General features: G+C 39.8%; 79 protein-coding genes and 1 tRNA gene (2 of these 80 only partly in view). 52 read left to right on the top strand and 28 right to left on the bottom strand.

All coding sequences use genetic code 11. From position 1 onward, the window contains the following. The 3 genes in view from BBI00_RS09160 to BBI00_RS09150 are tightly spaced (at most 2 nt apart) and all read left to right on the top strand, a layout consistent with a single transcriptional unit that may run on beyond the window. Positions 1 to 538, top strand: partial view of a hypothetical protein gene (locus BBI00_RS09160; protein ID WP_065398472.1) — the 3' portion only. The gene continues 302 nt to the left of window position 1, outside the view; only the last 538 of its 840 coding nucleotides appear in the window; the start codon falls outside the window, past its left edge; it ends in the stop codon at positions 536 to 538. 2 nt (positions 539 to 540) lie between these two features. Beyond that, the gene (locus BBI00_RS09155) at positions 541 to 1959 is read left to right on the top strand and encodes a phage tail protein (RefSeq protein ID WP_065398471.1); all 1419 of its coding nucleotides are present in this window, start codon (positions 541 to 543) and stop codon (positions 1957 to 1959) included. Between the two features lies 1 nt (position 1960). After that, the gene (locus BBI00_RS09150) at positions 1961 to 4789 is read left to right on the top strand and encodes a hypothetical protein (protein WP_065398470.1); all 2829 of its coding nucleotides are present in this window, start codon (positions 1961 to 1963) and stop codon (positions 4787 to 4789) included. A 137-nt stretch (positions 4790 to 4926) separates the two neighbouring features. Here BBI00_RS09150 and BBI00_RS09145 read toward each other — a convergent pair whose 3' ends face one another. Then, positions 4927 to 5379: a hypothetical protein gene (locus BBI00_RS09145; RefSeq protein ID WP_065398469.1), complete on the bottom strand. Its 453-nt coding sequence runs from the start codon at positions 5377 to 5379 to the stop codon at positions 4927 to 4929. A gap of 347 nt (positions 5380 to 5726) precedes the next feature. On the opposite strand from BBI00_RS09145, the gene BBI00_RS09140 reads away from it, so the two are divergent. Continuing rightward, positions 5727 to 6098, top strand: coding sequence for a helix-turn-helix domain-containing protein (locus BBI00_RS09140; protein WP_065398468.1), 372 nt, complete (start codon positions 5727 to 5729; stop codon positions 6096 to 6098). A 93-nt stretch (positions 6099 to 6191) separates the two neighbouring features. Here BBI00_RS09140 and BBI00_RS09135 read toward each other — a convergent pair whose 3' ends face one another. The 7 genes from BBI00_RS09135 to BBI00_RS09105 all read right to left on the bottom strand — a co-directional run bounded on the left by BBI00_RS09135 (position 6192) and on the right by BBI00_RS09105 (position 19945). Beyond that, positions 6192 to 6539, bottom strand: coding sequence for a helix-turn-helix domain-containing protein (locus tag BBI00_RS09135; RefSeq protein ID WP_228394743.1), 348 nt, complete (start codon positions 6537 to 6539; stop codon positions 6192 to 6194). After that, the gene (locus BBI00_RS09130) at positions 6536 to 6958 is read right to left on the bottom strand and encodes a transposase (RefSeq protein ID WP_065398466.1); all 423 of its coding nucleotides are present in this window, start codon (positions 6956 to 6958) and stop codon (positions 6536 to 6538) included. Before BBI00_RS09130 ends, BBI00_RS09135 begins: the two co-directional genes overlap by 4 nt. Before the next feature lie 319 nt (positions 6959 to 7277). After that, the gene (locus tag BBI00_RS09125) at positions 7278 to 15665 is read right to left on the bottom strand and encodes a thrombospondin type 3 repeat-containing protein (RefSeq protein ID WP_123902250.1); all 8388 of its coding nucleotides are present in this window, start codon (positions 15663 to 15665) and stop codon (positions 7278 to 7280) included. A 215-nt stretch (positions 15666 to 15880) separates the two neighbouring features. Continuing rightward, complete coding sequence (locus BBI00_RS09120) at positions 15881 to 16405, bottom strand: hypothetical protein (RefSeq protein ID WP_065398464.1); 525 nt, start codon at positions 16403 to 16405, stop codon at positions 15881 to 15883. A 145-nt stretch (positions 16406 to 16550) separates the two neighbouring features. Continuing rightward, positions 16551 to 17117 (bottom strand): hypothetical protein, encoded by a 567-nt coding sequence (locus BBI00_RS09115; protein WP_123902249.1) that lies wholly within the window; start codon positions 17115 to 17117, stop codon positions 16551 to 16553. Between the two features lie 76 nt (positions 17118 to 17193). Continuing rightward, a complete protein-coding gene (locus BBI00_RS09110; RefSeq protein ID WP_123902248.1) occupies positions 17194 to 19023 on the bottom strand; it encodes a fibrobacter succinogenes major paralogous domain-containing protein in 1830 nt (609 codons plus the stop codon). A gap of 316 nt (positions 19024 to 19339) precedes the next feature. Next, positions 19340 to 19945: a hypothetical protein gene (locus BBI00_RS09105; protein WP_065398461.1), complete on the bottom strand. Its 606-nt coding sequence runs from the start codon at positions 19943 to 19945 to the stop codon at positions 19340 to 19342. 610 nt (positions 19946 to 20555) lie between these two features. On the opposite strand from BBI00_RS09105, the gene BBI00_RS09100 reads away from it, so the two are divergent. Continuing rightward, positions 20556 to 22010 (top strand): helix-turn-helix domain-containing protein, encoded by a 1455-nt coding sequence (locus BBI00_RS09100; protein ID WP_165602508.1) that lies wholly within the window; start codon positions 20556 to 20558, stop codon positions 22008 to 22010. A 161-nt stretch (positions 22011 to 22171) separates the two neighbouring features. Here BBI00_RS09100 and BBI00_RS23665 read toward each other — a convergent pair whose 3' ends face one another. Continuing rightward, positions 22172 to 24502, bottom strand: coding sequence for a TonB-dependent receptor (locus tag BBI00_RS23665; protein WP_165602507.1), 2331 nt, complete (start codon positions 24500 to 24502; stop codon positions 22172 to 22174). 320 nt (positions 24503 to 24822) lie between these two features. Here BBI00_RS23665 and BBI00_RS09090 point away from each other — a divergent pair, with 320 nt between their 5' ends. Next, positions 24823 to 25857, top strand: coding sequence for a serine hydrolase domain-containing protein (locus tag BBI00_RS09090; protein ID WP_165602506.1), 1035 nt, complete (start codon positions 24823 to 24825; stop codon positions 25855 to 25857). Positions 25858 to 26120: 263 nt separating this feature from the next. Here the strand turns inward: BBI00_RS09090 and BBI00_RS09085 are convergent, their stop codons facing one another. The 5 genes from BBI00_RS09085 to BBI00_RS09065 form a co-directional block, all read right to left on the bottom strand. After that, positions 26121 to 26816, bottom strand: coding sequence for an ABC transporter ATP-binding protein (locus BBI00_RS09085; protein WP_065398457.1), 696 nt, complete (start codon positions 26814 to 26816; stop codon positions 26121 to 26123). Next, complete coding sequence (locus tag BBI00_RS09080; RefSeq protein WP_065398456.1) at positions 26810 to 28156, bottom strand: DUF3526 domain-containing protein; 1347 nt, start codon at positions 28154 to 28156, stop codon at positions 26810 to 26812. Before BBI00_RS09080 ends, BBI00_RS09085 begins: the two co-directional genes overlap by 7 nt. Further along, on the bottom strand, positions 28157 to 29602 hold the full coding sequence (locus BBI00_RS09075; RefSeq protein ID WP_065398455.1) for an ABC transporter permease: 1446 nt from the start codon (positions 29600 to 29602) through the stop codon (positions 28157 to 28159). It abuts the gene before it with no gap. 3 nt (positions 29603 to 29605) lie between these two features. After that, a complete protein-coding gene (locus BBI00_RS09070) occupies positions 29606 to 31915 on the bottom strand; it encodes a TonB-dependent siderophore receptor (protein WP_065398454.1) in 2310 nt (769 codons plus the stop codon). Positions 31916 to 32044: 129 nt separating this feature from the next. Next, positions 32045 to 32398: a hypothetical protein gene (locus BBI00_RS09065; RefSeq protein WP_065398453.1), complete on the bottom strand. Its 354-nt coding sequence runs from the start codon at positions 32396 to 32398 to the stop codon at positions 32045 to 32047. A 703-nt stretch (positions 32399 to 33101) separates the two neighbouring features. On the opposite strand from BBI00_RS09065, the gene BBI00_RS09060 reads away from it, so the two are divergent. From BBI00_RS09060 to BBI00_RS08940, 25 genes are all read left to right on the top strand, one after another. Further along, positions 33102 to 33827: an NUDIX hydrolase gene (locus tag BBI00_RS09060; protein ID WP_065398452.1), complete on the top strand. Its 726-nt coding sequence runs from the start codon at positions 33102 to 33104 to the stop codon at positions 33825 to 33827. A 15-nt stretch (positions 33828 to 33842) separates the two neighbouring features. Continuing rightward, a complete protein-coding gene (locus BBI00_RS09055; protein ID WP_065398451.1) occupies positions 33843 to 35327 on the top strand; it encodes a xylulokinase in 1485 nt (494 codons plus the stop codon). A gap of 106 nt (positions 35328 to 35433) precedes the next feature. After that, on the top strand, positions 35434 to 36762 hold the full coding sequence (gene xylA / locus BBI00_RS09050) for a xylose isomerase (RefSeq protein WP_065398450.1): 1329 nt from the start codon (positions 35434 to 35436) through the stop codon (positions 36760 to 36762). Between the two features lie 93 nt (positions 36763 to 36855). Continuing rightward, complete coding sequence (locus BBI00_RS09045) at positions 36856 to 39723, top strand: SusC/RagA family TonB-linked outer membrane protein (protein ID WP_065398449.1); 2868 nt, start codon at positions 36856 to 36858, stop codon at positions 39721 to 39723. Between the two features lie 12 nt (positions 39724 to 39735). Further along, positions 39736 to 41700, top strand: a complete 1965-nt coding sequence (locus BBI00_RS09040) for a RagB/SusD family nutrient uptake outer membrane protein (RefSeq protein WP_065398448.1) — start codon at positions 39736 to 39738, stop codon at positions 41698 to 41700. 78 nt (positions 41701 to 41778) lie between these two features. Beyond that, positions 41779 to 42954 carry a mannonate dehydratase gene (gene uxuA / locus BBI00_RS09035; protein WP_065398447.1) on the top strand — a complete coding sequence of 392 codons (1176 nt, stop codon included), beginning with the start codon at positions 41779 to 41781 and terminating at the stop codon, positions 42952 to 42954. Between the two features lie 30 nt (positions 42955 to 42984). Next, positions 42985 to 43800, top strand: a complete 816-nt coding sequence (locus BBI00_RS09030) for an SDR family oxidoreductase (protein ID WP_065398446.1) — start codon at positions 42985 to 42987, stop codon at positions 43798 to 43800. Positions 43801 to 44136: 336 nt separating this feature from the next. Then, the gene (gene uxaC / locus BBI00_RS09025) at positions 44137 to 45555 is read left to right on the top strand and encodes a glucuronate isomerase (protein ID WP_065398445.1); all 1419 of its coding nucleotides are present in this window, start codon (positions 44137 to 44139) and stop codon (positions 45553 to 45555) included. A 4-nt stretch (positions 45556 to 45559) separates the two neighbouring features. After that, positions 45560 to 46558, top strand: coding sequence for a sugar kinase (locus tag BBI00_RS09020; RefSeq protein WP_065399689.1), 999 nt, complete (start codon positions 45560 to 45562; stop codon positions 46556 to 46558). Beyond that, a complete protein-coding gene (locus BBI00_RS09015; RefSeq protein ID WP_065398444.1) occupies positions 46555 to 47190 on the top strand; it encodes a bifunctional 4-hydroxy-2-oxoglutarate aldolase/2-dehydro-3-deoxy-phosphogluconate aldolase in 636 nt (211 codons plus the stop codon). The genes BBI00_RS09020 and BBI00_RS09015 overlap by 4 nt, the downstream gene beginning before the upstream one ends. After that, positions 47191 to 48465 (top strand): MFS transporter, encoded by a 1275-nt coding sequence (locus BBI00_RS09010; protein ID WP_065398443.1) that lies wholly within the window; start codon positions 47191 to 47193, stop codon positions 48463 to 48465. 176 nt (positions 48466 to 48641) lie between these two features. After that, the gene (locus BBI00_RS09005) at positions 48642 to 50360 is read left to right on the top strand and encodes a glycoside hydrolase family 43 protein (protein ID WP_123902246.1); all 1719 of its coding nucleotides are present in this window, start codon (positions 48642 to 48644) and stop codon (positions 50358 to 50360) included. A gap of 86 nt (positions 50361 to 50446) precedes the next feature. Continuing rightward, the gene (locus BBI00_RS09000) at positions 50447 to 52054 is read left to right on the top strand and encodes a glycoside hydrolase family 43 protein (RefSeq protein WP_083988535.1); all 1608 of its coding nucleotides are present in this window, start codon (positions 50447 to 50449) and stop codon (positions 52052 to 52054) included. Positions 52055 to 52995: 941 nt separating this feature from the next. Continuing rightward, on the top strand, positions 52996 to 53868 hold the full coding sequence (locus tag BBI00_RS08995) for an alpha/beta hydrolase (protein WP_065398442.1): 873 nt from the start codon (positions 52996 to 52998) through the stop codon (positions 53866 to 53868). Positions 53869 to 53900: 32 nt separating this feature from the next. After that, a complete protein-coding gene (locus BBI00_RS08990) occupies positions 53901 to 55277 on the top strand; it encodes a glycoside hydrolase family 43 protein (RefSeq protein WP_065398441.1) in 1377 nt (458 codons plus the stop codon). Between the two features lie 2 nt (positions 55278 to 55279). Further along, complete coding sequence (locus BBI00_RS08985) at positions 55280 to 57217, top strand: glycoside hydrolase family 97 protein (RefSeq protein WP_065398440.1); 1938 nt, start codon at positions 55280 to 55282, stop codon at positions 57215 to 57217. Positions 57218 to 57453: 236 nt separating this feature from the next. Then, positions 57454 to 58674, top strand: coding sequence for an SGNH/GDSL hydrolase family protein (locus BBI00_RS08980; RefSeq protein WP_065399686.1), 1221 nt, complete (start codon positions 57454 to 57456; stop codon positions 58672 to 58674). Positions 58675 to 58691: 17 nt separating this feature from the next. Next, entirely contained in the window at positions 58692 to 61214 is a 2523-nt protein-coding gene (locus BBI00_RS08975) for a glycosyl hydrolase 115 family protein (protein ID WP_065398439.1), read from the top strand. Positions 61215 to 61482: 268 nt separating this feature from the next. Next, entirely contained in the window at positions 61483 to 64218 is a 2736-nt protein-coding gene (locus tag BBI00_RS08970) for a T9SS type A sorting domain-containing protein (RefSeq protein ID WP_065398438.1), read from the top strand. A gap of 63 nt (positions 64219 to 64281) precedes the next feature. Further along, positions 64282 to 66270 carry an alpha-L-arabinofuranosidase C-terminal domain-containing protein gene (locus BBI00_RS08965; protein ID WP_065398437.1) on the top strand — a complete coding sequence of 663 codons (1989 nt, stop codon included), beginning with the start codon at positions 64282 to 64284 and terminating at the stop codon, positions 66268 to 66270. 128 nt (positions 66271 to 66398) lie between these two features. Then, positions 66399 to 68099 carry a ribulokinase gene (locus tag BBI00_RS08960; RefSeq protein WP_065398436.1) on the top strand — a complete coding sequence of 567 codons (1701 nt, stop codon included), beginning with the start codon at positions 66399 to 66401 and terminating at the stop codon, positions 68097 to 68099. Between the two features lie 26 nt (positions 68100 to 68125). Then, positions 68126 to 68836: an L-ribulose-5-phosphate 4-epimerase gene (locus tag BBI00_RS08955; protein ID WP_065398435.1), complete on the top strand. Its 711-nt coding sequence runs from the start codon at positions 68126 to 68128 to the stop codon at positions 68834 to 68836. Positions 68837 to 68875: 39 nt separating this feature from the next. Then, complete coding sequence (gene araA / locus BBI00_RS08950) at positions 68876 to 70372, top strand: L-arabinose isomerase (protein ID WP_065398434.1); 1497 nt, start codon at positions 68876 to 68878, stop codon at positions 70370 to 70372. A gap of 27 nt (positions 70373 to 70399) precedes the next feature. Next, a complete protein-coding gene (locus tag BBI00_RS08945; RefSeq protein ID WP_065398433.1) occupies positions 70400 to 71557 on the top strand; it encodes an aldose epimerase family protein in 1158 nt (385 codons plus the stop codon). Between the two features lie 3 nt (positions 71558 to 71560). Continuing rightward, on the top strand, positions 71561 to 73288 hold the full coding sequence (locus BBI00_RS08940) for a sodium:solute symporter family transporter (RefSeq protein WP_065398432.1): 1728 nt from the start codon (positions 71561 to 71563) through the stop codon (positions 73286 to 73288). Between the two features lie 82 nt (positions 73289 to 73370). On the opposite strand, the gene BBI00_RS08935 is transcribed toward BBI00_RS08940, so the two are convergent. Then, positions 73371 to 75092 (bottom strand): RICIN domain-containing protein, encoded by a 1722-nt coding sequence (locus BBI00_RS08935; RefSeq protein WP_065398431.1) that lies wholly within the window; start codon positions 75090 to 75092, stop codon positions 73371 to 73373. 645 nt (positions 75093 to 75737) lie between these two features. After that, positions 75738 to 76424, bottom strand: coding sequence for an NUDIX hydrolase (locus tag BBI00_RS08930; protein WP_065398430.1), 687 nt, complete (start codon positions 76422 to 76424; stop codon positions 75738 to 75740). Between the two features lie 503 nt (positions 76425 to 76927). Between BBI00_RS08930 and BBI00_RS08920 the strand changes: the two genes are divergently transcribed. From BBI00_RS08920 to BBI00_RS08895, 6 genes are read left to right on the top strand one after another with little or no spacing between them, the layout of a single operon-like run. Continuing rightward, positions 76928 to 79303 (top strand): glycoside hydrolase family 127 protein, encoded by a 2376-nt coding sequence (locus BBI00_RS08920; RefSeq protein ID WP_065398428.1) that lies wholly within the window; start codon positions 76928 to 76930, stop codon positions 79301 to 79303. Positions 79304 to 79336: 33 nt separating this feature from the next. Further along, the gene (locus BBI00_RS08915) at positions 79337 to 81241 is read left to right on the top strand and encodes a sialate O-acetylesterase (RefSeq protein WP_083988464.1); all 1905 of its coding nucleotides are present in this window, start codon (positions 79337 to 79339) and stop codon (positions 81239 to 81241) included. A gap of 28 nt (positions 81242 to 81269) precedes the next feature. Next, positions 81270 to 82715, top strand: coding sequence for an MFS transporter (locus BBI00_RS08910; RefSeq protein WP_065398427.1), 1446 nt, complete (start codon positions 81270 to 81272; stop codon positions 82713 to 82715). An 11-nt stretch (positions 82716 to 82726) separates the two neighbouring features. Further along, positions 82727 to 83836: an endo-1,4-beta-xylanase gene (locus BBI00_RS08905; protein ID WP_065399684.1), complete on the top strand. Its 1110-nt coding sequence runs from the start codon at positions 82727 to 82729 to the stop codon at positions 83834 to 83836. A 21-nt stretch (positions 83837 to 83857) separates the two neighbouring features. Further along, entirely contained in the window at positions 83858 to 84832 is a 975-nt protein-coding gene (locus BBI00_RS08900; RefSeq protein ID WP_065398426.1) for a glycoside hydrolase family 43 protein, read from the top strand. 27 nt (positions 84833 to 84859) lie between these two features. Beyond that, complete coding sequence (locus BBI00_RS08895) at positions 84860 to 86893, top strand: alpha-glucuronidase (RefSeq protein ID WP_065398425.1); 2034 nt, start codon at positions 84860 to 84862, stop codon at positions 86891 to 86893. Positions 86894 to 87018: 125 nt separating this feature from the next. Here BBI00_RS08895 and BBI00_RS08890 read toward each other — a convergent pair whose 3' ends face one another. Beyond that, positions 87019 to 87615 (bottom strand): hypothetical protein, encoded by a 597-nt coding sequence (locus BBI00_RS08890; RefSeq protein WP_065398424.1) that lies wholly within the window; start codon positions 87613 to 87615, stop codon positions 87019 to 87021. 156 nt (positions 87616 to 87771) lie between these two features. Between BBI00_RS08890 and BBI00_RS08885 the strand changes: the two genes are divergently transcribed. From BBI00_RS08885 to BBI00_RS08845, 9 genes are all read left to right on the top strand, one after another. Then, entirely contained in the window at positions 87772 to 88644 is an 873-nt protein-coding gene (locus BBI00_RS08885) for an AraC family transcriptional regulator (RefSeq protein WP_065398423.1), read from the top strand. An 89-nt stretch (positions 88645 to 88733) separates the two neighbouring features. After that, the gene (gene fsa / locus BBI00_RS08880; protein WP_065398422.1) at positions 88734 to 89387 is read left to right on the top strand and encodes a fructose-6-phosphate aldolase; all 654 of its coding nucleotides are present in this window, start codon (positions 88734 to 88736) and stop codon (positions 89385 to 89387) included. Positions 89388 to 89477: 90 nt separating this feature from the next. Beyond that, on the top strand, positions 89478 to 90662 hold the full coding sequence (gene galK, locus BBI00_RS08875) for a galactokinase (RefSeq protein WP_065399683.1): 1185 nt from the start codon (positions 89478 to 89480) through the stop codon (positions 90660 to 90662). After that, complete coding sequence (locus tag BBI00_RS08870; RefSeq protein WP_065398421.1) at positions 90646 to 91695, top strand: UDP-glucose--hexose-1-phosphate uridylyltransferase; 1050 nt, start codon at positions 90646 to 90648, stop codon at positions 91693 to 91695. Before galK ends, BBI00_RS08870 begins: the two co-directional genes overlap by 17 nt. Positions 91696 to 91720: 25 nt before the next feature. Continuing rightward, positions 91721 to 92521 carry a Cof-type HAD-IIB family hydrolase gene (locus BBI00_RS08865; protein ID WP_065398420.1) on the top strand — a complete coding sequence of 267 codons (801 nt, stop codon included), beginning with the start codon at positions 91721 to 91723 and terminating at the stop codon, positions 92519 to 92521. A 33-nt stretch (positions 92522 to 92554) separates the two neighbouring features. Further along, the gene (locus tag BBI00_RS08860) at positions 92555 to 92761 is read left to right on the top strand and encodes an ArsR family transcriptional regulator (protein ID WP_065398419.1); all 207 of its coding nucleotides are present in this window, start codon (positions 92555 to 92557) and stop codon (positions 92759 to 92761) included. A 203-nt stretch (positions 92762 to 92964) separates the two neighbouring features. After that, positions 92965 to 93852, top strand: a complete 888-nt coding sequence (locus BBI00_RS08855; RefSeq protein WP_065398418.1) for a helix-turn-helix domain-containing protein — start codon at positions 92965 to 92967, stop codon at positions 93850 to 93852. Positions 93853 to 93918: 66 nt separating this feature from the next. After that, on the top strand, positions 93919 to 94377 hold the full coding sequence (locus tag BBI00_RS08850; RefSeq protein ID WP_065398417.1) for a hypothetical protein: 459 nt from the start codon (positions 93919 to 93921) through the stop codon (positions 94375 to 94377). A gap of 82 nt (positions 94378 to 94459) precedes the next feature. After that, entirely contained in the window at positions 94460 to 94690 is a 231-nt protein-coding gene (locus BBI00_RS08845) for a DUF2798 domain-containing protein (protein WP_065398416.1), read from the top strand. Between the two features lie 238 nt (positions 94691 to 94928). Here BBI00_RS08845 and BBI00_RS08840 read toward each other — a convergent pair whose 3' ends face one another. The 5 genes from BBI00_RS08840 to BBI00_RS08820 all read right to left on the bottom strand — a co-directional run bounded on the left by BBI00_RS08840 (position 94929) and on the right by BBI00_RS08820 (position 98465). Beyond that, positions 94929 to 95447: a hypothetical protein gene (locus BBI00_RS08840; protein WP_065398415.1), complete on the bottom strand. Its 519-nt coding sequence runs from the start codon at positions 95445 to 95447 to the stop codon at positions 94929 to 94931. Positions 95448 to 95470: 23 nt separating this feature from the next. Continuing rightward, a complete protein-coding gene (locus BBI00_RS08835; RefSeq protein WP_123902245.1) occupies positions 95471 to 95839 on the bottom strand; it encodes a hypothetical protein in 369 nt (122 codons plus the stop codon). A 421-nt stretch (positions 95840 to 96260) separates the two neighbouring features. Beyond that, positions 96261 to 97076 carry an SDR family NAD(P)-dependent oxidoreductase gene (locus tag BBI00_RS08830; protein WP_065398413.1) on the bottom strand — a complete coding sequence of 272 codons (816 nt, stop codon included), beginning with the start codon at positions 97074 to 97076 and terminating at the stop codon, positions 96261 to 96263. Between the two features lie 61 nt (positions 97077 to 97137). After that, entirely contained in the window at positions 97138 to 97728 is a 591-nt protein-coding gene (locus tag BBI00_RS08825; RefSeq protein WP_228394742.1) for a TetR/AcrR family transcriptional regulator, read from the bottom strand. A gap of 143 nt (positions 97729 to 97871) precedes the next feature. Then, positions 97872 to 98465, bottom strand: a complete 594-nt coding sequence (locus BBI00_RS08820; RefSeq protein ID WP_065398412.1) for an NAD(P)H oxidoreductase — start codon at positions 98463 to 98465, stop codon at positions 97872 to 97874. A gap of 175 nt (positions 98466 to 98640) precedes the next feature. On the opposite strand from BBI00_RS08820, the gene BBI00_RS08815 reads away from it, so the two are divergent. After that, positions 98641 to 99465, top strand: a complete 825-nt coding sequence (locus BBI00_RS08815; protein WP_083988463.1) for an AraC family transcriptional regulator — start codon at positions 98641 to 98643, stop codon at positions 99463 to 99465. 74 nt (positions 99466 to 99539) lie between these two features. On the opposite strand, the gene BBI00_RS08810 is transcribed toward BBI00_RS08815, so the two are convergent. Next, positions 99540 to 99613: transfer RNA gene (locus BBI00_RS08810), tRNA-Arg, on the bottom strand. 59 nt (positions 99614 to 99672) lie between these two features. On the opposite strand from BBI00_RS08810, the gene BBI00_RS08805 reads away from it, so the two are divergent. The 3 genes from BBI00_RS08805 to BBI00_RS08795 are packed head-to-tail and all read left to right on the top strand — an operon-like array spanning position 99673 to position 103454. Beyond that, the gene (locus tag BBI00_RS08805) at positions 99673 to 100719 is read left to right on the top strand and encodes an ABC transporter substrate-binding protein (RefSeq protein ID WP_065398410.1); all 1047 of its coding nucleotides are present in this window, start codon (positions 99673 to 99675) and stop codon (positions 100717 to 100719) included. A 43-nt stretch (positions 100720 to 100762) separates the two neighbouring features. After that, positions 100763 to 101407 (top strand): monofunctional biosynthetic peptidoglycan transglycosylase, encoded by a 645-nt coding sequence (gene mtgA, locus BBI00_RS08800; protein WP_065398409.1) that lies wholly within the window; start codon positions 100763 to 100765, stop codon positions 101405 to 101407. Positions 101408 to 101420: 13 nt separating this feature from the next. Continuing rightward, the gene (locus tag BBI00_RS08795) at positions 101421 to 103454 is read left to right on the top strand and encodes a recombinase (RefSeq protein WP_065398408.1); all 2034 of its coding nucleotides are present in this window, start codon (positions 101421 to 101423) and stop codon (positions 103452 to 103454) included. Positions 103455 to 103506: 52 nt separating this feature from the next. On the opposite strand, the gene BBI00_RS23285 is transcribed toward BBI00_RS08795, so the two are convergent. The 5 genes from BBI00_RS23285 to BBI00_RS08775 all read right to left on the bottom strand — a co-directional run bounded on the left by BBI00_RS23285 (position 103507) and on the right by BBI00_RS08775 (position 106595). Beyond that, complete coding sequence (locus BBI00_RS23285) at positions 103507 to 103674, bottom strand: hypothetical protein (RefSeq protein WP_165602505.1); 168 nt, start codon at positions 103672 to 103674, stop codon at positions 103507 to 103509. Positions 103675 to 103781: 107 nt separating this feature from the next. Further along, positions 103782 to 104075 carry a hypothetical protein gene (locus BBI00_RS08790; protein ID WP_065398407.1) on the bottom strand — a complete coding sequence of 98 codons (294 nt, stop codon included), beginning with the start codon at positions 104073 to 104075 and terminating at the stop codon, positions 103782 to 103784. Between the two features lies 1 nt (position 104076). Then, positions 104077 to 104760 (bottom strand): hypothetical protein, encoded by a 684-nt coding sequence (locus tag BBI00_RS08785; protein WP_065398406.1) that lies wholly within the window; start codon positions 104758 to 104760, stop codon positions 104077 to 104079. Then, the gene (gene recF, locus BBI00_RS08780; protein ID WP_065398405.1) at positions 104757 to 105836 is read right to left on the bottom strand and encodes a DNA replication/repair protein RecF; all 1080 of its coding nucleotides are present in this window, start codon (positions 105834 to 105836) and stop codon (positions 104757 to 104759) included. The genes BBI00_RS08785 and recF overlap by 4 nt, the downstream gene beginning before the upstream one ends. 3 nt (positions 105837 to 105839) lie before the next feature. Further along, positions 105840 to 106595, bottom strand: a complete 756-nt coding sequence (locus BBI00_RS08775; protein ID WP_065398404.1) for a UbiA prenyltransferase family protein — start codon at positions 106593 to 106595, stop codon at positions 105840 to 105842. 18 nt (positions 106596 to 106613) lie between these two features. Here BBI00_RS08775 and BBI00_RS08770 point away from each other — a divergent pair, with 18 nt between their 5' ends. Together BBI00_RS08770 and BBI00_RS08765 are read left to right on the top strand one after the other, a co-directional pair. Beyond that, complete coding sequence (locus BBI00_RS08770; protein WP_065398403.1) at positions 106614 to 112505, top strand: alpha-2-macroglobulin family protein; 5892 nt, start codon at positions 106614 to 106616, stop codon at positions 112503 to 112505. 10 nt (positions 112506 to 112515) lie between these two features. Further along, a protein-coding gene (locus tag BBI00_RS08765) for an alpha-2-macroglobulin family protein (protein ID WP_065398402.1) crosses the window boundary here: on the top strand, positions 112516 to 115343 show its 5' portion. Its footprint extends 3073 nt past the window's final position; only the first 2828 of its 5901 coding nucleotides appear in the window; it begins with the start codon at positions 112516 to 112518; the stop codon falls past the right edge of the window.

Here is a 115343-nt window from a genome sequence, read left to right as displayed (position 1 = left end):
GGCAGGAAATGTCTATACAAAAGAGCAGATCAGGGAGTTTGTGAATATGCTTCAGGCGAAGGATAATGAAATGCTTGAACATATTGCAGAAATCAATGCAATGCTTGCTTCTGATGACGTCAATCTTGATGACATTCAGAAAATCGTCAGCTACATCAAAGAGAACAGAACCCAGATAGAATGGCTTAAAGAGACCGTGATGCATGGAATCTTTGATGATAAGATCAAGCTGACAGGAAGCTATTCGAACTGGGGCGCTGTCACCTATCAGAATCAGCTTAATGACTTGATATATGATAAAATTAAAAATATTGAAGACGAAGCCGCTGCTGAAAAAATCAGACACGAAGAGAGAGTGAGGGGAGACTCCAGGATACAGCACAACCTTGATACATTCAGTTTTGTGATTGATGCCTATGACACCGTTACGATGTTTACAGTCCCCATTAAGGTAAGGCGGATAGATGCCAATACTATTGAAGTGTTATTCGATTCTTTACCTCCCAATATAATTCAGCTAACAATCAAAAAAATATAATTATGGACATTAAATACGCTTATTATCGAAGCTCTGTTGGATACAAAATCGAAGGAAAAACAGACAATGATATTTTAACTGCCGGAGGCGGCACAAGACCCATCAGTTCTTTCTGGCATGACGGAAATTTAAATCCCCTGGATTATGTGCCTAAAACACGAACTTTAACAATTAACGGGACATCTTATGATTTGTCAGCCAACAGGTCATTTACAACGCCAGACACCATTACCAGATTAAAAGGTGGCGCATCCGGTTCTCTGGTTTCCGGGGATATTACCCTTGCGGCAGGTGCTAATATGGCAGTGACCCAATCCGGAACTACCATCACATTAGCGTCTACAGATACCACTTACACGGCAGGGAATGGTCTTACATTGACAGGGACTACGTTTTCTTTACCGGTTACTACTTCCGGTTCAGGGAATGTGGTGACAGGAATTACCCAGACAACCAACGGAATAACGGTATCTCTGGGCTCTATGCCTACCTCGGCGGATCTGGCTAATTATATCCCGCTATCACAAAAAGGTACAGCGAATGGAGTGGCTTCACTGGATGCATCAGGGCAGGTGCCTGCATCTCAGCTGCCATCTTACGTGGATGATGTTTTGGAAGGATATTACAAAGTTGCTGACGGCAAGTTTTACAAAGAAGCCGCTTATACCAATCTGCTTGCCGGAGAAACAGGTAAAATTTATGTATCTCTTGACAATAACAAGACTTACCGATGGACCGGAACTACCTTCGTTTATATCACCTCCGGGGCTGTAGACTCTGTCAATGGATTAACAGGAGTTGTGGTCTTAAACAAGTCCCATGTAGGGTTAGGGAATGTAGATAACACAGCAGATGCAGCGAAAAATGTTCTTTCTGCTACAAAATGGACGGCACCGAGAACGATTACACTTTCCGGAGTTACCGCAACTGCACAGACTATTGACGGTTCGGGGAATGTGACGGTTCCTGTGACAGCTGTTCCTGCAACATTACTTACAGGCACTGCAGCAATCAATACAACCGGATCTGCTGCAAAACTGACCACACCAAGAACAATTTCTGCTACAGGTGATGCTTCATGGACAACAACCTTTGACGGTTCGGCCAATGTAACCGGAGCATTGACATTAGCGGCAACAGGAGTAGCTGCCGGTACCTACGATCAGGTTACAGTGGATGCCAAAGGTAGGGTGACTGCAGCAACCAATGTTGTAAGATCATACACCACTTCTATTTCCGGAACTGCAGCGGTGACCCACAACCTGGGCTCCAGAAATGTAGATGTTGTCATGTATGATACCGTAACTTTTTATCAAATAGATGGCAGGATAAAACTAACCGATCCGAATAAAATTGATATTGAATTTGATTCTGCCCTGCCTAATCCTGTATCTGTAACAGTAACCCGTAAAGATATTTAAAATGGACGTTAAATACTCATATTATAACACCTCTAAAGGCTATAGAGTAATGGGCGGTACAGCCGCCCAGTTTTTAAAGGCTGATGGTTCTTTAGATAATAAAGAGTACGTCACCACCAATACTACTCAAACAATAGATGCTACTAAAACTGTAGGTTTCCAAAATACGGTATATTCCGGATGGGATAGACTGTCAGTGGCTAATCCGCAGATGGGGCCGTTTTCTCTACTTAATCTTGCATTACAGGGAGCTTATCCTTTATACGGAGATGAAGAATTCAGGTATGGAACCAATAGTATAGGTATTTATAATAATTTGGGTAATGGTAATGTAACGATGACCCGGGAAGCTGCCCCTAATCTTCCGAATAAATCAGGAATGCAGTTAAGATTTAATTATAACGGCGGTGGAGCTACTCCGGGGCTAGGTGGGTTTATACTGGGATTTATTGCCAGAACCAACGCTATATTTATTCAAAAGTTTATGGCTAAACTTCCTGTAGGATACTCATTTAATAATGCTGAAAACTACATGGGAGATAATGCTTCAGTGAATTGGTTAACCCCCAGGGCAGGAACCGGTAAATGGGAAACTTATGTGAGAGCAGTGATATGTGGAACCGGAACCAATTTTGGGAACGGAGGCCATGTTTATGTTCATGGTCCGGATACTGCAATGGAATTTTGTCTGGCGTTTGCTGAAATTTATGAAATCAACAGCTCTGTATTTTCCAGGATAAAAGAAGCTTTTTATGCTAAGAATGAAACCATTCATTTCAATGGCGGCCTATCTGATTTAATTACTGTTGGAGATTCGTATAACCAGAAAAAATTACTCTCTACATCATGGGATGGAACTTATGGGGACCAGATTCTGTTTAGAGTTCCGGGAAGCCAGAACAATGGCGCTTACCTCAGGTATTCTCAGAATGGAACTTTAAATGGTAATATAGGATTATTGGGATCAGATAATTTAACCGGAGGTCAGGTGCTGAATTCTCAGGGAGATAATCTGTATCTGGGAAACCCTTCTTTACCCAATATGGTACTTCAATCTGCCACCAATACTCACTTTAATTATCCGGGAGTTGGCAGCATCTATACATTGAATGTAAATGGAATTTATTCGGATAGAAATATTAATTTCAATCAGGATAATTCTGGTGTCAATTTCTTTGGAGAAGGTAAGGTCTATAAAAAATCCGGCGGTGGAATCTATATTAACAGAGGAACTAACGGGCTGGATCCGAGGATAGAAAATGCAGATGGATCTCAGTCATGGGCGATATTTCATGAAGGAAATCATAATCCTTTTAAAAATTTAAGAAGCGGACTTGCTTTAGAGGATGTTACAGAATCAGGAATTTACAGACAGGAAAGCCCGACATCTGGATTTAATTATACAACTACTTTAAATCTGAACTCTTCCGATGGCAGGCAGCAACTTACTATTGAGAGAGGAGGAAAAGGAATGAAATTCCGGGGTTCTACAGCAGGATCAGGAAATTCAAACTGGTCAGGTTGGAGAGATGTTTACCATACGGGAAATTTTAATCCCGCCAGTTATATTACCCAATCTACTTTAAATACCCAATTAGCCAACTATGCCACACTGAATGGGGTTCAGACTTTTACCAATACCAATAGTTTTCTGCAAAGTCCGGTTATACCGAACGGAACGCTGGGAACCCATGCGGTAAACAAAAATCAGATTCAATTAAGCGCTACTCCGGAAAGTGAAAACGGTCAGCTACTAACGATCAGTGGAAATAATTCTGTCAATCTTACCAACTTTTTTGTAACCTCAAGAGACGGTTCAAGAAATCCGGATGATATTGCACCCAACTCTACACCCAAACGGGTTAGATTTGATTTTGCCAATGCTACAAGTGCCGGCCTGGAAGGCGCCGGAAATTACGCAGGGATAATGACTTTCTCTCCCTGGGATGGTACAGCAGCCTCTACAGGCGATTCGTCCTATCAGTTAGCATTTGCCAATCAGAGTGGCATTAATGGTTCAGGTATTCCGATGCTGAAAATCAGAAAAGGAATTGACGGAAGTTGGACGACACCCTGGTATAAATTCTGGACGCAGGCAGATTTTACCGCAGCAAATATTGAGCAATGGAAATATATGGCTCAGTATGGTTTACAGTTAAATTCAGACTTTACAGTTAATACAGGATCAGGCTTAGTAATTGCAGACAACCATACCGGTAGTGGTGAATCAGGTATTATAGATGCCAAGCTGAGAAAATTTGTAGCCGTAAAAAGAAAAGAATATTATTTTTATGGTTCTGATTATGGTACAGATAATGATTTTGAAGGTTTGAATTTTCATTGGAAATGGAAACATTTCGGAATGGGAAGAAAAGCTAATGAGACTGATAAGCTCACCGTAGAAGGATCTGTAAAAGCCGGTGGAAACTTTAAATCAGACGATGAAAATCCTAATACCGTATTTATTCCTAATGGTAAGGTAGCCAATCTGACAGATGAAATCATTAATGACGAATCTGATTATTCCATCAGATTGGATCCGCATGAATATGAATTCGGTTCTTCCAGCTATCTTGATATAGCTGATGATAGAAACAGACTTATCCATATTATTGGAAACTATATCAAGATGACTGTCAATTTCAAGGAAATTTTTCCCAAGCAGCAAATAGTTATTTATAACTTTAGCGAGGATGGTAATCCGATGGAAATCCGGTTATATGACCAAACCATCTATAAAGTGAATGCACACTGCTCGCTGAGGTTGTATGTGACAAGATCACTGAGAGTAATTGCAGAAAGGGAACAGCCTATTGAGATGATCTGGTAAACAGCTTTATAAATATTCCCGGGAAAGATAGAAATCAATAACTTTTCCCAAAGATTTAATTGAATATAAAACCCGCAGCCATAGGATAAAAGCCTTATGGCTGTGGGTTTTGTGTTATATTGTATCTGTGATAACAACTAGCGGACAAGGAACCAGATTAAAGCTCCGATTCCGGCGTAAGCAGTAACCGTAATGATATCTGCTATGGGTTGTGAAAAACGTTTTTCCGCAATTTTCTCGCTGTTGATCTGATTCTTGTGAAATTTCAGAACCTTTTTAGGATTACGAACGGGATGTACAACCAGACTGTCACTTTCCCATCGGTCAACAATTACTTTATAGGATTTGCCATCAACGTCAATTTTAACATTCTTATTAGGGGCCAGTCTCTCCTGGATATTAATTGGGGCAGGGGCAGGAGATTGGGCAGGAATGCTTTTCGCCTGCATAGAATTATTATCGGCCAATACAGCAGCTTTTGTAGGCTCCTGTTTCTGGTCAGTAGCTGTAGCGGTCTGTTTTTTTACCTGGTAAGTATAACATCCGGTAAAAGAAAATGATATGATGATGAGGTAAAGATACTTTTGCATTAGCCAAATTTAAGAATTAAACGGAAAAATCCGAATTTTCTTTTAAAAGATCCTGTATTTGTAAAAATTATAGCATCAGATGCAAAAGCAGGAAAGTAAAATACAACAGATCCATACAGTGGCACATCGAATCAACTTTTCATATCCCTAAAATATAAAATATTGAAAATCAAATCCCTTTGTTTGTAAAATATTACAGATGAAACCCTGTTTGTAGGTCATAATTCAGAAATCGTCATACATAATGTTTGCAGGGGTCGTATGCTCATATTAATATTGTAATCAATCATTTATTGATCAGTAACCAATACTGGTTTTTCTAAGATCATCTATGCGTAAAATACAACATGAGCGAAAGAAAAAAGAAAAGCAGAAGTAAAGAAATTTCAGAGCAATATCTCGGGTTTTTAGATCGTCATATAGAAGATGTGCTTTCTGCAAAAACAGCAGATTTTATGAGCCTGAATCAGATTGCTTCAGAATTGGCTGTTTCCCATAAACATCTTATAGATGTTATCCAGCACGAGTTCGGCCGTCATCCCAGCTATTTCTACGATGCAAGAATCATAAAAGTAATAAAGGAAATATTATTAAAAGAGGACGTGTCCATTGCTGAAGTGGCGAGAAAATTCACCTATGACCCTTCTAACTTTTCGAAGTTTTTCAAAAGGCGGACGGGTCAGACCCCGGGAAGCTTCCGTAAGCAGAACAAAGGATAAATTCCGGAAATAAATCATATCAATCCACAAAATAAGGAGCTCTGAAAGAACTCCTTATTGATTTCACCCCTGTGAACTAATGATGATTGTGTGCTATTGAAACATCCTTCGCCATTTGGTCATGGTATTCCTGCTCAGGCCAAAGTGCTCAGCGATCTGAATATTATTCATCTTGTGATTTTTTTGATAATTAAGGATGCGCAGAATATCTGCTTCATTGTAGGAACGGAGTTTTTGATTCATCTTTTTGATGTTTTTATCCCTGGTGCCAAAGATTCTGTTGTTCAGTTCCATAATATCCATGGCAGAAAGCATTTTCTTTCCCAATAATTTTTCGCATTCTGCTTTTTTATGGGGAAATTTCCGATCAATGATATCCGAATAGATTCGTTTATAGTTTGGTTGGCTCTTTTTTTTCATTTTCAGATGAGATGTTGTCATTTATTATTTTTTGCGATCCATTTGCATAAGGTAGTATACGGAATTCCATAGTCGTCTGTGATCTGCCGTCTGGTCTTTTCTTTTTTTTCTATCAGTTCCAAAATAAAATCTATCATTTCCTGAGTGTAAATATTCTTCCTGAAACGGGGAAGCTTTGATGCATCGGATTCCCGGATTGCTGCGGAAGGCGGGGCATATAAGATCAGATGTTGGGAATATATTCTGAAGAAATCATATTCAAGCAGCTTGCTCCATCTCAGCAGAATATCAGTAGGCAGGTCTTCCCGGAGGTACATTTCATTAATTTCAGTTTCCGTACATTTCATAAAGTTACAGATGCGGGGCATGTCAATATTGTTTTCTTTAACCCGTAGCTGTATGAATTTTCCAATATGAATATTTCTAAAATTTGACTTCATAAGCAGTGTTTCTTTAAAAGGGGAGAAGGATGATGCGTGTTACCAATAGTCAGATGATATTGATTTCACAAATCCCTTCAGTTAAAATAGTATTGATGCGGTATTACTACCTTTTTTATATCATTTTCATTACCTGAGTGTTCTTAAGTATTTTCAATGCTGTATTATTCATTCAAGGCATTGAATCATAGTGTTGATTAAGTTTTTTTTCATTCAGTTCATCATTCGATTTGCGTTACAATTCATTTAAAATTGACAGCCTTAGCTCCGTACATTACTTCCCGGAGCTAAGAAACTATCAATTACAACCTGCTTTTTATTAATCAGGGCAAGTCTGTGTAGTGATGCAGTGCCAGTTCATGGTTGCATCACCTTCTTTAAGAGTATAGATCTTCATACACTTATTGGTGGTATCATACACCACCATACCTTCTACAGGAGCTGTAATGACAGGAGTCACTCCATCAGCTGCAACAGGTTGATTGGATGCATTGAATTTCACCCTGTTCGGAACAAAACCTTTGGTTTTGGCCTCCAGGGCAAGCCATCCACCTTTTCTTACCATTGGCCAGTTGTCTGTACCGGCTCCGGCTCTGCCCAGTGCTGTGATACCGGCTTTGGTTTCCAATGCGGTACCTGCTGTAACACCAGGTTTGTAGCAGAATGGCGGTATACAGGCTGAAACAGATAAGTTTTGAGAACTTCCTATGGCCTGTCCGGCATTGGCAATGGTTGGAATTCCATTGGAATTGACAGTATTGCCAAGATTCTTGATCACCGGTCCGGCAGTTCCGTTGTAGTTGCTTCCCGTATTACCACCCGGCAATGAGGAGTCTGTAAGGTTGGCAGTTGTGAATCCTCCCGTTCCTTCAATTGCATCAGGGCATCCGTCTCCGTCAGAATCCAGATCAAGGTGGTTAGGAATTCCGTCACCATCGGTATCGCAGGACTTGTGCGCAAATAAGCCATAGGCCACTGCATCATTCGAACCAAAATTATTACTTGTAAGAGTAATGGAAGTCACAAGGTCATTTCCTACACCTCTCAGAAGGATCCACTGATCATTTACCGCCCCTGTTGAGGAAATGGCTCCCGTTACAGGATCATAGTTCATTACAGCAGAAGGAATGGCTGCCATATAGTTGGTCGTCATATCTTTTTCAAGTCTGCCATTTACATCCCCACCATTGATCTTTAAAGAATAGCTGGCAGAAGAAGAACCATTTGAAAGACCGTCCACATCCTCGATGTAGAAAGCAAGTTCGCTGGCAGGAACTCCTGTTGAGAAACTATAAGTTATACTCACGGAGCTATTGCTGTGGAACCTGACAAGTCTTTTGGTAGCCCCATTGCTGTCAACATAGAAATGATTCAGGTTATCATTGAAGCTGGAAGCAGTTTGCAGGGAAGTGTTAGGAGCTGTTACGGTCAGATTGGAAGCCGTATCTCCTTTCCATGGTCCGCTTTCATTATCAGAATAATATCCGCCACAATTTTCATTAAGGTCTGATATACCGTCATTATCATTATCCAGGTCACACATGTCCGGAACACCATCTCCATCAGTATCAGGGCCGTAGCAAGGAATTTTTGCAAATGTAACGTACTTGCCATCAGCGATATTCTGCTGGTATACCCATTTTGTTCCTGTATTGAGCGTAGCGTTCACTGTCGTTACATTGGTTGTGAAGGCCGCATCATCAGCAATCAGCATAGCCATCATACCAGATCCGGTGTTGAATGTACCGCTGTTATAAGCCGTAAGGTCCGCTTCAAAGAATACGTTTCCTGCATCGGCATTTTTCTCCTGTACCAGCCAGGCTCTTGGAATCCTCTTATAGGTATTGGTACCTACGGTAACATCTACAGGTGTTGTGGTTACATTGGCATTATCCCCCAAAAGGAAATAAGTCCTGTCATTGGCAAAGCCCGTACGTGCCGCATTTTGGTTCGGATTAACAAAATCATTGACCGTAGCCACTGTAAGGATTGTTCCCGCATTGACACTTTTTGACACCTTCTGTTCAAAAGCTTCTATGTCATCACGAGACATACCAAAGATGTTATTATTGAACGTGGTGTTGGCAGCACCATTCCAAACGGTGTTTCCATTCGTATCAAGATAGTGGTCAGTATTCACTTGTCCCAGTGTAAGACCATACTTGATGGCGAGATAGGAATCTACCTTTCTGCGTTCAGCAGTGGTAAGATTACCTGAACCGTAGATGATGGTTTCTCCTAAATTCCCTATGAACCCCTGGTTATCACTTCCATTACCTCCAAACTGTGAATTACCGAATAAATGTCCTCCGTTTAGATTTCGTACACCGGTACCAGAATGATTGGTCGTTGCGAAATTAGCACCTCCGTTAAGGGCCCTGGTGGTAGTAAGCGCTGTAAACGTATGGTACATGATGCTCGGAATTGTTGTGGAAAATGCTCCGGCAGGAGTTCCGTAATAATCGGTATTTCCACCGGTATTGGAGAGTCGTTCAATTCTGTTGTCCATTACGATTCCTAAACCATCCCATCTTCGTAAACCTCCGGTAAGGAACGCATTATCTACCAGGGATCTGAAGATGCTCGGATGATCTCCTCCGCTTGCCATCCCTTCTTTGGTCAATGTAAACATATCATAAGAATCTTCAGAGAATGTTCTTACATTGATATTACCAAGAGTCTGGCTTCCTGCGGTAAAGTTCACTCCCGGGTTGAAGTTGAAATAATTGGCAGCACCCAACCTGAATTTTGGCAGGGCATTGGTTCCCAGCTGTGCAGAAGTAGTTCCTGAGAACTGGTCTGTCCATGCTGTAACATCTGTTCCGTCTCCTGTATTGACGGCATCTTTATCAGCTCTGTACCAATAGGAAAGATTATTCACAACTCCACCTGGAGCCACTCCAAAACCTGCAAAAGTAAAGAACTGCCCGTTGTCCAGTGTTACATTGGCAGTCTGGTAAGTCACGCCATTGATAGTCACTTCCGTAGTCATTGGAGTGAAATTATCCGTCGTATCGAACGTTTCATCCGGAGACTGTACCAGATACAGATTTTTGATTCCTTTTGGCCAGGCAACCGTTACCTGTCCTACATTCCCTGTGTTCTGGGCCTTCCAGATCGCTTCGAAGCGGAAATTCACCTGACCATTGGAGCCTCCTGAATAGCTTAATGGAGTTTTCAGGCCCTGCTTCAGATTGTTGTCTCCAATCATTAAGTATTGCTGGTTAGAAGGAAGCCCAGTGGTATTGGCAACATTGTTGTCGGCCAGTCCTGTTGTGGAAATGATGAGCTTTTGACCAGTGTTGATACTTCCGGATTGTTTCTGGTTCAATACGGTTACCTCGTCCCTTGCAATACCGAAGATATTGTTGTTGTATCCGGTATTGCTGGTTCTGTCCCATACCACATTGCTGCTGGTGGAAAGATAATTCTCATTCAGGGTAACCCCATTCTTTACGGCAAGATAAGAATTCACTCTCGTCTGCTCATTGGCTGTCAGTGTACGCTTGTACCAGATGACCTCCATAATGTCTCCAGGGAATGCTCCCGAGGCATCCCATCCGGCATGTCCGACCCTCAGATTACGGCCATAAATCTGGAATTTATTGGTATTGTTGAAGGTCGTCGTTTCATAAGTACCATTCAGACCTAATCTTTTTTCACCTCCTGAGAATGTGGATGTTCCTCCATTCGCAACGGAATTATCCGCTATCGATGAGAATATATTGGATACACCGATATTGAAGGTTGAGGAAAAATCTGTTGATGTTACGGTATTGTAATACTCATAATGCCTTGGTTTTCCATTTGCGATTGAAGTTCCCGGTTCGGAAGCAAAGGTTGCATCATCATCAATACCTGTGATACGGCCGGTTCCTGAAGAGGTAGGTCGTACTGCTGAGAAGATGGAATGGGATACATCAGGCAATTCACCATTGGTTGGGTTCAGTGTTGATGCATTGTTATAGAATAACTTTGAAGCACTGTACCCTGTAGTAAACGGATGGAAGTTATGATCCTTGTCCGCTGGGGAAAGTGTCCATGTACCTACTGCAGGGATATCATTGGCGTTGATGGAATTATCCTTCCATGCTGCTGCAATGTCTCCGGCGTCATCAGACCTGATCCAGAAATCCGATCCGGCAACTCCTCCGGGAGCATACAGGTATCCTGCAAAAGTAAAGAACTGCCCATTGGCCAATGTCACATTTGCTGTGTTGTAAACTACACCATTTACGGTAGTTTCTGCCGTCATTGGAGTGAAAGTGGACGCAGCATCAAAGACAGGGTTGGCAGACTGTACCAGATACAGGTTCTTTATCCCTTTAGGCCATGCTACTGTCACGGTTCCTACACCATTGGTATTCTGAACCTTCCAGATGGCTTCAAAACGATGGTTGGTCTCTCCGTTTGCTCCCGAGGTATACACCAATGGAGTGTTCAGGATTTGTTTAAGACCGTTGTCACCAGTCATCAGGAATTGTCCTTCTGCCAGGGAATTGGTATTGTCAATATTGGTATTCGCCAATGAATTTCCTGCACCGATGATCAGTTTCTGACCGTCATTTATACTTTGTGATTGCTTTTGGTGCAGGGCTGAGGTATTATCTCTTGCAATACCCAGGATATTGTTATAATAACTGCTGGCTGAACCATCCCAAACCACTGTACCCGTAGAACTCAGATAATTTCTGTTTTGTTCTTTACTCAGGGTTTGCCCGTATTTTATAGCAAGATAAGATTCTACTTTATTTACTTCTTCATCTGTTAGCTTATCTGCAAAAACAATCATTTCATTTTGCTGTCCCACTAATTGTGCTCCTGCATCTGCTTTTCCTACCATCAGGGCATTACGGTTTATAGCAGTATTTACATTCGAAATATTGGTGTTGTATATTTGATGGAAACCATTTAATGTGATATTTACGGCATTATTTCCTCCTGTTCCTGCACCATTTTCCCAGGTACCTCCACCAATATAAGAACCGTTGATGGTATAAGTACTTTGAGGATCGTATTCACCTATTACAGGATAGAATAAAAATTTATTTCCCGTGAAACTGTACAACCCGGGATCATCCATTGCATTGGCGGATCCTGCAACTCCAAATCCAAATAATGAAGATGCTGCGCTTGTAGTATTTCCTGCAGAAAATAAAGCACCTTTACTTCTGTCGAGAATATATCCCTGTGCATCTGCCGGGGCATATTGCAGCCATTTTTGAGTTCCGTCATAAATGACGGTTGGGTTGAAGTTTGCTAATGTTGCAGTATTGGAGAACTTCGGACGATAAGTTGCTGTTGCCTGTAGAAGAGAGAACGGCTTGTTGTTGAATTCATTCCATTGCTGAACGGTAGCATTGTCTGTAGCTACGGTGGTTCCAGCATCTGAGAATAAATTTGAAACAGCATCTGCACGATACCAGGCAGCAGAAAATACACCACCAGGAGCATAAGCATAACCGGCTAAGGTAAAATACTGCCCGTCTGCTAATGTAACATTGGCTGTGTTGTATACCACTCCGTTTACGGTAACCTCGGTAGTCATTGGAGTAAAGCTGTCAGTAGCATCAATTACAGCATCCGAAGACTGAACCAAATACATGTTTTTTACGCCTTTAGGCCATGCGACAGTTACCTGTCCCACATTTCCGGTATTCTGTACTTTCCAGATGGATTCAAAGCGGGAGTTCACTGCTCCGTTGGTTCCGGCTGTATAGGTCAATAATGTTTTCAGCTCTTGTTTCAGGCCATTGTCTCCCGCAATCAGGAATTGCCCTTCTGTCAACGTATTGGTGTTTGCTGCATTAGAGTTTGCCAATGAATTTCCTGCTCCGATAACCAATTTTTGATCAGGATTTTCACTTCGTGACTGTTTCTGGTATAAAGAAGAAAGATTATCCCTTGCAATACCTAAAATATTATTTTGGTAGGCAGGATTAGAATTCCAGACAATATTATTGGCAGAGTTTACATAATCACCCGTAAGGGTTGTTCCCCATTTAACAGCCAGGTAAGAATCTACACGGTTTTTTTCCAGCGCTGTAAGTGGAGCTGCAAATACAATGGCTTCATTCATCTGACCATCATGGCTTCCCCAATTGGTATCACGACCTATTCTAAAAATACGGGCTGTATTTCCTGTATTTACGTTGCCGAGAGTATTGTTGTAAATGGATTCATTGCCATCCAGCCAGACTTTTGCCAATGGGTTTGATGCGGTAGCTCCGGCTGCATTCAGCCATGAAGAACCTGCTACAAAAGGCTTTTTGCCTGCAAATAAATTAGTGGATAAGGTGGTATAACCACTTCCTGCCGTATAAAACAATAATTTGTCTGTAGTGGCATTATTGGAAATGTGTAATCCCGGATAATCCATGCTCTGGTCAAAACCTGCCAGTCCGGCTGCACCCAGAGTGCTCATTTTACCGGCAATATAGATACTTCCTTTTGCACGGTCTATGATTTCCTTTCCACTTCCCGGATCAGCTGCCATGAAACCTCCTTGCGCCGTGCCATGCCCGGTTGAATTGAACGTTACCGTTGGGTTGAAATTAGCCAGGGTATTCTGATTGGAAAAAGTAGGTTGCAGGGTAGTGGTAGCCTGTACAAGGTTATATCCTGTTCCCATTTGATCATTCCATTGGTTCAGCAGGGTATTGTCTGCGGATGTAATAGCATCTGCTTTATACCAGACTGCTGCGGTAACTCCTCCTGGAGCTGGAGCGGAAACATTGACCGTTAAGTCACTGAAGCTGCTGCAGGTACCCGTGGTAATAGTCCATCTGAAAGTATATGTTCCTGAACTGGTAAGCCCTGTAACATTGGTATTATACAAAGATGGATTGACAATCACCGGATCCGAAGCTCCCGCTGGTTTTGAAACTAAAGTCCATAAACCCGTAGATGATACTCCCGGATTGTTCCCGTTGAGGGAAGTTTGTGATGCCCCTGCTGCCAAAGTTTGATTGGATCCTGCATTGGCATTTACCTGTGGAGATACAAATATGGAGAATGTACCCTCCGGAGAAGTTCCTGAGCAGGCATACTCTTTATCAATGAATCTGGGATCCACTCCTCCTGCGTCAGGTACAGCCTTTATCCTGAACACATACTCTCCCTGTTTATCCAGATTACTTATTGTGGTGGAGGTACTGGTAAATGTTCTGAGATTGTCAGATTCGTAAACGGGATTGGCTGCTCCGGCAGGTTTAGATATCAGGGTAAAGTCATATTTACCCGGAAACGTCTGAAGATAACTGGTATTGACCGCTCCTACGTATACAGCAGGCAGGGGAACCGTTGCCGTTACAATACCTGATCCCGTATAACATATTGTTGTGTTGGGAACTGTCACACCCGGACGGTTGCCGTCCGAAATATGAATGTAATAATCCTGGCTGTTACCACAGGTACCGCTTTTGGTTGATATATTCACAACGTAAGTTCCCACTTGCCAGCCTCCGGCAGGTGGTGTTACCACTACATTCCTGTTCATTGTTCCGGCTCCATTCAAAACCAGGGTAGGATTTCCACCTGGAGGAGCAATTCCTGAATTACCAGCTGTAGTGGTAATTGTTGCGGGATCAGAAGGATCGATCTTGAAATAGATGGTAATTGGCGTTGTTTTCCCCGCCATATTGCAATACACAGCACCTCCGCTTCCGGCAGCACGGTAAGATTGCATCTGTTCAGGGTATGAAGCATCAATAAAACTGACTGGCTTTGGATCTGTACCATTGTAGTTGTAGGTTATCTGCGGGGTGGTATAAGTTCCGTTCGCATTTGTAACAGTCATGGTGAATACATAGCTACCTGTAACATTTACACCATTGAAGTAAATCGAGCTGTTTCTTATCTGATAAAATGAAATATTTCCTCCTGCCGGCTGGCTGATGACATTCAATGTAACCGTTGTCCCGAATGCCGGATTTCCGGATGAGTTGGCCGTATTGCTTGCAAAGACCGGCGAGGTCCCGCTTAAACTGATGTACCGGTTCGGATCCGTCGATGGGTAACATCTGTTGTGGGTGGCAGAAAGACTGATTTGTGGATTTGGAATGAACCTTACGATGGCATCATCTTCATACCAACAGTTCGGATTGTTGATGGAGGTTATCCTCAATACTGCACGATAAGCCGGATCAATGTCATGATTGGCTTTCTTCGTAAGAGTAAGGGTAGGGGTTGCCGTTGTCGTATTGGACATGGTGGCATTCGTGGTAGTGGTCTGGTTATAAAATTCTTTATTGAAAATGTTATAATAGGTCCACGATGCGGTGTACCCTGCCGGTATTACGGCATTCAGGGTGGCCGTTCCGGTAAGGGCGGAAACGTTGGTGATGTCCGGTCCTGCAGTAAAGGATGAAACATCTCCCGGTGCCGTAATGGTTACCTGTGAGGTGGCCGTTCCTGTAGTACAGGTCTGTGCAATCTGGAATACATAATTTCCGGGATAGGTCATTCCGGTGACAGAGGTATTGTAGCCTGTGGGGGTCACAATCACCGGATCCGGTGCACCGGACGGTTTGGATACCAGGGTCCATAAAGGATTTCCTGATGTACTGCCGCCCGGGCTTCCCGATAGATTGGTCGAGGTGCCGCAAATGACGGCATTGGCTCCTGCATTGATGTTGCAGTTCTGTGCCAGCATCATCATATTGCCCATAATGAGGAATATGAGGAAAAAGACGGTTTGTTTTTTCATGACTTAATAGTTTTTAGCCGGAGTTCCGACATGTCGTTTTTGTAATGTGATTTTTATAAATATGACCATGGGTTTAGATACAGATATTGGTAGTTTTACCGGCAATATTTAATATCGCCTTTGGGAACCTGATAGTAATACCTACCTGCCAATGAGCGGTCATGTTTATAAATAACCGGATTAATAAAAGTGCATTTTTTCCATAGGGTGTTCATTTAAGGTTTCCAGAAAGTCCAGACTTTGCCGTTATATACAGCAAGTTGTCGTTTAACGGTATCATAGGCCATCATTCCGGGAGCGGGATCAATGATGTTGAGGTGCGGACTGGCCACTTTGGGTAATATCATCGCCTTGTTGGCATCAGATAAAACCAGTATTCCCGGTGTGGTGTCTGTAGCCGCTGCCGATCCGATGACCGATTTTGCGTTTGTGGATTCAGTTTTGCCGGTCTGGATTGAAATATTGGCAGTTCCTGTGTTGTCAACACTTAAGTCAGTCCATGTACCGGAATCCTTCAGGTATTTTACTTTGTGGTCGGTGGTATCATAGATAATGGTACCGTTGTCCGTAATTCCTGTCTTTGTTTCTACGTAGGGAAGTATCAATCCCCGGTTCTCCGTGTCTGCAAATTCAAGGGAAACCGATGTATTGGTGACGGCCGGTTTTCCTATGGCAACCTGAGACTTCACGGTACCCGTTGCGGCAAGTAGAATTGCCATGGGCAGAAGTTGTTTTTTCATGATTTTTAAATAAGTTTATTGATATGGATGAATGTTGTGTTTATTGATGTAGTTTCTTTTCAAAAAGCTTTACTGTATTCCTGAAGAACTAAAGGCCACAAACTCAGGTTCCTTTTTTTGATGGGAGTTGTGACCTTTATTATTTCTATGGATTTACGGGTAATGACAGTCCATTGCAGCTCTGTCCTCCTGCCGTGATGTTCACAGAAGTAGTTCCGGAAGTGAGGGGAGTGCCATTGATATTATAAACCACATTTCCGTTTCCCATACTGAAGTTTCCGGCCGTAAGCGTGAAGGTAAGTCCATTCTGTGTAAAACTTTGTGAAGGGTACGTTCCTCCGTTACCCCCCGTGTAAGGGATGGTGAGTGTACCTGTATAGACCGCTCCCTGGGTAGCCGTCGCAGGGCTGAAGGATGCAGAGGAGCAGGTAAGTCCGGAAACAGTCCCGGATACTGAACCCATGCAGCCGGACCATTTTGCCGGGGAATCCTGGTAAGCCTTTACACATTGTTCGGATACATCAAAGACCATCATACCTGGTTGTGGATCGTTGATGACGGATGTATCAGATACCCTGTTCAGATAAAGGGCTTTATTGGTGTCACCCAGGTCAAGGTCGGAGCTTGTATGGGGTGTAGAAGTGCCTATGCCAACCTGAGAGAAAACAACATTTCCCATGATGACGAGCATGAGCGTTATATATTTATTCATAGGATTAAAATTATTTAGGTTTGAATACGTTGAAATAAAACCATCTGCCTCTGAGACAGGTGGCTTTTGGAAATTATTATTCCTGGATGCAGCGTACAGAACCACCAATACCAGGACTATTATTACCTGTGCTGCTGGTGTAAACGATGCCTCCGTCCACATGAGAAGTACCACCGCCACCAGCAGTGGAATAACCATCTGCTACCATATAGTGGTCAGTTGTTGTATTGAATACACCCGTATTAATACTGTGAGCGCTACCTTCTCCACCATTGGTTAATTTCAGTTTTTTGTTGGTTGCATAGATACCTCCACTGCCGGAAGCAGTGATCACTGCCTGCCATTCTGTTCGTATAGGTACCTTGAAGCCTTGGGGGCATGGATTATTTGGAGATGATGCCAGCCATCGGTTTCCTGGTGGGGGTGTCGTAAGTGATGTCCATTCAAAGCTGCTTGCATAATTTATCCTGTTAGGTTGATTGGGAGACCATGTTGGTGCCTGTCCTGTTATCACTCCATATTTATAAGTCGGCTGGCTTGAGATACTAAGATTTCTTGTTATAAGCTCATGTCCATCAGCTTTTCTACCCCATTGAAAGAGGGATCCCATTGCATTGATATCGTTCTGGTTAGTTGCCTGTTGGGTAAGGTTAAATAAAGGATTGTCTATATCGGCATAATTAGCCCCTAAGTTGTTGTTCAGCCATATTTTGCCGTCTTCTGCCTGCACAGGAAGGTAAAGGAAATTATGTTCATATTTGCCGGCGTTGTCCACCTGCCCGAACATTCGGTCCGGTATACCTGGGATATCCCGTAACTGGTAAGTGGTGAGCGCTCCTGATGTGTTGTAAGGGTATTGGAAAGTTCCCAACAATAATCCCAGATAATTATTTCCTATCCCTGCATTGAGGTCCAGTTTCTTGGCAAGCAGATCATTTCCAACCGCTTTTATGGTAGCAACCAGAGAGGTATTGCTGGCTGTGAGGTTTTGTGTTGCCCAGGATAATGTTACCTGTGTGGCTACACCATTCTGTGTAAGGTTTGCCGGAATGGTAGCGGTGCTGCTCCATGCTGCCACGGTACCTCCGCTTCCTGTAACAGTAGCCGGGATATACACCGTGATGCCTGTAGTAGGAACGGTTCCCTGTACATCCACCAAGGTATCCGGGGTGCCATCTGCATTGATGACGGCAGTGGTGGCTGGGGTTGTGGGTTGGGTATAAGGCATATAGTCGTTGTCATATGCCGAAGCTACCCAATAGCGGCTGTTCTGTGCCAGTGTAACGGTTCCGGGCAATACGCCGCCGGGATTGCCTGTTGCCGGATTCACCGTAAGGGAGATCGCATTGGCTCCGGAACAGCTCTGTCCGCCAATGGTAATATTTACTGAAGTCGTTCCGGCAGTGGCCGGAGTTCCGGTGACAGTATAGACTACATTGCCATCTCCTGTGGCAAAAACTCCCATGGGAAGGTTGAAGGTAAGGCCGTTCACCGTAAAGGTTTGTGAAGGATATATCCCGCCGTTACCACCGCTGTAGGGTACGGTTAAGTTTCCGGTATAAGCCTGGCCCACGGTTGCAAAGCTTGGTGTAAAATAAGCACCGGCACAATTAAGGTTCATAACCGAGCCTGTAAGTCCGCTGCTTCCTGCAATACAGCCTGACCATCCTGCGGGACTTCCCTGGTATGCTTTTATGCACTTATCCGTGAGGTCATAGATGATCATTCCGGATTGTGGATTGTTGATCACCGTTGTACTGGCGACCCTGTTCAGATAGAGAGCCTTATTGGTAGAGGCCAGCTCCAATGAGGCGCTGGGATGCGGGTTGGCAGTATTAATGCCCACCTGTCCAAAGGCATTCACGCCAATAAGGAACATCGATAATAAAATTGTGTTTTTTTTCATTTTAAAAGGGTTTAAATTATATGACAGGACGATACCTGATGTGTTTTTTTAATTCAAATATTTTCTATGAGGCTTAGATTCATGGGGATTTTTATTGCTCCGTTATTTTCACCGAAGTTTTACCAATGAATATTCTATTGTAGCTGGTCTTGTTTTTCTGAATTTCAATCCAGGGTATTCTGTGAAACATACAGATGGATATTACCGGCGTTTCGCTCAAGTGAGGAAATGATGATTCCTGTTCGCATCGGATGAAACCGGCGAATGAGTATGAACCCTGTTGAATTTTTCGTTGAAATAAAGAATGGAAGCTATCCTAAGAACTGAAGGGAGCCTTTGGGATGAATGGTGGCGGGCGGTTGAAATTTCGGAACAAGCTCAGATTGGAAAACGACTGATCATGATGTGCTTTTTTCAGAAAAATATCCAATAGATGAATGAAAGCCGGTATTTTGTTTTCAGTATCCGGCAGAAGAAATTTCATTGTATGCTGATTGGGCATGACAATCTGCTTGTCACTGTCAGAAACAGACAGCAGGGAGGTATCTGACTGATTATTGCTGCTGAAAATCAATACATTCCTATTGCTGTTTCTGACAGGCTGAGAAAGGTTTTCATTCTTCTTTTGTTTTCCTTTGACGGATATGGAAGACTCTTTTCTTTTAGCCTTTTTTCTTGTTTTCTCTTTTTTGGGCTGAGGAATATATACTTTTTCCATTCCTGAAACCACGGTACCTTCTGATATGAATAGGGTGGCTGAAGGAGTAGAACTGTCTGATGAGGTGGTATCATCATGCCTGGAAACGGCCTGAGTGATCTGAAAGTTGATGAACAGCAGGAGCAATAAGAAAAATCTTCCCCCTCCAATGAAATGCAGAGAGAAGAGTTGGTTCATCATGTTATTTTCAGAATCGGTTTTCATTTTGATGCAATATTATAGCTACCACAACATCTACACAAGCCCGATACAGGAACAATTCGGAAAGTTTCACGTACTGTTTGAGCGGTTTTACAAATATTCTATACTGAAAATCAATGGTTTGAAAATTATTGCGGTTTTTGTTTTAAAACAGAAAAATCCCAAATAGGCATTCGTGTTTTTGGGAAATATATTTCATTAAATTTGCTCAAATGATAAATATTTAACAGCGAAAAATCAATCAGCTAAGAGCTCATGAAGCATTGAACTAAAGAAAGTAATGTTTAATATCAATATACTTATAGAGAATAGTTGACTAGCTTTATATGAATATTTTTACGAATGATTGTTTTTTTTTATATTGAATTAATACTATAAAAACTAATTTATGATGAAAAAATTTTTTTTATTTTTTTTCCTCTGTTTCATTCATTGTGTGAGAAAATCATTTTATCTTTTTATTCTACTTTACTCTTTTAATATTACCCTTGCTCAGAATAGACCATCTGGTACTACGCCGAAGGAAAAATCTATTGACAGACAACTGGATGAGAATAGTAAAGAAAGTAAAACTTATACTTCTCCTAAACAGGAAAAGTTATTACTCAAACTAATGTCAGAGTCAAAAAAGGTAGGATATGAATGGGGGGTACTCCGAAGTGGGTATGCTCTTACATCTGTTTATCTTGGACAAGGTGAATATAAAAAGACAATAGACCTGGCAAACGAATTAAAAATAGCAGCCAAAACCAAAAGAGATCTTTATGGATACATTTCCAGTATTTACCGTAGAAGTGCTTTAGCCTTAGGATATGTAGGCTTAAATGATGCCAGTTTAAAAGATTTCGAGGAAGCAATCAGATACGCAAAGCAAATTGAAAATGAAGATCGAAGAAAGCATCAATTAGCTTTTAGTTATGAGAATATTAATATATACTACGAAAATAAAGAAAAAGAGCCGGGGATAAGCGATACGATTTTATCTAATTATCTTAAAGGCTTTGAAGTAGCTAAAACGATAAGTGATAAAAATACGGAAGTATCTATTGATGATAAGTATGGATTGATTGCGTACTTATCGATGTCTGTAGGTTATTCTTATATAAAACGCAATGATCTTGAAACGGCAGAGAAGTACCTTTTAAATGCAAAAAATATTTATGAAAACAAGAAATACAAAACAGATCCTGTACAAAAAGCTGAAACTTTCAATGAGCTAAGTAAATTATATATTAAGAAAAAATTGTATCAAAAAGCAATTGAGTATGCCACAAATGCATTAAAATTTGAGAAGCAACATTCTTTTCCTCATGAAAGAAAACAAACCTATGAACATCTTCTTCAGGCATATCTGAAGATAGGTGATAATGAAAAGGCAGAATTCTACAGAGAAAAATTTACGGCTCTCAGTGACAGTCTAAATTACGAAGAGAAAAAGACTGCTAATTTGACCATGAAAAAGATGGTTACGGATGAGGTCAATGAACATAAGGCAATTTCAAAAAAACAACTGACTACTATTATAGTCCTGTTTCTTCTTGCTGCAATCGTTACAAGTCTGCTCTGGAGAAGAAAAAATATAAATCTTCACAGGAATTACGAAGAATTAATTGCTAAATTAAATAGTGAAAAGCAGTCAGATAAACACGAGTTACCACCGAAAGTGGACAGTGCACATGATAAGACCAGGCCGTCTATTACAATTACTGATGAGACCGCAAAAGTTCTGCTTCTTAAGCTTGAAAAATTTGAAACTTCAAAGAAATATCTGAGAACAGATTTAAACCTTACCTGGATGGCTAACAGCCTTTCAACCAACACAAAATACCTTTCAGAAGTTATAAAAAACTACAAGAACCATAATTTCACAAGTTATATCAACGAGCTTCGCATCAATTATATCATCAGGATGCTTTATGAAAACCCGGTGTACAGGGAGTATAAAATTGCATCCCTCGCCGAAGAGTGCGGATATGCCACACCAAGGGTTTTTGTGAATGCTTTTAAACAGCAGACGGGTTTTACGCCTTCTTATTTTATCAATCAGTTAAAAGAAGAAGCACAATAAAGATTCTGTCCGCATAAACAATAGGCACCCGCTGAGAAATGGGTGCCTATTGTTTTATAGAAGTTGAGTACCAAAATGATAATTCCCGGACTACAAATACTTTTGTCTGTTTTGCCAAAGAATTCAGTACTGATGATCAGTTGGTTCGTTTTTTAATAAGCTTAAAGATCGAATTGTATTCCCAGGCTGGCTACGGTTCCTGAGCCTTTGATATAGTAGCGGCCTTCATTGGTGGCTCCTCTTACTTCTGCATGTACGGGATAATAATCGGCATTGAGCAGATTATTGACAGAAAACATGAACGTGAAGTTCTGATACTTATATTTTGTCTGCAGATCTACAAGATTATATCCTGAAATAGGGTATTTTCCATAGTTATAGGCTTCAGCGGGAAACACATCCCTTCCGCCTAAATGCAGGTATTGCAGATAGACATTCCACTGTTCGGTTAACTTAAAATCAACATTCAGATTGATTTTGAAAGGTGAAATAATGGAATTGTCCAGCTTGTCCTTGAAATGTCCTTCATTTTTCAAATCCTGACGGCCATCCATATAACCAAGCACGGTACCCGCTGTCAGCCACCGGACAGGTTTAACGTTGGCAACAAATTCTACTCCGTAAATACGCTGGGGTACCTGGCTCAGCTCGTAATTACCCGGGACGGAAGTTTCAGCGAATGTAGTTCCTTTTTTGGAAGTACTGTAATAGCCTGTCAGCTGATAGTCCCATACATTCATCTTACCATTGATCCCGAATTCGAAATTATTGACGACAACAGGCTTAGGATCAATCTGGCTCAAAGGTACGCCATTCCGTAGAATAAGCCCGACATCACCAATTGAGTATCCTTGTGAAAAGGAAGCGAAAGGCTGTAAATAGCTGTATTTGTTATATCGTGTTGCCAGGTTAAATACAAAAGCATCCGAACGGTTATTTTCACCGGTGGTCAGCTTCCCGTTTTTGGTCAGGTCCCCGACGTTAAACCGGATGTTTTCATAACGAATTCCTCCTTTTAAAATCCAGTCAGGGCCTAAGTTTACCTTACTCTGAACGTATAGGGCGAGATTATTCATATTCATATCCGGAGTTACCAGCTCGTCTTTCAGCGTTTTCTGCACCGTATGGTCTTTCAGCAGGTCTATACCATAAATAAGGGAGATATTGGAAGTTGCACCAAGCTGGAAAGGAGTATTGAAATTCAGCCTGGCTCCCGTGTGGTCTGAATAGTTTTGATTATACGTTTCAAAAACCGTATTCATATCTTCGTAATATAAGCTCAGATTGGCAGCTGTTTTTCCGTATTGACCGTCATACTTCAGATGTAATGCTTTGTTATAAGGGGTACCGCCATTAGCCACCACATCGGAAGGAATGGCAACTGCCGGTGACTGTCCGAACTTACCAGTAGTGCCTGCATATTTGCTGTCCTGTAAGCTGCGGTAATAGTTCCCCATCAGTTCTATATGATGGTCAGGGGCAATCTGGTAACCGATTTTAGCCAGTGTATTATAAGACATAGTTTCACCCAGTCCGTAAAAAGGGCTTATAATTGTCGCATCTGAACTCCGGATGACACCGGTACGGCCCATTTTACCCTGTACTACGTAATCCCATTTTCCCACCTGTCCGGAAAAAACCTGTGCGATATTGTAGCCATAGGTTTTGGAAGGTCTTACAAGGCTCATTGAATTATTGAGATAAGTGGATGAACTCAGCTTTTTACCTTTTTTCGGTTTTTTGGTAATATAGTTGATCACGCCTCCTGCAGCTCCGTTTCCATACATTGCCGTGGCACCATTGATGACTTCAATGTGATCTATAGCACTGGCATCAATAGTACGCAGGTCACGTCCGCCGTTACGCAAAGGGGTAGACTGCGGGATACCGTCAATCAGTACCAAAAAGTTACGTCCACGGATTTTGGCAATGAAGTTATTCTGGCTCTCTTCGCTGGGGGATATGCTGGGTACCTTCTGCATCAGGATAGAAGGCAGGTTATCATTGATCTGTCTCTGCTGGTCAAGCGTCTTACCACCAATATAGGTTATTGATGACGGAACTTCATCAATGTGTTCTGCCAACCTGCTCGCCGTAACCACCACTTCATCCAGATTATGACTTTCAGTTTGTATTTGCATGACAAGCGGTTCAGTCAATTGGTAATGCTCTTCATACACTTCAACAGATCGGGTTGTGCTTTCAAAACCCTCTAAGCTGATTACCAGCTCATATTTTCCATACATTACCCCTTCAAATTTAAAATAACCTTCTTTATCAGACCGGGTATTTCCTATCCCGGTTAACTGAAGCTGTACGTTGGCCAAAGGTTTCCCCTGTGCATTGACGATACGACCGCTTACATTTCCTTTTTGCTGTACCTGAAACGAATATTTATTGAAGGAATTTTCCGAAATAAAGGGAACCTCTGCAGAAACTTTTGAGGATAACGAATAAGAAAAATATAAAAAAGCGGCTGTAATCTTAGCCATATTGGATGGGTTCATTTTCATTGCTGTGAATGCTACGGTACAAGGTTTTTAATTACATATTACTTAGAATATGACGGGTGCAAAGATATGTTATTTTTACTTATTCTAAATAATATATTATTTGGAATTATTAGTTTTATTAAAATGGATTTTGTCAGGAAAATGAAACAGGATTTATGTTTTAAATCGTAACTTTCGTCAGTTTCTTGAATAAAGCTGATAATTTAACCAGAATTACCATGAAAAATTTCGTGTTTGCTTTTCAGTTCCTTCACAAGCTGCAAAACATTGTACAAAACTCCATAAAAGAGAGAAAAAACATGACAAAATATGTATTATTAGTACTTATTTTAATAAGCCGGATCAGTTTTGGTCAGATTAAAACCTTTAATGGAAAGCAATTAAGTGATGCTGAATTTCAGGGAAAAATAAAAAAAGCAATGGATTCATTACAAGTTCAGGGAATGTCTATTGCCATTATCAATAATGGAAAAATTGTTTTTAATAAAGGATTGGGTGTAGCCAATACCCTTTCGAAGAAAAAGGTAACCCCATCAACCTTTTTTGAAGCAGCATCTTTATCAAAGCCTGTCTTTGCTTTATTCGTCCTTCAATTAGCTAAAGAGGGACGATTAGATCTAAACAGGCCTTTGTTTGAGTATTTACCGGCAGATAATATCGAAGATGAAAGGTATAAAAAAATCACAGCCAAAATGGTTTTAAGCCATACAACCGGGTTACCCAACTGGAGCGAAACCGGAAAAATGCAATTGCAATCTGAACCGGGAAAGCAGTTCTCCTATTCAGGTGAAGCTTATGTCTATCTTGGCAGAGTGATTGCGAAACTCAGCAATACTTCATTTAAAAATCTGGATGCTGTTTTTCAGAATAAAGTTGCAAAAGAATTAAAGCTGAATGATTTCCATTTTGTAATCACTCCGGAGGTGGAGAAAAACCTTGCAGACGGCTATCAAAAAAAACATTTTGTAAAAGACGAAAGAGACAGAAGCTCTTTTGACCCTGCTGGAGGTTTATTGGCAAATACCCGTAATTATTCAGAATTCCTGATTCATTTAATGAACAAGAAACTGAATTTCAGTGAAATGTTTGAACCTGTTGTTACCTTGGATCAAGACAGTCCGATAAGGGAATATTTTGGTGTTGATTCATGGACTTTGGGTATGGCTGTCATAAAGTTAAACGGTAAACTCAATTATTGGCACGGAGGAAATAATCTGGGATATACTTCTTCATTTATGATTGACCCTGATAAGAAATTTGGATATGTGTATTTTACCAATGAAGATCAATGCAATGGTATGAAAAAAGTCGTGGAAAATATCCTGTGGAAGTAATCAAAGATTACAAAATATCAGTTTTGTGATTTTGTTTTTATTTATATATAGCGGATTGGGTTATAATATATCACTGCTTAGTGTATTTTTATTGCATTTGTGATAGCCAAAATGTCCTCAGGGTTTCACAGGCAAAAGATTAAATGACTGGTTGTAATAAATAATACCTGCCTTCTCTGTCTCCATAAAGTTTGCAATATAATTATGAAAGCCAGATGATATGATCATCTGGCTTTTCTGTCATTGAAAGTGATAAAACAGGATCAGATTGTTTTCATATACAGCTCCTGTAATTCCTGGGCGGTAAATTCTTTGGAAGGCAAATTCTGTACAAGTTCTCCCTGCTTCATAATCCCGATGTCTGTAGCAACACTTACTGCATTGAAAATATCATGGGTTGCCATCAGAACAGTTCTTCCTTCTTGGCCCAGCTGACGTACAATTTCTGTAAATTCCGCAGTAGCTATCGGATCCAGTCCGCTCGTGGGCTCATCCAAAAGAAGTACCTTTGCATCTTTGGCCAGGGCAATGGCAATTCCTACTTTTTGCCGCATCCCTTTAGAGTATCCTCCCAATGGTTTATGGTGAGCTGTTTCCTGCAAACCGGTACGTTTCAGTAATGCAGACAGTTCATCTTTCTGATAATCAAAGCCAGCGATTTTGGAGAAAAAATCAAGGTTTTCAATCCCTGTAAGATATGGATATAAAAGAACAGTTTCGGGGATGTAAGCCAGATGTCTTTTTATTTTCTGAGGCTCATTTTTTACAGAAATGTCATTGATGAAAGCATCCCCGGACGTCGCTTTAATAAGTCCCAGGAGAATATTGATCGTTGTACTTTTACCCGCTCCGTTCTGTCCGAGAAGGGCAAAGATTTCTCCTTTTTTAACTTCAAGATTAAGGGAGTGAAGAGCTGTGAAATCGTTATATTTTTTATGTAGGTTGATTATTTTTAACATAGTTTCCTGTATTTATTTTGTGAAAGAATGATGAATAAAGCGATGAAAATGAGGTAAGGCAGAAATATCCGGATAATCCCGATGGAGGCAGCAAAGCTGTATACTTCTATAGTTTCCTGTGCCCAGTTGACAGACTCTGCATTTTTTCCTGAGAAAATAAGAGGGTAGAAGAACAGACGTTTTTTTTCATGGAATTTCCTGAGCGAGGAAGCATATTGCAAATGATTGCTCATATCCGTTTTGGCCAGATGGCTTGTTGTAAGCTGGGTGTGAAGATTGGGCAGGAGATACCCCAGATAAATTGCGGCCTGATTTCTTTTCTGCATTTTTTCGGTATACTTTTCTGAAGACTCTGCAGATTCCAGATCACCCATATGCTGCATGGCATAGTACCAGGTCCAGGTAAAAGTATCATTTTCCTCTACAGTAAAGTTTCTGTACTGGGGATATGCCCTATAAAATTTTTCCATAGTCGGTATTTTAGCCTCGTCCCATTTGTTGTGATAGCCTTCTCTCTGTTCCATCACAGCTTTTAGAGACTCATGAACCGGGTAGATCTTCTGAATCAGGATATTGCTGCTCATCGGAATAATAAAATTAATACCCACCCATATGATAAGAAGAATTAATGCATTCTGGGCCGACAGTTTACGGAAAGAAACAATCCATCTGCATAATGCAAACCAAAACAGGATATAAAGCCATCCGCAGCCAGCAAAAGCAATGTAATAAGAGTCTAAAGGTATTTTTATCCAGACAGATGCTATCATTATTAAAGCAAGATATACAGCAGTTATGGCCAGGAACCGGATGAACATCTTCTGGTCTAAAAGCTTCTGCAAATGAGAACTTTGCACCGATAAAAGTTTCCAGGTGCCTTTTTCTTCTTCCTCAGAGATGAGATTATAGCAAAAGGCCACAATCACCAGAGGAAAAAGAAAAACAATAACGAAACTGAAATCAAAATTTCCAGCTGCTGCATTGGCCGGATTATAAAAATCAGCATTGTAGCGCTGTTCTTCCAGATTTCGGATGGTTACTCCCTGGATCGAAGGATTCAAATCACGCATTCCGATATTGAGAGCAGCCAGTTTGGGCGTTTCATTCACCAGATTAAACTTAATATAATAAAGAGTCAGTCCCAGATCGTCCTTATGAAATTTTGTATTTCTTGCAATGCTTTCTTTCTGAAATGCTCCGCTTTTGGAGATAATATCTTCATTCCTGTCCAGAAATTTTTTCCCCGTATAAATAGCCGTCAATCCAGCTATGAATAAAAACAGCAATGCAGTGATGTATGCCTTGTTACGGTAAAATTGAATATATAAATAACGGTTCATTTAGATTAATTTTAATTTTCTTCCACTTATTTCGATGGCAGCAACGCAGATAATCAGCCATAATACTAATGCTGCCGCAGGTATTGGCTGTGCTTTCAGACTGTCAGTGACAGAAGTATATTGGTAATTAAAATCGGGAAACTTCTTCCAGTTATCTTTACCAATAATAGCCGGGGGACCGCCTTTTTCAGGTTTAATATTGCTGATATGTTTTATCTGAAGATCATTTAAATGCTGAGCCATCTCGTAACGATACTTTTCAGCCTGCTTTTGAAACTGAGTGTAGGAGAAAAAATCAGTACCCGTTGCAATCATGGAAAAGTTTTTGACGGCAATGGCAGGATTGATCAGCCCGGAAATATCAGTCAGGGTTTGCTGCCTGTTGTAAATGCTCTGCAATTCCTTTTGGTGGCTGATATAAATCTGTGAACTTATTTTTTCACCTTCTTTCATGACAAATCCGCCATAGTTGAACGGCAGCTCATCCGTTGTTTTCACTTTATAATGGGCCAGTAAAGAATCTTTGATTTTCCTGAAATACGGATCATCAGGATTGTGGCTGTCTCCTGACTTCAGAATATCTTTTTCCAGATTGGTTTCAAAAGCAATCCGGGAAGGAGCCGGAAATAAATTCTGAGCCGCAAACTGAACTCCCTTAGGCAGAACAATAATGAAAAGAAGCCAGAAACCGATAAGACAGATCAATGCTGAAGAAGTACTTTTACTGTTGGCAGAAACTATAATGATTAATGTGCTGATGAAAAAGTAATAGATCATGTAAGCCGGCATAATGAATGACAGTCTTATTAAAATATCACCCGGACCTGTAGTTTCTGACATCAATGCAGCTACAGAAACAACAGGAATTACCGGAACCAGAAAGCATAAGGAAAACAGCCAGAGCCCCAGAATTTTCCCCCAGATAATATCCCTTCCCGAAGCCCCCTGTACACTGATGATTTTTAATGTAGCACTTTCCCGTTCCTGTACAATTAATCCGAACCCCAGAAAAATAATGATAAGCGGCACGATGCTCTGCAGAATAAAAGCACTGCTGAAAGCTCCGAATCTGATTAATGTCCCTGAACTTCCCGCTTCTGAAAGATTAGCGGTATTCTGTTTGTGGGCTTCCAGGAATATTACATTTCCAAGATAATCATCCAATCCGCTGTCAAAAACATTCAACGGATGGCCGATCCTGAAAACCAGAAAGCCGTAATGGGCCATACGGTGCGGATGCTTGTCCGGCCTGTGTTCCCAGTGTTCCCGGACCTCTTCCCGGTATTCCTTTATTTTTGAAAAAGAACCGGTGTATTTTGTAAACCCTATGCCGATGCTCAGCATACAGAAGAGAAGTACAATGATCGTGATGATGAGGTTCTGTTTTCCTTTAAACAGATCCCGCCAGGTCTTTCCCACGATCAGCCGTAAGTTTGAAATAGCCATAATTTAAAATTTATAAGTAGCAGTTAATAAATAATTTCGTGGAGCTCCGGGAAAGAGCCTGAGGTAATTCTGAGCTCCGATCCAATAGACCTTATTGGTAATATTATTAAGGTTAAAAGAGAGTTGAACCGTTTTTGCAGGACTGTAGTATAAAGCCGCATCTATGGTAGTATAGGCGGGAAGCTCAAAACTTCTTGTAAACCATGGAACTTTTGAACTCTGGTAAAGCATTCCTGCACCAATTCCAAAGTCTTTGATCAGTTCTATATTTGAGAAATTGTAGCGGGTCCAGATGCTGACAGAATTTTTAGAAGTATTCTCTTTCCTTTTTCCTACAAGATCAAGGTTGGTATCATCCAGTATTTTAGCATCAATATAACTGTAGCCTCCGTAAATATGCCATTGAGGAAAGATGTGTCCCGAAAACTCAGCTTCAAATCCACGGCTTCTGTCCGCACCGCGCTGTATAAGTTCATCAGGTTCTGACAGGTTATTGGCATTGATGATGATATTTCTCTGGTTAACCTCATATACTGCCAGATTCAGTGAAATTCTGCTGAAAAGCTGTGCCTTGATTCCCAGTTCTTTGAGATCTGAAGTCAGAGGTTTGAATCTTGCCGCAGAACCGGTTAGGGCAGAGGTATTGGGCATCAGAGTGACCGTATTGGATTGAGGCTGATACCCCGTAAGGTAAGTTCCATAGAAATTGATATTATCAGTTATGCTGTAGGTAATCCCGAATCTGTACAGGAGTCTGTTGTTTTTAAAAGACGTTTCATTGGCTTCTTTAAAATTCGTGGTATCCTGAAACCATTCCTGGCGGATTCCCGATAATATCTTAAACTTTTTCCAGGTAAAAAGATGCTGAACGTAAGCTGCGTGTGTTGTGGTAAGAGCAGAAGGAAGAGGAGAGATCACATTAAGGGTATTAAAATCAGGGCCCTGATAATTTTCTGCTCCCGGATTCAGGTCAAAAGGAGTGACATTAGGTTTAGGAATCGTGATTCCGTTATAACTGGCTGTTTGATAATCAGATGCTTTTGCAGGATTGTAGGAGGCAACTACAGTTCCGTTCTTTAAAAGAAAACCTCTTGCTGCATTTTGTTGTCCACCTTTACGTTTTTCCCAGATCTGCCCGTCATAGCCTGTCAAAACCTGATGCTCAACAGTTCCGGTTTTAAATTTAAAATTGAAATAAGCATTTACATTATCCGTTGCCCAGTTTTGTCTTCTCTGGATAAACTGCATCATTGCAAGTCTGGAAACAGGTTTGTTATCCATATCAGGAACAAAAGAATTCGTTGTTCTGTGCTCCTGAAGATTTTCTCTCCAGTATTGTTTCATATAAGAAGCATTAAAGCTAATCGAGCGGTTAAAATGATGGGCAACACTTCCCATCAGGATAAGTTCCCTGGTTTTAAAAAAATCATCAGGAGCTCCCAGGTTCAATGTTCTTGGGGTGCTGTATAAATCTGTTTTTCCGGCAACTGCTCCGAAAATAGGCTGCCCCCGGTCCAGGTTTCCGTAAAGATCATTGAAAATCATTTCTACATTCACGGACGTTTTTTCATTGGGAATAAATGTCAGGGACGGAGAGATCAGAATACCGCTGTTTTTGACGTGATCCCTGAACGATTGGGCATTCTGATAAGCTCCGTTAAAGCGGTAGAGTAAGGTTTTGCTTTTATTCAGCGGACCTGTAAGATCTGTTGTGACACGGTAAGTATCAAAGCTGCCTCCTGATGAACTGATTTCATGCCGGGAAAAGGGCAACGGTTTTTTAGTCACCATATTAATTGTACCTCCGGGATCCACACTGGACATTGTAATGCTTGCCGGACCTTTGAAAATCTCAACACGTTCTATGTTGGAAGTCATGGGCTGTAAAAAATAATATTGCCTTGTCCGCATTCCGTTGATAATCTGGCCTTCTTCATTCTGGCTGATTCCCCGGATGTTATACTGATTATAATAGCTGGAAGGAGAGACCCCGTTCACGTTTTTCATAACATCACCAAGCTGAAAGGCCTGACGGTCAGTGATCAGTTCTTTGGTAATGGTATTAAGGGTTAAAGGAAGGTCTTTGTTTTTCATCGCAATCTTAGTGGCGGCAAAAGAGTAATCGGAAGTATAATCTTTAGACTTTCTTCCGATGATCTCAACCGTTTGTACTACTGTGGACAAAGAATCTTCAGGATGTGATTGTGCATAAAAAAGTGAAGAAGCGGTAATAAAGCTTACACTTAAAAGCTTCACCGGCTTGCAGGGAATACAGTGAATTGTTCCCGGGTAATAAAATTTACTGGTAATCATGAAACAAGGATGTTCGGGCAAGAAAATACCCATTAATAAAAGAATTTTTTAATTACGTGAAGACACAGGTATCCACGGAATAACAGTACAGACTACAGAATCTGTATAGAGAAAATAGGGCAGTATAGATTAAGCTGCTGCGAAAAATGTTGCCGGGGGAGCTCTGGAGCTGAAAAAGTCAAGAAGACAGCGATACGAAATGGCTTTTGGCTGTGGCATTTCATTATCATATGTAGTATCAATGGCAAAATCCATATTCAAAGGTTCGGGAAGAAGAATATTGTTCATGTCCATATGAAGGGCACACTGACATTCGTCGTCCTGGGAATAGGTAGGGATTTTCTCTTCTTTGGAGCCTTTTTTATAGATCACTTTACTTTTCGCATGTTTAGCATGATCAAGACACATGCTTACACCACTGACGTTTGAGACAAATATCAGAAGTAAAGAAAAAACAAAAAAGATCCTGAGAAATTTTTGCATAATAGAATGACAAAAGTACAATTTAATTTGATAAAAACTGAATCACGGATAAAAAGTAACAGAAATTTTTATATTCCTGCTAAAGAAATATTAACAGAAATTTCTGATAGATGGTCCTGTGATCTCGCCGAACGTATCTTCAAACACTTTTGCAGATGATTGGGTTTGGTCTTAGCCAGATTGAATAATACTTATTTTTTACCGGATATTTTTCCAAAATATTTGCAGTAAGCAATCTTACAATAATTGCGAATGAGCCTATCCTCTGTATTCTAAATTTTTCATGTTTACATTATGATATCATATTGCCATTTAGGTTGGTTGTTTCGTAATTATTGTAGTTAGAGTATGAAAAATGGTAATTAAAAATGACGATTTGCTTCTTTTTTAATAATGAAAAGTGTGTTTTTTACATTTTTTTATGCAGATAAAACAAAAAAATTACGATTCTTCTTATCATAAAAATTATTCAAAAAAAATTGCTCAATTTTTCAATATTGGGACATTGCAATTAATTGTGAATATATGTTTTATGAAAACAGTAAGTGTAAAAACAATGATAACCTTATCATATTTTTTATACAATTCATATCATAAAAATTCGATATGTAAGGTGTTGATAAGCAGTAGATAATGGTAGATTTATTTTTTTTATTCAGATGAATTTTTATATTTGTAATGTTACCAAAATGTTAACGAACTAATGAATCAGAACTTTATCCATACCTATGTCTCTGTAGATTGTGTTGTCTTTGGATTTGACCATGAAAACCGGTTGAATATATTATTAGTACAACGCCACGTTGATGATGTTCCGCTGGAAAAGCAGATCAAACTTCCGGGAAGTCTGATTTTCAGCGACGAGGATGTAGATGATGCGGCACAGAGAGTACTTCACGAACTTACGGGAATTAAAAAAATGGTTCTCAAACAGTTCAAATGTTTTGCAGATCCCATGAGAGCAAGCAATGTACATGATATCAAATGGATGGATCAGGAATACAAGCATCATATAGACAGGATCATTACCGTGGCCTATCTTTCCCTCTGCAAAATAGATCATAAGATCAACAGTACCAAATATGATACGGTAGACTGGTATCCTATTGATGAGGTTCCGGCATTGCCTTTTGACCATAACCAAATTATCAGTGAATCTTTCATGGAGATCAGAAAATGGATCGAATCTGATTTCTCCATTATCTTCGAGCTGCTGCCGAAAAGATTTACGATTAGACAGCTTTACCAGCTCTACAGCGCTTTAAGCGAAAAAAATATTGATATTAAGAATTTCCATAAAAAAATATCTTCATTTCCCTATATCGTTCCTTTGGATGAAATTCAGAAAGACGTATCACACCGTGCCGCAAGATATTACAGGTTTGATGCTAAAATTTACAGGAAAAACAATACAAAACTTATCAAATAACCTTTTTTAAAAATTATGTACTTACTAGGCTATGACATTGGCAGTTCTTCTGTGAAAGTTTGTCTCATCGAGGCATCCAGTGGAAAAGTGATTGCTTCTGAATTTTCTCCCAAAAAAGAAATGAAAATCACTGCTATAAATCCAGGATGGGCAGAGCAAAACCCGGTTGACTGGTGGACCAATCTGAAATTGGCACACGAAGCTGTCATGCACGAATCTGGGGTACATGCTGAAGATATCAAAGGAATCGGAATCACATGGCAGATGCATGGGCTGATCCTTGTAGACAAAGACCAGAAGCTTTTAAGGCCTTCCATTATCTGGTGTGACAGCCGTGCTGTGCCTTATGGTGAAAAAGCTTTCAAAACCATAGGCGAAGAAAAATGTCTTTCCCATCTATTGAACTCACCGGGAAATTTTACCGCATCAAAACTTGCGTGGGTAAAAGAAAATGAACCTGAGATCTTTGAAAAGATAGACAAAATAATGCTTCCGGGAGATTACATTGCCATGAGACTTTCCGGGCAGATAGGAATGACCATTGAAGGATTATCGGAAGGGATTTTCTGGGATTTTAAGAACAACTGCATCTCGGAAGATATCATTAACCATTATGGAATTCCTAAAAGTTTTTTTCCGGAAATTGTCCCTACATTTGGTATTCAGGCAACAGTTTCAAGCATTGCAGCGGAAGAATTAGGTTTAAAGGAAGGTACGCCTATCTCTTACAGAGCGGGAGACCAGCCCAACAATGCGCTTTCCCTGAATGTCTTTAATCCGGGCGAGATTGCCTCTACAGCAGGAACTTCGGGAGTTGTCTATGGAGTTCTTGACCAGCTGGAATATGATAAATTATCAAGGGTGAATACTTTTGCCCATGTCAATTATACACCGGAACAGATCAGGCTGGGAGTTTTGCTGTGTATCAACGGAACCGGAATTTTAAACTCCTGGTTAAAGCACAATTTCGCCACCTCACTTTCCTCTTACGGGGATATGAATGATATGGCTTCACTTTCACCGATCGGTTCAAAAGGGTTAAGCATCATTCCTTTTGGAAACGGAGCAGAAAGAGTGCTGGAAAATAAAGATACAAGCTGTTCTATTCACGGAATCAATTTCAATATACATACGAAAGGAGATATCCTGCGTGCGGCGCAGGAAGGTATTGTATTCTCTTACGAATACGGAATGGATATCATGAGAAACATCGGAATGGATATCCAGGTCATCCGTGCAGGAAATGCCAATATGTTTTTAAGTTCAATTTTTCGCCAGTCGCTATCCAGTGTCAGCAATGCTGTTATTGAACTTTATGATACCGATGGAGCGGTAGGAGCGGCAAGAGCTGCCGGAATGGGAATAGGATTTTATTCAGATTCCAGAGAAGCATTTTCTTCACTTGAACAGATAGCGGTGATAGAGCCTGAACACGAAAAACGGGAACAATATTTAGAAGCCTATGGCAGATGGAAACATCATCTTAACGAAATAATCTAGGACCACTACAACAGCAGTTTTCATCCTCTTACTGACTCTTAAGAACCAGTGAGAAGGGGATCGCTACGCAAAAAATTAAAATAAATTAAAAAATAATCAAATAAATATGAACACTTTAACAGGTACAAAAGAGTTTTTTACGGGTATTGAAAAAATTAAGTTTGAAGGGAAGGAGAGCAGGAACCCGTTGGCATTCCGCTATTATGATGCGGAAAAGATCGTGATGGGAAAACCCATGAAAGACTGGACAAGATTTGCGATGGCATGGTGGCATACCCTGTGTGCCAACGGAAGTGATCCGTTCGGAGGACCTACCATTCACCATCCTTGGGATATCGGCAATGATCCGGTAACAAGAGCAATGCACAAAATGGACGCCGGTTTTGAATTCATGTCTAAAATGGGCTTCCAATATTACTGCTTCCATGATATCGATCTGGTAGACCCTGCCAACAACTGGAAAGACTACGAGAAAAATATGCAGACTATCGTGGAATATGCCAAACAGAAGCAGCAGGAAACCGGAATTAAACTTTTATGGGGAACAGCCAATGTTTTCACCCATGAAAGATACATGAACGGCGCTTCTACCAACCCGAATTTTGATGTGGTAGCCTGCGCAGGAACTCAGGTGAAAAATTCAATAGATGCTACGATAGCGCTTGGCGGTGAAAATTATGTTTTCTGGGGGGGCAGAGAAGGATATATGAGCCTTTTGAACACTGACATGAAGCGTGAAAAAGACCATCTGGCCCGCTTCCTTTCCATGTCGAGAGACTATGCACGCCAGCAGGGCTTTAAAGGAACTTTCCTGATTGAGCCAAAACCAATGGAGCCTACCAAACATCAATATGATTATGATTCTGAAACCGTAATCGGATTCCTGAGACATTACGGATTAGATAAAGACTTTAAACTGAATATCGAAGTAAACCACGCTACATTGGCAGGTCACACGTTCGAACATGAGCTTCAGGCCGCTGTTGATGCAGGACTTTTGGGAAGTATTGATGCCAACAGGGGAGATTATCAGAACGGATGGGATACGGATCAGTTTCCGATCGATTATTACGATATGGTTCAGGCATGGCTTGTACTGCTTCCGGCTGGAGGTCTGGGAACCGGAGGAGTGAATTTTGATGCCAAAATCAGAAGAAATTCCATTGATGCTGAAGATTTATTCATTTCCCACATTTCAGGAATGGATGTATTCGCAAAAGGTCTTCTTGCCGCAGCGGATATCCTTGAAAATTCAGATTACAAAAAACTGAGAACAGACCGCTACGCTTCTTTTGATAACGGAAACGGAAAAGCATTCGAAGAAGGCTCACTTACCCTGGAAGATCTGCAGAGAATCGCTCACGAAATCGGTGAACCACAGCCCAAAAGCGGAAAGCAGGAGCTGTTTGAAGCCATTGTGAATATGTATCTATAATAAAAAATAAAAGGCTTATCAACACTGAGGATTTTTATACACAATAATTATTAAACAGCCTTTTATTCAACAACTAATACTAAAATAATAATTATGAACCGATTTTATTTCAATAAAAGCAATAGAGCCGCATTATTCTTTGCAATGACTTTATTGCCTTCCGGCATAGCATATTCACAGGTTAAGAAAGATACAGTAGCTAAAGAAAATAAAATAGATGAAGTTGTTGTGATCGGATATGGTACGCAGAAAAAAGAAGCTGTCACCGGATCTGTTGCTTCTTTAAGTGGTAACGCCATAAAAGAAGTGCCTTCTGCAAACATTACAGAAGCCATTCAGGGACGTCTTCCCGGCGTTGATATTGGAAGGACTTCAACAAAACCGGGTGCTGTACAGCAGATCCGTATCAGGGGTGAACGTTCTTTAACGGGATCCAATGATCCTTTGATCGTATTAGACGGCATTCCGTTCGTGGGATCTTTGGGAGATATAAGTCCGTCAGACATTAAAACTCTGGATGTTCTTAAAGATGCTTCCGCTACGGCTATTTATGGTTCCCGTGGGGCCAACGGAGTGATCATCATAACCACCAACAGAGGAGGGAAAGGACAAAGAGCGAGGTTTTCATACAATGCCTATACCGGATTTCAGACTTTGTTTTCTAAATACCCGATAATGGATGGTCCTAAACTCTCAAAACTGAGAGCTGACGCCAACCTCTTTACAAACGGTCCGGATGAGGTAAACGGGACCAATACGGATTGGCAGGATCAATATTATGGGGTGGGATTGATGATGAATCATGATGTTGCAGTCACAGGCGGAACGGAAAAAGGAGGATATAATTTCGGAGTTGCTTATTTTCAGCAGGACGGAGTAGTACCATTGCAGAAATATAAAAGGCTTTCCATTAGAGGAGCTTTGGATCAGGAAATTAATTCCTGGTTGAAGGTTGGGTTTTCAACGAATTCTAATTTCTCGGTGAATGATTTCAATGGAGTAAGCGGAGCACCTGTTTTAGGGTATTCACCATTGGTAAGTCCTTATCTTGCAGACGGATCGCCAAGATTAAGAACGACATTTGCCAATGTTGACCAGACCGCTTTACAGACGAGATCAATTCTGGAAGGGCTGGGTGATGCTTATGCAGACCGTACCAATGCTTTCAGTTCTTATAATAATTTATATGGGGAAATTAAAATTCCAGGGGTTGAAGGGCTTAAATACAGATTAAACGTAGGCTTAACCTACAGAAACTCAAACAGCGGCTATTATCTGGGAACAGGTGCACTGAATTATCAGCCGGCTACCTTATCCTCGGCAAGCATAGGCAATTCCCTGACTACACAATGGGTTTTGGAAAACATGGTAACCTACGACAGAACCTTTGGCAAGCATAAAATCAATGCGACAGCTTTGTATTCAGCTGAGCAGACAAGATTTAACAGCTCATTGATTGCTGCCCGTGATGTGCCTATTGATGCTTTTCAGTATTTCAATTTGGGTCATGCACAAGGTGAAATAACCATAGACCCTAACAACCAGGGATATTGGAGAAGAGGGCTGATGTCTTTCATGGGAAGAGCAATGTACCAATATGATAACCGTTATATGTTGACGGCAACAGTAAGATCAGACGGAGCTTCTGTATTGGCTAAAGGGCACCAGTGGCATACTTATCCTGCAATTTCTGTTGGTTGGAATGTAGCCAATGAAAGTTTCCTCCGGAATTCGAAATACATCAATATGCTGAAGCTGAGGGCTGGTTTTGGTCAAACATCCAACCAGGCTGTTGCTCCATACACAACCTTTGGTAGCTTAAGTACTACACCTTACAATTTTGGAGGGACCAATGTGATAGGTAATTATGTAAGTTCAGCTCCTAATGCATCTTTAGGATGGGAATTTTCGAAAACCTGGAACTTTGGGGTAGATTTTTCAATCTTGAACAAAAGAATAACAGGAACTGTAGAATATTATGTTACCAATACTGAAAAATTATTGCTGAGCAAAGGTTTACCTCCATCCAGTGGATTAGGTTCCGTTACCGAGAATGTTGGGGCATCCCAGAATAAAGGTTTGGAAATATCGCTTAATGCAGTGGTGATTGATAATCCTGATGGTTTCAGCTGGGAAGTAGGAGGTAACTTATCTGCGAACAGAAATAAAATTACAGCGCTTGCTTCCGGGATGGATAGGAATGTAAACAATTTATGGTTTGTAGGTTACAACATTAATGCCCTGTACGATTATCAATATATTGGCCTTTGGCAGAAAGGAGATCCCTATTTGAATATACTTGAGCCACAGGTTGGTGCAGCACCGGGAATGATCAAAGTATTATACACCGGAGAATACAATGCTGATGGTACACCAAAGAGAGCAATCAATGAAGCAGATAGACAGATCATCAACACCAATCCGGATTTCATCGGTGGTTTTAATACAAGACTCGCTTATAAAAATATAGATTTAAGCATTGTAGGAGCTTTCCAGAAAGGAGGTGTGCTGATCAGTTCTATTTATGGTTCCGCCGGTTACCTTAACAGACTTACAGGTAGAGGAAACAACGTTGATGTAGATTACTGGACCGAAGAAAATCCTGATGTAAGATACCCGAAACCAGGTGGATTGTTAAGTGGTGATAACCCTAAGTATGCTTCAACACTCGCTCTGTTTGATGCATCTTTTGTGAAGATCAGAACCATTACCTTAGGATATAATTTTAACAAAAACGCTCTGAGCAGCTTAGGCGTTAGTAATCTTCGCCTGTATGTTACCGTACAGAATCCATTTGTATTTGGTTCCCCTTATTACAGACATTCCGGTATGGATCCGGAACCGAACTCAAGAGGTAATGAAAATCAGGCTGTAAACTCATATAAGGCCAATCAGCTTATTATAGGTACAAACAACCCGTCTACGAGAAATTATATGATGGGGCTAAATCTAACCTTTTAAAAATCAGAAATCATGATCAATCTAAATAAAAAATTCATTGCTGCTTTATTCCTGGCTTCAGTAGCATTTACAACTACAGGTTGTAATGAGATATTGGATGAACAACCAAGAGGGATTTATACCCCGGAAGACTTTACAACGGAAAGAGGGATATCACAAGGTGTTACGTCTTTATACAGACAGTTGAGATTGCTTTACGGAAACGGTTACTGGCTAAATGCCAATATGACCGGTACAGATGAAGCCACCTGGGGGCAGAGCGCAGATGGTAATTTTAAAGATCTTGATATGACAGGGGGTGCAGGAAGTATCAATTCCAATACCTTTCCTACAAGTATGGTATGGGGATCCGTATTTCCGTCGATTAATACTGCAAATGGAATTATTCAGAACGGATCCGGGGCCGGTATAGCAGAATCGCTGATTTCGGAAGCAAGATTTTTCCGTTCTTTCTATTATTTTCTGTTAGTGCAGACCTATGGAGGGGTACCTCTTGATCTTGGGTCTGGCGAACTGGCTTTTAATATCAATCCGAAAACAACTTCAGTTAGAAATACCGTAACGGAAGTATACACTAAGGCAATCTTCCCGGATTTAGTTAAAGCGGTCGAAAATCTTCCTGCTAACCCGCGGGTGAAAGGCGGAGTGACCAAAAATGTAGCCCGTTTATATTTGGCAAAGGCTTATTTGACGTATGGATGGTGGCTGCAAAATCCTAAAAGCATCCCGACATATCCTGACACTCCTCGTACAGATCCTGATGGCCACAACGCACAATGGTATTTTCAGCAGGCCTATGATGTTGCTTTAGCCGCTATTAATAGCCCCGGACCTTATGCGTTGCAGCCCACTTACTATGACGTTAATTTAGGATCAAATGATCGCAATAGCGAATGTATGCTGTATGCAGACCATACGGAAACCAGTGCCTATTTCAACGAAGGCGTAATTCAGGCAAGCTATGGGGATGGATGGTCACCGAATAATTTCGCATCCTGGATGCTGACGTGGAACTATACCAATCTTAAAAGCAGTACCTCTCCAACAACATGGACTCCGGCAAGTTCTGTACAGCGTGCAGCTTTCCAGCCGTTGGGAAGACCTTGGGTGAGAATGGCTCCTACCATTGAAGTCATTAAAAATACATTTGCAGATAAAACCAATGATTCAAGATATGACGGAACATTTACAACCGTATACCGTGGTAACTGGGACAAGGAAGGAACAGGGCTTACCAATGTAGGAACACTTTATAATGCCAATAACCTTCCTATACAGCCTAATGCTCCGGTTCTGAGCTTTTTAAATGATGATTCCCAGACCCCTTCATATCCTACCAATGCAGGCCAAAGCGGGATAGGAGCCGGTACACTGCCGGGAAGAGCTGATTGGGTGGTTGCCCCTAGCGGAATCAGCAGAATTGTGTATCCGGGGATCTGGAAAATTGGTCCTTACAGAACAGACAACGGAAATGGATTAGGGTATCCGAACCCGAGTCATACACGCCCTTTCTATGCAGCAAAATTCTCCGAGTTGTATTTTATTGCAGCAGAAGCGGCTGTAAAAGGAGCATCCGGCGCAGTATCTGCCAGAGATTTAATTAATGTGATCCGTGCAAGAGCAGGAAAATGGCGCTGGGATAATAACGGAAATGTAACAAAAATACAGGATAACAGTGCTGCTATGATCGCAGCAACACCATCAACTATAACAATCGATTACATCTTAGAAGAAAGATCCAGAGAATATTTTGGTGAAGGCTACAGATGGTATGATTTGGTAAGAACCCAAACCTGGGCGGATAAGGCTGCCTCATACTCCATTGGTGGAGCGAATTATGGAAATCATACGCCACAGACAGTTACCAGGACCATACAACCTTTCCATTATTTGAGACCTATCCCTCAGGGACAGCTGGATGCAATGGAAGTTTCAGCAGATATTAAGGCGAAATACCAGAATCCCGGATACAATTAATTTCATTCTACATTCATATCAGCAACAGAGTAGGTGTGCAAGCACCTGCTTTGTTTATCTGAATTAAAATTTAAAACTATGGAAAAAACCTGGCGCTGGTTTGGCAAAAAAGACAAAATAGCACTCAGCACACTTCGTCAAATAGGAGTAGAAGGAATTGTTTCTGCCCTGCATGATATTCCAAACGGAGAAATCTGGAATTCAGAGGAAATTGATGATTATAAAAACTATATAGAAAGCCACGGACTTTGCTGGTCTGTTGTGGAAAGTCTTCCCGTGAGTGAAGCCATCAAATACGGCGGTGAAGACCGTGACTTTTTAATAGAAAATTATATCACAAGCCTTGAAAATCTGGGTAAAGCAGGAGTTACAACTGTCTGCTACAACTTTATGCCTGTTCTTGACTGGGCACGCACCGATCTTTTTTACAAATGGAAAGACGGTTCGTCATCCCTTTATTTTGACAAAACCAAGTTTGCGTACTTCGAAATTCATATCCTTCAAAGAAAAGGAGCAGAAAATGAGTATAGTTCGGAAATCCTTCAAAAAGTAGAAGAATTAAAAAATACCTTAACGGAAAAAGATAATCATGATCTGATAGACTCAGTTATTGTAAAAACACAGGGATTCGTGAACGGAAATATCAAAGAAGGCGAATTGAATCCTGTAGAAAAGTTCAAAAGTTTACTGGCATTGTATGATGGTATAGATAAACACCAGCTTCGCCAAAATATGAAATATTTCCTTGAAAAAATAATGCCTGTCTGTGAAAAATGGAATATCCAGATGTGTGTACACCCTGATGATCCGCCGTTTTCACTATTGGGCTTGCCAAGAATAGTAACCAATGAAGAGGATATTGACTGGCTTCTGAAAGCTGTTGATAACCCTCACAACGGATTAACATTCTGTGCAGGATCTCTAAGTGCCAACCTTCAGAATGATGTTCCAAAACTGGCGGAGAAATTTGCCCACAGAACCAAATTCGTTCACCTGAGAAGTACAAATGTTTTTGAAAACGGTGATTTTATCGAGGCTCATCACTTGGGAGGAAGAGGAAAGCTTATTGAAGTGATCCGTGTATTCGAAAAAGAAAACCCTGACCTGCCGATGAGAATAGACCACGGAAGACTTTTAACGGAAGATATTGACAAAGGCTATAATCCCGGCTATTCATTTTTAGGAAGAATGCTGGCATTGGGTCAGATCGGAGGAGTAATGGCTGCCGTTCAGTCAGAAGTACAGAAAAATTAAACTGCGTTTGTAATAAAATAGTAAAAAGTAATGAAAGACCTGTTTAGTATTAAAAACAAAGTAGCAGTCATCACAGGGGCTTCAGGCGTTTTGGGAGGCAGCCTTGCCAAAAGTTTTATAGAAGCCGGCGCCAAAGTTGTCGCACTGGGAAGAAACCAGGAAACACTGGATGCCCGTGTAAAAGAGCTTACAGATTTGAGAGGTGATGCACTCGCTGTAGAAGCCAATGTGATGGATATTGAAAGCCTTGAAGCTGCTTCTGTGAAAATAAAAGAAAAGTATGGCAGCATTGATATTCTGCTCAATATAGCCGGTGGAAATATTCCGGCAGCCACCTTATCTCCCGAACAGTCATTTTTTGATATGGATATGAAGGGATGGGCTGAGGTTACCGATCTCAATATCAACGGAACTGTTTATCCGAGTTATGTTTTCGGAAAAGCAATGGCTGAGCAGGGGAGCGGTAACATTATTAATATTTCTTCCATGGCTGCCTATTCAGCGATTACGAGAGTAGCCGGATATTCTGCAGCCAAATCGGCAATTACCAATTTTACCCAATGGCTGGCCTCTGACCTGGCTTTGAAATTCGGAGATAAGATACGGGTGAACGCCGTGGCACCAGGGTTTTTCATTGGAGATCAGAACCGTGCAATCCTTCTGAATCCGGACGGAAGCTTAACCGAGAGAAGTAAAAAAGTAATGGCTAAAACACCTATGCAGAGATTTGGAGAAGTAGAGGAGTTGAACGGTGTTGTACAGTTTCTGTGTTCCGATGCAGCAAGTTTTATCACAGGAGCACTGATACCTGTGGACGGAGGTTTCAGTGCGTTCAGCGGAGTATAAAAACTAATTTCTTCATATCATTAAACAGGACCTTAAATGGTTTCATTCAGGGTCTTGTTTTTAAAATCCGGACTTGCCTAAAGTCTGACTATGTAAAGAGAAAAGCTGTTTAATCTTATATATTGATGATGAAGCAAAAAGTTCAACTACTTAAGTTTTTCAGAGCCAGGAATTTTTGGAAATCTTTGATTTTCATCTTATCTGAGCTCTTCTGCAGCATCATTTTTAAACTTTCTTAAGTGAGCTAAAGTCTTTTTAAAATAAAGCTTTTGTGACTTTTGTGGTTTTACAAAGTTTAAACAAGTTAATTAAAATTCAGGATTGTAAAAGTAAATCATGAGTAATTCTATTAAAAATAAAGAAGTTTTCGGAGAATTGTTTCTGCTTGAATCAGCAAAAGCGGAGGATCTCTATTTCGGATATGCCAAAGATATGCCTGTGATCGATTATCACAATCATCTTGAGCCGGATGTTATTGCTGCCAATCAAAACTTCCGTTCTCCAACCGCTATCTGGCTGGATGGTGATCATTACAAATGGAGAGCCATGAGAAATTTTGGTATTGATGAACAGTTTATTTCAGGAAATGCTTCAGATCACGAAAAATTTATGAAATGGGCAGAAGTAGTGCCTTATACCCTTCGTAACCCGCTATTTCACTGGACGCATCTGGAGCTCAAAAATCCTTTTGGAATCAGTGAATATTTATCACCCAATACTGCAGATACTGTATATCATCAGATGAATGAAAGTCTGCAGACATCCGGCTTTTTATCACAATCCATCATTCAGAATTTTAAGGTAGAAGCATTGTGCACTACAGATGATCCTGCTGATGACCTGGTTCATCACAAGGCTTTAAAAAACAGTGGATTTAACACCGCTGTTCTTCCGGCTTTCCGTCCTGATTCCTATATTAATATAATCAATCCCGCACAATATCTTTCAGGAATCAAAAAACTTGAAAAAGTCTGCGGATTTTCAATCACATCAGCTTCCGATCTGTTGAATGCACTTCAGTCCAGAATCAATTATTTTGTGGAAGCAGGAGCAAAAGTGGCCGATCACGGCTTTGAATATTTTCCGGATACCACAAAATGGAATCATAGCCTTGAAAAAGAATTTTCTGAATTCCTGAAAGGTAATCTTTCAACGTTTTCCGATCCGGATGCATTATGCGGCTATTTGCTGAAAGAGCTTTGCAAAATGTATGCAGAAAAAGGATGGGTACAGCAGTTTCATGTAGGAGCAACCCGAAACAACAATTCAGAAATGTTCAGAAAAATAGGTGCCAATGCAGGATATGATGCCATTGGAGAACGTTATTACGCACAGAGATTGAGCATTTTATTGGATGCACTGAACACAGAAGAAAAACTGGCTAAAACCATTATTTACAATCTGAACCCGGCATTTAATGAAGTTCTGGCATCCCTTGCCGGAAACTTCAATGAAGGAGGCATCAAATCCAAAGTACAGTTTGGAGCAGCCTGGTGGTTTCTCGATCAGCTTGACGGGATGACCAGGCAGATGAACACACTTTCCAATATCGGTCTGATCAGCACTTTTGTCGGCATGTTGACTGATTCCCGAAGTCTGCTGTCATTTTCAAGACACGATTATTTCAGAAGGCTTTTATGCAACATATTCGGAAGTGAAATGGAAAGAGGTCTGCTACCCAATGATGAAAAATGGGTAGGAAAGATCATTCAGGACATCTGCTATCACAATACAAAAAATTATTTTGAAATTTAAAACCATGGGGGATTCGACGAAAATACTATGTTTCGGGGAACTGCTTCTCCACTTTGCCCCGGATTCCGAAGGAAACTGGCTCAATGAACAGTCTCTGAAGATGTATGTTGGCGGCGCTGAATACAATGTTGCGGCAGCACTTTCCCAGTGGAAGAATTCTGTGAAACTGTTATCAGCTTTACCCGAGAATTTTGTAGGAAATCACCTCGAACTACAGCTTAAAAATAAAGGAATAGAAGTCCTTGCAGAAAAGAACAAGGGAAGAATAGGAACATTTTACCTTTCTTCCGATGGAGATATGCAGAATGCGTCAGTGGTTTACGACCGTTTTCCGTCTGTTTTTACCCAATCGGATTTTGAAACTTTCAGTGATGATGAAATATTTTCAGGAGTAAAATGGCTGCACATCAGCACCATCACACCGGCTTTGAGTGACCATGCATTTCGTAAATGTTTACAGATCATGAAAGAAGCCAGAAACAGAAATATTACAGTTTCCCTCGATCTGAATTACAGAGCGTTGCTTTGGCAAAACCAGAATCCTCATAAAATTAAAGAACTGATGCCTTTTGTTAACGTTCTCATGGGAAATATCTGGTCTGTAGAGCAGTTTCTGGAAATTCCTGTTAAGTACGAGCTTAACGGGAAATTTGATGATGAAAATCTTCTGAAACAGGCTGAAAAAACAGCGTTAAAAATCAGAAGACAATTCCCGGAGGTGGAAAAAATTGCAAATACCTTCCGCTTTACAAACGGCGAACGGGTCAATTATTTTGCCACTTTGTTTGCTGATGAACAGCTTTTGGTTTCAGAAATATATAATTCAGAGAAAATTGAAGAAAGAGTAGGAAGCGGTGATTCTTTCATGGCCGCCTTAATTCATGGAATTTTAAAAGGAAATCCTGACCAGCAGATCCTGGAGGATGCGACAAAAGTTGCTTTTAAAAAGCTTTTCGTAAAAGGAGATACCATTGATGAAAGCATTAATATCGAAACATTATGAGTGAAATAGTACAAAAAATAAAGGACCAGAAAATCGTTCCGTTGTTTTATAACGAATCGTTTGAAGTTTCAAAAAATATCATAAAAGCTTTATACGAAGCAGGAATCCGTGTGATAGAATATACCAACCGTGGTCATCAGGCCCTGGAAAATTTCACCAGACTAAAAACCATTTCGAATGCAGAATTTCCCGGACTTCTGTTAGGAATCGGAACGGTGAAAAACATAAAAGAAATGGATGATTATGCTCATGCAAAAGCAGATTTCATCATTACACCTGTCATCAGTGAAGTATTGGTGAAACATGCGCTTGAAAGAAATATCCTTTTGATTCCGGGCTGTTTTACTCCTTCCGATATCAATATTGCCTATCAGAACGGTTTAAAACTGGTTAAAATATTCCCGGCTGATGCTTTAGGGAAGAAATACATCAAATCGGTACAGCCTGTTTTCCCGGGAATGAATTTCATGCCTACCGGAGGGATCAATGCAGAATTTGAAGATATTATGGAATGGCTCAATGGGGGTGCCATAGCAGCAGGATTGGGAAGTGCCCTTATTGGAAAAGATTGTAATGAAGAAGAATTGACCCGGAAAACACAGAATTTATTACAACAACTTAATCATAATTAAATGCAGGCTCCTCAAAACCGCAATATAAGATGGTGGATGCTGTCCCTTGTCTTTCTCGCCACTACGATCAATTACCTTGACCGTCAGGTAATGGGTTTGCTGAAACCTGTACTGGAAAAGGAATTCAGCTGGGACGAAAAAGATTACAGCTATATCGTCATGGCCTTTACCACGACTTATGCCATTGGTTATATGGCGATGGGAAGGTTTATAGACAAGGTGGGAACCAAAATCGGGTATGCCGTTTCCCTTATTGTGTGGAGTCTTGCCTCTATAGGACATGGTCTTGTCAAAAGTACCATCGGGTTTATCATTGCGAGAAGCACTTTAGGAATCAGTGAGGCAGGAAACTTTCCTGCTGCGATCAAATCTGTAGCTGAGTGGTTTCCTAAAAAAGAAAGAGCGCTGGCAACCGGAATTTTTAACTCAGGAGCAACGGTGGGAGCTATTTTAGCACCGCTGCTGGTTCCGTTCATTCTTGGACATTACGGCTGGAGACAGACTTTTGTATGGATCGGTGCTTTGGGTATGGTTTGGATTATCCTTTGGTGGAAATTCTATGCCGTACCGGAAAAAACAAAAAATCTCAGCAAGGAAGAACTGCAATACATTAAAAGTGATCAGGCTGAAAAAGCAGAAGAAAAAACGAAAATCCCTTTATCGGAATTACTCAAATATAAAGTAACATGGTCGTTTGCCATCGGTAAAATGTTAACCGATCCTATCTGGTATTTCTTCATGTTCTGGCTGCCGGCCTATTTCTCGGATGTTTTCAAAATGGATTTAACAAAACCATCGCTTCCATTGATTATTATTTACAGCGGAACTACGATCGGAAGTATCGGCGGAGGCTATCTTTCATCATTTCTGATCAAAAAAGGCTGGGCCATCGGAAGAGCCAGAAGCATTACCATGTTGTTGTTTGCTTTGATGGTAGTTCCGGTCATGTTCTCAAAATATGTAGATAATATGTGGATGATCACGATCATCATTGCCTTTGCAACAGCTGCGCATCAAGGTTGGGGAGCCAATCTTATGACTACGGTCGGAGATCAGTTGCCTAATAATTATGTCAGTTCTGTCATTGGTTTTGGTGGAATGCTAGGTTCTGCAGCAGGAATAATTTTTCCCCTTTTTATCGGAATTGTTCTCGATACCTTTAAAAAATCAGGAAATATCAACGGAGGCTACAATATTATATTTTTCATAGCAGGAATATCCTATGTTACAGCCTGGGGATTGATTAAAATAATCAACCGGAAGAAACCCGTTTAAAATATATAACGATCAGTAAACGATTATAATAATAAAATACAAATACCCATTGCTGAGTGTAACGCCCTTGCGAACCTTATCAAGCATGTAGTTAAAAAACTTGCGGCCTCAGCGTTAAAAAGAAACAACACCTATCCAAAAATATACATTTTAAAAACTATAAAAAAAGAATAACAATGAAACAGAATATAATGAATTTAACTTTTTTCAGGAATAGAAAACATATCATTGCAGCAGCTGCTTTGCTCTCGGTGGCTACTATTTCTGCCCAGACTTTCTCAGACTTCAACTACCGTGGAAACGATAAAATATATAATGATAACCCTCTTAAACCGGACGAGTTTTATTCCCCGATTTTACAGGGCTGTTACCCCGATCCCAGCATTACCAGAAAAGGCGAAGATTACTATCTTGTAAATTCTTCATTTTCAATGTTTCCGGGAGTTCCGATTTTTACTTCTAAAGATCTTGTGAACTGGAAACAGGTAGGACACGTTTTGGATAGGCCTTCACAGCTTAAAGTGGAAAAATCAGGTGTTTCCCATGGAATTTATGCACCGGATATCAAATACAATAAGCACAACGATACTTTTTATATGATCACTACCCAGTTTGCGGGTGGTATCGGAAATATGGTCGTAAAAACAAAAGACCCTGCAAAAGGATGGAGCGAAGTTCAGAAACTCAATTTTGAAGGTATTGATCCTGCTATTTTCTTTGATGATGACGGGAAAGCATATATCGTTCACAATGATGCTCCGCCACAAGGTACTGAACAGTACAACGGCCATCGTGTGATTAAGATGTGGGACTATGATCTCGAAAAAGACCAGGTAGTTGCGGGTTCGGATAAGATTATTGTAAACGGCGGTGTGGATCTTTCCCAAAAGCCCATCTGGATTGAAGGTCCTCATATTTACAAAAAGAACGGGAAATACTATCTGATGTGCGCGGAAGGAGGAACCGGAGGCAATCACAGTGAAGTTATTTTTATGTCCGATTCTCCGAAAGGACCTTACGTTCCGGCTGGCAATAACCCGATTCTGACACAGCGCTATTTCCCGAAAGACCGAAAAGAAAAAGTAGACTGGGCTGGTCATGCAGATCTGGTTGAAACACCGGATGGCCAATATTACGGAGTATTTCTGGCGATACGCCCGAATGAGAAAAACAGAGTCAACAAAGGCCGTGAAACATTTATCCTTCCGGTTGACTGGAGTGGAAAATACCCGGTTTTCCAAAACGGGCTGGTTCCGATGAAACCAAAACTGAAATTACCAGCTGGAGTTCAGAATCAAAACGGACAAAACGGATTTTTACCCAATGGAAACTTTACCTATAACGACAAATTAACCGATAAAAACCTTGATTACCGCTGGATAGCCATGCGCGGACCTCGTGAAAGTTTTATTACCGTTACAAAAAATGGGGTGAAAGTAAACCCTTTTGCCACCAATATCAAAGCATTGGCTCCGGTTTCGGCACTGTTCCACAGATTGCAGCATGAATCATTTGAAACTTCTGTAACCCTGGATTTTAAGCCTAAATCAGAAAAAGAGCTGGCAGGAATTACCTGTTATCAAAGTGAAACATTCCATTATGTTTTCGGAATCACGAAGAAAGATAAAGATTTCTACATCGTATTGGAAAGAACGGAAAAAGGACAATCAAAGCTGATTGCCAGCGAGAAGATTTCATTATCCAAACCGGTTAAACTGCAGGTGGTAGCAGATAAAGATGAGCATAGCTTTAATTATTCGCTGGATGGTAAGAACTATAAAAACCTTGGCGGACCGGTTTCAGGAGATATCCTTTCGACGGATGTAGCGGGCGGTTTCACAGGAAGCCTCATTGGGCTGTACAGTACCTCTTCCAATGATATTATACCGAATTAAGTCAGTATTAGCAATGTCATACTGAGCTTGTCGAAGTGTTCCCTTTAAGACTGAAAAGAATCAAATCAAACCAAAATATTAAAAACGTGAAAATCAAAAAATCTTATATAGTTTCTTTATTGGGATTTATCGGGCTGAATATTCTTTCAGCCCAGGTAAATCCTTCCGGAAAACAAAGTACTGCATTTACCAATCCCATCATCTGGGCAGATGCACCGGATTTATCCATTACCAGAAACGGAAATGATTTTTACCTGATCAGTACCACCATGCACCTGATGCCGGGAGCTCCGGTGATGCATTCCAGGGATCTGGTACATTGGGAAATGTCCGGGTATGTTTTCGATACTTTGAATGACAACTCAAAATATGATTTATTGAACGGAACTGTTTACGGAAGAGGCCAATGGGCATCTTCAATCCGTTATCATAAAGGAAAATATTACGTTTTATTCTCTCCGAATGATGAACCTTTTAAATCTTATTTCTATGTGACGGATGATCCAGAAAAAGGAAAATGGAAACTCATTACAAGAACAAGGCATTTTCATGATGCTTCACTGTTTTTTGATGATGATGGCAAAATATATGTTTTCACTTCCAACAAAGTTTTTGAACTGAGTCCTGATTTTAAAGAGGTGATCGGAAATCCGGATGGAACTGAGGTATTTCAGAAAGATGCTTCGGAAACCGGACTTCTGGAAGGAAACCAGATCATCAAAAGAAACGGGAAATATTATATGATGATGATATCCTGGCCCAAAAACGGAAAACGCCGTCAGATCATCTACAGAGCAGATAAAGTGACAGGTCCTTACGAGAAAAAAGTAATCCTGGAAGACAATTTTTTAGGATTTTCCTACGCAGGGCAGGGCGCTTTGATTGATGATAAAAACGGAAACTGGTATTCTCTTATTTTTCAGGACAGAAATGGAGTAGGACGTGTTCCGCTGCTGCTTCCCGTACAATGGGAAAATGACTGGCCGGTGTTGGGAGATAACGGAAAAGTTCCTTTGAAAGGAGAAGTTCCGCTTCCGCCGTTCAAACCCAAAAATCATCTGGTGGAAAGTGATGAGTTCTCTGATAAAACAATGAAAATTCAATGGCAATGGAATCATAATCCCGTAAATGAAGCGTGGTCTTTATCCGAAAGAAAAGGTTTTCTGAGATTGAAAACCAGCAGAATCGTAGATAATCTGTACGCTGCACCCAATACGTTGACCCAGAGAATGGAAGGCCCGGTCTCTTCAGTAGTTTTGGCCATAGATCTTAAAGGAATGAAAGATGGGGATGTTGCAGGTTTCAGTGCTTTCAACGGGGATTCCGGGATTTTGTCAATAGTAAAGGAGGGTAAAGAAAAATTCATTGTTTTTTCAACCAATGAGGTAAGCCTGGACAGTAAAACCAAAGCGATTACAGGAGTTAAAAAAGAAGAAAAAAAACGGATTTATCTCAATTCGGATAAGGTTTTTCTCCGTATTGATGCCGATTTTAACCTTGGGAAAGATCTTGCAGACTTCTATTACAGTATGGATCAGAAGAACTGGACGGAAATGGCAAAAGACTACAAAATGATCTTTGATTACCGGAGATTTTTTATGGGATCAAAATTCGCAGTTTTCAATTATGCCACTAAAAATACCGGAGGATTTATAGATGTGGATTTTTTCAGAGTCAATAAGTTCGGAGAATGAAATAACAAAATTCGTAGGGAAAAATCTGCTGTAAATAGGTAAATAAATTAAGTAAACCACAAAAGTCACAAAAGCTTCATTTTAAAACACTTGAGTTCACCTAAGTAAGTTTAAAATGATTCCGAAGAGAAGTTCACACAAGATGAAAATCAAAGATTTTCACAAAACTTAAGTGTACTTATTATGCATAAAGTTGGCTTTGAAAAACTTAAGTGTTTAAAACTTTGTTGTTTAAATTTAATATAACCACAAAAGTCACAAAGCTTTCATTTTAAAACACTTGAGTTCACCTAAGTAAGTTTAAAATGACTCAGAAGAGAAGTTCACATAAGATGAAAATCAAAGATTTTCACAAAACTTAAGTGTAATTATTATGTATAAGATTTGGCTCAAAAAACTTAAGTGTTTAAAACTTTGTTTTTTAAATTTAATATAACCACAAAAGTCACAAAAGCTTCATTTTAAAATACTTGAGTTCACCTAAGTAAGTTTAAAATGATTCCGAAGAGAAGTTCACATAAGATGAAAATCAAAGATTTTCACAAAACTTAAGTGTACTTATTATGCGTAAGATTTGGCTCAAAAAAACTTAAGTGTTTAAAACTTTTGCGGTTAAAAATAGCAAAATTAGCAGAGGAAAATCTGCTGTAAATAGGTAAATAAATAAAATAAGTAAAATCCACAAAAGCTTTCATTTTAAAACACTTGAGTTCAAATAAGTAAGTTTTAAAATGATTGTGTAGAAAGTTTACGTAAGATAAAATCAAAGATTTTCACAAAACTTAGGTGTACTCTTATTACGACAAGGTTTGGTTCTGAAAAAACTTAAGTGTTCAAAACTTTTGTGCCTTTTGTGGTTAAAAATAATCAGTATAAAACTTAAACAGTATTGCTATTTTTTTATCCAAAATAATAAGTATTAAAACTACAAATAAAAAATCATGAATAAATCAGTTGTATTAGCATTAGGTTTCATGCTGTCAGGAGTTTTTATTTCTGCACAGGCTTTTGATAAAAAAGTACCACAGGATTTCGATACAGAAAAAAAAGAAATTCTACACGGAAAAATTGATACGATACAGTATTCTTCGGTAACGGTTGGCACTACACGCAAGGCTTTGGTTTACACACCGCCGGGATTCAAAAAAGGGGAAAAATATTCTGTTTTGTATCTGCTACACGGCATTGGCGGGGATGAAAAAGAGTGGTTTAAAAATGGAACTCCGCAAATTATTTTAGATAATCTGTATGCCAAAGGAAAACTTTCTCCCATGATCGTTGTACTTCCCAACGGCCGGGCGATGAAGGACGACAGGGCGACCGGAGACATCATGGCAAAGGATAAAGTAGAAGCTTTTGCAACCTTTGAAAAAGACCTGCTGAATGATTTGATTCCCTTTGTAGAAAAAAAATATCCGGTGAAAAAAGACCGAAATAACAGAGCGATTGCCGGACTTTCCATGGGAGGCGGGCAGACCCTGAATTTCGGACTGGGAAATATCGATAAGTTCGCATGGGTGGGAGCCTTTTCCGCAGCTCCAAATACCAAAGAACCTCAACTTCTTCTTCCGGATCCATCCAAAGCTAAAGAATTAAAACTTCTCTGGATCTCATGCGGAGACCAGGACAGGTTGATGCCTTTCAGTAAAAGAACGAGCGACTATCTTACAGACAATAAAATTCCCCATATTTTTTATGTAGAACCGGGCGGCCACGATTTCAAAGTGTGGAAAAATGATTTGTATCTGTTTTCGCAACTGCTTTTCAAACCCGTCAATCAGGAAGAAGTTAATCGTATTCTGAAGTCACAATAAATACAGGATTAAAGTTTTAAATCCAAATTTCTATGAATATCCGAACAATATCTATAAGTTTCATTGCGCTGACAGGTTTATTTTCGATGGGATCTGCGCAGAATCCTATCGTTCAAACCAATTACACTGCAGATCCGGCACCAATGGTGTACAATGACAGGCTGTATGTGTATACCACACACGATGAAGACGATTCCACCTGGTTTACCATGAACGACTGGAAAGTATATTCCACCAATGATATGGTGAACTGGACAGACCACGGAACAATTCTCTCGTATAAAGAGTTCGACTGGGCAAAACGCGATGCCTGGGCTGCACAATGTGTAGAAAGAAACGGAAAGTTCTTTATGTACGTTCCGATGTGGTCCAAAACCAGTAACAAAGGCGCAGTTGGGGTTGCCGTTGGTGACAGTCCGTTTGGCCCTTTTCATGATCCGCTGGGAAAACCTCTTGTTCAGAGCGAATGGGGAGATATTGATCCCACTGTTTTTGTGGATGATGACGGACAGGCACACATGTACTGGGGAAATCCCAAGCTTAAATATGTAAAGCTGAATGAAGATATGATTTCTTATTCCGGAAATATTGTAGAAGTCCCGATGACCGAAGAATCATTTGGCAAAAGGGATGGAAAACCCAATCCGGAAAGACCTTCAAAATATGAGGAAGGACCGTGGCTGTACAAAAGGAAAAATCTGTATTATCTTTTCTGGCCGGGTGGTCCACTTCCCGAATTCATAGGCTATTCTACAGGTAAAACAGCACAGGGGCCCTGGAAATATGGAGGAATTGTGATGCCTACGGAAGGGAAATCATTCACCAATCATCCCGGAGTTATTGATTTCCGGGGGAAAACCTATTTTTTTTATCACAATGGCGCTTTGCCGGGCGGAAGCGGATTTACAAGATCGGTAAGCCTGGAAGAACTTACCTTCAATAAAGACGGTTCTATTTCCCCGTTTAAAATGACTAACGGAATTACAAAAGCTATCGCAACCGTTAATCCTTATTCATTCAATCAGGCGGAAATGATTGCCTGGTCGGAAAATGTAAAATCCTACCAGAATAAAGAGGCCGGTGTTTTCATCAAAGCCAAGAAAAATGGTGCCTATACCAGTATAAAGAATGTAGATTTCCGGAAAAAAGGAGCCACTGCTTTCTCTGCAAGGGTAGGAACTACTCATAACAGTGACGTAACAATGAGCATTCATCTGGATGCTGTGAACGGACCGGTTGCTGCAACAGTAAAGGTTCCGCTGACGGGCGGGGATGACCGCTGGGAAACCGTAAAAGTTCAGCTTGTTGAAAAGATTACCGGCATTCATGATCTGTATTTTGTATTCCATGGAAAAGCCTCAACGGATATTATGTATTTCGATTACTGGACCTTTCTTGAAAATAATTAATTATGAGAAAAAAAGTTTTATTTATCGTATTCAGCTTGTTTCTGATCAGCAAAAGCTTTGCACAGGTAGCAGAAATTTCAAGCCCTGACGGACATCTGAAGCTTCATGTTTTTTCAGAAGAAGGAAAAGCCTTGTATGATGTTATCCTTCAGGGAAAAACAATGCTTGAAAAATCCCCGTTGGGCTTGGTAACCAATGAGTCTGATTTTTCAAAGAATCTGAAATTTCTCGATAGCAAAAAAGATATCGTTTCCAAGAAATATACGAACCAAAAAATCAAAAAATCTGAAATTGATTACAAAGCCAATACTTTATCGGTTAATTTCATCAATGCAGATCAGCATCAAATAAGCATCGAATTTCAGGTGAGTAACAACAATATTGCTTTCCGGTACAATATTCCACCGATGAAAGAACGGCTGAGTGTGGTGGTACAGTCAGAAAATACAGGGTACAGATTTCCTTCAGAGACTACTACTTTTCTTTCACCTATGATGAAACCTATGACAGGTTTTGCCCGCACGGCACCAAGTTATGAAAGTGGCTATAAAGCTGATGCGGAATTGGGAATACCGTCTGATTACGGCTATGTTTTCCCGGGTCTGTTTCATATCGGAAATGAAGGCTGGATATTGCTTTCCGAGACAGGAGTGAATAGTACATATTGTGCTTCACACCTTGAAACCACAGCAGAAAAAGGCCTTTACAAAGTAGCCTATCCGAATATTGCTGAAAATAATGGTTTCGGAAGTACCGGAGCAGCCATTTCACTTCCTGGAAAAACACCCTGGAGAACAATTACAGTGGGCAGTTCTTTGAAACCCATCGTAGAGACTACTATTCCTTTTGATGTGGTAGATCCTATGTATGAGCCTTCACAGGAGTATCAGTTCGGAAAATCTACCTGGAGCTGGATTCTGTGGCAGGACAAAAGCATGAATTATGATGATCAGGTGAAATTCATAGACCTTGCTGCTGCATTGAAATATCAGTTTATTCTCATGGATGCGCTTTGGGATAAAAACATAGGCAAGGACCGCATGAGAGCGCTTATTCAATATGCAAAATCGAAAAATGTCGGGGTATTGCTCTGGTACAATTCCAACGGAACAGCTAATGACGCACCGATGGGACCTAGAAACAAAATGAGCTCATCTGTTGAACGTAAAAAAGAAATGAAATGGCTGAAAGATGTCGGTATAAAAGGACTTAAAGTGGATTTCTTCGGAGGAGACAAACAGGAAACCATGCGTCTTTACGAAGATATTCTCTCCGACGCCAATGATTTTGGATTAACCATTATTTTTCACGGAGCCACGGTACCGAGAGGCTGGGAAGTGATGTACCCGAATTATGCAGGAAGCGAGGCCGTTCTTGCCTCAGAAATGCTTTATTTCTCAGAAGAGGTACGCAGGCAGGAAGCTTTTTTTGCCACGCTTCATCCTTTTATCAGAAATACAGTGGGAAGTATGGAATTCGGAGGAACTTTTCTCAATACATATTTAACCGAGTCCAACAGAGACAAAAATAAAAGACATACCACAGATAGCTTTCAGCTGGCTACAGCAGTCCTGTTTCAGAATCCCGTTCAGATGTTTGGTATCATGCCGAATAACCTGACCGATGCCCCGGAATTTCAGCTCAGCTTCATGAAAGAAGTTCCGACACTTTGGGATGAGACAGTTTTCATAGACGGTTATCCCGGAAAATATGCCGTGGTGGCGAGGAGACATCAGAATCAATGGTATGTGGCTGGTGTCAATGCTGAAAAACAATCCCAAAAACTGAAAATAAAGCTTCCGATGTTTGCCGGGAAAACAGTTAGATTCATTAATGATGATGCGCAGGGAAATTCATCAGAAAAAGAAGTGAAAGTGAATGCAAAAGGTGATTTTATGATTGAAATTCAGTCGCAGGGTGGTTTTGTACTGAAAAATTAACAGAAGTAAACCTTATAGGTTTTTAAAACCTATAAGGTTTGAAGAGATTAAAAGAATACAGATTTTTTAAGTTTAAATAAAACTGATTATGAATCATTTAAAAATATTTTTCTTATTGCGTTGTTTGGATTTTGCCTGCAGATCTATGCTGCAGAACCGTTTATCAGTACTGAGAAAATCCCCGACGGAGGATTTGTAGTAAGAATTAAAGATTGATAAAACGAAAAACAGAAAAAATGCGCTTCAAAAACTTATACATCTTTATCATTTCGGGATTTTTGGTTTCCTGCTCTTCCTCACAAAGTCTGGAAAAGCAGTCATCCAAAGGCCAATGGCTCACTACCTGGGCAACAGCTCCCCAATTGGTAGAACCTAAAAACCTTGCGCCGGAACCGGGGCTTTCGGGGAACACCCTGCGTCAGATTGTGCGTGTATCTGTGGGTGGGAAAAAACTGCGGTTACGTTTTTCCAACAAATATTCTATGGATAGTTTGGCGGTAAAAGCGGTTTCGATTGCCGTGCCGTCCGATAGCAGCAATGTGGATGCAGCTACCATCAGATCATTAACGTTTGAGAAGAAAAACAGTTTTAAAATTGCTCCCGGATCTGATATTTATTCTGATGAGTTAAACTTTAATCTGAAATCTAATTCGTTGCTGGCCATTACAATTTCCTACGCAAAAGTAACCCAATCTGTCACCGGACACCCGGCTTCAAGAACAACCTCTTTTATTGTTAAAGGTGAGCAGACCAATGCTGCGGTATTTAAAAATCCAGTAAAGACAGATCACTGGTATTCGCTTTTTAACATCGATGTAAAGACTGATGAACCCTCATATGCGGTTGCAATCATGGGAAATTCCATTACTGATGGAAGAGGATCGGGAACAAACAGACAGAATCGCTGGCCGGATATTTTTTCTCAGCGGTTATTAGCAAATCCTTCTACCCGGAATATAAGTGTCCTTAATTTCGGAATTGGTGGGAATTGTGTGGTGCGTGGCGGTTTGGGTCCTACAGCATTAGACCGTTTTGATTATAACATCCTCAATCAGCAGGGCGTAAAATGGCTGATCATTCTGGAAGGAGTGAATGATCTGGGAGGAACAAGAGATCCTGATGACGCTTCCAAAAGAACAGAAGAACTGATTGCCGCTTACCAGGTGATGATCGATAAGGCACATGTTAACGGGATCAAAGTGTATGGAGCAACAATTCTTCCTTTCGGAAAGTCGTTCTACGAAAAACCCTTCCGTATCGAGGCCTGGAAAAAAGTAAACGACTGGATCAGAAACAGCGGGAAGTTTGATGCCATCATTGATTTTGCCAAACATATGCAGAGTGAAAATCCGGAGGTCATCTTAAATGATATGCACGATCATGATTTTCTTCACCCCAATGAGGCCGGCTACAGGAGAATGGGAGAATTTGTGGATCTGAACTTATTTAAAAATTAAAATCAAAAAGATATAGTATGAATTTTACAAAAAACATTTCGCTGTTTCTTACGTTGTTGTTTATATTTTTTGTAAAAGCAACCGAACCATTTATTTCTTTTGCTAAGACAGAAAATTCGGTGGTGTTGAAAGAGCGCAATTCAGGTTTGATGCTGTTTTCAGATAGCGATTCGGACAAAGGAATTCTGCGTGCCGTTGCGAATCTTCAATCCGATTTTCAAAAAGTAACCGGTGTTCAGCCTCATCTGGTTTCCCAAAACCCTGGAGTGAACGGAATGATCATCATTATTGGTGAAGCAGGTAAAAGCAAGACCATTGATAATTTAATTCGTCAAAAAAAGCTGGATGGAAAAGCATTAACTGGGAAAAGAGAAAAATATATCATTCAGAATGTCAGTGATCCATTTCCGGGCGTTTCTGAGGCTATTGTGATTGCAGGAAGTGATAAAAGGGGAACGATTTACGGGATTTATGAAATGTCTCAGCAGATAGGTGTTTCACCATGGTATTATTGGGCTGACGTTCCGGTTGAGAAAAAAGATAATCTATACTTTAAAAAAGGAATCTATACCGATGGAGAACCTGCGGTAGAGTATCGTGGTATTTTCCTTAATGATGAAGAGCCTTCACTCGGAGGCTGGGCAAGAGCAACTTTTGGCGGAGTAAACAGTAAATTTTATGAAAAAGTTTTTGAACTTATTCTGCGTCTTAAAGGAAACTATATCTGGCCGGCAATGTGGGGAAAGGCATTCTATGACGATGATCCTCTAAGCGGCCCGTTAGCGAACGAAATGGGAATTGTCATGGGAACTTCACACCATGAACCCATGGCTTTGGCACAAACCGACTGGCACAGGTATATCAAAAAAAATAACCTCCCGAATGTCTGGGATTATTCTAAAAATGCGGATGTTTTACAGAAATTCTGGAAATCCGGACTCGAGAGAAGCAAAAACTGGGAAAAACTCGTTACAGTAGGAATGCGGGGTGATGGCGACGAAGCAATGGGAGAGGGAACCAATATTTGCCTGCTCGAGAAAATTGTAAAAGATCAGCGTAAAATCATTGCAGATGTTACGGGGAAAAAAGCAGAGAAAACACCTCAGGTCTGGGCATTGTATAAAGAAGTTCAGGACTATTATGATAAAGGAATGCGGGTTCCGGATGATGTGATCCTGCTGTTCTGTGATGATAACTGGGGAAATGTAAGAAAGCTTCCGGACCTTTCAAAACCTTTGCATAAAGGTGGCTATGGAATCTATTACCACTTCGATTATGTAGGCGGCCCGAGAAATTCCAAATGGATCAACATAAGTCCCATCCAGAGAGTCTGGGAACAGATGAACCTTTCTTATGAACATAAGGTAGATAAGCTTTGGGTAGTGAATGTGGGAGATTTAAAACCCATGGAATTTCCGATCAGTTTTTTCCTGGAAATGGCCTGGAACCCAAAACAGTTTAACGCTAAAAACCTTTTGGAATATACTGAGAAATGGGCTGCCCAGCAGTTTGGTGAAAAACACGCCAAAGAAATTGCCGGGATGATTAATCTATATGCCAAATACAACAGGAGAGTTACGCCTGAAACCCTGGACAGCAACACGTACAGCCTTGAAAATTACCATGAATTTGAAACGGTTTTAAATGATTACAGAGCATTGGCCGTAGAAGCTTTACGGTTAAAAGAGCAGATTCCGGCTGAGTACCAGGATGCCTATTATCAGTTGGTTTTGTATCCGATTGATGCATGCAGTAATTTATACGAAATGTACTATGCGGTAGCAAAAAACAGGGAACTGGCAGCGAAAAAAGATCCGGGAGCCAATTTCTACGCAGATAAAGTGAAGGCATGTTTTGAAAGAAACGCTTATCTGGACAATCAATACAACAATGTGATTGCCGGAGGAAAATGGAAGCATATGATGGATCAGATGAGAATAGGATATAAAAGCTGGGCAGATGGAAAAGAAAATATAATGCCTGAAGTCACCTATATTTCTGATGCTGAGGTTCCCAAAGAAAAGATATTTCAGGAAAAAAACGGCTATGTGTCTATTGAAGCAGAAAATTTTGCAAGACTTCATCAATCAGACAGGATCCATTGGGAAGTGATTCCTGATTTCGGAAAAACAAAATCCGGTGTGACAACCTTTCCACAGAATGTATATCCAAAAAGTGATGAAAATATCTGGCTTGAATATGATATCAATTTTGAATCTAAAGGTGAGTTTGAAGTCCAGCTATTATTAGCTCCGACTTTAAATTTTAATCATAATAAAGGATTGCGCTATGAGATTTCTTTTGACAACGAAACTCCGCAGACTGTTAACTTCAACAGGCATTACAAAGGGGAATTGGGAAAATGGCAGTCCGAACATATCATTAAATCCGCTACAAAGCATCCGGTTCAGCAGGCAGGAAAACATACTTTACGTTTCAGAGTGATGGAACCGGGCATTGTCCTTGAAAAAATCCTGATCAACACCGGCGGCTTAAAGCCCTCTTACCTGGGCGCTCCCGAAAGCGAAATGCTTCACTGAATGACCAATACTCATCACAAATAACACTTTAATTATGAAACATTACTCTTAGTTCACATTCCAATCTGAAATACAGTTCCCTGACAGAGAATGAAGAGAAAAAAACAGCGGATGATTTTGTAAACAGCTTTATTTAACAGATCGCTGCCTGATCTATTTCAGGATATTTCCTGACGGTTTTTGAAATTAAACTGTCTTGATGGGGAATCTATTGCCCTTACTCTAATTATTTGCAATCAAAATCACGACTATCTAAAACTAAACCATTATGAAAAAACTTTTAAATTTTGTCAGTATTCATTCTATATTGTTTTTCAGTTGTCTGTTGCATGGACAGCTTACCACTGTAAAAATTGATAAGAACACATCTTATCAGAAAATAAAAGGGTTCGGGGGATTTGTCTGCAGTCCCCAGTTTGCCTATAACCATATGTCTACCTCAGAGATTCAGACGCTTTGGGGCGCTTCCAGTGAAGGCGGATATAATATTATGAGATTGTATATTCCCGAAGACAGCAGTAACTGGAGTTCTGTACTGGCTACAGCACAGCTAGCCAAATCTATGGGGCTTACCATTTTTGCTTCGCCTTGGACAATGCCCGCAACCTGGAAAACCAATAACCATGTCAATGCAGTTTACACTGACGCTAACGGAGTACAGCAGATCGGATATTTAAAGCCGGAAAATTACCAGGATTATGCGCTTTATCTTAACAGTTTTGTTACCTATCTTCAGAACAACGGGGTAGATCTTGATTATATCTCCATTCAAAATGAACCGGATGAAATGGCCCAGTATCAGGGATGTATATGGACTCCTGCACAGATTACCAATTTTATCAAAAATTACGGGCAGCTTATCAACTGTAAAGTGATTGCCCCGGAAAGTGTAGGATTTACGGATAATTTTGCCAGTGCTTTGCTGGATCCTGCGGCAATGGCTAATTTTGAAGTGTATGGAGGGCATCAATATGGGCTTATGCAGTCCACCTACAAGCAATTTCAGAATTACAACAAAGAAATCTGGCAGACAGAATATCTGATCAACTGGAATTCTTCATCCACACAGCCGGCCCGTGATTTCAGCTGGAATACAGATGCTTTTACTTTTGCCAGCAGTGTCAACAATGCATTACTGGGGAATATCAATGCCTGGATCCATTACTCTGCCAAACGTTATTATGGCTTGATGGGCGATGGAACTTACGGAACTTCTGCAGGTGTAATGACCAAAAGAGGTTATATCCTTTCACATTATGCCAAGTACACAACAGGAAAGATTAGAATAGAAGCCAAATGGGATGACAAAACCGGAGTTTTACAAGGCTCTTCCTATATTTCACAGGATGGAAATCAGGTCGTTCTTATGGTCATCAATCCTTCTCAGAATACGTATAGTTTGAAGGTTGACCTGCCTTTTTACACAACTTCAGGAACAAAAGTATTGACCAATATACAATCCAATATGGTCACCACACCTATTTCTTTGAGTACAGCAACATTCCGGCCTACTGCTGATATCAGTCCTTCCAGTGTCATGACATTTGTTTTTAATAAAAGTGGCGACCGACCTGCTTCTCTGATGACAGGCGGTGATATCCATTATAATAAAATTGAAACACAAACGGCTACCAGTACAGCTTTTGGGACAGGATTCAATATCAGCAATACAACGGTAACATTCTCCAATCCAAGTCCTCTTATCAGCAATAATATGACTGCAGCTAACGGATATCTTCAGCTTAATGACCGGTATAATAAACTGATCCTGCATGTAAACAGCTATACAACAGCAGGACAAAGCTATTCGGACAATACGACTTTATACTATATCAATAACCAGGGCATAACCAAATCATATAATTACGGAAAGATTAATTTTCCGCAGGGAGGAAATTTCGATATCACATTCGATATTTCAAGACAGGTGCTGACAGACGGATGCAAAGGGATTTTAGGACTGAGAAATTCCAATTACAGCTCTGTGCTTACCCTTAATCTGGGAGATGTTTATTTTAATGTTGGTAATGAAATTGCTTCCAAATTCGGAGGAACCTATTCTGCAAGCGACAGCTATCTGATGGATGCTCTGGAAAACGGCTATTACACCTCTGTAGATTTCAGAAATGCAGCAGGGGTTACTTCCTCCAATGACTGGCAGCCTATGAGTGCTAACTCTAACAGTATTTATTATGTGAATTCAAACGTAACTTCATCTGCCAATAATGTGATTTCAGGGACAGCTTGTTCAAATCTTGTCCTTTCCGGTCAGGGTATGGATTTTCAGGTACCGTTTAACTTTACAGCCAATACAGCTTCTTACAGCCGTACGTTTAATGGTTATGATGTGCTGATCTTGCCGTTTCAGGCTAATATACCGTCCGGGGTTACTGCTTATCTGATGTCTCCGAATGTCAGTAATATCAACTGTACCGCAATTTCAAACGGAATCATTCCTGCAAATACTCCGGTAATCATCAACGCGACAGGAAATATTACTTTCAACGGTACAGGAAATGTTTCCACTCCCAAAGCAATTACTGTTAACCAGATGAACGGAGTCTATCAGAGTATCAAGGTTCCGGCTAATGCTTATGTGCTGAAAACAGAAAACGGGGTAACAGGCTTCTATAAAGTAACGGCCGGAAGTGAGCCTGCAATAGGATCTTTCAAAGCATATCTTACAGAAGAAAATGCCTATTCTGCCAATGTTCTTCCTTTAAATTTTGGATCATTAGGCGTCAGAAATATTCTTGCTGAATCTAAAAGACAAGAAGTGAAAATATATCCTAATCCGGCAAAAGCAGATCTTTTCATTGATTCTGATCTTTCAGAAGCTGCTGCCATCATTTTTGATGCACGAGGAAGTGTCATCAGAGCCGGATTGAAAATAAATTCAGGAAAGAACCATGTTAATGTAGAAGGTCTTCCTGCTGGTATTTATTTCGTTGAGGTTGCTTACAAGAACAAGATCGTTGCGACACAAAAAATTGTTAAAGAATAACTGAAAAACAAGCCATCATAAAATATGGTTATGGTGGCATTTGGTTTTATAAAATAAATTTCAATGACGACAAAAAATAAAATATTCTCCATTTCAATTTCCCTCAGTGCTGCTTTTTTTTCAGCTCAGAATAATACTGCCCATACTTTTAACCTGGATCTGAAAGAAACTCCGACACCTGTTAAAATACAACCTACCATGTACGGGATTTTCTTTGAAGACATCAATTTTGCAGCAGATGGCGGATTGTATGCGGAACTGATTAAAAACCGGAGTTTTGAATTTGATGAACCTTTTACAGGCTGGAAACAGCCCAACACAAAAACACTCTCTCCTAATCTTGATTCCGGGTTTCTGACCATTTATTCCGATCCTGCCAAAACCAATAAGAATTACGCAAGAATTACCGTTCTGAACGATAAAAATTATATTCTGGAGAATGAAGGATTCAGAGGAATAGGGCTTCATCAGGGAGAACAATATGATTTCAGTTTTAATCTGGAGAATGTTTCAGGAAACATTGCTGCAGTAAATGCAAGTCTTGTTGATGAAAGCGGGAAGGAAATTTCTTCAGTTTCCACACTCATCAAAGGAAAGGGTTGGCAGAAGTATACAGCCGTTTTCAAAGCACCGCAGACCATAGAAAAAGCAAAACTGCAGATCACATTTACAGGAAACGGCATTGTCAATATGGATATGATCTCACTTTTCCCTCAAAATACCTGGAAAGGCAGAAAAGGAGGCTTACGAAAAGATCTCGTTCAGAAATTATATGATTTGCAACCCGGATTTTTGAGATTTCCTGGAGGCTGTATTGTGGAAGGAAGAACTTTGGCAGAACGCTATCAGTGGAAAAAAACAATTGGAAATGTAGCAGACCGCGAATACCTCATCAATAAATGGAGTACAGGCTTTCCGCACAGGCTTACACCGGATTACGGACAGTCTTTCGGGTTAGGGTTTTATGAATATTTCCAGCTTTCCGAAGATCTGGGGGCAGAACCCGTTCCTATTCTGAGTTGTGGTATGGCTTGCCAGTTCAATACTGCCGAGCTGGTGAAAATGGAAAATCTCGATCCTTATGTTCAGGATGCCCTTGACCTTATTGAATTTGCCAACGGAGATTCCGGAACAAAATGGGGGAGAATCCGAACTGAAATGGGACATCCAAAGCCTTTTAATTTAAAATTTATCGGAGTAGGAAATGAGCAGTGGGGAGCAGATTATATTGAACGTTATAAAGTATTTGAAAAAGCCATTCATGCAAAATATCCTGGTATTAAGATTATCTCCGGAAGTGGACCGTCACCTGATGGCGAGTTCTTCGAGTATGGCTGGAAAGAGCTGAAACAGCTTAATGCACAGATTGTAGATGAACATTATTACAATTCACCCGAATGGTTTATGAAAAACGCCGGAAGGTATGATGAATATGATCGTTCCGGACCAAAAGTTTTTGCCGGGGAATATGCAGCCCAGTCTGTAGGCGTAGTAAAACCTGATAATAAAAATAACTGGCTGACCGCCCTTTCGGAAGCCGCTTTTATGACCGGTCTTGAAAGAAATGCGGATGTTGTGTATATGACTTCCTATGCACCGCTTTTTGCCCATGCTGATGGCTGGCAGTGGACACCCGATCTCATCTGGTTCAATAATCTGAAATCTTATGCAACCCCGAACTATTATGTTCAGAAATTATTCTCCAACAATAAAGGAACGGATGTACTGAAAATAGAAAGCAACGGAAAAGCAGTATCCGGCCAGGAAAAATTATACGCTACGGCAGTAAAAGATGCTAAAAATAAGGAGATTATTATTAAAATAGTCAATGCTGATACTCAGGTTAAAACGGTTAATATCAAACCCGGAACTCTGAAAACAGGTAAAAAAATAACTAAAATCCTTCTGTCTGCACCACAGCTTACTACTGAAAATAATTTCGATGCTGAACCCATAAAACCAAAAGAGGAGAATTCCGAAACCAAAAATGGGGAAATTTCAACGGAAATTCCGGCCAATTCTTTAGTGGTTTTAAAGGTGAAAATAATTTAATAAACTGTAATACATGTGTTTATGAAAAATAAGTGTGTTTTTTACATTTATTTAAAATAGAATCTTATATTTGTTTTTATCTCATCAGGAGAAATTAAAATCTCAACAATCAAAAACGTTTCACCACCATGAAAAAATATGTTATCGGGCTGGACTATGGTACAGATTCCGTACGGGCCGTTCTTATTGATACTGAAAACGGTTCCGAAATAACTTCTTCAGTCAGCTACTACCAGAGATGGAAGGAAGGTAAATTCTGTAATCCCTCAGCCAATAGTTTCAGACAGCATCCTTCAGATCATATTGAATGTCTGGAAAAGACTATTTCTGAAGTTGTAAGAGAAAGCGGGATACCGGCAGAGCAGATCGTCAGTATTTGTATTGATACTACAGGCTCTTCACCGCTTCCTGTAACCAATGATGGAACAGCCCTGGCCCTGGTTCCTGGATTTGAAGAAAACCCCAATGCCATGATGGTTTTATGGAAAGACCACACGGCCATTCGTGAAGCCGAAGAAATCAATACCCTTGCAAGAGCCTGGGGTGGTGAAGATTATACAAAATATGAAGGCGGCATTTACTCTTCAGAATGGTTCTGGGCTAAAATACTGCATATCAGCAGAGCAGATGCAGAGGTAAAAAATGCAGCTTATAGCTGGATGGAACACTGTGATTATCTGACTTTCCTTTTATCAGATCATAAAGACCTAGCCACCTTTAAAAGAAGCCGTTGTGCAGCTGGCCACAAAGCCATGTGGCATGAGTCATGGGGCGGTTTGCCTTCCGAAGAATTCCTCAACAGGCTTGATCCTTCTCTGGGAACGCTCAGAGGAAGATTATACAGGGAAACGTATACTTCAAATGAAATTGCCGGCTACCTGAATGAAGAATGGGCTGCAAAAACAGGTCTTACCACCAAAACCATCATTACCGTAGGAACCTTTGATGCCCACTCAGGAGCTGTAGGAGCAAGAGTGGAAGAAAATACACTGATCAGGATTATGGGAACTTCTACCTGTGATATTATGGTAGCCTCACGGGAAGCCATTGGGGATACAACGGTAAAAGGAATCTGCGGACAGGTTGACGGTTCCGTAATTCCCGGATTGATAGGGCTTGAAGCAGGACAGTCTGCCTTTGGAGATGTGCTGGCATGGTATAAAGATATCCTGATGTGGCCGGTTCATCAGGTGATGATGCATTCCGAAAATATTTCAGACGGGCAGAAAACAAAGCTTGCTGAAGAAATGGAGGAGGGACTTATCAGAAAATTAACCCTTGAAGCAGAAAAAGTTCCTCTTTCAGACACCGTTCCGGTTGCATTGGACTGGGTCAACGGAAGAAGAACACCGGATGCAGACCAGGAACTTAAGGCAGCGATCAGCCAGCTTTCTCTGGGAACAAAAGCTCCTCATATTTTCAAAGCTTTGGTGAATGCTATTTGCTTCGGAGCTAAAAAGATCGTTGACCGTTTTGAAGACGAAGGGGTGAAAATCAATAAAGTGATCGGAATCGGAGGAGTAGCAAGGAAATCGCCGTTCATCATGCAGACACTCGCTAATGTTCTGGATATGCCGATTGTGGTTGCCGCTTCGGACCAGACTCCTGCTTTGGGAGCTGCTGTTTATGCGGCCGTATCAGCAGGAATTTATCCTACCGTACAGGAAGCAAGCATGAAAATGGGCTCCGGATTTGAAGCAGAATACCAGCCGAAAGCCGAAGAAGTACAGCACTACAGAGAACTAATGCAGCAATACCAAAAGCTAGCTGATTTTGTAGAATACAATACCAAGCTGAAAAACAACAGAAAAGAACTTCAGAACTCCTGATATTAACCTTTTGAATAATACTCAAAATGAATACTTATAAAGAACTCCAAAGAGAATGCTATGAAGCGAATATGCAGCTGGATGCACTGAAGCTGGTGGTCTATACCTTCGGGAATGTGAGCGCTGTAGACCGTGATAAAGGTGTTTTTGCCATTAAACCAAGCGGTGTTCCCTACGACATTTTAAAGCCGGAAGATATGGTGATTCTGGACTTTGAAGCCAATGTCATTGAAGGAAAGCTCAGACCTTCTTCAGATACCAAAACCCATGCTTATCTGTATAAAAACTGGGAAAATATCGGTGGAATTTCCCACACCCATGCGATCTATTCCGTGGCGTGGGCACAGGCACAAATGGATATTCCTGTTTTCGGGACCACCCATGCAGACCATTTAACAACAGATATTCCCTGCGCTCCGCCTATGCGGGATGAACTGATCGAAGGAAACTACGAATACAATACAGGAATACAGATTCTGGAATGCTTTAAAGAAAAGAAGCTCTCTCCGGAAGAAGTAGAAATGGTTCTGATCGGCAATCACGGTCCGTTTACCTGGGGAAAAAATGCGGAGAAAGCTGTCTACAACAGCAAAGTGCTGGAAACCATTGCCGAAATGGCGTATCTCACCAGACAGATCAATCCTGATGCAGAACGTCTGAAAGACTCACTTATCAAAAAACATTATGAACGTAAGCACGGCAAAAATGCTTACTACGGACAGGAATTTAAACACTAAACACTTCAACATAAACAACTATTAACGATCAACAAAATTATGTTAACACCTCTCAATACCAAAGAAGTCTGGTTCATCACAGGAAGTCAGCATTTATACGGACCTGAAACACTTGCCCAGGTGGCAGATCATTCACAGAAAATTGTGGCAGAACTTGAAAAATCTTCTTTCATTCCGGTAAAAGTCATTGTAAAGTCAACGGTAAAAACTACCGAAGAGATATTTGAAACCATTGCAGCAGCCAATCAGGCAGAAAACTGTATAGGAGTAATCACGTGGATGCACACTTTTTCACCCGCCAAAATGTGGATCAGAGGATTAAAAATCTTACAGAAACCTCTTCTGCATCTGCATACCCAGTTCAACAGAGATATTCCCTGGTCTACCATGGATATGGATTTTATGAATCTTAACCAGGCCGCTCACGGAGACCGTGAATTCGGTTTCATAGTAAGCAGGCTCAGAAAGAGCAGAAAAGTAGTGGTAGGACATTGGTCAGAAGAAAGAGTTCAGAAGCAGATTGGTGACTGGAGCCGTGTGGCTGCAGGCTGGGACGACTGGCAGGGAGCTAAATTTGCACGCTTCGGGGATAATATGAGATTTGTAGCCGTTACAGATGGAGATAAAGTGGAAGCTGAAACCCAGTTCGGCTTTTCAGTCAATACCTGGGGAATCGGTGATCTTGTAGGCGTTATCAATTCTGTAAGTGAGGGAGAAATAAAAAGCCTTATGGAAGAATATGAATCTTCTTATCACATGGCAGCATCTCTTTTGGCAGGAGGAGCCAACAGAAGTTCACTTCATACCGCCGCAAAAATTGAATTAGGGCTTGAAAAATTTTTAAAAGACGGAGGATTTAAAGGATTTTCAGATACCTTTGAAGACCTTCACGGACTGGAACAACTCCCGGGAATTGCCGTACAGCGTCTGATGCAGAAAGGATACGGATTTGCAGGCGAAGGAGACTGGAAAACAGCAGCACTCGTACGTGCCATGAAAACAATGGGGCAGGGTCTTGAAGGAGGAAATGCCTTTATGGAAGATTATACCTATCATCTGGATCCTTCCAATCCATCCATTTTAGGTTCCCATATGCTGGAAGTAGACCCTGTTCTGGCAGCCGGAAAACCTTCATGTGAGATTCATCCGCTGGGAATTGGGGGAAAAGCAGATCCGGTTCGTCTTGTTTTTAATTCCAGAGGAAATATTAATTCTCTCAACGCAGCACTGATGGACTTTGGAAACCATTTCAGGCTGCTGATCAACAAAACCAGAGCATTGGAAATTACAGAAGAGCTGCCAAAACTCCCGGTAGCAAGGGTTTTATGGAAACCTCTTCCTGATTTATATACTGCCGCAGAAGCCTGGATACTGGCTGGAGGGGCACACCATACATGTTACAGTGAAAATATTTCAGCAGAGCAGCTGGAGGATTTTGCTGAGATAGCAGGGATTGAATCATTAGTCATTGATGAAGATACCAGAATGCGTGATTTTAAAAATACACTTCGCTGGAATGAAATGTATTATCGTTAATTAATTTTAAAAAATATGTAAATAATTATGAAAAAAGCAACACATAATGGCATTTTTATTTTATTATTTTTAATTATTTTCGGCTGCAGAAAAGAAAATAACAAACAGGATATTTCAGGAAAAATGGAGAATGTGCATACTTCAGACTATGGAGTGACGCCTAAGGGCGATTCTATTAAAAAATATACTTTAAGCAATAAAAACGGGATGAAAGTTGAGGTCATCAACTTAGGTGGAATTATCACTTCTTTAACCGCTCCGGACAGAAACGGAAAATACGAGGATGTAGTCCTTGGCTTTACAAAACCCGAAGGATATTTCAATGGTAATCCTTATTATTTCGGTGCATTGATCGGAAGATATGGCAATAGGATTGCCAACGCTAAATTCACACTGGAAGGTAAAGCATACGAAATCGATAAAAATGATGGTCCCAACAGTCTTCACGGAGGAAAAGAAGGATTTCACACCAGATTCTGGAAGATTGAAGTCGTAAAGGATGCAAAATTTCCGACATTGAAATTGTCTTACACCAGTGCAGACGGTGAAGAAGGATATCCGGGAAAACTGACAACAACCGTTTTCTACACCCTTACAGATGAAAATGCTTTGGAAATATCCTATGAAGCAGAAACTGATAAGCCTACAGTGCTAAATCTTACCCAGCACTCTTATTTTAACCTGTCCGGAAATTTTACTAAAACGATTACCGACCATGAGCTGCAGATTAATGCAGATCATTTTCTTCCGGTCAATGAAACATTGATTCCTACCGGTGAGCAGAAAGCAGTGAAAGGTACTCCTTTTGATTTCACGGTTTCAAAACCGATCGGGAAAGATATCAGTGCAGAGGATGATCAGCTGAAAAAAGGAAAAGGATATGACCACAACTGGATCCTGAATGGAAAAGGTCTGAGAAGCATTGCCAAAGTATATCACCAGGGAACAGGAAGACTGATGGAAGTCTTCACAGATGAACCCGGTGTGCAGTTTTATTCCGGTAATTTTCTTGACGGAAAGTTTGATACCAAAACCGGCGGTAAAAATGAATTCAGGACAGGATTCTGCCTGGAGACACAGCATTTCCCGGATTCACCAAACCAGCCTTCTTTTCCTTCTACAGAATTGAAGCCCGGAAAGAAGTACCAGTCGAAAACCATCTATAAATTCTCCGTTAAAAACTAAACCATGGGAAAATTAGCAACTATTGATATCATCATATTTCTGATCTATTTCGTAGTGGTAGCTTCCTACGGACTATGGATCTATAAAAAGAAAAAATCTGAATCTACAGGAAGTAAAGATTATTTCCTGGCAGAAGGATCTTTGACCTGGTGGGCGATCGGAGCCAGCTTAATCGCTTCCAATATTTCTGCTGAACAGTTTATCGGGATGAGTGGTGAAGGTTTCTTTGTCGGAATTGCTGTTGCCGCTTACGAATGGATCGCTGCCCTTGCGCTGATCATTATTGCGGTCTGGTTTATCCCGATCTATCTTAAAAATAAGATCTATACCATGCCTCAGTTCCTTGAGAGAAGGTATAACAAATCTGTTTCATTGATCATGGCAGTCTTCTGGCTGTTTCTGTATGTTATTGTGAATCTTACTTCCATTCTTTACCTTGGAGCTCTAGCCATTGATACTTTATTAGGAGGAGAACATCTTCACGGTATTATGATTGCTCTTCTGATTATGGCCCTTCTGATCGGCCTTGGAGGTATGAAAGTGATCGGATATACAGACGTTATACAGGTAGCTGTACTTATTATCGGAGGTTTTGCAACGGTATATATGGCGTTGCAGATTGTAGACCAGAGAATCAATGGAGCGGCTGTAGGAAATGCGCTGGCAGGATTCAATACCCTGATCAATGAAGCGCCGCAGCACTTTAAACTGATTCTTGAAAAACCAACAACTACGACAACTACGTTAGCAATGCCTCAGAACCTTGATGTACAGAAATATGTAGTATTGCCAGGTTTGGCCATGTATTTTGCCGGACAATGGATTGTCAATCTGAATTATTGGGGCTGTAATCAGTACATCACCCAGAGAGCTTTGGGAGCAGATCTGAAAACAGCAAGAACAGGAATTCTGTTTGCAGGTTTCCTGAAATTATTCATGCCTGTGATCGTAATGCTTCCGGGAATTGCGGCTTACGTTTTATATTCTAAAGGATACCTTCCGGGATTCAACGGAGTGAAAGACGGAGCCTACTCTGCAATCTTAGGATTTTTACCTTCCGGCCTTAAAGGGTTGGCTATTGCAGCATTGACGGCAGCGATTGTCGCTTCCCTGGCAGGAAAAGTAAACAGTATTTCAACCATTTTTACATTGGATATCTATAAGAAATACCTTAAAACAGATGCCACTGAAATTCAGATGGTGAGAACCGGAAGATGGGTGATCATTATCGCCATGATGGCTGCACTGGCCTTCACCTGGACAGATGTTTTGGGAATTGGGGGTGAAGGAGGTTTTACATTTATCCAGAAATATACAGGATTTATCAGTCCTGGAGTTTTTGCCATGTTCCTTTTGGGAATGTTCTGGAAAAGAACGACTGGTACAGCGGCCTTGGTAGGAGTTATTTTAGGCTTCGTCCTTGCGATCTTCTTCAATAGCTTTGCCGTAGAAATTTTCGGGAAAGAAACCTGGATGTATACCGCTTTTACTTATGAAAAACTGGAGAACGGAGTAGTGCATACCATTACCGAGATTCCTTTCCTGATCAATATGGGCTGGTCGTTCTTTATCACGATAATTGCCATGATCCTGATTAGTCTTGCAGGTCCGAAAATTAATCCTAAAGCATTTGCTATTGATGCTACAATGTTTAAAGTAGACAACAGGACTTTAGTTTTGATCGTGATGACATTGCTTTTACTGACCGCCTTGTATGTAAGGTTTTGGTAAATAAGAAAACATAAAATAATAAAAAATAGGATGCCGAAAACGGCATCCTATTTTTTTATCTCATAATGAAAGATTTACATTCTTAGTTCATTCCAATATATTTGAACTTGAACAATTGACACGAAGTACCGTAATAATCCCAAAGGTGTAAATTGGAGTTGCCATCCATAGTACAGTTGGGAATATCCCAGCCACGGGTAGGATCCACCTTGGATAGTATTTTGTAATAACCATTGGAAACAGCGACTACCTGCCAGCTCTGTGCATCGTTGCTATAGTTCTGCCAAAGCCTGATCGAGGTTCCCAGTGTATTGCTGTTACTGGATAAATCAATGCATCGGTTGGATGCACTTGCTTTGGATACAAAACGCCAGTAGCCATTGCCGGCATCAATAGCAACCCAGCGTTGTGCAGAAGCACCATTTCGTGTCCATGGTCTTAACACGGTACCATTGGCATCCTCTCCGGATTTCAGGTCAAGTACCTTATTGGCATCGGTCTGAAACTCGATTTCGTAAATACCATTGTTGACCAGACTGCTGTTTGTATTACAGTTTCCAACAGGATAATTGGAGGATGCATATTGCTGGAACCACTGTTTAACTGGTGCGGCGCAGGCTTCCCAATCGTTGTTGTAAGCTGTTCCAGCATTAGGGTCTCCCTTATGGAGGAGATTATCCGGGGCAAGAACATTCCAGCTTACATTGCCGGCCTGATCCACAATATATTTTAAATTGGCGCCAAATCCGCTTCCTCCTGCCGTACCGGTGTTACCAATGCCAAAAGTACCATATCCTTGTGGAGCCCAGTCAGTCTCGGTAATGGCGATCGGTGCAATATCTGCAATCGGTTTAACATTGATATTCCATGCATTCTGAAAGGATTGATAGTTGTTGACACCGCCCCAATATCCAGGATAGATGTGAACAGCATAACCAATATTACCACCGGTGATCTGATTATTGACATAGCCTTGATAATGTGATTGCCAGCCTGTACCCGGTATCCAGCAAACATTATTGGCCCCGTTGTTACGGATGATGTTAACCAGTGGCTGGAAGAAGTTTTTAAGCGCGGCAAAATGCTCGTTCCCCGTTGATCCCCATGTGCCGTTTGTCCCAAGAATCTCAACAGGTTCGTTGGCAAGTTCAAACATGACGTTGTCTGCATTTTTTAATCCGGGATGTTGGGAAAGGAAAGTCCATACCGTCTTAAGATAGCTATGATAGGCATCGTTCACAGCAATACGGCTCGGACATACACCGGGAGGACGTAGGATAACATACATTCCCAGGCTGCGGGCATGGTTGATCAGTGGGATTATCACCTGATCGGTATACGTTACCAGACGGTTATAATTGAATCTTGAGATATCATTCTCAGGGATAGCCGGTCCGGGATCATTGGTCCAGTACGGATCAATATGGAGGCGGATGTAATTGAGATACCAGCCATCAGCAGCGCTGCTGAGCTTGTTCATGACCGCTTTATTATAGTTCAGAGCACCCTGTACATTATAATTGTCCCAGGTACAGTAACCGGAATTGGCACCATATTGACAGCCATTGAACCACGGGCTGGGAGTTATGGCCACACCATGTAAGACAACATTATTGTCACAGGGATCTTTAAGGTATTTGCCTCCAACATGCAGCATTGGTGTTGCTGCCAATGCTCTTGCGCTGACGCTGGCACTTAAGTTGGTTTCATGTTCTTCTAGTAAATTTTTTTCATCCATCGTAGAACAGCTGGAAAGCATGATTAACAGAAAGGCCAGAAAAAGCCACATTTTGTTTGTTTTCATAATGATATATTTAAAGGTTTGGTCTTATTTTTTAGCAGTCAATATCTTGCTTCCCCATTCTGCACAGGAATATTGAACAGATAAGTAAAACTTTCTGATTTTATTGACGCTGGATTTGAGAGGATTGATATTATATTTTTCCTATTAAAACTCCTCAACTGCTTGTTTTCCGGTTCTTCAACAATGGTTTTAACAGAACAATAGAATCATTTCTATTCAGTTTCTGATTTGAAAATCTTTTTCCTCTCTTTCCGAGTCCCCTGTGTAAGTAAATCCGGTATTTATGAAAATTCGAGTTACTGTTAAATATGGTTATTAGTTTTATATAAAAATAAATATAATATTAAATATAAATCAATATTTTATTAAAAATTAACAAAAAATTACATATCATAAATACGATTATGAGCCATATCATTATAATGCTTTGTGTGGTAGGAGAAAAGAAAAAACCTTATCATAAATTTTTATTATAATAGTTAGGAAAAAAGGCAGAATACCTGTTAGGCTTGGTTGAAATTGTCGGTAAATACACAAAAAAAATCTCACAATCGTGAGATTTTAATAACGGTATGTGGAATATTTTATAAAGCCGAATTGTTAACTTTCTACAAATTCATTTTCAAAAGTATACAGTTGTGTATATTAGATCTTAAACATAAATCCCCGCGAGATTTTTTTGTTATATTTTTTTTCGTCGAAGCGGTAAAGAAAAGAGCCTTTTCTGGATGAGGTCATGTCCTTTTTGTTGGTATTCACAAGGATATCCATACTGTTGATCTTGCTGGTAAAATTCCGCTTGTCAAATTTTTCATCAAAAATAGCTTCATAAAGATTCTGAAGATCCTTCATGGTGAATTTCTCAGGGAGAAGTTCAAATCCAATAGGCCCGGTGGAAGCCCTTCTCCTCAGCCTGGCTACAGCCTCCTTTACCATTTCATTATGATCGAAAATAAGGTCGGGCGCTTTCTGCAGTTCAACCCATTCTGCACTGTACTGCTCATTGATCTGAATATCTTTCTCAATATTGATCAGTGCGTAATAGGAGATAGACATGATTCTGGCCGTCGGCTCACGGTTAATTTCCGTGTAGCATTTCAGCTGTTCAAGATAGATGTTTTCAAGACCGGTTAATGTAAAAAGTACTCTGTTAGCCGCCTCATCAGAAGTTTCTTCACTGCCAACGAAGCCGCCCATCAGTGACCATTCACCCATCTGAGGTTCAAAATTTCTTTTTACCAGAAGGATTTTAAGATTTTCGCCATCAAAACCGAAAATAATACAGTCAACGGCTACAAGGTGTTTGGGATATTGGGAGTAATCCTCAGTCATCTTTTATATTTTACTGCAAAGGTAAAGCTTTTATAGATACAATATTATATAAATGTGATTCATACACTTTTCAATCCGGATGATTTATTTCATTAAAATTATTCCTAAAGGATATTTTGGGAGGTAAAACCATCATCAAAACCGGAAAATATCACTGAAATCAGGTTAATCATACATGAATTGAATGTTAAAATTGTGTTAAAATTAAAATAATAATTGATAATAATCAGAAAAATAGACTTAACGTTAAAAATACGATAAGGTAATTGCTGTATCGTTGAAATTTTTACCAAAACATATCCTGAGTTCATTTTCATAGGGAATCGTATGATTTTAATGTTTTGTTTCTCTGTGAATTGATTATCTTATTTTTTATGATAAGGTAGTGTGTTTTCTGTTATTTTTAGGGCTTTATAGAAAGTTTTAAATGAAAAAACAAGTCAGGAAATGTTTCGTATATTGAATCTTTCCATTATTTTAGAAATGTTGAATTAACATTTATAATGACCCCGAAACTTTCTGCTTTTTTATTGTGTTTTGCTTCATTTGCCTCAGCTCAGGTGATGGAAAAAATTCATTATTTTCCTCTGGAAACTGTAAAATTATCAGAAAGTGTTTTCAGTAAAGCTATGGTGGCAGACCATAAGTACCTGATGGCTTTGGAACCGGATAGATTATTGGCTCCTTATCTTAAAGAAGCCGGATTGAAATCCAAAGCAGATAATTATCCCAATTGGGAAAACACAGGATTGGACGGCCACATAGGAGGACATTATATTTCCGCATTATCCCTGATGTACGCCTCTACAGGAAATAAGGCAATACAACAGAGAATTGATTATATGATCAGTGAGCTGGAACGCTGCCAGAATACCTCTCCGGACGGATACATATCAGGAATTCCCGACGGAAAAAAAATCTGGAAAGAAATAAAGCAAGGTAACATTCGCGCTTCAGCCTTCGGTTTGAACGACCGGTGGGTACCTTTATACAATATTCATAAACTGTACTCTGGATTACGCGATGCTTATTGGTATGCGAAAAACGAAAAAGCAAAAACAATGCTGATCAGACTTACGGATTGGATGATGAATGAAGTATCAGGCCTTTCTGATGAACAGATACAGGATATGCTGCGCAGTGAACATGGAGGACTCAATGAAGTTTTTGCGGATGTTTATGAGATCACTCATGACCGGAAATATCTGAAACTGGCTCTCCGTTTTTCCCATCAGGCTATCCTTACACCGCTTTTATCAGGAGAGGATAAGCTTACAGGACTTCATGCCAATACACAGATTCCAAAAGTCATCGGCTATAAACGGATTGCCGATCTTGAAAATAATACGTCCTGGAGTAATGCCGCTGATTTTTTCTGGCATAATGTTACCGGGAAAAGATCTTCCGTTATTGGAGGTAACAGTGTCAGTGAGCATTTTAACCCTGTCAATGATTTCAGCAGCATGATAAAAAGTATTGAAGGTCCGGAAACCTGCAATACCTATAATATGCTCAAGCTGACCAAAGAGCTTTATGCAACGCTGCCTGAATCTTACTATATCGATTATTACGAAAAAGCATTATACAATCATATACTTTCCACACAAAATCAAGATCAGGGAGGTTTCGTGTATTTTACTCCGATGCGTCCCGGGCACTACCGTGTGTATTCACAGCCTCAGACGAGCTTTTGGTGCTGCGTAGGATCCGGAATGGAAAATCACGCCAAATATGGGGAAATGATTTATGCCTGGTCGGATAAGGATTTATATGTAAACCTGTTTATCCCTTCCACACTGACATGGAAAGAGCAAAAAGTAGTGCTTCGTCAGGTCAATAACTTCCCGGAAGTTCCTGAAACGACATTGATCTTTGATGCTGCAGGAAAATCAGAATTTGATTTAAAACTGAGATGTCCGGAATGGACCACACCTTCAGAAGTACAAATTCTGATCAACGGAAAGCAGCAGAAAGCACAGCGTGGTTCCGACGGTTATTTTACCCTGACTAAAAAATGGAAAAAAGGTGATGTTGTAAAAATGATTCTACCGATGCATCTTTCTGCAGAACAGCTGCCTGACCATTCCAATTATTATGCATTTAAATACGGGCCTGTAGTGCTTGCTGCAACATACGGAACCGAAAATCAACAGGGACTTCTTGCGGACGATAGCAGAGGAGGCCATATTGCTCATGGTCCGCAGATTCCTTTAAACGAAATTCCAGTGATCCTTGGAAATCCTTCCGAGGTGGTCAATCATGTCAAGCCTTTGAACAATACACCGCTCAACTTTGCCATTACAGGACTTTATCCGTCTGAAAAATTCGGAAAAGGGTTAAGTCTTATGCCGTTTTACAGTATTCAGGCAGAAAGATATATCCTGTACTGGCCTCAGGCTGACAAAAACGAAATAGAAAATACATTGAAACAAAGAGCAAAAGAAGAGGCAGAAACCAGAAAGCTGGATATGATCACTGCAGATAAAATTCAGTTGGGCGAACAGCAACCGGAATCAGATCATTTTATAGAAAGCAAAGATTCCGGTACAGGATATATGGAAGACCGTCATTTCCGTGATGCCAAAGGCTGGTTCAGTTACCAGATGAAAAATACCGGAAAAAATGCTTCATACCTTTACCTGTTGTATTTTGATGCCAATACCAGCCGTACGTTGAATATTGAGATCAACGGTAAAAAAATTATTGCTCAAAACCTGGAAGGAAAGTCCGGAACTTCACCTCAATATCTTGCCGTTCCAATTCCGGATTCGGAAAAGAATAAAGAAAATCTTACGGTGAAATTTCTGGCAGAAGAAAAACTGATGACCGCTAAAGTCATTGAATTGCGGTTACTGACAGATAATTACGAAAAGAAATAAAGCTGAACCAATTTTAAAAACAGATTTTTTCCCATGAAAAACAGAATCCTATACGTATTATTTTTTCTTGCAGCCATTGGCAGTTTTCATGCAAAAGTAAGGCTGCCTGCTTTGGTTTCAGATGGAATGATTCTTCAGAGAAATCAGGACCTGAAGATCTGGGGATATGCAGATGCAGGAGAAAAAATTACGGTTAATTTTATCAAAAAAGCATATCATACAACAGCAGACCAAAATGGCAACTGGGCTCTTATGCTTCCAAAGCGCAATGCCGGCGGCCCATATACCATGACCATTAATGAGATCACCCTTAAAGATATTCTTATTGGTGATGTGTGGGTAGCTTCAGGACAATCCAATATGGAACTTCCTATGCGTAGGCTCACACCTTTGTATGGAGATGAAATTAAAAACGCCAATAATCGGAATATAAGATTCTTCACGGTTCCGCAGAAATACAATTTTAAAGCTCCTCAAAATGACCTTGACGGTGGGAAATGGGAAAGTACCAATCCTCAGACTATTCTTGATTTTTCAGGAGTTGCCTATTTCTTTGCCAAAGAACTGAATGAAAAAAATAAAGTGCCTGTAGGAATCATTCATACCAGTCTGGGAGGATCTCCGGTTGAGTCCTGGATAGATGAAAAATCACTGAAAAAATATCCGGAATATCTCGCTGAAGCAGAAAAATGGAAAAATGATGACCTGATACAATCTACAGAATCCCAGGAAAGATCATTAAGTAAAGCATGGTATGCAGAGCTGGATCAGAGTGATATTGGGTTCAATCAGCACTGGGAAAAAGATAACGGAAATGATGCCGGATGGAAAACCATAATGCTGCCTGGATCGTGGGAAGATCAGGAAGGCTCGTTTGACGGTTCGGTATGGTTCCGTAAAGAAATTATCCTGCCAAAAGGAGTGGATCAGAAAACGGCATTTCTAAATCTGGGAAGGATAAAAGACGCTGATGTTACCTACATCAACGGAATAAAAGTAGGAAATGTAACCTACGAATACCCGCCTCGCTGGTATGATATTCCAAAAGGCGTTTTAAAAGAAGGAAAGAATATTATTACGGTAAGAGTCATCAATGGCAGCGGAAAAGGACAGTTTATAGCTGACAAACCATATTATTTAGAAATCGACGGACAAAAAACAGACCTTAAAGGCGAGTGGAAATATAAAATTGGAGCAAAAATGGAAAAAATGGCTCCCGGGCAAACGTTTATCCGCTGGAAACCGATAGGGCTTTACAATGCGATGATTAATCCGCTGATCAATTATAAAATTAAAGGATTTATCTGGTACCAGGGCGAAAGCAATACAGGAAAACCAAAGGAATACGGAGATTTGCTGTCAACCATGATTTCACTCTGGCGTTCAAAATGGAATAAGAACGATTTGCCATTCCTGATTGTGCAGCTGGCTGGTTTTATGGAGAAAAAAGACGAGCCGCTTGAAAGCAACTGGGCTGAGCTGAGAGAACAGCAGAGACAGGCTTCCCTGAATGTTCCTTATGCAGGACTTGCTGTAGCTATTGATTTGGGAGAATGGAATGATATTCATCCGATCGATAAAAAAACGGTGGGGGACAGGCTTGCTTTACAGGCCCTGAAAGTTGGTGAAGGCAAAAAAATCATAGCTGACGGACCCGTTTATCAGTCGATGAAGACAGAAGGAAATACCATTATCCTTTCCTTTAAACCCGGAACAGATGATCTGGTACAGGGAAGCCTTAAAGGTTTTGCCATACAGCAGAAAGACGGCAGCTACCAATGGGCAAAGGCAGAAGCAAAAGGAAATAAAGTGATGGTATGGAATGATCAGGTCACCAGCCCTGTTAATGTACGCTACGACTGGGCAGACAACCCGGACGGCAATCTTAAAAACAAAAGCGGGCTTCCTGCTTCACCTTTTACAACAGAAAAAAATTAATTTAACATAGAAAACCTTATCAAAATCAATGGATAATCAGCCACAAAAAATATCGGTAATAGAAAAAGTAGGGTACAGCCTTGGAGATCTGGCGGCCAACCTTGTTTTTCAGACCTTAGTCACCTACCTGACCTATTTTTATACAGATATTTACGGACTCAAAGCAGAAGATGCTTCTGTCATTACCCTTACCGTAGGTTTAATTGCCGGGTTCGGTTTTAATCCACTTATCGGAGCGCTGGCAGACCGTACAAGTTCACGATGGGGGAAATTCCGTCCATGGATTTTATTTACTGCTGTACCTCTTGGTATTGCAGCACTATTAGCCTTCAGCACGCCTCACTTTTCCTATCAGGGTAAAATGATCTATGCTGCAGTTACTTATTCATTATTATTGTTATTGTATGCATCCAATAACCTGCCTTATGCTGCTCTGAGCGGTGTTATTACGGGAGATATGGGAGAAAGAAACAGTATTTCTTCGTACCGTTTTGTTGCCGTGATGTTTGCCCAGTTCTTTGTACAGGTATTTATGTTGCCAATCATTCTATATGTAGGACACGGAGACAAAGCACAGGGAATCGAGACGGTTATGACATGGCTGGCGGTGATCGGATCCATAATGTTACTGATTACCTTTTTTACCACCAAAGAAAGAATCATTCCCAAGCCTGAGCAGAAATCAAGTCTGAAAGAGGATTTAAAAGATTTATTCCAGAACAGACCATGGATTATTATGCTTACTGTGACTGCATTTATATTCATCACGCTGGCCATGAAAGGAGGATCTTACGTATATTATTTTAACAACTATGTGGATGAAAATGCCCTGAAGAACTTTATTTCACCCATTACAGCATTTTTTAATTCTGCAGGGATGAATTTCTTCGGGGAAGATCCAAAGTCTGCAGGATTCGGATTGTTTAATGCAGGAGGAATTGTGATGATGATTGTAGGGATTACGTTCTCTAAGAAACTGGCAGACCGGTTTGGAAAGCGTGACACTTTTATTGCGTCATTATTCATTTCTACTTTATTCATCCTCGCTTTTATAATTTACCCTCCGAAAGCAGTGGGAATTATGTTCCTGTCGCAGATTTTACATGGATTTTTTTACGGAATCAGCACACCGCTTTTATGGGCTATGATTGCTGATGTGGCCGACTATTCGGAATGGAAGAACAACCGCAGGGCTACCGCTATTATCTTTTCTGCCATGATGGTAGGACTGAAAGTGGGTCTCAGCATCGGAAGCTCTCTGGTAGCTTTGATTATAGGAAAATACGGCTACATTTCTGTACACGGAAGCGAGCAGGTGATTCAGCCTGAAACCGTGGCAGCAGGAGCCAAAATGCTTGTGAGTATTTTCCCGTCCATACCGTTTTTCATTGCGTGCGGACTGCTTTTATTCTACAAAATCAACAAAAAAATGGAAGTTCAGATTGAAAAAGATCTGGCTGAAAGAAGAAAATAAAAATGATTACTATGAAACGTATTTTAATTGGTTTGGCGGCTCTTACCGCTTCCGGGCTGTCGGCGCAGAAATCTGACAGTACTTTAAAAAAAGCATTTCAGGATAAATTCTATATCGGAACCGCGATGAGTCTTCCCCAAATCGACGGGACAGATCAGAAAGCTGCAGCGATTATCAAAAAACAATTCAGCTCTATTGTGGCCGAAAATTGCATGAAATCGATGTTTCTTCAGCCTCAGGAAGGAAAGTTCTTCTTTGATGATGCTGATAAATTTGTTGATTTCGGGATGAAAAACAATATGTTCATCATCGGACATACGTTGATCTGGCATTCCCAGCTTCCAAAATGGTTTTTTACAGATAAAAATGGAAAAGATGTTTCTCCGGAAGTATTGAAACAGCGCATGAAAAGCCATATTACAACGGTAGTTTCCCGGTACAAAGGAAAAGTAAAAGGGTGGGATGTGGTGAATGAAGCCATTCTTGAAGACGGATCCTACAGAAAAAGTAAATTTTACGAAATCCTGGGTGAAGATTTTATTCCTTTGGCATTTCAGTATGCTCAGGAAGCTGATCCCAATGCAGAATTATATTACAACGATTATAATGAATGGTATCCGGAAAAGGTAAAAACCGTTATTAAAATGGTTGAAAAGCTTAAATCAAGAGGAATCCGTATTGATGGAGTAGGAATGCAGGCCCATGTCGGGATGGATAACCCTTCCATCGATGAATATGAAAAAGCAATTCTGGCATATTCCAATGCCGGAGTTAAGGTCAATATTACAGAACTGGAAATCAGTGCGCTGCCTTCTCCATGGGGGAGCTCAGCCAATGTTTCGGATACTGTTGCTTATCAGAAAGAAATCAACCCTTATACCAAAGGACTTCCCAAAGAAGTAGAAATGAAATGGGAAAAACGTTACCTTGACTTCTTTGGTTTGTTCTTACAGCATAAAGATAAAATAAGAAGAGTAACTTTATGGGGAGTAACCGATAAGCAGTCCTGGAAAAATGATTTTCCGGTGAAAGGAAGAACAGATTATCCGTTACTGTTTGACAGGAAAGATCAGGAGAAACCTGTAGTACAAAAGATAATAAAGCTGGCAGAGAAAAATTAAAATCAATAGAATTTTTACTTAATGAAAAAATCAAAATATTTATTCCCGGAAGATTATATGGCAGACCCTTCCGTTCACGTTTTTGAAGATAAAATCTATATCTATCCTTCTCATGATCGCGAAAGCGGAATTGAGGAAAACGATAACGGAGATCATTTTGATATGAATGATTACCATGTCTTCTCAATGGATGATGTGGACAGCGGAGACATAAAAGATCATGGCGTAGTCCTTTCGGTAAAAGATATTCCATGGGCGGGAAGACAGCTGTGGGATTGCGATGTCGCCTTCAAAGATGGCAAATATTATATGTACTTTCCTTTGAAGGATCAGAATGATATCTTCAGAATCGGGGTTGCTGTGAGTGACAGACCTTATGGGCCTTTCATTCCTGAGAAACATCCGATGATGGGGAGTTACAGCATCGATCCGTGCATTTTTGAAGATAAAGGCAAATATTACATGTATTTCGGAGGAATCTGGGGTGGACAATTACAGCGTTACAGAGATAATAAAGCACTTGAATCTGCTGTAATTCCCGAAAATAATGAACCTGCAATCCACTCAAAGGTAGCTCTGCTGAGCGATGATATGCTTGAATTTGCTGAAGCTCCTAAAGACGTAGTTATCATCGATGAAAACGGAAAACCGCTGCTTCATGGTGACAGACACCGTTTTTTTGAAGCATCATGGATGCATCAGTACAACGGTACATATTATTTCTCTTATTCTACAGGAGACACTCATCTGATTTGCTATGCAACCGGGGATAACCCTTACGGACCGTTTACTTTTCAGGGTGAAATTCTTACTCCGGTGGTAGGATGGACAACCCATCACAGCATCGTGGAGTTCAAAGGGAAGTGGTATCTGTTTTTCCATGATTCTGTTCCGAGTGGCGGTAAAACATGGCTGAGAAGTATGAAAGTGATTGAACTGGAATACGATAACGAAGGCAAAATCAAGACGATTGAAGGTCTGGAAGAGCAGTCATAGTCATCTTTAATAATTTAAAATTTTTCAATGCGATATCTGAGACTCAACATTCTATTTTTTCTGATCATTCCGTTACTGGTTTTCGCGGAGGACGGAAGTCAGCTCTGGCTCCGGTTTCCTGCAAAAAACGGAATATCGGCAGATCAAATTATTTCCAAAGGCAACAGTCCAACCCTGAATATTGCCAGAAAAGAGCTGAGCAGCCACTGGCAGGGACAGGCGGTAGAACTTCGTACAGAAAACAAAGACAAAAACCTGAAAGACGGCTACAAAATTATTTCCACGCCGGAAAAAATCGTTATTTCGGCAGGAAAAGAAATAGGACTGTTGTATGGAGTCTATCATATCTTACGATTGCAGCAGACAAAAGCCGACTTGTCTCATTTAAACACTGTTGAAAAACCATCATACGATGTAAGGGTTCTGGACCATTGGGACAACCTGGACGGAAGTATTGAAAGAGGATATGCCGGAAGATCACTTTGGAAATGGGAAGATTTGCCAGGTAAAATTTCTCAGCGCTATGAAGAATATGCAAGAGCCAATGCTTCTGTAGGAATCAATTCCGTTGTTTTGAATAATGTAAATGCATCGCCCAATATGCTTAGGGAAGATTATCTTAAAAAAGTCAAAGCTCTGGCCGATATTTTCAGACCTTATGGCATCAAGGTATATCTTTCTGTAAATTTTTCTTCACCTAAAGTGCTGGGTGGATTACAAAATTCAGATCCGTTGAATAAAGATGTACAGAAGTGGTGGAAAGATAAAGCAGCTGAAATTTACAGATTAATTCCTGATTTCGGCGGATTTCTGGTGAAAGCCAATTCAGAAGGCCAGCCAGGTCCTCAGGATTACGGAAGAACCCATGCAGACGGAGCCAATATGATGGCAGATGCCCTGAAACCTTACAATGGGATCGTCATGTGGAGAGCCTTTGTCTACAGCCCGAGCAAAGACGACAGAGCCAAACAGGCTTACCTTGAATTTGTTCCTCTGGACGGTAAGTTCAGGGATAATGTGATTATTCAGATTAAAAATGGTCCGGTTGATTTTCAGCCGCGAGAAGCTTTTAATCCTCTTTTTGGTGCTTTAAGAAAGACTTCCGAAATGGTAGAATTTCAGATCACCCAGGAATATCTGGGCTTTTCAAATCATCTCGTTTTTCTGGCTCCCTTATTCAAGGAAACACTGGACAGCGATACTTATTCTGACGGACAGGGATCCACGATTGCTAAAATTACAGATGGCACCCTAAGACCTGCAAAATTGACAGCTATTTCTGCCGTTGCCAATATCGGAGAAGATACTAACTGGACGGGACATCATTTTGCTCAGGCCAACTGGTATGCATTTGGCAGATTAGCATGGAATCATCAGCTGACTTCAGAGCAGATTGCTGATGAATGGATTAAAATGACCTTCACAGACGATAAGAACTTCCTGAATCCGGTAAAAGAAATGATGCTTTCTTCCAGAGAGACTGCTGTAGATTATATGATGCCATTAGGATTACACCATATCTTTGCAGGAGGCCATCACTACGGTCCTGAACCGTGGGGAGATTATAAAGGCGGAAGACCGGACTGGTCACCTGTCTACTACCATCAGGCTGATGCTCAGGGATTGGGTTTCAACAGAACAAAAACAGGAAGCAATACAGTTTCACAGTATTTTCCGCCACTCAATGAAAGGTACGACAATATCTCAACCTGCCCGGAAAATCTTATTCTGTGGTTTCATCATGTTCCGTGGGATTATCCAATGAAAGATGGAAAACCTTTGTGGGATGAACTGTGCTATACGTATGATTCCGGGGTGAAAAAGGTAAGGGATTATCAGAAAATATGGGATAGAATGGAACCTTATATAGATGAGCAGAGGTTTACCGATGTTCAGTCAAAGCTCCGAATTCAGTCAAAAGATGCAGTATGGTGGAAAGATGCCTGCCTGCTTTATTTTCAGACTTTTTCCAAAAAGCCGATTCCTTATGATATAGAACGTCCTGTTCATGAACTGGAAGATCTGAAGAAGATTAAGCTGAACATGGGCCATCACAATTAAAAAATGAGGCAGCTCTTTTTCCTGGTTGGAAATGGAGCTGCCTCAAAACAATAAACTGTAAGTAAAATTTTAATCCAAAATAATTGGAATGATCGATAGGTCAATCTATCTTTATATATTCCGTTTTATCGGAGAGAAATTATTTTATTAAAAACATTTCCGTTTTCTTCAACCTGGATGATGTATTGATCTGCGGTTTTAGGATCAAGATCAAAAATGAGATCCACTTTGCCGTCAGCATATTTTTTATTTGAAGTATAGTATGTTGTATTGGAAAGATCATATACTGAAATGCTTACAGGTCCTTTTACATCAGACATGTGAAGCTTGGCCATATGCCCGGAAATCGTATATTCAGGCTTATGCACAGCACTTACAGGTGTTTTTTCAACCTCCATTACATTATCAGCACCAATTTTGATTTTGTATTTCTCAATCTTCGCTTCTGATTCTGCTACCAGATAATACGTTCCCGGTGTAAAGCTTTGAAAATCATAAGTCTTCATCACATGGTCTCCATCTGCAAGATTTTCAGAAAACAGCTCGTCATGTGCAGTGTTGTAGACAAAAACAGAAACACTTTTAGCATTTGAAAGCTCAAAGTTTAACGTTTTGGCCTGTACGTTTCCAAAGGAAAGGGAAAAATCTTTGTCCTTACTCATTACATTTGCGGAGAACAATAAGGTTCCTGCAAAAAATACGGCTTTTAATAATGTGCTCATGGGTTAAGGCTTTTAGGATTACTATTGCAAAGCTATGGCAGCCATAATTCTCAGGCTATAATTAAATTTTCATATTGATGTACTATATTAACTTTGTTTAAGGTTATTAACTTGTTATTTGTTAATTTTGCATATGAAATTATTTGTATTTGGCCTATGAAACATGTAAATCCTTCTTTTGAGGCGGTCAGGCCGACTATCGGGAGCAGTTTTACCAGCCTTAAATTTCTGACTAATGAGAATATAAAATCCCATGTCTGGCATTACCATCCTGAGATTGAGCTGATCTTTGTATGCAAAGGTTCCGGGAAAAGGCAGATCGGAAGCAGCATCTCTTATTTTTCAGAAGGAGATCTTGTACTGATAGGAAGCAATCTTCCTCATTGCGGGCTGACCAATGAAAGTACACATAATGAGTACGAAATGGTCATTCAGTTTAAGCCTGATTTTTTAGGAGAACCTATCTGGGATATACCAGAAATGCAGAGGATTTCGGCTTTATTGGAAAAATCAAAAGCTGGCATTGTGTTCGGGGAAGAGGTGAAGAAAAAAATCGGGAAAGAGATTACTGAAATGCATGAAACGTCCTCAATGGACAGACTGTGCAGATTTCTGAAAATATTGGATGAACTGTCTGTTACCCAGGATTACAGGATTTTAAATGCAGGAAAATATTACCTTCAGACGCAGGTTGAAGACAATGAAAGAATCAATCTTATATTCAATTACGTTAAAGACCATTTCAAAGAGGCTATAACCCTAGAAGAAATGGCTGATCTCACCAATATGAAAGTACCGTCTTTCTGCCGCTACTTTAAAAAAATTACCAATAAAACGTTTACACAGTTTGTTAATGAGTACAGAATTACCCACGCTCTCAAACTTCTTGCAGAACAGCCTTTAAGCATCACGGAAGTCTGCTTTGAATCGGGGTTCAATAACTTCAGCTATTTTAACAGGACTTTTAAAGAATACATCAAAAAAAGTCCTTCTCAGTATCGTAAAGAATTTAATTACTTCATGGAGTAATTTTGATATCCCTCTGAAAAATTATATCAGGATTATGATTTATTAAAATATAAGTGTAAATTTAACACTTATAAATAACAGTTATATCTATGAAATTTTTTATTGATACTGCCAATCTGGCGATGATAGAAGAAGCCAGTGCCCTTGGAGTTCTGGACGGAGTAACCACCAATCCATCTCTGATGGCGAAAGAGGGGATTTCGGGAAAACAGAATATCCATAATCATTACCTGGATATCTGCAAAATTGCTGATGGAGATATAAGCGCAGAAGTACTGGGAATTACTTTTGAGGAAATGGTTAAAGAAGGGGAAGAGCTTGCTGCATTACATCCAAGAATTGTTGTAAAAGTTCCAATGACCCAAGATGGGATCAAAGCCATCCGTTATTTTTCCGAAAAGGGGATAAAGACCAACTGTACACTTGTATTCTCTTCCGGGCAGGCGTTGCTGGCGGCCAAGGCTGGAGCGACTTATGTTTCACCCTTTCTGGGAAGGCTGGATGACGTCTCTACAGACGGGCTTGGTCTGATCTCAGAAATCAGAGCGATTTATGACAATTATGCTTTTGCTACTCAGATATTGGCTGCTTCAGTCCGACACAGCATGCATATTGTTAATTGTGCAAAGACCGGTGCTGATGTAGTGACCTGTCCACTGGCTCCGATACTATCTTTACTCAAACATCCGCTTACAGATTCCGGATTAGATCAGTTCATCAAAGATTCACAAAAAATGAAATAAGATTGGACAGAAAAAACATAATCTCTGTTATAAATTCAGTAGATTTATTCTTCAGATCGCCTAAGATCTGTTTGATCAGATAAGATGGATATGCATGAACAGTTAATCAACCCCACCGTAGAAAAGTTTAAAAACGGGTTCAAATCAGAGCCTGAACATATTTTCCTTTCTCCCGGCAGAATAAATATTATCGGTGAGCATGTGGATTACAATGATGGATTTGTGCTTCCCGCTGCCATTGACAAATATATCTGTTTTGCTGTCCGCAGGTTACCACAAACCAATTTCTGCAGAATCATAGCCAAAGATCTGGGAGAAGAATATACATTTGATGTTACAAAGAAGGTAAAGCCGGTTCAGCAGATGTGGATGAACTATATTCTGGGCGTTTTCAGTCAGCTGCAGCAACAGGGAAATCAGTTTTGCGGTATGGAAATTGTTTTCAGCAGCACCATTCCGATGGGTTCCGGGCTTTCTTCCTCAGCGGCTCTTGAATGTGGTTTTGCTTATATCCTCAATGAACTTTTTGATCTTCATCTTACCAAAAAAGAAATCGCAGTGATCGGGCAAAAATCAGAGCATACTTTTGCAGGAGTTCAGTGCGGAATTATGGATCAGTTTGCTTCCGTTTTCGGAAAGAAAGATAAGGTAATTATGCTCGACTGTAACTCCCTGGAACATCATTATTTTGATGCAGACCTTAAAGGATACAGCCTGTTGCTTTTTGACAGCTGTGTGAAGCATACCCATTTGACATCCGGTTATAATGAGAGGCGCAAAGATGTAGAAAATGGTAAAGAAATCTTATGGAAGAAATTCCCTGGAGTAGAGAAATTCAGGGATTTTACCACGACTATGCTTGACAGTGTAAAAGAAGAAATGGGAAGTGTTTCACACAAAAGATGTCTCTACTTACTGAAAGAAATTAAGAGGGTAGAAATGGCAGCAAAAGCTATTTCAGAAGGAAATATTGAATATCTGGGAAAGCTTCTCACAGAAACCCATGACGGCCTTTCAGCGGAATACGAAGTCAGTTGTAAGGAGCTTGATTTTTTAGTGGAACATACATTACAGCAGGAAGGTGTGCTGGGAGCAAGAATGATGGGGGGCGGTTTCGGAGGCTGCAGCATCAACCTGATTCAGGAAGATAAAGTGGAAGAAGTAATTCGTGCTATCAGTGAAAAATATCTTGAACATTTTAATATTCAGATGAAAGTTTACCAGGTTAAAATTTCAGACGGGATAAAAGAATACACCAATGAATACATTATTTGACCCTAAAAAACATCCCCACAGAAGATACAATCCTCTTTTGGATGAATGGATACTGGTTTCTCCACAGCGGGCAAACCGTCCATGGCAAGGACAAAGAGAGGAAACAAGAGAGGATAACCGTCCTGTATACGACCCGGAATGCTATCTCTGTTCAGGAAATATTCGTGCGAACGGAGACCGCAATCCTGAGTACCAGGGAGCCTATGTCTTTAATAATGACTTTGGGGCATTACTGAATGAAGAAGTTGAGTTTTCTGAAAAAAAGTCCGGTTTTTTTACCCTTCTTCCGGAACGCGGGATCAACAGGGTCGTTTGTTTTTCTGAAAATCACAGCCTTACCTTGCCGGAAATGCCTGTGGAACACATCAGAAATGTGGTGGATGTATGGCAGGAGCAGTTCAATCAGCTGGCCGCTCTGGACCATATCAATTATGTTCAGATTTTTGAAAATAAAGGAAGCGTCATGGGCTGCAGCAACCCTCATCCTCACGGCCAGATATGGGCACAGTCGTCCATTCCGGCAATGGTTCAGAAAACCCAGGATCAGCTGAAATCATATTTTGAAAAAAATAAAAGAACATTATTGGAAGATTATCTTGAGCAGGAAATCACGGCTGGTGAGCGCATCGTCACAGAAAATAAACACTTTGCAGTATTGGTGCCGTTTTGGGCGTCGTGGCCTTATGAAACAATGGTTATCAGTAAACAGAAAAGAGAAAATATTGCAGCATTTTCCGAAGAAGAAAAAGAATCTTTTGCAGCTGTGCTCAAGGATCTGACCACAATATATGACAATCTTTTTGAAACCTCATTTCCTTATTCTGCGGGAATTCATCAATCTCCTACAGATGGAAAAGAGCATCCGGAATGGCATTTTCATATGCACTTTTATCCGCCGTTGCTCAGAAGTGCGGAAGTGAAAAAATTTATGGTAGGTTATGAAATGCTGGCTGAGCCTCAGCGCGATATGACTCCAGAGCAAAGTGCGGCAATATTAAGAAACCTTCCTACCATTCATTACAAGAAAAAATAATAAATCAATATCTTTGAAAAAGAATATGGAACAGATTAAATTAATTGTTACGGACATGGACGGGACGTTTCTCAACTCCAGCCATGAAATGAGCCCTGAATTTTCAGAAGTTTATAAAGAACTGAAAAAAAGAAATATTCTGTTTGTACCCGCAAGTGGAAGACAGATGCCGGGCATTACGCATTATTTCGGAGAAATAGAAAGTGAGATCGGTTTTATTGCTGAAAACGGAGGCTATGTTATCTATAAAGACCAGGAGCTTTTCGCCGATACCCTTGAATACAAATATATTGTTGACATTATTAAAGCGGTCCGTGAAATACCCGGTGCCAAAGCCGTATTGTCAGCTAAAAAGATGGCATATTACGAAACCGAAGATCAGCAGTTTGTAGATTTCTTCTCAAAATATTACACCGAAAACATGAAGAAGGATGACCTGACGGAAAAAATTGATGATACCGCCTTTAAAATAGCAGTTTATCATCCGGAAGGTTCTGAAAAACACCTGTACCCGGCTCTTAAAAAATTTGAAGAATTCGGTCTGGAAGTAGTGGTTTCCGGAGCACATTGGCTGGATGTCATGAATAAGGATATCAATAAAGGAAACGCGCTGAAAATCCTTCAGAAATCGCTGGGCATTTCTCCTGAAAATACAATGGCTTTCGGGGATTATATGAACGATATAGAAATGCTGAAGAATGCCAGATATTCTTACGCCATGCAGAATGCCCATCCGAACGTAAAAGAGGTGGCTAATTTTGAAGCATGTACCAATGACAACTTTGGTGTTCTTAAAACCATTAAGGATTATCTTCATCTGAACTGATTCATCCTGTAAAAACTATAACCCAAAATAAACATGAACAAATCAACCGGAAGAAAACCTGCTAAGACCTGTTATGAGCATATCGGCGGAAAATTAGGGCAGCTTCTTTTAGAACAGTTCGTTGAGAAAGGCTGGATTGCCAAAGGAAATCCTGCAGACCGTCACTATTACATTACAGAAAAAGGACAGGAAGAATTTACAAAACTGGGCCTTGATCTGTCACAAATAAAGGAAGAATAAGATCAACAGAAAAGAAAAATGGTAAAACCGGAAAAAATTACTGGGAATAATTATTTTTCCTTATTAAGGTGTCATCATCTGAAAAACAATTATCCTTATAAAATGAACATGAGGACATTGGGTCAGTTATAATCATAATAAAGACAGCACATATTTGAAAAGATATTCTAATCATTCGTAAAATATTTTGTAAAACAATAGATTTGAAAAAATTAAAAAACATACTAAACTTACAGGATGATGGATTTAAGAAGATAATGTCTTATTATGACCCGAAAGAATATAATAAGAAGAATTTCAATGACTTTTATATTCATGGGCTTTCAGATGATACTTATGAAATAAAAATGCCATTACCACCGCACCGTCAAAGTACTCATTCTATTATTTTAGTAACAAAAGGTTATCTAATAGCAGGCTCAGGTTTTGATCATTATACCGTTGAACAAAAAGGATTGATTGCTATCCCGGCAGGACAAATAACAAGCCTCATGTTTATGTCTGGTGATATAGAAGGCTTTTATCTGCATTTTTCTGTTAAATATTTATCTCAAACGGCTATTGACTTTTTAGATTGGTTGATAAAGCCTTACATCAGATTTGAAGATACAGAAATAAAACACTTGCTGGTTCTGCTTAGACGAATGCAAGAATTAAATAGGAGTGATGCGGATGAAAGCATTTTAAAGTCTTATTTAACAACATTTCTTTTAGAAATGAAACAGTCTAATGACTTTCGGACAAGGGTAAATTTTACGGCCAGCGAAATGATCACTTCAGAATTTAAAAAATTACTTAATTATTATGTTACCAAGCATAATTCTGTTAGATTTTACGCAGAAAAATTAAATGTAACAACAAACCACCTTAACAAATCAGTGAAATCCACACTGGCAAAACCTGCATCAGCATTGATTAATGAAATGCTGGTTTTAGAAGCCAAAGTTTTAATGCAGAAAAGCCATATGTCAATTAACGAAATTGCTGCGGAAATTGGTTTTGAAGACATTTCATATTTTGGACGTTTTTTCAAGAAACACACCGGATCAACTCCAACGGATTATCGAAAATTGATTGATTTGTCCGAGTAGTTTCCTTTTCTGTCCTTTCTTTAAAAGTTTGAGCCAAGTAATTTTGCATCAAATTAATTACAGAAAATGAAACCTAAACTATTGACAACTATTTCTCAAGTTCAAGATACTTTAAACATAGAATCTGTTCATATTGAAAGAGCTCCGGTTCCTATTGAAGCATTTGACGGTAATAAGAGAGCTTATTTTCAGATGATTAGCAGACAATTTTCACAAACATCCAGATTTGGCCTCTTCAATGTAATGTTTTTTAGCGGAAACTACAAAGAAAGGGATCAGTCTGCAGATTTATATTGTCAGGCAATGCTCACTGCTCAGGTTTGGAAAGGAATCTCTTTAGCCGCTATTGTACCAAGAGACCCCACTCAAACCAATAATTTTGAAACATTTGCTTCTTTTGGATACAAGTCGAGATTGTCAGAAAATTGGGGGATTTATACAAGAGTTCAAGGGCTTTTTAATTATAATATGAAATCAGATTTTCACGGAATCAGCAATATTTATTTAAGGATGGGTTTATCGTAATTTTGATTTTATGGTCCGGACTATAGTGATAATAAAAACTTGGTGTATTTGTAAGAACTGATATAATTTAATAAATAAAAAAATGAAACTATCTAAATTTCAATCTATTATTGTATTTACAATTCTTGTATCCATTGCAATGTCGGCAATTATGACCTTTGGGCTTTTACTGACAAGAATGAGCTGGCAACAAGGCTTCTTTAAAATTTGGTTTTTTGATTATTTTCTGGTAGAATTGTGGTTGTCCATTCCTACAGGTTTCATAGTAGTTCCTCTATTGAAAAAATTGGTAGACAGAATTACTATAGAATAGTGACGATTGTTATCAATTAAAAATGGTGCCAACTGTTGTTCGTTGACACCATTTTAGCTTTTTGTAAACAAAATCAGTTTATCTTTAAACTCTTCTATCTCGTTCAGCCAAATGATACAGGAATTGCGTACTTCATTTATCAAATAATTTTTTTAAGCTGGATTATTCTTTTAAAATCTTAACAAATCACCCTACAATAGACAATTGTAGGGTGATTATATTTTTGAATAGATAATTATTAGAATATCGTAATAATTTGTTGAGCTGGTGAAACCAAAGTATTGGTTGATGCGGTTCTGCCTGATGGAGTGGGTCCTGAATTGTATGTAGGAGTACCAGGCTGTACACAGCCTCTTCCTAAATCAATTGATTCCCCATTTGCAAATTCTATTATAATACTCTGCCAGTTAATAATAGATGTTAAAGCACTTGGTAAGGATGCCCCGGCATTCACGTTATATATTGCATCAGGAATACCTATATAGTGGGACATCGCATCCCATTGATTTATGGCTGGAGTTTTTGTTGCGCTGGTATTCAAAAGATCATAAGTAACAGTGGTACCCGGCAGCATTGGCCCTGCGGTCTCTCCGGAAACAATCGGATGACAGTCCTGTGGCCAGGTGGTTGGGTCTGTGACTTTAAATTTCATTTTAGTAACAGTAGCAGGACTGAAATTATAAATTACCAATGGGTATTGCTGGGCTTTAATAGCTACAGCTAAAAGAACTAAAAATAGTGGAAGAATTTTTCTCATATTTTCTGTGATGTATTGTTGTTTTATTTATTTGAAATGGCAATAAAGGCTTGTGAAATAATTGCATCATCATCTAAACCATTCATTTTATCTGTAGTCATTCCTGTTGACAACAAAACTACTTTAGCCGGCTCCAATAAGATTTTTTTTCTTGAAGGACTAAACCCCTGGTTTCCTGAATTGTTTTGAATTTCTTCTTTAATAAGCGTTGGATTGTTTGCTTCAGCTAATGCTTTTTTGAAGTTATCAATTGCTTGATTTTTAGAAATAGTTGATTTGTTAATACTTTCTTCTGATGCGCCTTTCATCAGGTGATTTTCTTCAGAACCTTCTAATGAACATGAAATCATTGATAGGGAAGATAAAAGAGACAAAAAAAATACTTTTCTCATATTTTATAAATTTAATTTGGTAACGCTCAAAAATAGTAAAAAAATAATACACTACGTATTGAAATAGTATTTTTTTAATATTTTTTTATTTATTGGTTTAATTATTTAAGTTCGATGAAAGTTGAGTGTTTACATTTTTTACAAATAAATCAGCATTTTTCCCCGGGCATACGCTGAAGAAAGTGAGTGCAGGCCCCACAATAAAATCATAAAAGCTTTATTGAAATTGATTAAAAAGATCTTCCTATCAATAAAAAATAACGCGCAACTTTATCAAAGTTGCTCGTTTTTATTTAAAAAACACTTGAGGAAAATATATTGAGTATTCACCGGATAAACCCTCGTAGTTTTTTAATTTAGTTTTTAAGCCTCTCAACTGCGAAACCGGAAGTTCGGTGGCTTCAGTATTTAGAACTGAATATTATCCATGGGCCTTCTCAGAAATGTCTTTCCATTCTTCAAAGCCAGCCAAACGCTGCTCATAAGTATTCTTGACCGCTGGATAAGCAATCTTTCCAAGTAATAGTCGCAATGGTGGATTAGGCGAATCAACCAGCTTCTCTATTGCTGTCACTGTGGCTTCCGGATTTCCGTAAATATCTGGTGTTGCACTTTTCAGAAAAGCCTCCTTCACTGGATTATATATTTCCATCGGCTCGGTTTGAAAAGCTGATGCTCCTGACCAGTCTGTGGCATAACCATTGGGCTCAACCAAAGAAATATTGATTCCCAAGTGTTTCACTTCACTTGCCAGCGTTTCGCTAAATCCTTCCACGGCAAATTTGGAGGCATTGTATAATCCTAATATGGGTAAGGTAACCAATCCCAGAAAGCTGGAAACCTGTATAATATGACCGCTTTGCTGAGCTCTCATGATAGGGAGTACTGCTTGAGTCATCCACAGTGTTCCAAAAAAGTTGGTTTCCATCTGATCACGCGCTTCCTTTTCAGAAGTTTCTTCAATGGCACCGAACAGCCCATATCCGGCATTATTAATCAGTACATCGATCTTTCCAAACTGTGTATAGGCTTTTTCCACAGCGTCAAAACAAGCGTTACGACTGTTCACATCAAGTTGAAGGGGGAATATATTCTCCCCGTATTTTTCAACAAGATCATATAAGGTTTCTTTGTTACGTGCTGTAGCAATAACTTTATCGCCACGTTTTAAAAATGCTTCTGCCCAAAGTCTCCCAAATCCGCGGGATGCTCCGGTAATAAAAATGGTTTTTGACATAATTTCTATATTAAAATATTATTACATTTATGACCTTTCGGTCATTTTTTTGTTAAAAAAATTAAGGCAATTGTGCCTCAATCATTTTTTTTAGATTTTTATTGATTATACTCATTTTATCGATTTTCTTAGTTGTATTACTTATAAAAATACCTCCTTCCAGCATGGCAAACATTATTGTAGCAAATTCTTCATGATCCCAATCGGCTTTAAAAACTCCCTTTTCAATACCTTCTGTAATAATTTCGCTGATTAGCTGCTGACTTTTGTTCACCAGATTCGCTACTTTCTTAAGTATTATTTCGTTTTGGTCATCAGCTTCCATTCCAAAGTTCAACATGGGACAGCCTCCTGCTACCGGGGGATCTAAAGGGTTCTTAAATGCATCTATATAGGCAAATAACTTATCCTTCGGATCTTGAAATTTATTTATTGAAGCTCCTATTTTCTTTTGTAACTGATTCATATTATAATCCACAGCAGCCTCTACGAGTACGTCTTTATTGTCAAAATGAACATACAGACTGCCTTTAGAGAGCTTTGTAACATCCATAATATCGCTCATTGCTGTTGCTGCAATTCCTTTTGTATTGAAAAGTGGAGCTGATTTTTCAATGATCATCTGCCTTGTACGTTCACCTTTATTCATCATATAGATTTTTGACGTAACAAATATAAATGACCTTTCGGTCATTTGCAAGATTTAAGACAATTTTTTTTGATAATTTTTAAATATCGTCCCTTGAGTATGAAATTTCTGTACTTTAAAATGTCGGATAAAAGTATTAGACTTTACTACTGTAAGCTACTAATAAAGCTGACCGCTTGCTTTATTAAGTCATTATAATGATCTTCTTTATTGATTTGATGGCGTCCAATGGTATCATATATTAGTTTTACTTTTGAATCTTCAATACCACAATACTCCGCTAAACCTACATTAAAGTAATAGTCCATATATTTATCATAATCACGTTTTTGAATACTGGCCTCTTTGCTACCTACTAATCCAATCCAGCGAATTGCTTTTACTGGCAGTCGATGGATATTTCGATTACCATAAAATACACCGTAATTCCAAACTCTGTCTATATATCCTTTAAGTATTGCCGGTAGAGAATACCACCATATTGGAAATATAAAAATGAGATAATCTTTATCTGAAAGTTCTTTTGCCAATGCTTCGGATTCAGCATTATATTGCTTATTTGTATTATACCAGTCAGGCTCATCATCGGTTTGTAATACTGGATTAAATCCTGAAGAATACGCTTCCCATTCTGTTACATTAAAATTTTTGTTTCTAGCTTCTTTTTTTACGGCTTCTACGATTTTTGCCGTCAATGAGTCTTTTCTTGGGTGTGCCCAAATTATGTGCATTTTTTTCATTGAAATAAATTTGTACAGCAAAATTACAGTAAAGGCATGTCTGATAATTTGTAATATTGTGCTCTTTTTTAGTATATTCAGGATAAAATTGTTATAGTTTAGGGTTTATTAATACAGATTTTACCTTGCTAATTTGTATTTTTACGCTTTTTATGTATAAATAAAACACGATTATATGTATAGCCCTTATGAGATTAACTATGAAAAAGTAAATGAATGTCCATTGGACGGGCAGGTTCAGCATTATTTCGAAATTGTTTATATTATATCAGGTAACGGACAGCAGAAGATAAATGGACATCGTGTGCCTTACACTAGTGGTGATTTATTACTTCTGACTCCAAATGATGTTTGTAGTTTTGAAGTAGAGGAGATCACAGAGTTCTTACGTGTTGCTTTTCACAGAAATTATATAGAAAACAATGCGTTAGCTATGGAAAATAGTTTAAAATTGGAACATTTGTTACAAACAGCTACCACTACAAAAGGATGTGTTCTGTACAATCGTTCAGATAAATATTTAGTGAAATCTTTAGTAGATGGAATTGTCCGGGAGTGCATTAATAAAAGTTTATACAGTAAAAGTCTTATTGAGCAACTTATGAATTCCTTAATTCTATTGGTGGCCAGGAATATTGCTTTAGAAATGCCAGAAGAATTATGTGAAACTTCTGAAGACAAAATTTTAAACATTCTACAATATATTCATACCAATATCTATGATCCTAAAAAGATTAAAATAGAAAAAATAGGAGAGGCCTTTGGTTTATCCACCACGTACGTTAGCCGCTATTTCAAAAAACATACTAAACAAACTCTACAGAATTATATTGCTTATTATAGGCTCAATTTAATTGAAAATAAACTTCTTTACACTAATCTAAGAATTGGGGAGATCGCATTTGAATTAGGATTTACCGATGAAAGTCACATTAATCGTTTTTTCAAGAAATACAAAGATGTAACACCTTCACAGTTTAAGAAAGATTATATTTATTAAAGTAACCAGTTGATTATTGGTAATATAAAATAAATATGCGCAAATTGTCCTAAATTTGCGCATATTGTCGTTTGTGACCTCGACAGGATTCAAACCTGTAACCTTCTGAGCCGTAATCAGATGCGCTATTCAGTTGCGCCACGAGGCCGTTTGTTATCTTGTTGTTTAACGGTTGCAAATATACCACTTTTTTCCGTTCTTTGAAACATGAAACAGAAAATTTTACTTTTATTCACGGTATTTTCGCTAATTGCTTGTAAAAGAGAACAAAAAATTTCGTCCTCAGATTGGACAAATATCTCAAATCGTACCCAATACAAGGAGCAGGACGGAAATCTGGAGCTGAAATCGGGAAATTTCTCCTACAATTTCAAAAAAAATCAGACTCCATTCAAAAAAATTATCCTTCTTAACGCCAGTATGGCCGGATATATTTCCGAACTTGGAGCCGAAGATCTGATCATAGGAGTTTCAAGTCCGGAGTATATTTATTCAGAAAAGATTCAGAACCTGGTAAAGGAAGGGAAAATTCAAAATGTAGGAAGTGAGCAGAAATATGATGTGGAGAAAATTATTTCCATGAAGCCGGATGCCGTTTTTACCAATTATATTGCAAGTTTCGACAATGCCTATCAGCTATTGAAAAACAATGGAATTCAGGTGGTGTTTCTGGATGAATATATGGAACAGCAGCCATTACAGAAAACAGCGTATATCAAGCTTTTTGGAGAATTTTTCGGAAAAGAAAAAGAAGCGGAAGCCAAATACCTGGAAGTAGAGAAAAACTACAATGAGCTGAAGCAGCTTGCCTTAAAAGCAAAAGAAAGTCCCGTTGTGCTGGCCAATGAAATGTATGGAGATGTATGGTATCTGCCGGGAGGAAATACTTCCGTGGCACATTATATTGCGGATGCCAATGCTAATTATATCATGAAGGACAACAGAGAAGAAAAAGCAATGACGATGAGCTTTGAGGAAGTATATGCAAAAGCCGGCGGCGTTCAGTACTGGGTAAACGCAGGAAGCCATACCTCTAAAAAAGAAATGCTGGGCATGAATCCTTTTTACGGAAAACTTGACGTATTCAATAAAGGTAAAATCTATACCATTGCCGGAAAAGAGAAAATGAAAGCCAACGATTTCTTTGAAAGTGGAGTAGTGAGAGCCGATCTGATCCTTAAAGACTATATTAAAATCTTCCATCCCGAACTTTTACCGGATTATCAGCTTACCTACATGAAAGAATTGCAGTAACTCGGACTATTTGCTTATTTTTGCCTTTCCTTTTAATAACGTTATGTGGAAAAAAATTAAACAGTTTATCTTTATCGTTCTTGTGCTGAATGTAGTTTTCATTATCTGGGGCAGATTCTTTAATCCGCCAATCACCATTACCCAGATAGGAGGTCTTTTTGAATACGGAAAACTGCACAGGGACTATATTTCTTATGATGAAATGGGAAATAATGTAAAAAAGGCTGTAATAGCATCTGAAGATCAGAAATTCTTTGATCACAACGGCTTCGATTATACAGCGATCGAAAAAGCGATGAAGTACAACGAAAAAGGAAAGAAAATAAGAGGCGGAAGCACCATTTCACAGCAGACTGCCAAAAACGTCTTTCTCTGGCAGGGCAGAAGCTGGATCAGAAAAGGGCTGGAAGCAGTGTACACTTTTATAATTGAAAAAGTATGGAGTAAGGATATTATCCTTGAAAGATACCTGAATTCCATTGAAATGGGGCAGGGAGTATTTGGAGTAGAGGCGGCAGCACAATATTATTTCGGGAAATCATCTAAAGACTTAAGTGCTTCAGATGCAGCCTGGATTGCAGCCGTACTGCCCAATCCGAAGAAGTATGATCCGAAGAATCCGTCTCCCTATCTGAGAAAGAAACACAATTGGATCATGAGACAGATGAGGAATGTAAGTTTGAAATAGTATCTTTGTACTAATGAAATTCTTTAATTCAAGCACAAATTTTGAGTCAGTTCTTAAAAAATATTTTTCTTTTAAGAACGAAACCCTTTCTTTAGAACCGTTTGCCGAGTTTTTGGAGAGCGTAAAAAGGGCGGACTTTACAGATGTGCTCAATTTCCTCAGAAGCAATCCCGCTTTTGCTGAAAATTTTAAGCATTATATTCACAATATTTTCAGAGGAAGACCTTTCAATCTCTCGCTGACTGAAGCCAATATCCTCTCTGAGAATGCCTTCTTTCCGGAACTCAAAAAAAGAATCCTGAATAAGGTACTGCCGCCCGTAGAAAACGAAAAAACGGTGTGGTATATGATTGACAACGTCAGTCTGAGGCCTAAAACAGATTTGAAACATTTACAGAACCTTCCTGAAAATGAAGTTGATGAATTCCTGACTTTGCTGGGTGCTTCAGATTTTATCATTAAGCCTAATGTAAAAAAAGAACTGATCTTCTCCATGAATATCCTTTCCTGGAGGGTAACGGGAATGGCAATGGAAGTTGAGGTGGTGAGAATGGCTCCTCAGTATAGGAACCTGTCCAATCCTTTTCTCGCTCTTCAGAATGAGCTTGAAGCTTTGGCGGATGACCTTGTCAAAGATCCGGGATTACAGCTGCATTCGAAGGACAGCCGTTATAAGCAGATCAAAATCTATGCGGAACAGTGTCTTGAATTTGTGAATATTGCTTTCAAGAACTCCGCCAAATATGGTATTTCAGGAAAGATCAACCAATCATTGCTGAAGATCCGCCAGCAGACGGAAAGAATCTATGAGATCGTTCAGCTGTTGATCATTGATTCCGAGGAAGATGTACTGATCAAATCCAAACAGCTGATCTTTAACATCCTGAATTACAAATCTCATAAAAATAATATTGCAGACCTGATCAACGACAGTACAAGGCTGCTCTCACACCTTATTACGAACCATACGGCAGAAGCAGGAGCCCATTATATCACTTCTACCCGCAAAGAATATATGACCATGTTCTACAAAGCAAGCGGAGGAGGAATTATCGTAGGAGCACTCTGCGTTCTGAAAATGCTGTACGGATATATTCCCGGAAGTGATTTCTCCCATGCATTCTTATATTCAATGAACTATGCGATGGGATTTGTGATGATCTACCTGATGGGATTCACCCTTGCTACCAAGCAGCCGGCTATGACTGCCGCTACCATGACCAAAGTACTTTCTGAGGAAGGAAACGGCAAGAGAAACAATACCGAATTTGCACATCTCGTATCAAAATTATTCCGGAGCCAGTTTATTGCCTTTGTAGGGAATGTACTGCTGGCATTTCCGGTAGCATTGGCCATTATCTACGGGCTGGACGTGTTTTTCTCCCAAAACTTAGCGGTTGACAGATCAGATAAATTGCTTAAAGACCTTGATCCTTTCAAGTCTAAAGCGATTCTGCATGCCTGTATTGCCGGTTTCTATCTCTTTATTTCAGGAATCATTTCAGGAAATATCGGAAACAACTCCGTATTTTATCAGATTCCCGAAAGGATTGCTAAGAACCTTTCCATCAGAAGCTTTTTCGGAAAGAAATTTGCGAAAGGACTTTCAAAATATTATGCTAAAAACTGGCCGGGAATCGTTTCCAATTTCTGGTTCGGGGTTTTCCTTGGAGCTACAGCGCCTGTGGGGTTATTCTTTGGCCTTGACCTTGATATCAGACACATTACCTTTGCCGCCGGAAACTTTGCATTAGGTTTGTACGGGAAAGATTTTTCAGTAGATTCCTATACCTTCTGGATTTCCTTTATTACGGTTTTCCTGATAGGTTTCTTCAACTTTCTGATAAGTTTCAGCTTGTCCATGTTCCTGGCATTCAGATCAAGAAAAATGAACTTCGGACAGGTAAGCGAGATCTATAAGGAAATCTTCAGGTATTTTATGAAACATCCTCTGAAGTTCTTCTTTCCGCTACGTTCAGGGCTGGATAAAAAAGCAGATGACCTGATGAGCAACACGATTTCCAATAAATCAGAAGAACATAAATAAAAATAAGAAAGCTACCATTTTTGGTAGCTTTTTTCTATGAAATAAGTATTGATTACACGCAATAAGGAAGTTCCGGGCATTCTGCTGGCAATTGCTCCCAAAAGCCACATCCTGTCATATCTATACAGCTTACGGCACAACACACCATTTGCCCTCCTGCACCTTGAACTTTTTTTAATGATTCTCTTGATAATTTCTTCGACTTAAGTACTTTTTTCATGGTAAATATGATTTAATTTATGTACCTTAAATATATCACTTAATTTCGAACTAAACCCAATTATTTTAAAAATAAATTTCCTGTAACCTTGATGAATAAAGGAAACTTTACAAAATTTGAAGATCATGGAACTGATCCGCCCCGAATTTGTCCTGGAACTTCTTCAGATAGAAACCTTTACGCATTTTGAAATCATGCTTCAGTAATGGAGAATCAATTTTAATGATGATACATCCGTTCTCAAGATTCACACTGCGGATCTCTTTAAAAAGGCTCTCATCAAGATAATCTTCAAGAAAATCCTTGATCTCAAATGCCACAAGTTTATCCTCAAAACCATAAATCCTGGCAAAAGACTTTACCAGTTCAGACGATTGATATTCACGTTTTTTCTTCTTCATACTATTTTCTCTCTATAAATTGAGTGCTTACTCCTTTGCTTTTAAAAAACTTTTCCAACTCCGGATAAAGGTATTCACAGGTTTCTAAAGGTTCCAGCATTTTTCTTGGAGAAGATTCTATCGCGGAACATTCAAAACAAATTTCAAAATAAGCGAAAATATGATCATTTTCATCATAGAGAAGGATGGCATTTCTTGGAAAAAAACATCCTCTGGTAGATACAAACCCTATATTATATTTTTCACAGGTATTATAGATAACATCCGTAAGCTCAGAAATCTCTGATAAAGTTAATGTTCTGGATTCCTGAATTCCTGTAAAATCTGAATGATCAACAGCTTCTCTCAATTCAAAATCTTTATTTTTTTTAATACTGTCGTAATATCTTGTAAGCCTGATAGAATCCTCCTTTGTTTTGGGAGGTGGCGGAGGAGGAGTGTAAGACATTGCGGCACTTTTCTTTAAATTCAGATTATAAGAAACAATTTTTACCCGGGCCGCCTTACTGAATGGAAATTTATCTATTCTTTTATGAAGAGGGACGGGCTTGAAATTCTTGTTGAGAGAACCTATCTGATAATTATGATATTCTGCCAGCAGATCTGCAGGTTTTTTCTTTTTCTTCTGGCTGAAAGAAAAAGCGAAGCAGAATGAAAGCAGGATAAGGAATATTTTTTGTATCATATCTCAAAGATTATACTTTCTTCATTGATTTTCTTAACTACACTTTCTGTACGTTCTCTATGCGTATCCGTAATAAAGATCTGCCCAAAGCTTTCCTTATTGACCAATTCGATCAGCTGTGAAACCCTTGTATCATCAAGTTTATCAAATATATCGTCAAGAAGCAGAATGGGAGTCTTTTTTGTCAGTTCCTTTACCAGGCTCATCTGTGCCAGTTTTAAGGAAATGAGAAACGATTTCTGCTGCCCCTGGGAACCGATTTTCTTGATCAGGACATGATCCATTTCAAAAAGAAGGTCATCTTTATGGATTCCTTTGGAGGTATACGTCAGCATACGGTCTCTTTCAAGGCTTTCTTTTAAAAGCTGTTCAAAGGAATCTTCAAGCAGGTGGGATTCATAGAGTACAGATACGGATTCTTTTCCCCCTGAAATGATCTGGTAAAAATTCTGAACGATAGGATTCAGCTGTTGTACAAAATCTTTTCTTTTAGTAAAGATCTTGGTTCCGAAACGGATGATAGGGTCATCATAGATCTCCAGTGAATCTTTGTCCCAGGTTCTGTTTTTGGCAAAATATTTCAGTAAGGCATTCCTTTGCTGAATCGTTTTCTGATACTGGATGAGGTCAAAAAGGTACTCAGAATCGGTCTGGGAGATCATGGCATCCAGAAACTTACGCCTGCTTTCCCCTGAATCTGAAATCAGATTGGAATCATAGGGCGAGATCATAACGCTTGGCAGATATCCGATATGGTCGGCAAGCCTGTCATAGCTTTTGTCATTCTTTTTGATCACCTTTTTGGCTTCTCTCGGCTGGGTAACTCTGATGATGTCGTCACTGTCTTCATTCCTGATCTCAGCATCGATGGTGAAAAAATCTTCCTCACTCTTGATATTGTTGAGGTCGGTATTTCCCAAAAAGCTTTTACCTACGGATAAATAATGCAGCGCATCCAGAATATTGGTTTTTCCCACTCCATTATTCCCTACAAAACAGTTGATCTGCGGGGAAAATTCAAATTTCTTTTCTGAATGGTTCTTGAAATTGTAAACGGAAAGCTTCTTGATAATCATTTGTCAAAAATACTCCATTATTAGTAAAAATAAAAAAGGAAGTGCCGAACAAGTTTCTACCCCGAATGAAAAATAAGCGTCATCTCTTTTGTTCTCAGAGAAATAAATAAAAAGATAGGTAGTGATGCAGGCCATAAAAAAAGCGGTGGCATACTGTATCTGAAGATAAAAGACACTGATGATGCTACTGATGAAAACCAGTGTATAGGCAATATACTTTGTATTCTGAACGCCGATCAGCATGGGGAAAGTCTTTACCGTATCACTTTTCATATCCCGGATATCAAACGGGAGAACGAGTGCTGTGATAAAGAAAAAACTGATCAGAAAAATAGGAACGCTGAACTCAGGAAGGGTAAGCCAGCAATTGACCAATGCCCAGACCAGACCTACGTAAAAAACCTTCAGCAAAGGGATTTTCCGGATGTAGACCTCAAGAAAAAAGCTGTTGTAGAGCAATCCGAGTACTACGATAATGAACCATTTCAGAAGCCGTATTTCATTATGATTGTGAATAATCAGGAAGGCACAGATCATTCCGGCTATGGCATTCAAAACAACAATTTTTAAAAAATACTTTGTATACTGATATTTTGTGTAGAGATAACCGCTGAAATAGGTGATAAAGATCAGAAGCACAGTAGGAAAACGGAATGTGTTTTGCTCCTTCATAAAAAATACTGCAAAAAGAGTTCCCATTAAAGAGACATACAATTGGCTGTCTATAATGTATTTTTTGAGTATTTTTAAAACATTCATTTATCAAAATTAATACCTATGAAAATCATCTCCAAATCTGTTCTTCTCTTTTTTGCTTTTTTGTGCATTATTTCCCATGCACAGGCGTTTTATGAAGAGCAGTGGAAGAAAATTGCAGAGAGTTATCAGAACGGGACTTTCAAATCCAATCTGCCGCTTATTCTTGAAATTCAGAATAAAGCTGTAGCTGAAGGCAATACTACGGAAATTATCAGATCCCTGAAGGCTGAGTTTGCAGTGTACAAAGACACTCAGGATGACCCGAAAAATGATTATGCCTCCGTCTTCTTTTCCAAGATCAGCAATATGAATAAAAGGCTGAAAAATGACGACCTGCTTTTCTTTAAAGTACTGGAGGTGGAGTTTTTTGAGAACTATTATGACCTTAAAAAATGGGACATCGAAAGCCGCATGAATCTTGCTGAAGGTGACCTCTCAGAAATAGAGGAATGGACAAAGCTCGATTTTAAAAATTTCTACCTGAAGAGGTTTGCAGAGCTCACCACATCTGAAGATAAGCTCAGAAAAATCAGCATGGAGAAATACAAAGATGCTTTCGAAAATGAAAGGGACTTTCAGTTTTTCCCCACACTCTATGACTGGAAGGTTAAAAAAAATATTGATTTTCTGAATAACAGTTATATTTTCACCAAAGATGAATTAAAGGAAAACCAGACCGCTATTTTGGCTTTGTATCAGAACCTGATTGATTTCAATACCGGTAATTCAAAACTATACTTCCAGCACCAGAAACTGATCTATGAGAATACGGCCAAAAAAGATGAAAAATTTCTGGAGAAACAGATCGCACTGGTGAATTCTTCTATAAAAGGAGATTACAAGATTCTCATCGTAAGAGATATCGTTCAGGAGCTCAGGAGACAATCAAAATTTATCCAGGCTGTAGAGCTGATTGATAAGATGAAAAAAGAATATCCCGGTTCAAAGTTTCTTACCAACATCACCCAGCAGGAAAAACAGATCAAAGCCACTTCGGTTTCCCTTTTCTTTGAAACCCATAACGAGCCTGGAAAACCTATTCAGATAGTCGCTGATCACAAGAATGCAGACCATTTTGTTCTTAAGATATATAAGATCAATGATGTAATAAAACAATTGAAATATCTGAATTATTTTGGTTATGGTCAGCAATATTTCAGCAATGAAGAATACAGTAAAATAGATAAAACCCTGGTAAGAACAGATACCTTCACGCTTCCCAACAAAAAAGATTATTTTGAATACAGCACAGCACTTGAGGTAGAAGAACTTCCGAAAGGGATGTATCTTGGGGAATATATCAACGGAGAAGAAGTTTCAAAATTTATGTTTATCGTCACTTCTTCCAGTGTGGTTTATAACGAAAATAAAGACTATATTCTGGTGGATAGGGAAACCGGGAAATTAAAGCCCAATACGAAACTTTTTAAATATGATTTCAGAGATTATTCAGACATAGATGAAACAGAACTGATGATTGCCACAGATAATCTGGCCAGATTTACTTCAGAAAAAATAGGGTATCATACCTATCGTTACCTGTACTATGATCCGGCAGCCAATGATTATAATATTGTAATAAGCCCTTATTTTGCAAGATCTTATGACTATTATTACCCGCATACCCAGTTTTTCCTGGACAGGCAGATCTTCAGACCCGGACAGACTGTTTATTTTAAAGGTATATCTACCTATCCGGATAAAGAGAAAAAAAAGGAAATACTTATCATAAACAATGAGCAGACGGTAACTTTGTATGATGCCAACAGCCAGGTGATCAGTTCCCGGAAGTTCACTACCAATGCATTCGGAGCTTATAACGGAAGCTTTGTTTTACCAAAAGACAAGTTGAATGGTCACTTCAGGATTGAAGTCTCCGGCTACTATGGAGCAAATAGTGTACTTGGCAGTAAGTATTTCTCTGTAGAAGAATATAAACGTCCTAAATTTGAGATCACTTTCGATACCATCAGGAAAGATTATAAATATGGTGAGACCATTGAACTGAAAGGAAAGGTGGCTACTTTCTCAGGAATTCCGCTGAGTAATACCAATGTTAATTATGAGATTAAAAGAGAAAACATACGCCAAAGATATTTCTGGTGGTATCCGTATGATTATAGTAATGAAAATTCGATCCTTGGAAAAGCTGAAACCAATGAAAAAGGAGAATTTGTAATTAAGATCGATCTTAAAAAAGATGAAAATAAAGAGGGAATACAGGTCCACAACTATAAAATAAAAACTTCGGCTACAGACATCAATGGCGAAACCCAGGCAGCCGAAACCGATGTGAAGGTGGCTTCAGTTTCTCATTATTTAAAATCAGATGAAATAAAAGAGACTTTTGCGGAGGATGAATTGAAAATTAAAGTCACAGCCTTCAACTACAATGATATTTCCGTAAATAAAAATTACAAAGTAAAACTTGTACAGCTTAAGGAGGCCGGCCGGGTCCTGAGAAATAATTTTGAACAGAAGGTGCAGAACCTTCCTGTAATGTCCAGGAATGAATTCCTGAAAAAATTCCCACATGACCGTTATGATCAGTCTGAAACCCTTAAAAACAGGGAGATTCTTAAAACCATAATAGAGGATACAAAGGAAGGTAAAGAACTGAATCTGGGAAAACTTGATCCCGGAAATTACAGACTTCTGGTATACAATGTTGAAGGAAAAGACACCATAAAAGTGGAGCAGGAATTTAATGTGTGGAGTAAAAAAAGACTCGGGAAAAATCAGTACCCGTTTTTAAAAGTAGTAGGCCCGAAAGGAGAAGTCGTGAGAGGTTCTCAGGCCGTTGTGTATGCATATTCTGCCATTCCCGATGCCTTTGTGAATATCTATTTACAGGATGGGCAGGGAAAAAAGACAATGGAAAGAAAGAAATTTACAAACGGAGTCCTGGCCTATACCTTTCCTGTATCAGGGGAAAAGAACATCACAAAATATAATGTTCAGTTTGTACTGGCTTCTTATAATGATGTGCAGAATCAGTATGCCCACATGATTGTCAGAAATGAAAAAGATCCTTTGAAGATTGAACTGACGACTTTCAGAGATAAAGTGGAACCGGGCTCGAAAGAAAAATGGAGCGTCAGGATCTCAGGAAGAAATAAAGAAAAAGTAGTGGCTGAGGTGCTGGCCAATATGTATGATAAATCGTTAGATAAATTCGTTCCCAATACTTATAGCTTTGAAAAAACTATCATACCGGTAAATGTGATTGAAGATTACAATATCAGAAACCTGACGCAGACATTGCAATATGATCAGAAGGTAAAATATGAAGAAACTAAAGGGGTTTATATTCCGAAGTTCGACTGGTTTGACAAAAATGTATTTTATCAGCTGATGTTAAAATATGGACTGACTGTAGATACAGACGGTGATGGAATAGATGATATGCGTGATGCATGTCCTACCGTTCCGGGACTTGAGTCTTACGAAGGCTGTCCAAGACCTTTGAATAGAGTTGCAGCTGAAGTAAGCAGTGAAAGAAGCGAAAGAGGACGTTTTGACAATGATGGAATAAAAGATAAAGAAGATAAAAAAGAAGCGGCGCCGGAAAAACAGAAAGAAGATCTGAAAGAAGTGAAAGCCCGTCAGAACCTTAATGAAACAGCATTTTTCTACCCGGATCTGAAAACCGATGCCCATGGAAACATAAGCTTTGAATTTACAACCCCGGAAGCCCTTACAAAATGGAAACTGATGTTCCTGGCCCATACTGCAGATTTAAGAACGGCAGTGCTGGAGAAAGATATCATCACCCAGAAAAAGCTTTCCGTAAACCCGAATTATCCGAGATTCCTGAGAGAAGGGGATGAGCTGAACTTCCAGACCAAGATATCCAACCTTACAGATAAGGCAATGTCCGGTGCGGCTTCCCTGCAGATCCTTAATGCTGAAACCAATGAGGATATTTCCCAGCAGTTCGGAATTAGCTCAGCCGTGCAGAATTTTGACGTCAAAGATACCGGAAACTCCGTGGTCAGCTGGAAGATCAAAACGCCGTTCAGTAAAGCCTCGTCCATCATCATCAAAGTAGTGGCAAAAGCCGGGGAATATTCTGACGGGGAACAGATTCCGGTAGCGGTATTATCAAACAGGATGATGCTCACTGATGCTGTTCCTATCTTTGTGAAAGAAGGACAGACCAAAACATTTACCCTTCAGAACCTTAAAAATAATACTTCAGAAACCGTAGAAAATATCAGCAATACCTTAGAATTAAAAACCAATCCGGTCTGGGAAATCCTTTTTGCTCTTCCGGATCTGAGCACGCACCTCAATATAACTTCTGATGCTATATTCAATACATGGTTTGCAGATGTCGTGGGAACTGAGATCTTTAAAGCCAATCCAAGAATGAAAGCTGTGTTTGATGAATATAAAAGTGCAGACCTCCTGAAAAGCAACCTTGAGAAAAACCAGGAACTGAAGCAGGTATTGCTGGAAGAGACCCCTTGGGTACTGAATGCAAAATCTGAGACTGAAATAATGAACAGGATTTCAAGGCTTTTTGAAGTCAATGCAATGAAGGCATCCATCAACAGTGACTGGAAGGTTCTTTTACAGTATCAGAACGGGGACGGAGGTTTCCCATGGCTGCCGGGATTCAGAAGCTCCTATGTTTCCTCATTATACATCCTCAGAAACCTTGGGAAAATGAATGACTGGCTGAAAGGAGGAATAGCTGAATACCAGTCCGGGCAAAACAATATGGTATCTGCCCTGATCCAGTATATAGACAATGAACTCAATACCCACTGGAAAGAAAATGAAGATACTCCGTGGAGCAACTTTGCACTGGATTACCTGGATGCACGACGCTATTGGGAAAAAGAATATCCATTGAAGGGAACCGGAGCCAATCTGAAAAAAGCAATTATTACCCGTGCAGATAAATTTAAAATTACAGATTTTACCTTCTTCGGACTTCACAGGGCAGCGCTTATTTATAACAGTTACGGACTGAAAGCCCCATCTGAAAAACTGATCAGATATCTTAAAGAAACTTCCGTATCTTCAGAAACGCAGGGCGCTTACTGGAAACAGAACCTTAATGACTGGGGCTGGTATGAATCCAAGGCCGTCAATCATGCAGGAGCTATAGAAGCAATCAATAAAGTGACGCCGGAAGATGTTAATTTTATTGAAGAATCAAAAGTATGGCTGGCTACCCAGAAAGAAACCAATTCATGGGGGAATTCCAGAACAACGGCTGAAATTATTTATATCTTCATGAATTCAGGAAAATCATGGACAACTCCTGAAGCAGATAAAGCTACGATCATCTGGGGCGGTCAGGGAGTGGCTCCGCAGACAAAAACAACAGGCTATCTGAAGCAGGCGGTCTACTCTGATAAGGTCAACAAAAAGCTGGGTGAGGTTACCGTAACAAAACCCGGCCCGGGAATTGCACAAGGTGGATTGTTCTGGCAATATTACGAGAACCTTGAAAATGTAAAACCTACAGAAACCTATCTTTCCATGACAAGAGAATATTATAAAAAGATAAAAACCACCAATGGTGAGGAGCTGGTTAAAATTACAGAGAACAGCCCGCTCACCGTAGGAGATCAGATTACCGTAAGGATGATCCTTAATACAGACCGTCCGATGCAGTATGTGCATCTGAAAGATATGAGAGCAGCCGGGCTGGAGCCTGTAGATGTGCTTTCCGGCTATCAGTATAAAAATAATCTGGGGTATTACCAGGCAACCAAAGATGCTTCTACCAACTTTTATATTTACTACATGCCGAAAGGAAAATATGTATTTGAATATGATCTGGTATGCAACGCTTCAGGAATATTCTCCAGTGGTTTCGCCACCCTGCAGAATTATTATGCACCTCAGATGAATGCAAGAACGAAAGGAGATCAATTAGAAATTAAAAAATAAACAGATACAGATGAGAAATGTCAGATTATTGATGGTGTTGCTGTGTTTTAGCTTATGTTCTAAAATGCATGCACAGCAGTATTACGACGGGCAATGGAAAAAGATTATGGAAAATAGCAGCAAAGGAGCCTATAAATCTAATCTTCCCATTATTTTAGACATACAAAAGCAGGCTATGAAAGAAAATAATGCACTTCAGCTGATCCGCTCCCTGAAAGCGGAATTCAATGTGGTCAATCAGACCGTAGATGACGAGCAGAATGATTCGGCATCAAAATTTTTCAAAAAACTCCAGGAAACGGAAGGGAAACTGAAAGGAGAAGATAAACTGGTGTACCAGGTGCTGCTGAGTACCTTCTTTATCAATTACTATGAGCAGAATATGTGGAGAATCAACGGAAGAACTAATATCAATTCCCAGGATATTTCCCAGATTGAAACATGGAGTAAGCTTGATTTTAAAAACTACCTGCAAAAAACTTATCAGGAGCTTGATCTGCAGAAACAGGAAATGAGAAAAATTGCTTTGAAAAAATACAGCAGCCTGTTCTCTGAAAATAAAGATATTGCTTTTTTCCCTACATTGTCTGACTGGTATTCCCTGAAAAGAATAGACTTTTTATCATCAGGTTTTCTATGGACGAAAAATGAACTTGCAGAAAACCGTACCAGGGTCAATGCTATTTATGATGATCTGATCGCTCAGAACTCAGGCAATCCGAAACTGTATTTTATGAAGGAAAAGCTGATCCGTAACTGTGAGGCAAATTCCTGTAAAGATAAACTGGAGCAGCTTCAGAATCTGTTGAAATCCAGTGAAAACGGAGATTATAAAGTGATCATCATGGCAGATATTATGGACGAACTTCTTGCTAAAAAGAAAGCCAAAGAAGCACTCGAAACAGCTGCCCAGGCTAAAAGCCAGTATCCGAAATCTCCCTATCTTGAAAACATTAAAACCAGGGAAGAGCAGACTGTCAATCCTTTACTGACGATTAAATATGAATCTCAGACCCAAAGCAACCTGCCCATTCATTTGGTAGCACAATACAAAAATGTGACGGAATTCTCTTTGAATATTTATGAAGTAAAAGAAGACTTTACCTCATTGATGCAGTATGTGCAGAATCCCTATTCCAATACATTTGCAAAAGTTAAAAAAAATCTGGTAAGAAAAGAAACCTATCAGCTGTCTGACCCTAAAGATTATCAGCTTCATAAAACATCACTGGAGATCAAACCGCTTCCGTCAGGAGTATATGTGGCTGAATATACCGTTGCCGGAGCAGATACAAAAGACAGGGATTCCAGACAGAACTTTTACTTCCTGGTTTCCGGAAACAGAATTATTTACCAGTCTAAAACAGACAGAAATCCGCTTTCCGATGAAATGAAACTGGTAAACAGTGAAAACGGAAAACCGGCCACCAATAAAAATATTACTTTCTATGAATTTGTTTCGGGCAAAACGTTGAACAAGCTGGAAGGTAAAACGAATGAAAAAGGAACTTTTAAATTTCCTGCCACTGCCAGTAAAGAATACTACAGAACTTATCTGATTCAACAGCCTGAAACAAATGATTTCCAGATCATGCAGGTATACGGAAATACAGTATATGATGCCAATTATAACCCCAACAGGCAGACCCGTTCCACGGCACAGATTTTTACAGACAGAGCGATCTACCGTCCTGGGCAGACTGTTTACTTTAAAGTCATCAATACCAGAATAGAAAATGAAGTGGAGGCCGTGGTTTCCGGGTTGAAGCAGAAAATTGACCTGCAGGATGTCAATGGACAGGAAGTGTCTTCACAGGACTTCACAACCAATGAATTTGGTTCTTACCACGGCAGTTTCATTCTTCCCAAAGGAAAGCTGAACGGGGTATTTTATCTGAGAACAGTTGGAGAGCCAAGAGGGTATAAGGACATCAGGGTTGAAGAATACAAAAGACCTAAGTTTGAAGTAAGCTTTGATCCTGTAAAAGAGGAATACAAATATGGGCAGACCATAGAACTGAAAGGAAAAGCAAAAATGTTCTCAGGAGTAGCGTTAAGCAATACTACAGTAAACTACGAGATCAAAAAACGAAATATCAGATGGCGTTATTTCTGGTGGTACCCACAGGATAATGATAATGAAAATTCAATTCTGGGTGAAGCGAAAACCAATGAAAAAGGGGAATTTGTGATTCGTCTGGATCTTAAAAAAGATGAAAACCTGGAAGGAATACAGATCGATAATTATGAGGTCAATGCTTCCGTTACAGACATTAACGGTGAAACACAGTCTGCTGAAACACAGTTAAAAGTGGCTTCAGTTTCCCATTACATCAAAGCAGATGACATTAAAAATGCATTCAGTGACGAAAATGTAAATTTAAAGGTAGAAACCAAAAACTATAACGAACAGAACCTTAAAAAATCCTATCAGGTAAAACTGTCAAAACTGGCGGCTCCGGACAGGATTTTCAGAGAAAACTTTAAAGCAGAGATTCAGGATTTGCCGAAATATTCAAAAGAAGAGTTTATCAGCAAATTCCCGCATGACCTTTTTGATAAGAATGATGAGATCAAAAACTGGAAAACCTCTTCTGTTATTCTGAATGGAGCAACGCGAAATGAGGAATCTCTTGACCTCGGGAAACTGGACGCAGGAGATTATCAGCTTGAACTGTTCAATATCGAAGGAAAAGACACCATAAAATCTTCTCAATATTTCAGTATCTGGGATAAAGGAGCTTTGAAACCGTCTCAGAAAACATTCCTGACCGTAATTGCACCTAAGGGAGAGGTATCAAGGGGAGAAAAAGCTAAAGTATATGTATTTTCCGCGAT

Source organism: Chryseobacterium arthrosphaerae, assembly GCF_001684965.1.
Lineage (GTDB): Bacteria > Bacteroidota > Bacteroidia > Flavobacteriales > Weeksellaceae > Chryseobacterium > Chryseobacterium arthrosphaerae.
Note: the sequence above shows the minus strand (reverse complement) of the source record. Positions and strands in the feature narration are given on the sequence as shown.

Coding starts and splice junctions, on each gene's coding strand:
- BBI00_RS09060 (WP_065398452.1), top strand. CDS start 33,102: ATGAATCAGAACTTTATCCATACCTATGTCTCTGTAGATTGTGTTGTC.
- BBI00_RS08920 (WP_065398428.1), top strand. CDS start 76,928: ATGACCCCGAAACTTTCTGCTTTTTTATTGTGTTTTGCTTCATTTGCC.
- BBI00_RS09020 (WP_065399689.1), top strand. CDS start 45,560: ATGGGGGATTCGACGAAAATACTATGTTTCGGGGAACTGCTTCTCCAC.
- BBI00_RS08825 (WP_228394742.1), bottom strand. CDS start 97,728: ATGATGAATAAAGGTGAACGTACAAGGCAGATGATCATTGAAAAATCA.
- BBI00_RS08955 (WP_065398435.1), top strand. CDS start 68,126: ATGAATACTTATAAAGAACTCCAAAGAGAATGCTATGAAGCGAATATG.
- BBI00_RS09135 (WP_228394743.1), bottom strand. CDS start 6,539: ATGACAACATCTCATCTGAAAATGAAAAAAAAGAGCCAACCAAACTAT.
- BBI00_RS09140 (WP_065398468.1), top strand. CDS start 5,727: ATGAGCGAAAGAAAAAAGAAAAGCAGAAGTAAAGAAATTTCAGAGCAA.
- BBI00_RS08865 (WP_065398420.1), top strand. CDS start 91,721: ATGGAACAGATTAAATTAATTGTTACGGACATGGACGGGACGTTTCTC.
- BBI00_RS09150 (WP_065398470.1), top strand. CDS start 1,961: ATGGACGTTAAATACTCATATTATAACACCTCTAAAGGCTATAGAGTA.
- BBI00_RS08890 (WP_065398424.1), bottom strand. CDS start 87,615: ATGAGCACATTATTAAAAGCCGTATTTTTTGCAGGAACCTTATTGTTC.
- BBI00_RS09080 (WP_065398456.1), bottom strand. CDS start 28,156: ATGAACCGTTATTTATATATTCAATTTTACCGTAACAAGGCATACATC.
- BBI00_RS09125 (WP_123902250.1), bottom strand. CDS start 15,665: ATGAAAAAACAAACCGTCTTTTTCCTCATATTCCTCATTATGGGCAAT.
- BBI00_RS09065 (WP_065398453.1), bottom strand. CDS start 32,398: ATGCAAAAATTTCTCAGGATCTTTTTTGTTTTTTCTTTACTTCTGATA.
- BBI00_RS09130 (WP_065398466.1), bottom strand. CDS start 6,958: ATGAAGTCAAATTTTAGAAATATTCATATTGGAAAATTCATACAGCTA.
- BBI00_RS08820 (WP_065398412.1), bottom strand. CDS start 98,465: ATGAAAAAAATGCACATAATTTGGGCACACCCAAGAAAAGACTCATTG.
- BBI00_RS08770 (WP_065398403.1), top strand. CDS start 106,614: ATGAAAATCATCTCCAAATCTGTTCTTCTCTTTTTTGCTTTTTTGTGC.
- BBI00_RS08830 (WP_065398413.1), bottom strand. CDS start 97,076: ATGTCAAAAACCATTTTTATTACCGGAGCATCCCGCGGATTTGGGAGA.
- BBI00_RS08940 (WP_065398432.1), top strand. CDS start 71,561: ATGGGAAAATTAGCAACTATTGATATCATCATATTTCTGATCTATTTC.
- BBI00_RS08835 (WP_123902245.1), bottom strand. CDS start 95,839: ATGAGAAAAGTATTTTTTTTGTCTCTTTTATCTTCCCTATCAATGATT.
- BBI00_RS08945 (WP_065398433.1), top strand. CDS start 70,400: ATGAAAAAAGCAACACATAATGGCATTTTTATTTTATTATTTTTAATT.
- BBI00_RS08840 (WP_065398415.1), bottom strand. CDS start 95,447: ATGAGAAAAATTCTTCCACTATTTTTAGTTCTTTTAGCTGTAGCTATT.
- BBI00_RS09010 (WP_065398443.1), top strand. CDS start 47,191: ATGCAGGCTCCTCAAAACCGCAATATAAGATGGTGGATGCTGTCCCTT.
- BBI00_RS09040 (WP_065398448.1), top strand. CDS start 39,736: ATGATCAATCTAAATAAAAAATTCATTGCTGCTTTATTCCTGGCTTCA.
- BBI00_RS09110 (WP_123902248.1), bottom strand. CDS start 19,023: ATGAAAAAAAACACAATTTTATTATCGATGTTCCTTATTGGCGTGAAT.
- galK (WP_065399683.1), top strand. CDS start 89,478: ATGCATGAACAGTTAATCAACCCCACCGTAGAAAAGTTTAAAAACGGG.
- BBI00_RS09145 (WP_065398469.1), bottom strand. CDS start 5,379: ATGCAAAAGTATCTTTACCTCATCATCATATCATTTTCTTTTACCGGA.
- BBI00_RS09045 (WP_065398449.1), top strand. CDS start 36,856: ATGAACCGATTTTATTTCAATAAAAGCAATAGAGCCGCATTATTCTTT.
- BBI00_RS09085 (WP_065398457.1), bottom strand. CDS start 26,816: ATGTTAAAAATAATCAACCTACATAAAAAATATAACGATTTCACAGCT.
- BBI00_RS08900 (WP_065398426.1), top strand. CDS start 83,858: ATGAAAAAATCAAAATATTTATTCCCGGAAGATTATATGGCAGACCCT.
- BBI00_RS23285 (WP_165602505.1), bottom strand. CDS start 103,674: ATGAAAAAAGTACTTAAGTCGAAGAAATTATCAAGAGAATCATTAAAA.
- BBI00_RS08915 (WP_083988464.1), top strand. CDS start 79,337: ATGAAAAACAGAATCCTATACGTATTATTTTTTCTTGCAGCCATTGGC.
- BBI00_RS08985 (WP_065398440.1), top strand. CDS start 55,280: ATGAGAAAAAAAGTTTTATTTATCGTATTCAGCTTGTTTCTGATCAGC.
- BBI00_RS08960 (WP_065398436.1), top strand. CDS start 66,399: ATGAAAAAATATGTTATCGGGCTGGACTATGGTACAGATTCCGTACGG.
- BBI00_RS08815 (WP_083988463.1), top strand. CDS start 98,641: ATGTATAGCCCTTATGAGATTAACTATGAAAAAGTAAATGAATGTCCA.
- BBI00_RS08910 (WP_065398427.1), top strand. CDS start 81,270: ATGGATAATCAGCCACAAAAAATATCGGTAATAGAAAAAGTAGGGTAC.
- BBI00_RS09090 (WP_165602506.1), top strand. CDS start 24,823: ATGACAAAATATGTATTATTAGTACTTATTTTAATAAGCCGGATCAGT.
- uxuA (WP_065398447.1), top strand. CDS start 41,779: ATGGAAAAAACCTGGCGCTGGTTTGGCAAAAAAGACAAAATAGCACTC.
- BBI00_RS08885 (WP_065398423.1), top strand. CDS start 87,772: ATGAAACATGTAAATCCTTCTTTTGAGGCGGTCAGGCCGACTATCGGG.
- BBI00_RS08995 (WP_065398442.1), top strand. CDS start 52,996: ATGAATAAATCAGTTGTATTAGCATTAGGTTTCATGCTGTCAGGAGTT.
- BBI00_RS23665 (WP_165602507.1), bottom strand. CDS start 24,502: ATGGCTAAGATTACAGCCGCTTTTTTATATTTTTCTTATTCGTTATCC.
- BBI00_RS08870 (WP_065398421.1), top strand. CDS start 90,646: ATGAATACATTATTTGACCCTAAAAAACATCCCCACAGAAGATACAAT.
- BBI00_RS09055 (WP_065398451.1), top strand. CDS start 33,843: ATGTACTTACTAGGCTATGACATTGGCAGTTCTTCTGTGAAAGTTTGT.
- BBI00_RS08790 (WP_065398407.1), bottom strand. CDS start 104,075: ATGAAGAAGAAAAAACGTGAATATCAATCGTCTGAACTGGTAAAGTCT.
- BBI00_RS09155 (WP_065398471.1), top strand. CDS start 541: ATGGACATTAAATACGCTTATTATCGAAGCTCTGTTGGATACAAAATC.
- BBI00_RS09030 (WP_065398446.1), top strand. CDS start 42,985: ATGAAAGACCTGTTTAGTATTAAAAACAAAGTAGCAGTCATCACAGGG.
- fsa (WP_065398422.1), top strand. CDS start 88,734: ATGAAATTTTTTATTGATACTGCCAATCTGGCGATGATAGAAGAAGCC.
- BBI00_RS09100 (WP_165602508.1), top strand. CDS start 20,556: ATGTCAGAGTCAAAAAAGGTAGGATATGAATGGGGGGTACTCCGAAGT.
- uxaC (WP_065398445.1), top strand. CDS start 44,137: ATGAGTAATTCTATTAAAAATAAAGAAGTTTTCGGAGAATTGTTTCTG.
- BBI00_RS08805 (WP_065398410.1), top strand. CDS start 99,673: ATGAAACAGAAAATTTTACTTTTATTCACGGTATTTTCGCTAATTGCT.
- BBI00_RS08935 (WP_065398431.1), bottom strand. CDS start 75,092: ATGAAAACAAACAAAATGTGGCTTTTTCTGGCCTTTCTGTTAATCATG.
- BBI00_RS08930 (WP_065398430.1), bottom strand. CDS start 76,424: ATGACTGAGGATTACTCCCAATATCCCAAACACCTTGTAGCCGTTGAC.
- BBI00_RS08785 (WP_065398406.1), bottom strand. CDS start 104,760: ATGATACAAAAAATATTCCTTATCCTGCTTTCATTCTGCTTCGCTTTT.
- BBI00_RS08905 (WP_065399684.1), top strand. CDS start 82,727: ATGAAACGTATTTTAATTGGTTTGGCGGCTCTTACCGCTTCCGGGCTG.
- BBI00_RS09115 (WP_123902249.1), bottom strand. CDS start 17,117: ATGAATAAATATATAACGCTCATGCTCGTCATCATGGGAAATGTTGTT.
- BBI00_RS08975 (WP_065398439.1), top strand. CDS start 58,692: ATGAATTTTACAAAAAACATTTCGCTGTTTCTTACGTTGTTGTTTATA.
- BBI00_RS09015 (WP_065398444.1), top strand. CDS start 46,555: ATGAGTGAAATAGTACAAAAAATAAAGGACCAGAAAATCGTTCCGTTG.
- BBI00_RS09070 (WP_065398454.1), bottom strand. CDS start 31,915: ATGATTACCAGTAAATTTTATTACCCGGGAACAATTCACTGTATTCCC.
- mtgA (WP_065398409.1), top strand. CDS start 100,763: ATGTGGAAAAAAATTAAACAGTTTATCTTTATCGTTCTTGTGCTGAAT.
- BBI00_RS08970 (WP_065398438.1), top strand. CDS start 61,483: ATGAAAAAACTTTTAAATTTTGTCAGTATTCATTCTATATTGTTTTTC.
- BBI00_RS08990 (WP_065398441.1), top strand. CDS start 53,901: ATGAATATCCGAACAATATCTATAAGTTTCATTGCGCTGACAGGTTTA.
- BBI00_RS08775 (WP_065398404.1), bottom strand. CDS start 106,595: ATGAATGTTTTAAAAATACTCAAAAAATACATTATAGACAGCCAATTG.
- recF (WP_065398405.1), bottom strand. CDS start 105,836: ATGATTATCAAGAAGCTTTCCGTTTACAATTTCAAGAACCATTCAGAA.
- BBI00_RS09075 (WP_065398455.1), bottom strand. CDS start 29,602: ATGGCTATTTCAAACTTACGGCTGATCGTGGGAAAGACCTGGCGGGAT.
- araA (WP_065398434.1), top strand. CDS start 68,876: ATGTTAACACCTCTCAATACCAAAGAAGTCTGGTTCATCACAGGAAGT.
- BBI00_RS08850 (WP_065398417.1), top strand. CDS start 93,919: ATGAAACCTAAACTATTGACAACTATTTCTCAAGTTCAAGATACTTTA.
- BBI00_RS09105 (WP_065398461.1), bottom strand. CDS start 19,945: ATGAAAACCGATTCTGAAAATAACATGATGAACCAACTCTTCTCTCTG.
- BBI00_RS09005 (WP_123902246.1), top strand. CDS start 48,642: ATGAAACAGAATATAATGAATTTAACTTTTTTCAGGAATAGAAAACAT.
- xylA (WP_065398450.1), top strand. CDS start 35,434: ATGAACACTTTAACAGGTACAAAAGAGTTTTTTACGGGTATTGAAAAA.
- BBI00_RS09120 (WP_065398464.1), bottom strand. CDS start 16,405: ATGAAAAAACAACTTCTGCCCATGGCAATTCTACTTGCCGCAACGGGT.
- BBI00_RS08860 (WP_065398419.1), top strand. CDS start 92,555: ATGAACAAATCAACCGGAAGAAAACCTGCTAAGACCTGTTATGAGCAT.
- BBI00_RS08980 (WP_065399686.1), top strand. CDS start 57,454: ATGCGCTTCAAAAACTTATACATCTTTATCATTTCGGGATTTTTGGTT.
- BBI00_RS08895 (WP_065398425.1), top strand. CDS start 84,860: ATGCGATATCTGAGACTCAACATTCTATTTTTTCTGATCATTCCGTTA.
- BBI00_RS08965 (WP_065398437.1), top strand. CDS start 64,282: ATGACGACAAAAAATAAAATATTCTCCATTTCAATTTCCCTCAGTGCT.
- BBI00_RS08795 (WP_065398408.1), top strand. CDS start 101,421: ATGAAATTCTTTAATTCAAGCACAAATTTTGAGTCAGTTCTTAAAAAA.
- BBI00_RS08845 (WP_065398416.1), top strand. CDS start 94,460: ATGAAACTATCTAAATTTCAATCTATTATTGTATTTACAATTCTTGTA.